General features: G+C 72.7%; 102 protein-coding genes, 2 tRNA genes and 4 pseudogenes (1 of these 108 only partly in view). 64 read left to right on the plus strand and 44 right to left on the minus strand.

All coding sequences use genetic code 11. From position 1 onward, the window contains the following. From FHS22_RS03510 to FHS22_RS03535, 7 genes and pseudogenes are all read left to right on the plus strand, one after another. A pseudogene (locus FHS22_RS03510) lies at positions 1-237 on the plus strand (hypothetical protein); the annotation flags it as partial. Next, positions 234-1,049, plus strand: coding sequence for a hydroxypyruvate isomerase family protein (locus FHS22_RS03515; RefSeq protein ID WP_184938384.1), 816 nt, complete (start codon positions 234-236; stop codon positions 1,047-1,049). The pseudogene FHS22_RS03510 and the gene FHS22_RS03515, both read left to right, overlap by 4 nt. Before the next feature lie 61 nt (positions 1,050-1,110). Then, positions 1,111-1,980, plus strand: coding sequence for a 2-hydroxy-3-oxopropionate reductase (locus tag FHS22_RS03520; RefSeq protein ID WP_184938386.1), 870 nt, complete (start codon positions 1,111-1,113; stop codon positions 1,978-1,980). After that, positions 1,977-3,707 carry a glyoxylate carboligase gene (gcl, locus tag FHS22_RS03525; protein ID WP_338047569.1) on the plus strand — a complete coding sequence of 577 codons (1,731 nt, stop codon included), beginning with the start codon at positions 1,977-1,979 and terminating at the stop codon, positions 3,705-3,707. The genes FHS22_RS03520 and gcl overlap by 4 nt, the downstream gene beginning before the upstream one ends. 87 nt (positions 3,708-3,794) lie before the next feature. After that, positions 3,795-5,330, plus strand: a complete 1,536-nt coding sequence (locus FHS22_RS03530; protein WP_184939029.1) for an aldehyde dehydrogenase family protein — start codon at positions 3,795-3,797, stop codon at positions 5,328-5,330. A 38-nt stretch (positions 5,331-5,368) separates the two neighbouring features. Then, a pseudogene (locus tag FHS22_RS39530) lies at positions 5,369-5,557 on the plus strand (IS5/IS1182 family transposase); the annotation flags it as partial. A 230-nt stretch (positions 5,558-5,787) separates the two neighbouring features. Continuing rightward, on the plus strand, positions 5,788-6,939 hold the full coding sequence (locus FHS22_RS03535) for a trypsin-like serine peptidase (protein WP_184938388.1): 1,152 nt from the start codon (positions 5,788-5,790) through the stop codon (positions 6,937-6,939). A 210-nt stretch (positions 6,940-7,149) separates the two neighbouring features. On the opposite strand, the gene FHS22_RS03540 is transcribed toward FHS22_RS03535, so the two are convergent. Then, entirely contained in the window at positions 7,150-7,596 is a 447-nt protein-coding gene (locus FHS22_RS03540; RefSeq protein ID WP_184938389.1) for a DUF6703 family protein, read from the minus strand. Positions 7,597-7,883: 287 nt separating this feature from the next. Here FHS22_RS03540 and FHS22_RS03545 point away from each other — a divergent pair, with 287 nt between their 5' ends. The 5 genes from FHS22_RS03545 (at position 7,884) to FHS22_RS03565 (ending at position 15,411) form a co-directional block, all read left to right on the plus strand. Continuing rightward, positions 7,884-9,146 (plus strand): BtrH N-terminal domain-containing protein, encoded by a 1,263-nt coding sequence (locus FHS22_RS03545; RefSeq protein WP_221473199.1) that lies wholly within the window; start codon positions 7,884-7,886, stop codon positions 9,144-9,146. A gap of 20 nt (positions 9,147-9,166) precedes the next feature. Continuing rightward, positions 9,167-9,445, plus strand: a complete 279-nt coding sequence (locus FHS22_RS03550; protein WP_184938391.1) for an antibiotic biosynthesis monooxygenase family protein — start codon at positions 9,167-9,169, stop codon at positions 9,443-9,445. Between the two features lie 117 nt (positions 9,446-9,562). After that, positions 9,563-10,948, plus strand: coding sequence for a glycine--tRNA ligase (locus FHS22_RS03555; protein ID WP_184938393.1), 1,386 nt, complete (start codon positions 9,563-9,565; stop codon positions 10,946-10,948). A 446-nt stretch (positions 10,949-11,394) separates the two neighbouring features. Beyond that, positions 11,395-14,037 carry a pyruvate, phosphate dikinase gene (ppdK, locus tag FHS22_RS03560; RefSeq protein ID WP_338047571.1) on the plus strand — a complete coding sequence of 881 codons (2,643 nt, stop codon included), beginning with the start codon at positions 11,395-11,397 and terminating at the stop codon, positions 14,035-14,037. A 141-nt stretch (positions 14,038-14,178) separates the two neighbouring features. Continuing rightward, a complete protein-coding gene (locus FHS22_RS03565) occupies positions 14,179-15,411 on the plus strand; it encodes a deoxyguanosinetriphosphate triphosphohydrolase (protein ID WP_184939032.1) in 1,233 nt (410 codons plus the stop codon). Positions 15,412-15,433: 22 nt separating this feature from the next. On the opposite strand, the gene FHS22_RS03570 is transcribed toward FHS22_RS03565, so the two are convergent. Beyond that, a complete protein-coding gene (locus FHS22_RS03570; RefSeq protein WP_184939033.1) occupies positions 15,434-16,288 on the minus strand; it encodes a M23 family metallopeptidase in 855 nt (284 codons plus the stop codon). 194 nt (positions 16,289-16,482) lie between these two features. On the opposite strand from FHS22_RS03570, the gene dnaG reads away from it, so the two are divergent. Next, positions 16,483-18,330 (plus strand): DNA primase, encoded by a 1,848-nt coding sequence (gene dnaG, locus FHS22_RS03575; RefSeq protein ID WP_184938397.1) that lies wholly within the window; start codon positions 16,483-16,485, stop codon positions 18,328-18,330. Between the two features lie 185 nt (positions 18,331-18,515). After that, on the plus strand, positions 18,516-19,619 hold the full coding sequence (rpoD, locus tag FHS22_RS03580; RefSeq protein WP_338047572.1) for an RNA polymerase sigma factor RpoD: 1,104 nt from the start codon (positions 18,516-18,518) through the stop codon (positions 19,617-19,619). A gap of 64 nt (positions 19,620-19,683) precedes the next feature. Here the strand turns inward: rpoD and FHS22_RS03585 are convergent, their stop codons facing one another. The 6 genes from FHS22_RS03585 to FHS22_RS03610 form a co-directional block, all read right to left on the minus strand. Next, on the minus strand, positions 19,684-20,592 hold the full coding sequence (locus FHS22_RS03585; RefSeq protein WP_338047573.1) for an LLM class flavin-dependent oxidoreductase: 909 nt from the start codon (positions 20,590-20,592) through the stop codon (positions 19,684-19,686). Positions 20,593-20,728: 136 nt separating this feature from the next. After that, positions 20,729-21,211, minus strand: coding sequence for a MarR family winged helix-turn-helix transcriptional regulator (locus FHS22_RS03590; protein WP_184938401.1), 483 nt, complete (start codon positions 21,209-21,211; stop codon positions 20,729-20,731). A gap of 154 nt (positions 21,212-21,365) precedes the next feature. Beyond that, positions 21,366-21,884: a hypothetical protein gene (locus FHS22_RS03595; RefSeq protein ID WP_184938403.1), complete on the minus strand. Its 519-nt coding sequence runs from the start codon at positions 21,882-21,884 to the stop codon at positions 21,366-21,368. A 147-nt stretch (positions 21,885-22,031) separates the two neighbouring features. Next, complete coding sequence (locus tag FHS22_RS03600; protein ID WP_184938405.1) at positions 22,032-22,550, minus strand: hypothetical protein; 519 nt, start codon at positions 22,548-22,550, stop codon at positions 22,032-22,034. A gap of 225 nt (positions 22,551-22,775) precedes the next feature. Beyond that, positions 22,776-23,300 (minus strand): hypothetical protein, encoded by a 525-nt coding sequence (locus FHS22_RS03605; RefSeq protein ID WP_184938407.1) that lies wholly within the window; start codon positions 23,298-23,300, stop codon positions 22,776-22,778. A gap of 147 nt (positions 23,301-23,447) precedes the next feature. After that, complete coding sequence (locus tag FHS22_RS03610) at positions 23,448-23,963, minus strand: hypothetical protein (RefSeq protein ID WP_184938409.1); 516 nt, start codon at positions 23,961-23,963, stop codon at positions 23,448-23,450. A 539-nt stretch (positions 23,964-24,502) separates the two neighbouring features. Here FHS22_RS03610 and efeO point away from each other — a divergent pair. The 4 genes from efeO (at position 24,503) to FHS22_RS03630 (ending at position 28,864) form a co-directional block, all read left to right on the plus strand. Further along, on the plus strand, positions 24,503-25,687 hold the full coding sequence (efeO, locus tag FHS22_RS03615; RefSeq protein WP_184938411.1) for an iron uptake system protein EfeO: 1,185 nt from the start codon (positions 24,503-24,505) through the stop codon (positions 25,685-25,687). Between the two features lie 74 nt (positions 25,688-25,761). Then, complete coding sequence (efeB, locus tag FHS22_RS03620; RefSeq protein WP_184938412.1) at positions 25,762-26,964, plus strand: iron uptake transporter deferrochelatase/peroxidase subunit; 1,203 nt, start codon at positions 25,762-25,764, stop codon at positions 26,962-26,964. 40 nt (positions 26,965-27,004) lie between these two features. Further along, positions 27,005-28,303: an MGH1-like glycoside hydrolase domain-containing protein gene (locus FHS22_RS03625; protein ID WP_184938414.1), complete on the plus strand. Its 1,299-nt coding sequence runs from the start codon at positions 27,005-27,007 to the stop codon at positions 28,301-28,303. A 99-nt stretch (positions 28,304-28,402) separates the two neighbouring features. Continuing rightward, on the plus strand, positions 28,403-28,864 hold the full coding sequence (locus FHS22_RS03630) for a hypothetical protein (RefSeq protein ID WP_184938416.1): 462 nt from the start codon (positions 28,403-28,405) through the stop codon (positions 28,862-28,864). Between the two features lie 44 nt (positions 28,865-28,908). On the opposite strand, the gene FHS22_RS03635 is transcribed toward FHS22_RS03630, so the two are convergent. Further along, a complete protein-coding gene (locus tag FHS22_RS03635; protein ID WP_184938418.1) occupies positions 28,909-29,193 on the minus strand; it encodes a YtxH domain-containing protein in 285 nt (94 codons plus the stop codon). A 167-nt stretch (positions 29,194-29,360) separates the two neighbouring features. Between FHS22_RS03635 and FHS22_RS03640 the strand changes: the two genes are divergently transcribed. The 3 genes from FHS22_RS03640 (at position 29,361) to FHS22_RS03650 (ending at position 31,732) form a co-directional block, all read left to right on the plus strand. Beyond that, a tRNA-Asn gene (locus tag FHS22_RS03640) sits at positions 29,361-29,433 on the plus strand. Positions 29,434-29,682: 249 nt separating this feature from the next. After that, positions 29,683-30,921: a nitric oxide synthase oxygenase gene (locus tag FHS22_RS03645; protein WP_184938420.1), complete on the plus strand. Its 1,239-nt coding sequence runs from the start codon at positions 29,683-29,685 to the stop codon at positions 30,919-30,921. A gap of 37 nt (positions 30,922-30,958) precedes the next feature. Next, positions 30,959-31,732: an enoyl-CoA hydratase gene (locus FHS22_RS03650; RefSeq protein WP_184938422.1), complete on the plus strand. Its 774-nt coding sequence runs from the start codon at positions 30,959-30,961 to the stop codon at positions 31,730-31,732. Between the two features lie 42 nt (positions 31,733-31,774). Here the strand turns inward: FHS22_RS03650 and FHS22_RS03655 are convergent, their stop codons facing one another. Continuing rightward, positions 31,775-33,655, minus strand: coding sequence for an ABC transporter ATP-binding protein (locus tag FHS22_RS03655; protein WP_184938424.1), 1,881 nt, complete (start codon positions 33,653-33,655; stop codon positions 31,775-31,777). A gap of 128 nt (positions 33,656-33,783) precedes the next feature. Here FHS22_RS03655 and FHS22_RS37730 point away from each other — a divergent pair, with 128 nt between their 5' ends. Continuing rightward, positions 33,784-33,948, plus strand: a complete 165-nt coding sequence (locus FHS22_RS37730; protein ID WP_338047574.1) for a carbohydrate-binding protein — start codon at positions 33,784-33,786, stop codon at positions 33,946-33,948. Positions 33,949-34,080: 132 nt separating this feature from the next. Here FHS22_RS37730 and FHS22_RS03665 read toward each other — a convergent pair whose 3' ends face one another. Beyond that, positions 34,081-34,581, minus strand: a complete 501-nt coding sequence (locus FHS22_RS03665) for a DUF402 domain-containing protein (protein ID WP_184938426.1) — start codon at positions 34,579-34,581, stop codon at positions 34,081-34,083. Between the two features lie 243 nt (positions 34,582-34,824). Here FHS22_RS03665 and FHS22_RS03670 point away from each other — a divergent pair, with 243 nt between their 5' ends. After that, positions 34,825-36,279 carry a methionine--tRNA ligase gene (locus FHS22_RS03670; protein WP_184938428.1) on the plus strand — a complete coding sequence of 485 codons (1,455 nt, stop codon included), beginning with the start codon at positions 34,825-34,827 and terminating at the stop codon, positions 36,277-36,279. 40 nt (positions 36,280-36,319) lie between these two features. On the opposite strand, the gene FHS22_RS03675 is transcribed toward FHS22_RS03670, so the two are convergent. Continuing rightward, complete coding sequence (locus FHS22_RS03675) at positions 36,320-37,642, minus strand: 2-isopropylmalate synthase (protein WP_221473200.1); 1,323 nt, start codon at positions 37,640-37,642, stop codon at positions 36,320-36,322. A gap of 162 nt (positions 37,643-37,804) precedes the next feature. Between FHS22_RS03675 and FHS22_RS03680 the strand changes: the two genes are divergently transcribed. Next, a complete protein-coding gene (locus FHS22_RS03680; RefSeq protein ID WP_184938430.1) occupies positions 37,805-38,521 on the plus strand; it encodes a FadR/GntR family transcriptional regulator in 717 nt (238 codons plus the stop codon). Between the two features lie 104 nt (positions 38,522-38,625). On the opposite strand, the gene galK is transcribed toward FHS22_RS03680, so the two are convergent. Continuing rightward, positions 38,626-39,744 carry a galactokinase gene (gene galK / locus FHS22_RS03685; RefSeq protein ID WP_184938432.1) on the minus strand — a complete coding sequence of 373 codons (1,119 nt, stop codon included), beginning with the start codon at positions 39,742-39,744 and terminating at the stop codon, positions 38,626-38,628. Positions 39,745-39,998: 254 nt separating this feature from the next. Between galK and FHS22_RS03690 the strand changes: the two genes are divergently transcribed. Then, entirely contained in the window at positions 39,999-40,505 is a 507-nt protein-coding gene (locus FHS22_RS03690) for an inositol monophosphatase family protein (RefSeq protein ID WP_184938434.1), read from the plus strand. Between the two features lie 224 nt (positions 40,506-40,729). Here the strand turns inward: FHS22_RS03690 and FHS22_RS39535 are convergent, their stop codons facing one another. Next, entirely contained in the window at positions 40,730-40,939 is a 210-nt protein-coding gene (locus FHS22_RS39535; protein WP_184938436.1) for an Arc family DNA-binding protein, read from the minus strand. Between the two features lie 29 nt (positions 40,940-40,968). Here FHS22_RS39535 and FHS22_RS03700 point away from each other — a divergent pair, with 29 nt between their 5' ends. The 3 genes and pseudogenes from FHS22_RS03700 to FHS22_RS39540 all read left to right on the plus strand — a co-directional run. Further along, a complete protein-coding gene (locus tag FHS22_RS03700; protein ID WP_184938438.1) occupies positions 40,969-42,171 on the plus strand; it encodes an RNA-guided endonuclease InsQ/TnpB family protein in 1,203 nt (400 codons plus the stop codon). A gap of 112 nt (positions 42,172-42,283) precedes the next feature. Beyond that, positions 42,284-42,357, plus strand: a tRNA-Ile gene (locus FHS22_RS03705). Between the two features lie 787 nt (positions 42,358-43,144). Then, positions 43,145-43,363: pseudogene (locus tag FHS22_RS39540) on the plus strand (SDH family Clp fold serine proteinase); the annotation flags it as partial. A 141-nt stretch (positions 43,364-43,504) separates the two neighbouring features. On the opposite strand, the gene FHS22_RS37735 reads toward FHS22_RS39540, so the two are convergent. Next, on the minus strand, positions 43,505-43,813 hold the full coding sequence (locus tag FHS22_RS37735; RefSeq protein WP_260407642.1) for a hypothetical protein: 309 nt from the start codon (positions 43,811-43,813) through the stop codon (positions 43,505-43,507). A gap of 707 nt (positions 43,814-44,520) precedes the next feature. On the opposite strand from FHS22_RS37735, the gene FHS22_RS03720 reads away from it, so the two are divergent. After that, positions 44,521-45,732, plus strand: coding sequence for an IS701 family transposase (locus tag FHS22_RS03720; RefSeq protein WP_420829956.1), 1,212 nt, complete (start codon positions 44,521-44,523; stop codon positions 45,730-45,732). Between the two features lie 129 nt (positions 45,733-45,861). Here FHS22_RS03720 and FHS22_RS03725 read toward each other — a convergent pair whose 3' ends face one another. The 4 genes from FHS22_RS03725 to FHS22_RS03740 form a co-directional block, all read right to left on the minus strand. After that, entirely contained in the window at positions 45,862-46,713 is an 852-nt protein-coding gene (locus FHS22_RS03725; RefSeq protein ID WP_184938444.1) for a trypsin-like serine peptidase, read from the minus strand. 450 nt (positions 46,714-47,163) lie between these two features. Then, positions 47,164-47,601, minus strand: coding sequence for a DUF6463 family protein (locus FHS22_RS03730; protein WP_184938446.1), 438 nt, complete (start codon positions 47,599-47,601; stop codon positions 47,164-47,166). Beyond that, positions 47,598-48,212, minus strand: coding sequence for a DUF2867 domain-containing protein (locus tag FHS22_RS03735; protein ID WP_184938448.1), 615 nt, complete (start codon positions 48,210-48,212; stop codon positions 47,598-47,600). The genes FHS22_RS03730 and FHS22_RS03735 overlap by 4 nt, the downstream gene beginning before the upstream one ends. Next, positions 48,209-50,149: a fumarylacetoacetate hydrolase family protein gene (locus FHS22_RS03740; RefSeq protein WP_184938449.1), complete on the minus strand. Its 1,941-nt coding sequence runs from the start codon at positions 50,147-50,149 to the stop codon at positions 48,209-48,211. Before FHS22_RS03740 ends, FHS22_RS03735 begins: the two co-directional genes overlap by 4 nt. 91 nt (positions 50,150-50,240) lie before the next feature. Between FHS22_RS03740 and FHS22_RS03745 the strand changes: the two genes are divergently transcribed. From FHS22_RS03745 to FHS22_RS03760, 4 genes are all read left to right on the plus strand, one after another. Continuing rightward, the gene (locus FHS22_RS03745; protein ID WP_184938451.1) at positions 50,241-50,813 is read left to right on the plus strand and encodes a TetR/AcrR family transcriptional regulator; all 573 of its coding nucleotides are present in this window, start codon (positions 50,241-50,243) and stop codon (positions 50,811-50,813) included. 262 nt (positions 50,814-51,075) lie between these two features. Next, positions 51,076-51,657: a TetR/AcrR family transcriptional regulator gene (locus FHS22_RS03750; protein WP_184938453.1), complete on the plus strand. Its 582-nt coding sequence runs from the start codon at positions 51,076-51,078 to the stop codon at positions 51,655-51,657. A gap of 51 nt (positions 51,658-51,708) precedes the next feature. Then, positions 51,709-52,950, plus strand: a complete 1,242-nt coding sequence (locus FHS22_RS03755; protein ID WP_184938455.1) for an MFS transporter — start codon at positions 51,709-51,711, stop codon at positions 52,948-52,950. 182 nt (positions 52,951-53,132) lie between these two features. After that, positions 53,133-53,969: a calcium-binding protein gene (locus FHS22_RS03760; protein ID WP_184938457.1), complete on the plus strand. Its 837-nt coding sequence runs from the start codon at positions 53,133-53,135 to the stop codon at positions 53,967-53,969. A 33-nt stretch (positions 53,970-54,002) separates the two neighbouring features. Here the strand turns inward: FHS22_RS03760 and FHS22_RS03765 are convergent, their stop codons facing one another. Beyond that, positions 54,003-56,957 (minus strand): DUF7824 domain-containing protein, encoded by a 2,955-nt coding sequence (locus tag FHS22_RS03765; protein WP_184938459.1) that lies wholly within the window; start codon positions 56,955-56,957, stop codon positions 54,003-54,005. 255 nt (positions 56,958-57,212) lie between these two features. Further along, positions 57,213-59,357 carry a TerD family protein gene (locus FHS22_RS03770; protein ID WP_338047576.1) on the minus strand — a complete coding sequence of 715 codons (2,145 nt, stop codon included), beginning with the start codon at positions 59,355-59,357 and terminating at the stop codon, positions 57,213-57,215. A 249-nt stretch (positions 59,358-59,606) separates the two neighbouring features. Here FHS22_RS03770 and FHS22_RS03775 point away from each other — a divergent pair, with 249 nt between their 5' ends. Together FHS22_RS03775 and FHS22_RS03780 are read left to right on the plus strand one after the other, a co-directional pair. Beyond that, the gene (locus FHS22_RS03775; RefSeq protein ID WP_184938461.1) at positions 59,607-60,842 is read left to right on the plus strand and encodes a cytochrome P450; all 1,236 of its coding nucleotides are present in this window, start codon (positions 59,607-59,609) and stop codon (positions 60,840-60,842) included. A 99-nt stretch (positions 60,843-60,941) separates the two neighbouring features. Continuing rightward, entirely contained in the window at positions 60,942-61,898 is a 957-nt protein-coding gene (locus FHS22_RS03780) for an RNA ligase family protein (protein WP_184938463.1), read from the plus strand. A 111-nt stretch (positions 61,899-62,009) separates the two neighbouring features. On the opposite strand, the gene FHS22_RS03785 is transcribed toward FHS22_RS03780, so the two are convergent. After that, positions 62,010-62,777 carry a TetR/AcrR family transcriptional regulator gene (locus FHS22_RS03785; RefSeq protein ID WP_184939038.1) on the minus strand — a complete coding sequence of 256 codons (768 nt, stop codon included), beginning with the start codon at positions 62,775-62,777 and terminating at the stop codon, positions 62,010-62,012. A 146-nt stretch (positions 62,778-62,923) separates the two neighbouring features. Between FHS22_RS03785 and FHS22_RS03790 the strand changes: the two genes are divergently transcribed. Then, positions 62,924-63,145, plus strand: coding sequence for a hypothetical protein (locus FHS22_RS03790; RefSeq protein ID WP_184938465.1), 222 nt, complete (start codon positions 62,924-62,926; stop codon positions 63,143-63,145). A 142-nt stretch (positions 63,146-63,287) separates the two neighbouring features. Here the strand turns inward: FHS22_RS03790 and FHS22_RS03795 are convergent, their stop codons facing one another. Together FHS22_RS03795 and FHS22_RS03800 are read right to left on the minus strand one after the other, a co-directional pair. Continuing rightward, positions 63,288-64,538, minus strand: a complete 1,251-nt coding sequence (locus FHS22_RS03795) for an MFS transporter (protein ID WP_184938467.1) — start codon at positions 64,536-64,538, stop codon at positions 63,288-63,290. Positions 64,539-64,743: 205 nt separating this feature from the next. Continuing rightward, positions 64,744-65,940, minus strand: a complete 1,197-nt coding sequence (locus tag FHS22_RS03800) for an amidohydrolase family protein (protein WP_184938469.1) — start codon at positions 65,938-65,940, stop codon at positions 64,744-64,746. An 89-nt stretch (positions 65,941-66,029) separates the two neighbouring features. On the opposite strand from FHS22_RS03800, the gene FHS22_RS03805 reads away from it, so the two are divergent. Then, positions 66,030-67,424, plus strand: coding sequence for a type I glutamate--ammonia ligase (locus FHS22_RS03805; protein ID WP_184938471.1), 1,395 nt, complete (start codon positions 66,030-66,032; stop codon positions 67,422-67,424). 53 nt (positions 67,425-67,477) lie between these two features. Here the strand turns inward: FHS22_RS03805 and FHS22_RS03810 are convergent, their stop codons facing one another. After that, positions 67,478-68,101: a mycothiol-dependent nitroreductase Rv2466c family protein gene (locus FHS22_RS03810; protein WP_184938473.1), complete on the minus strand. Its 624-nt coding sequence runs from the start codon at positions 68,099-68,101 to the stop codon at positions 67,478-67,480. Positions 68,102-68,245: 144 nt separating this feature from the next. On the opposite strand from FHS22_RS03810, the gene FHS22_RS03815 reads away from it, so the two are divergent. Together FHS22_RS03815 and FHS22_RS39545 are read left to right on the plus strand one after the other, a co-directional pair. Further along, positions 68,246-68,521: a FitA-like ribbon-helix-helix domain-containing protein gene (locus FHS22_RS03815; RefSeq protein WP_184938474.1), complete on the plus strand. Its 276-nt coding sequence runs from the start codon at positions 68,246-68,248 to the stop codon at positions 68,519-68,521. Then, positions 68,518-68,871 (plus strand): annotated as a pseudogene (locus FHS22_RS39545) (type II toxin-antitoxin system VapC family toxin); the annotation flags it as partial. The gene FHS22_RS03815 and the pseudogene FHS22_RS39545, both read left to right, overlap by 4 nt. 138 nt (positions 68,872-69,009) lie before the next feature. On the opposite strand, the gene FHS22_RS03825 reads toward FHS22_RS39545, so the two are convergent. Next, entirely contained in the window at positions 69,010-69,531 is a 522-nt protein-coding gene (locus tag FHS22_RS03825) for an O-acetyl-ADP-ribose deacetylase (RefSeq protein WP_184938475.1), read from the minus strand. Between the two features lie 135 nt (positions 69,532-69,666). After that, positions 69,667-71,097: a S28 family serine protease gene (locus tag FHS22_RS03830; protein ID WP_184938476.1), complete on the minus strand. Its 1,431-nt coding sequence runs from the start codon at positions 71,095-71,097 to the stop codon at positions 69,667-69,669. Between the two features lie 283 nt (positions 71,098-71,380). On the opposite strand from FHS22_RS03830, the gene FHS22_RS03835 reads away from it, so the two are divergent. Together FHS22_RS03835 and FHS22_RS03840 are read left to right on the plus strand one after the other, a co-directional pair. Continuing rightward, positions 71,381-71,737 (plus strand): ArsR/SmtB family transcription factor, encoded by a 357-nt coding sequence (locus FHS22_RS03835; protein ID WP_184938477.1) that lies wholly within the window; start codon positions 71,381-71,383, stop codon positions 71,735-71,737. Next, the gene (locus FHS22_RS03840) at positions 71,737-72,219 is read left to right on the plus strand and encodes an SRPBCC family protein (protein WP_221473202.1); all 483 of its coding nucleotides are present in this window, start codon (positions 71,737-71,739) and stop codon (positions 72,217-72,219) included. The genes FHS22_RS03835 and FHS22_RS03840 overlap by 1 nt, the downstream gene beginning before the upstream one ends. 70 nt (positions 72,220-72,289) lie before the next feature. Here the strand turns inward: FHS22_RS03840 and FHS22_RS38890 are convergent, their stop codons facing one another. From FHS22_RS38890 to FHS22_RS03865, 5 genes are all read right to left on the minus strand, one after another. Further along, on the minus strand, positions 72,290-73,519 hold the full coding sequence (locus FHS22_RS38890; RefSeq protein ID WP_275955129.1) for a lysozyme: 1,230 nt from the start codon (positions 73,517-73,519) through the stop codon (positions 72,290-72,292). A gap of 190 nt (positions 73,520-73,709) precedes the next feature. Further along, the gene (locus FHS22_RS03850) at positions 73,710-74,087 is read right to left on the minus strand and encodes a carboxymuconolactone decarboxylase family protein (RefSeq protein ID WP_338047577.1); all 378 of its coding nucleotides are present in this window, start codon (positions 74,085-74,087) and stop codon (positions 73,710-73,712) included. Then, positions 74,084-75,007: an NAD(P)-dependent oxidoreductase gene (locus FHS22_RS03855; protein WP_221473203.1), complete on the minus strand. Its 924-nt coding sequence runs from the start codon at positions 75,005-75,007 to the stop codon at positions 74,084-74,086. Before FHS22_RS03855 ends, FHS22_RS03850 begins: the two co-directional genes overlap by 4 nt. Next, positions 75,004-75,771, minus strand: a complete 768-nt coding sequence (locus tag FHS22_RS03860) for an SDR family oxidoreductase (RefSeq protein WP_184938480.1) — start codon at positions 75,769-75,771, stop codon at positions 75,004-75,006. The genes FHS22_RS03855 and FHS22_RS03860 overlap by 4 nt, the downstream gene beginning before the upstream one ends. Further along, positions 75,768-77,303 carry an aldehyde dehydrogenase gene (locus FHS22_RS03865; RefSeq protein WP_184938481.1) on the minus strand — a complete coding sequence of 512 codons (1,536 nt, stop codon included), beginning with the start codon at positions 77,301-77,303 and terminating at the stop codon, positions 75,768-75,770. Before FHS22_RS03865 ends, FHS22_RS03860 begins: the two co-directional genes overlap by 4 nt. Before the next feature lie 44 nt (positions 77,304-77,347). Here FHS22_RS03865 and FHS22_RS03870 point away from each other — a divergent pair, with 44 nt between their 5' ends. Then, positions 77,348-78,019 carry a hypothetical protein gene (locus FHS22_RS03870; RefSeq protein WP_184938483.1) on the plus strand — a complete coding sequence of 224 codons (672 nt, stop codon included), beginning with the start codon at positions 77,348-77,350 and terminating at the stop codon, positions 78,017-78,019. Between the two features lie 74 nt (positions 78,020-78,093). On the opposite strand, the gene FHS22_RS03875 is transcribed toward FHS22_RS03870, so the two are convergent. The 6 genes from FHS22_RS03875 to FHS22_RS03900 all read right to left on the minus strand — a co-directional run bounded on the left by FHS22_RS03875 (position 78,094) and on the right by FHS22_RS03900 (position 83,107). After that, positions 78,094-78,645, minus strand: a complete 552-nt coding sequence (locus tag FHS22_RS03875) for a Cif family virulence factor (protein ID WP_184938485.1) — start codon at positions 78,643-78,645, stop codon at positions 78,094-78,096. A 23-nt stretch (positions 78,646-78,668) separates the two neighbouring features. Then, positions 78,669-78,860, minus strand: a complete 192-nt coding sequence (locus FHS22_RS03880) for a ferredoxin (RefSeq protein WP_184938487.1) — start codon at positions 78,858-78,860, stop codon at positions 78,669-78,671. 19 nt (positions 78,861-78,879) lie between these two features. Further along, a complete protein-coding gene (locus tag FHS22_RS03885; RefSeq protein WP_338047578.1) occupies positions 78,880-80,232 on the minus strand; it encodes a cytochrome P450 in 1,353 nt (450 codons plus the stop codon). Next, positions 80,229-81,080, minus strand: coding sequence for an SDR family oxidoreductase (locus tag FHS22_RS03890; RefSeq protein WP_184938489.1), 852 nt, complete (start codon positions 81,078-81,080; stop codon positions 80,229-80,231). The genes FHS22_RS03885 and FHS22_RS03890 overlap by 4 nt, the downstream gene beginning before the upstream one ends. Positions 81,081-81,206: 126 nt before the next feature. Then, complete coding sequence (locus tag FHS22_RS03895) at positions 81,207-82,517, minus strand: cytochrome P450 (RefSeq protein ID WP_338047579.1); 1,311 nt, start codon at positions 82,515-82,517, stop codon at positions 81,207-81,209. Between the two features lie 5 nt (positions 82,518-82,522). Then, positions 82,523-83,107, minus strand: coding sequence for a TetR/AcrR family transcriptional regulator (locus FHS22_RS03900; protein ID WP_338047580.1), 585 nt, complete (start codon positions 83,105-83,107; stop codon positions 82,523-82,525). Between the two features lie 197 nt (positions 83,108-83,304). Between FHS22_RS03900 and ligA the strand changes: the two genes are divergently transcribed. The 6 genes from ligA (at position 83,305) to FHS22_RS03930 (ending at position 90,889) form a co-directional block, all read left to right on the plus strand. After that, complete coding sequence (gene ligA / locus FHS22_RS03905) at positions 83,305-85,413, plus strand: NAD-dependent DNA ligase LigA (RefSeq protein WP_184938490.1); 2,109 nt, start codon at positions 83,305-83,307, stop codon at positions 85,411-85,413. Positions 85,414-85,549: 136 nt separating this feature from the next. Beyond that, complete coding sequence (locus FHS22_RS03910; protein ID WP_184938492.1) at positions 85,550-86,869, plus strand: sensor histidine kinase; 1,320 nt, start codon at positions 85,550-85,552, stop codon at positions 86,867-86,869. Then, positions 86,844-87,509: a response regulator gene (locus tag FHS22_RS03915; protein WP_184938494.1), complete on the plus strand. Its 666-nt coding sequence runs from the start codon at positions 86,844-86,846 to the stop codon at positions 87,507-87,509. The genes FHS22_RS03910 and FHS22_RS03915 overlap by 26 nt, the downstream gene beginning before the upstream one ends. 226 nt (positions 87,510-87,735) lie before the next feature. Beyond that, positions 87,736-89,175: a nitrilase-related carbon-nitrogen hydrolase gene (locus tag FHS22_RS03920; RefSeq protein ID WP_184938496.1), complete on the plus strand. Its 1,440-nt coding sequence runs from the start codon at positions 87,736-87,738 to the stop codon at positions 89,173-89,175. A gap of 94 nt (positions 89,176-89,269) precedes the next feature. Further along, a complete protein-coding gene (locus FHS22_RS03925; RefSeq protein ID WP_338047581.1) occupies positions 89,270-89,947 on the plus strand; it encodes a dienelactone hydrolase family protein in 678 nt (225 codons plus the stop codon). A gap of 123 nt (positions 89,948-90,070) precedes the next feature. Continuing rightward, entirely contained in the window at positions 90,071-90,889 is an 819-nt protein-coding gene (locus FHS22_RS03930) for an SDR family oxidoreductase (RefSeq protein ID WP_184938498.1), read from the plus strand. Positions 90,890-90,907: 18 nt separating this feature from the next. On the opposite strand, the gene FHS22_RS03935 is transcribed toward FHS22_RS03930, so the two are convergent. Further along, positions 90,908-91,129, minus strand: coding sequence for a zf-HC2 domain-containing protein (locus tag FHS22_RS03935; protein ID WP_184938500.1), 222 nt, complete (start codon positions 91,127-91,129; stop codon positions 90,908-90,910). Further along, positions 91,129-91,674: a sigma-70 family RNA polymerase sigma factor gene (locus FHS22_RS03940; protein ID WP_184938502.1), complete on the minus strand. Its 546-nt coding sequence runs from the start codon at positions 91,672-91,674 to the stop codon at positions 91,129-91,131. The genes FHS22_RS03935 and FHS22_RS03940 overlap by 1 nt, the downstream gene beginning before the upstream one ends. 159 nt (positions 91,675-91,833) lie before the next feature. Here FHS22_RS03940 and FHS22_RS03945 point away from each other — a divergent pair, with 159 nt between their 5' ends. Genes FHS22_RS03945 through FHS22_RS03965 form a run of 5 tightly spaced genes read left to right on the plus strand, consistent with a single transcriptional unit; the run spans position 91,834 to position 97,081 of the window. Further along, the gene (locus tag FHS22_RS03945) at positions 91,834-92,376 is read left to right on the plus strand and encodes a hypothetical protein (RefSeq protein WP_184938504.1); all 543 of its coding nucleotides are present in this window, start codon (positions 91,834-91,836) and stop codon (positions 92,374-92,376) included. Between the two features lie 13 nt (positions 92,377-92,389). Next, the gene (locus FHS22_RS03950) at positions 92,390-93,064 is read left to right on the plus strand and encodes a DUF4142 domain-containing protein (protein WP_184938506.1); all 675 of its coding nucleotides are present in this window, start codon (positions 92,390-92,392) and stop codon (positions 93,062-93,064) included. Between the two features lie 10 nt (positions 93,065-93,074). Then, on the plus strand, positions 93,075-94,469 hold the full coding sequence (locus tag FHS22_RS37745) for a DUF1996 domain-containing protein (RefSeq protein ID WP_184938508.1): 1,395 nt from the start codon (positions 93,075-93,077) through the stop codon (positions 94,467-94,469). 54 nt (positions 94,470-94,523) lie between these two features. Then, positions 94,524-95,636 (plus strand): ferric reductase-like transmembrane domain-containing protein, encoded by a 1,113-nt coding sequence (locus FHS22_RS03960; RefSeq protein WP_184938510.1) that lies wholly within the window; start codon positions 94,524-94,526, stop codon positions 95,634-95,636. Then, entirely contained in the window at positions 95,633-97,081 is a 1,449-nt protein-coding gene (locus tag FHS22_RS03965) for an NADH-quinone oxidoreductase subunit NuoF family protein (protein WP_184938513.1), read from the plus strand. The genes FHS22_RS03960 and FHS22_RS03965 overlap by 4 nt, the downstream gene beginning before the upstream one ends. A 55-nt stretch (positions 97,082-97,136) precedes the next feature. Here the strand turns inward: FHS22_RS03965 and FHS22_RS03970 are convergent, their stop codons facing one another. Then, positions 97,137-97,541: a RidA family protein gene (locus tag FHS22_RS03970; protein ID WP_184938515.1), complete on the minus strand. Its 405-nt coding sequence runs from the start codon at positions 97,539-97,541 to the stop codon at positions 97,137-97,139. A gap of 42 nt (positions 97,542-97,583) precedes the next feature. Beyond that, a complete protein-coding gene (locus FHS22_RS03975) occupies positions 97,584-98,147 on the minus strand; it encodes an ArsR/SmtB family transcription factor (protein ID WP_184938517.1) in 564 nt (187 codons plus the stop codon). Between the two features lie 73 nt (positions 98,148-98,220). Here FHS22_RS03975 and FHS22_RS03980 point away from each other — a divergent pair, with 73 nt between their 5' ends. From FHS22_RS03980 to FHS22_RS04000, 5 genes are all read left to right on the plus strand, one after another. After that, a complete protein-coding gene (locus FHS22_RS03980) occupies positions 98,221-99,513 on the plus strand; it encodes an MFS transporter (protein ID WP_184938519.1) in 1,293 nt (430 codons plus the stop codon). A 121-nt stretch (positions 99,514-99,634) separates the two neighbouring features. Beyond that, positions 99,635-100,420, plus strand: coding sequence for an alpha/beta fold hydrolase (locus tag FHS22_RS03985; RefSeq protein WP_184938521.1), 786 nt, complete (start codon positions 99,635-99,637; stop codon positions 100,418-100,420). Between the two features lie 151 nt (positions 100,421-100,571). Then, complete coding sequence (locus FHS22_RS03990) at positions 100,572-102,524, plus strand: GMC family oxidoreductase N-terminal domain-containing protein (protein WP_221473204.1); 1,953 nt, start codon at positions 100,572-100,574, stop codon at positions 102,522-102,524. A gap of 13 nt (positions 102,525-102,537) precedes the next feature. After that, positions 102,538-103,983: an aldehyde dehydrogenase family protein gene (locus FHS22_RS03995; protein WP_184938524.1), complete on the plus strand. Its 1,446-nt coding sequence runs from the start codon at positions 102,538-102,540 to the stop codon at positions 103,981-103,983. A gap of 176 nt (positions 103,984-104,159) precedes the next feature. Beyond that, the gene (locus FHS22_RS04000; protein ID WP_184938525.1) at positions 104,160-104,978 is read left to right on the plus strand and encodes a hypothetical protein; all 819 of its coding nucleotides are present in this window, start codon (positions 104,160-104,162) and stop codon (positions 104,976-104,978) included. Between the two features lie 73 nt (positions 104,979-105,051). Here FHS22_RS04000 and FHS22_RS04005 read toward each other — a convergent pair whose 3' ends face one another. Both FHS22_RS04005 and FHS22_RS04010 read right to left on the minus strand, forming a co-directional pair. Continuing rightward, positions 105,052-105,849: a neutral zinc metallopeptidase gene (locus FHS22_RS04005; RefSeq protein ID WP_184938526.1), complete on the minus strand. Its 798-nt coding sequence runs from the start codon at positions 105,847-105,849 to the stop codon at positions 105,052-105,054. Between the two features lie 157 nt (positions 105,850-106,006). Further along, the gene (locus FHS22_RS04010; protein ID WP_184938527.1) at positions 106,007-106,768 is read right to left on the minus strand and encodes an IclR family transcriptional regulator; all 762 of its coding nucleotides are present in this window, start codon (positions 106,766-106,768) and stop codon (positions 106,007-106,009) included. Positions 106,769-106,924: 156 nt separating this feature from the next. Here FHS22_RS04010 and pobA point away from each other — a divergent pair, with 156 nt between their 5' ends. From pobA to FHS22_RS04040, 6 genes are all read left to right on the plus strand, one after another. Beyond that, positions 106,925-108,133 carry a 4-hydroxybenzoate 3-monooxygenase gene (gene pobA / locus FHS22_RS04015; protein ID WP_184938528.1) on the plus strand — a complete coding sequence of 403 codons (1,209 nt, stop codon included), beginning with the start codon at positions 106,925-106,927 and terminating at the stop codon, positions 108,131-108,133. After that, positions 108,130-108,795, plus strand: a complete 666-nt coding sequence (gene pcaH / locus FHS22_RS04020; RefSeq protein WP_184938529.1) for a protocatechuate 3,4-dioxygenase subunit beta — start codon at positions 108,130-108,132, stop codon at positions 108,793-108,795. The genes pobA and pcaH overlap by 4 nt, the downstream gene beginning before the upstream one ends. Further along, positions 108,795-109,283 carry a dioxygenase family protein gene (locus FHS22_RS04025; RefSeq protein WP_184938531.1) on the plus strand — a complete coding sequence of 163 codons (489 nt, stop codon included), beginning with the start codon at positions 108,795-108,797 and terminating at the stop codon, positions 109,281-109,283. Before pcaH ends, FHS22_RS04025 begins: the two co-directional genes overlap by 1 nt. After that, entirely contained in the window at positions 109,273-110,553 is a 1,281-nt protein-coding gene (gene pcaDC, locus FHS22_RS04030) for a bifunctional 3-oxoadipate enol-lactonase/4-carboxymuconolactone decarboxylase PcaDC (protein ID WP_260407646.1), read from the plus strand. Before FHS22_RS04025 ends, pcaDC begins: the two co-directional genes overlap by 11 nt. A 201-nt stretch (positions 110,554-110,754) precedes the next feature. Then, positions 110,755-112,179, plus strand: coding sequence for an aldehyde dehydrogenase family protein (locus FHS22_RS04035; protein ID WP_184938532.1), 1,425 nt, complete (start codon positions 110,755-110,757; stop codon positions 112,177-112,179). A gap of 133 nt (positions 112,180-112,312) precedes the next feature. Further along, a protein-coding gene (locus FHS22_RS04040) for a hypothetical protein (protein WP_184938533.1) crosses the window boundary here: on the plus strand, positions 112,313-112,347 show its 5' end (the start). 427 nt of this gene lie beyond the right edge of the window; only the first 35 of its 462 coding nucleotides appear in the window; its start codon is at positions 112,313-112,315; the stop codon falls past the right edge of the window.

The following is a 112,347-nucleotide window of genomic DNA, read 5'->3' on the forward strand; positions in this document are numbered from 1 at the left end:
GTGGCCTATGTGGCGGGGTTCACCGCGCCGGAGGGCAAGACCATGGGGCACGCGGGCGCGATCGTGTCGGGATCGGCCGGGACCGCGCAGGCCAAAAAGGAGGCGCTGGAGAAGGTCGGGGTGCGGGTCGGCAAGACCCCCGGCGAGACCGCCCGCCTCATGCGCGAGATCCTCACCGGTGCGGGTGCGGGTGCGGGTGCGGGTGCGGGTGCGGGCCTCGCCGGGGAGGCGCCGTGAGGTTCGACGTCAACATCTCCGTCCTCTTCACCGAGCTGCCGCTGCCGGAGCGCCCGGCGGCCGCCGCCGGGGCGGGGTTCGACGCGGTCGAGCTCTGGTGGCCCTTCGACGGCCCCTGCCCCGCCGACCGGGAGGTCGACGCGCTGCGGCGCTCGATCGAGGACGCCGGGGTCCACCTGGCCGGCCTGAACTTCGACGCCGGGGACATGGCCGCCGGCGAGCGGGGGCTGCTGTCCAGGCCCGACTCCTCGGCGCGGTTCCGGGCGAACGTCGACGTCGCGGTCGGCCTGGCCGGACGGCTCGGCTGCCGGGTGCTCAACGCCCTGTACGGCAACCGCGTCCCCGGGCTGTCCGCCGGAGCCCAACGCGACCTGGCCCTGGCCAACCTGTCGCGGGCGGCGCGGGCGGCCGCCGGGATCGGCGCCACGGTCGTGGTCGAGGCGCTCAACTCCCACGAGAACCCGGACTACCCGATCACCTCCTCCGCGGCGGCCTTCGAGGTGATCGAGGCGGTGGGGGAGCCGAACGTCGCGTTCCTCGCCGACCTCTACCACCTCCACCGCATGGGCGAGGACGTGCTGGGACTGATCGGGACGAGCGCCGGCCGATTCGGCCACGTCCAGATCGCCGACGACCCCGGCCGGGGCCAGCCCGGCACGGGCGGCATGCCGTACAGCCAGATCTTCGAGCGGCTGCGCGCCGCGGGCTACCGCGGCCGGGTCGGTCTCGAGTACCGGCCCGTCGGCCCGAGCGCAGGGAGCTTCACGTGGTTGAACGGCGGGCGGCCGCCGGGAGGGGCGGTGAACGGGTGATGACCGCGGAGCGGGTCCGGAGCGGCCTGCCGGGAGACGGGCGAGGGGCGGTGGACGGGCGGTGAACATCGCGTTCGTCGGACTGGGGATCATGGGCGGCCCCATGGCCGCCAACCTGGTCCGGGCCGGGCACACGGTCGTCGGATACGACGTGAGCGACGAGCGGCTGGACGCCCTCGTCGGGGCCGGGGGGAAGGCCGCGGAAAGCGTGGCGGAGGCCGTCGCGCAGGCGGATACCGCGATCACCATGCTGCCCGACTCCCCTCAGGTGGAGGAGGTGGTCTTCGGACCGGACGGCCTGCTGGAGCACGGCAGGCGGGGCCTGCTCCACATCGACATGAGCACCGTGCGGCCGGAGACCGCGCGCAGGGTCGCCCAGGCCGCGGCGGTGAAGGGGATCAGGGCGCTGGACGCCCCGGTGAGCGGCGGCGAGCGCGGTGCGGTCGACGGGACCCTCTCCGTCATGGTGGGCGGCGACCCCGGCGACTTCGAGGACGCCCGGCCGGTCCTCGTCGTGCTGGGCACGACGATCGTGCACGTCGGCCCGGCCGGGGCCGGCCAGACGGTCAAGGCGGCCAACCAGCTCGTCGTGGGAGGGATCTACGGGCTGGTCGCGGAGGCGATCGTGCTGCTGGAGGCCTCCGGGGTCGATCCCGAGGCGGGGCTCGACGTGCTGGCCGGCGGGCTGGCGGGCTCCCGCGTCCTCGACCTCAAACGGCACTCCATGATCAGGAGACGGTTCGCGCCGGGATTCCGGATCGACCTGCACCACAAGGACATGGGCATCGTGATCGCCGCCGCGCGCGAGGCGGGCGTCGCGCTCCCCCTCACCGGCGTGGTCGCCCAGCTGATCGCCGCCGCCAGGGCCCAGGGGTACGGCTCGCTGGACCACTCCGCCCTGCTCAAAGTGGTCGAGAGGATCAACAGGTGAAGCGGATCCCCTGCATGGAGGCGGTGGTCGCCGTCCTGGAGTCCGAAGGGGTCGACACCGTCTTCGGCATCCCCGGCGCCGCCATCCTGCCGCTCTACGCCGCCCTGCGCGGCAGCTCCGTCCGGCACGTCACCGTCCGGCACGAGGAGGGCGGCACCCACGCGGCCGACGGCTGGGCCCGCGTCACCGGAAACGTCGGCGTCTGCATCGGCACGTCGGGACCGGCCGGCACCAACATGATCACCGGGCTCTACACCGCCCTCGCCGACTCGATCCCGATCATCTGCGTCACCGGGCAGGCCCCCCGGGCCAAGCTGCACCAGGAGGCCTTCCAGGCGGTCGACATCGTCGAGATCGCCAGGCCGGTGACCAAGTGGGCCGTCCAGCTGAAGGAGCCCGCGCAGGCGCCCTGGGTCTTCCGGGAGGCGTTCCGCGTCGCCCGGTCGGGGCGGCCGGGGCCGGTCCTCGTCGACCTCCCGATCGACGTGCAGCGCGGCACCTGCCTGTACGACCGGGACCTGGACGCGCCGCTGCCGGTGGAGGCGCCGCGGCCCCTGCCCGGAGCGGTCCGGGCCGCGGTGGACCTGCTCCGGCGGGCGCGCCGCCCGCTGATCCTCGCCGGCGGCGGGGTCGTCATCGCCGACGCCGCCGGCGAGCTCCGCGACCTCGCCGAGCACCTCCAGGTGCCCGTCCAGGTGACCCTGATGGGCAAGGGCGCCTTCCCCGAGGACCACCAGCTCTTCGCGGGCATGGCGGGCGTCCAGACGCAGACCCGCTGGGGCAACGCGGCGTTCCTGGAGAGCGACCTCGTGCTGGCGGTGGGCGCCCGGTTCGGCGACCGCCACACCGGGGACCTGGAGACCTACCGCAGGGGCCGCAGGTTCGTCCACGTCGACATCGAGCCCACCCAGATCGGCCGGGTCTTCGAGCCCGACCTGGGGGTGGTCGGCCACGCCAGGCTCACGCTGGCGGCCATGGCCGCGGAGGCGCGGCGCAGCACCCCGGCACGCGGTCCCGGGCGGTGGCCGAAGCGGGTCGCCGAGCTGCGCCGGACGCTGCTCCGGCGCGACGACTTCGACGACGTTCCGATCAAGCCGCCCCGGGTCTTCCGGGAGATCAACGACTTCTTCGGCCCCGACACGACGTTCGTCACCGCGATCGGGCTCTACCAGATCTGGTCGGGCCAGTTCCAGAAGACCTACCTGCCCCGGCGCTACCTCGTCTGCGGGCAGGCGGGACCGCTGGGCTGGGAGGTCCCCGCCGCGATGGGCGTCAAGTGCGCGCATCCGGAGCGCCGGGTGGTGGCCGTGGCGGGCGACTACTCCTTCCAGTTCCTGATGGAGGAGATCGCCGTGGCCGCGCAGTACCGCATCCCCTTCGTCATCGTGATGATCAACAACGAGTACCTCGGCCTGATCCGCCAGGCCGAGATCCCCTACGACATGAACTACGCGGTGGACCTCCACTACGGCGAGGGCGGCATCGACCACGTGAAGCTCATGGAGGCGTTCGGCTGCCCGGCCCGCCGGGTCGAGCGGCCGGGCGACATCCGCGACGCGCTCGCCTGGGCCTCGGCGGCCTCCGAGCGCGAGCGGCTGCCCGTGCTCGTGGAGGTCATGGTCGAGCGCGAGGCCAACGCGGCCATGGGCCCCTCGCTCGACGCCGTCACCGAGTTCGAGCCGCCGGCCGGCCAGAGGCTCGCGCTCGCCGTCGACTGGTCCGACTGAGCCGGCGGGCCCGTGCCGTGCGCACCGACCGAGGGAGGCGGATCCGCGCCGCCCGCGCTGATTCGAGGAGGTGGATCCTTGACGCTCATGCTGAAACCCGGGACGGCCTGGTCCGACGCCTATGACCGGTGCGTCCGGCAGGCCCCCGAGGCCTTCCACGACGACCGGGTGCTCAACCTCTGGGACGGCAGGTGGCGGCGGGACGGCCGGTCCGGCCCCGCCGTGACGCCGGTCGACGGCACCGCCATCGCCGGGCCGCCCCGGCTCGACCGGAGCACGGCCTTCCGCGCGGTCCGGGCGAGCGCCGACGCGCACCGCAGCTGGCGGCACGTCCCGCTCGCCGAGCGCAGGGCGCGCGTGACGGCGGCGCTGGACGCCCTGCAGGCGCACCGGGACCTGCTGGTCCTGCTGCTGGTGTGGGAGATCGGCAAGCCCTGGAGGACGGCCGCGGCGGACGTCGACCGGTGCGTCGAGGGGGTGCGCTGGTACACCGGGGAGATCGGGCCCATGCTCGCCGGCCGGGCCCCGCTGGAGGGGCCGGTCAGCAACATCGCCAGCTGGAACTACCCGATGAGCGTGCTGATGCACGCCATGCTCGTGCAGGTCCTCGCGGGCAACGCGGTCATCGCCAAGACCCCCACCGACGGCGGGCTGTCGTGCCTGACGCTGGCCTGCGCCCTGGCCGCCCGGGAGGGGCTGCCGATCACGCTGGTCAGCGGGTCGGGGGCCGAGCTCTCCCCGGCCCTGGTGCGCGGGCGCGACCTCGGCTGCGTCTCCTTCGTCGGCGGCCGCGACGCCGGCGGCCAGGTGGCCGCCTCGCTGGCCGGCCTCGGCCACCGGCACGTCCTGGAGCAGGAGGGGCTCAACTGCTGGGGGGTGTGGGAGTACTCCGGCTGGGAGACGCTGGCCGGGCAGATCCGCAGGAGCTTCGACTACGCCAAGCAGCGCTGCACGGCCTACCCGCGGTTCGTGGTGCAGCGCTCGCTGTTCCACGACTTCCTGGCCGCCTACCTGCCCGCCGTCCGGTCGGTGCGGTTCGGACACCCGCTCGCGGTGGAGGCCCCGGACGATCCGCCGCCGGACCTCGACTTCGGCCCGCTGATCTCGGGGGCGAAGGCCAAGGAGCTCACCGACCAGGTCGACGAGGCGATCGCCAAGGGCGGGATCCCGCTGCACCGGGGCTCGGCGGCCGAGGGCCGGTTCCTGCCGGGCCAGGACGCCTCGGCCTACCTGGCGCCCGTCACGATCCTCGCCCCGCCCCCGTCCTCGCCGCTGTTCCACGCCGAGCCGTTCGGCCCGGTCGACACGATCGTGCCGGTCGACACCGAGGCGGAACTGCTGGCCGCGATGAACGCGAGCAACGGCGCGCTGGTCGCCACCGTCTCCTGCGACGAGGAGGAGACGGCCAGGCGGCTGGCCGGGCAGGTGCGGGCGTTCAAGGTGGGAGTGAACGCGCCCCGCTCGCGCGGCGACCGCGACGAGCTGTTCGGCGGCCTCGGCGCGTCCTGGCGGGGCGCGTTCGTCGGCGGGGAGCTGCTGGTGCGGGCCGTGACCCGCGGGCCCGCGGGGGAGCGCCTGCCGGGCAACTTCCCGGACCACACGCTCCTGCCGGGATCGGTGTGAGCCGCCGGGGGGCCGGGCCAAGGCCGTGACGGCGGCCGGGCCGCTCGCGGGGCGGGCCGACCAGTAAGGTCCACCGGTCGGCCGACCGGCGATGCCGTCCGCTGTCCTTCGTCCTGGCCCCGGGCCGAGCCGGAGACGGCCCGCAGCTTCGCGCCGTGCTGGAGCGCATCGCGGTGCGTCTGCCCGCCGGCCGCCCGCGCACCCGCCCGGCCTGCATCTCCGCGGAGCCACCTTGCGGATCCGAAGCCTTCGATCCGCCCGCAGCTCTGAAGTCCGTACGGGACTAACACGATCGGGGGTGGGAGACGTCATTCCGGACGGGGATTTTGATCATCTTTTCGGGTGACGCGGCCGGCCGGGTGCGCAGTCGATGATGGGGACGGCTCGCACGAGTGCGGTGGTGATCCTCGTGCTCCTCCGGCGGCCGGAAGACGTCCCGAGCATGAGGAGTACTTTGATGAAGCGTGCCCTGTTCCCTCTCGGGGGCGCCGCACTTGCCGTCGGCCTGCTGGCGACCTGCCTGGCGGGTACCGCCCAGGCCGCAGACGTCTGGGCGGACGATCCGATGACCGCCGCCGGGGCGGACGCGCTCGCGGTCGTCGATTTCTGGGCCTCCGCCGGCAACGCGGCCCTGGTGCGGGCCGTCCCCGTCGACGGAGAGTGGAATGCTCCGGCGATGACGCCCGGCGGCGACTACACCCCCGACGGCGCGCCCGGCACCGTCGCCGGAGCTCACGAGGTGGGCTACGTGCCCGACACCGGCGGTACGACGCAGACCAGGCTGCCCAGGACCATCGGCAAGGTCTTCTTCCTCGACCATGAGGGCCGGGAGCGCTGGTGCTCGGCCACCTCGGTCCATTCGGCGCACCGCAACGTGGTCTCCACCGCCGCTCACTGCGTCCACAACCCCGCCGCCGGCGGCCAGGTCATGGGCAAGTGGGTCTTCGTACCCGGCTACTACCAGGGCAAGGCCCCGTGGGGGATCTACGTCGGCAAGCAGGCATGGACGCACCGCGACTTCGACACCGTCAAGGACCACGACAGGGACTACGCCTTCGTCAACGTCCACAACGGCGTGCGTCTCACGGGGACGGCCCAGGCCACGCAGGCGGAGTACGACGCGCACACCGGCTCCAAGTGGATCCAGAACGGGCGGTACCACATCGCCGCGGCCCAGGACACGGGCCGGCTCGGTGACGCCGTCGGCGGGCAGGGGCTGGCCTGGAACCAGCAGGACGTCGACAGAACGATCTACGCTTTCGCCTATCCCGCGGGCCCCAACCCGGACGGCAGCAGGCCCTACACCGGCGTAACGCCCAAGTGGTCCTACGGCCGAGTGTCCAGGAACGCCTACACCTCCCCGGCACGAGGGATCCAGGAACACATGACCCTCAAGAGCGGCTTCACGCCGGGCGCGGACGGCGGCCCGTTCCTGGAGCGGTACAGCAACGCCGAGCGTCTCGGTTACGTCAACGGTGTCGTCAGCGTCTTCGCCGACCAGGACAGGAACGGCCGATACGACCTGATCACCTCCGCGTACTTCGACGGTGAGACCGCCGCGGTCTACCAGAAGGCCGCCGAGGTCTCCTCCGGTCCCGTCACCGGCTGACACGTCGGGCCGATGCCCGCGCCGCCGCGCGACGGCCGAGACGGCGCGACACGGCGGAACGGTGCGTCAACCGGATCGAGGAGCGGCGCGGGCCGGCCTTCCGGTTCGGGAAGACCCCGGCATGCTGCCTGGCCGGCCTGCGTCTCCGCGGAGCCGTCTTGCGGATCCGAAGCCTCCGGCCCGCTTGAAGACCGAAAGCCCGCACAGGCCCTAGAAGGCCCCGAAGCGGTCGGCGACCAGCAGGAGGAGGAAGGTGAGCAGCGCGACCCGCAGGATGCGCCCCCCGGCGCCCAGGGACGGCCACGACATGTAGGCCAGCCAGCCGACGAACCCGGCCACCACGAGCGCCGCCAGGCCGCCCCAGAAGGACGGCACCGCGAAGCCGGCCAGCAGCAGGACCACCAGGATCACCGGGACGATCCAGCGCGGGAGCCGGAACATGAAGACCATGGGCGCCGCGCTGAGCCGCTCGACCCGCCGCCGAAGGCCGGTGGCGCCCGGCGTGAAGAACCGCTCGCCCGGCGGGAGCGGGCGCCCGGCGGACGCGCGGCCCGGTCCCCGGCCGCGGGCGGGCGCCGTACGGCCCGGCGCGGGACTCTGGGCGAGGGGGTGCGCGGGCCGTCCGGGGCGGTCGGCTGCGCTGCTCTTGTCGGCCACGGCCTGAGCCTAACGCCGGGACGCCCGGCACGGCACGGTCTGCGCGAGAGCCGCGGGCGGGCCGTACGCCGCTTGTGCCGTGACGGGGGCCGTACGTAAACTCGGCGGTGGCGAGCTCCGGCGCCGAACCTCCTCGATCGGGCACCCACGCTGCCCGTGGTCCACGGAGGCAAAGGGGACATGCGTGCCTCCGGAAGACTGCGGGTCCCGTGTGCCGGCCGATGACGCGGCGGGCCGACCGGCAGGCGTGGGCTGGAGGTCGGCCGGGTGCCGCGAGCGGAGCCACCATGACCAGCAAGAAGCAGCTCAAGGCCCGGATCCGGGCACGGATGGCCAAGACGGGCGAGAGCTACACCGCCGCCCGCCGCCACCTCGTCGGCGGGCCCGAGAGGCCGGCCGACGGTTCCTGGGCCTTCCACGGCGGGCGCGAGCCGGGCAGCGCGGCCATCGCGAACGTGCTCGCCAACCGGGGCGTCGCGGTCGGCGAGCCGATGGTCTTCCTCGCCGGGGGCGGACTCGGCGCCGGGTACATCCTGTGGGAGTTCAAGCACGACGACAGCCGCCACGTCACGCTCGGCTTCCGCAACCAGTGGCAGTACCACGACCGCTGGATGGCCAAGACCCTCGACCGGCTCGGCGTTCCCTTCACCGCGCACACCACCTCGGGGGCCAGGGGCGCGGCGAAGCTGCTGGCCGGGGAACTGGACGCCGGACGGCCCTGCATCGTGCTGCCCGACCGCTACCGCGTCGGCTACTGGGGCTTCCCGGCGAGCATGGACGGGTACGGCGGGCACCCGGTCGTCGCCTACCGGCGCGACGAGACCGGCGTGCTCGTCGACGACCGGGGCGCGGCGCCGATCCGGGTGCCGCACGAGCGCATGGACGCGGCGCGGGCGCGCGTGTCGTCCTACAAGAACGTCACGCACGTCCTGGAGCCCGCGGAGATCGGCCCCGAGCGGCTGGCCTCGGCCGCGCTGGAGGGGCTGCGGGACGCCGCCGAGCACCTGGGATCGCCCTCCGACTCGTTCTCGCTGCCCGCCTGGCGCAAGTGGTCGCGGCTGCTGGTCGACACCCGCAACGCCAAGGCCTGGCCGAAGGTGTTCGCCGACGGGCGGGGCCTGTCGGGGGCGCTGCTGTCGCTGTGGGAGGGCGCCGAGCCGGTCGGCATGGACGGCGGAAACCTCCGCGACCTGTTCGCCGACGGCCTGGCGGAGGCCGCGGGGCTGCTGGACCTGCCCCTGGACGGCCTGGCCGCCGAGTTCCGGCGGATCCACGGACTCTGGCACGGGCTGGCCGAGGCGGCGTTCCCGCAGGACGTCCCGGAGTTCGCCCGGATGCGCGAGCTCACCGCCGCGATCCGCGAGTCCCTGCTCTCGGAGGGCGCGCCGGGCGAGGAGGGCGCGGAGCTGTGGGCGCTGCGGGCGGAGGTGGACAGGACGCCGCCGGTCAAGGACGTCGAGGCGCTCTTCGCCGAGCTGAGCGGGCGCCTCGCCGAGATCCACCGGGCCGAGACGGAGGCGATCGGGACTCTGCGGGACCTGGTCTCCTGAGGCTCTGGCATGCTGGGCGGATGCTCGCTCTCATCCGTTACTCGGTGCCGCCGGGGCAGGCCGAGGAGTTCCTGGCCCAGGCGCACGACATCGTCGACACGCTGGCCGCGCAGCCGGGGTATGTGCGCGGCCGCGTGTCGCGGTCGGTGGACGAGCCGGAGCTGTGGGCGCTGGTCAGCGAGTGGGAGGGGGCCGGGTTCTACCGGCGGGCCCTCGGCGCCGCGCGGATGGCGATGTATCCGCTGATGACGCTGATGATCAACGAGCCCAGCGCGTTCGAGGACGTCGGACGGGCCTGACCCGGCCGGAGGCGGGGCGGGCGGGATGGCCAATGCGCACGACCGGCCCTCCCGCCTCCCCTAAGCTGGTCCCGACCAATTCCTCGCCGACCTCCAGCCGGATGGAGATCTTCCCTTATGTCACGCCGTACGGACATCATGGACACCATCGTCAGCCTCGCCAAGCGACGTGGGCTCGTCTATCCCTCCAGTGAGATCTACGGAGGCCTGCGCGCGTCGTGGGACTACGGGCCGCTGGGCGTCGAGCTGAAGAACAACGTCAAGCGCGAGTGGTGGAAGTCCATGGTCCAGGGGCGCGAGGACGTCGTCGGCCTCGACTCCTGCGTCATCCTCGCCCGCGAGGTGTGGCAGGCCAGCGGCCACGTGGAGACCTTCACCGACCCTCTCACCGAGTGCCAGTCGTGCCACAAGCGCTACCGGGCCGACCACCTGGAGGAGGCCTACGCCGACAAGCACGGCAAGGAGCCCGCGGGGGGCCTGGCCGACATCACCTGCCCCAACTGCGGCACCAAGGGCGCCTTCACGGAGCCCAAGCAGTTCAGCGGCCTGCTGAAGACCTACCTCGGCGCGGTCGAGGACGAGTCCGGCCTGGCCTACCTGCGCCCGGAGACCGCGCAGGGCATCTTCATCAACTACCTCAACGTGCAGCAGTCGGCGCGTAAGAAGATCCCGTTCGGCATCGGCCAGATCGGCAAGTCGTTCCGGAACGAGATCACCCCGGGCAACTTCATCTTCCGCACCCGCGAGTTCGAGCAGATGGAGATGGAGTTCTTCGTCAAGCCGGGCAGCGACGAGGAGTGGCACCAGTACTGGATCGACGAGCGCATGCGCTGGTACGTCGACCTGGGCGTCACCCCGGACAACCTCCGGCTCTACGAGCACCCGAAGGAGAAGCTCTCCCACTACTCGACGCGCACCGTCGACATCGAGTACCGCTTCAACTTCGCCGGCAGCGAGTGGGGCGAGCTGGAGGGCATCGCCAACCGCACCGACTACGACCTGTCCACCCACTCCAAGGTCTCCGGCACCGACCTGAGCTTCTTCGAGCAGGACACCGGCGAGCGCTACGTCCCCTACGTGATCGAGCCCGCGGCGGGCGTGGACCGTACCGCCCTGATGTTCATGATCGACGCCTACAACGAGGACGAGGCGCCCAACGCCAAGGGCGTCATGGAGAAGCGCACGGTCATGCGCCTCGACCACCGCCTCGCGCCGGTCAAGGCCGCGGTGCTCCCGCTCTCGCGCAACGCCGACCTGTCGCCCAAGGCCAAGGACCTGGCCGCGCGGCTGCGCAGGCGCTGGAACGTCGAGTTCGACGACGCGGGCGCGATCGGGCGCCGCTACCGCCGCCAGGACGAGATCGGCACGCCGTTCTGCATCACCGTCGACTTCGACACCCTCGACGACCAGGCGGTGACCATCCGCGAGCGCGACTCCATGGCGCAGGAGCGGGTGGCCCTCGACCAGGTCGAGTCCTACCTCCGCCGGCACCTCAACGACTGAGGCGCGCGGCCCGGGCCCGCCGAGGGCGGTCCGGGCCGGTCGTGAACGCAAGGGACGGCCGGTGACCCCGGGAAGGGGTCACCGGCCGTCGTGTTTTCCCGGGAGGGGCCGTCCGCGGGAGAGGGGCCGTCCCCCCTCGATCCGGGTGCGGCCTCCCGGCGGGGCGGGAGGCGCCGTACGGCCGCGCCGCCCGCGGGCTGAACCTCCGGTGAACGTGGTTGAATGCTGAGACAATTGGTGTAAACCAATTGGTTTATACCAATTCTTGGGGTGACCGATATCACCATTGATTTGACGCCGATTTGGATTGGATTAGACCGCGAAGATGGGTTTGACCTGCGTAAACAGGTCACCGTCTGATGGGTGACGTTTCGTCTGCTTTTTCATCGGTAGAGTCCGCAGGGAGGCGGAAGCGCACGTCATTTGAAGCCGTAGAAGGAGCAGCCGTGCCCAAGTACGTTTACGACTTCACCGAGGGCAACAAGGATCTCAAGGATCTGCTCGGCGGTAAGGGGGCCAACCTGGCCGAGATGACCAATCTCGGGCTGCCCGTCCCTCCCGGCTTCACCATCACCACCGAGGCGTGCCGCAGCTTCCTGTCCGACGGCGCGCTCCCGGCCGGCCTGGAGGAGGAGATCGGCTCCCACCTGGCCGCGCTGGAGGGGAAGATGGGCCGCCGCCTCGGCCAGGCCGACGACCCCCTGCTGGTGAGCGTGCGCTCCGGGGCCAAGTTCTCCATGCCGGGCATGATGGAGACCGTCCTCAACATCGGGCTCAACGACGAGTCGGTGCACGGCCTGGCCAAGCAGGCGGGCGGCAACGAGCGCTTCGCCTGGGACTCCTACCGCCGGCTCATCCAGATGTTCGGCAAGACCGTCCAGGGCATCGACGGAGAGCTGTTCGACGAGGCCTTCGAGAAGCTGAAGAACGGCCGCGGAGACCTGGACCTGGACGCCGCCGAACTGCGCGGCCTCGTCGAGACCTTCAAGGGCATCGTGCGCGCCGAGACCGGGGCGGACTTCCCCGCCGACCCGCGCGAGCAGCTGCGCATGGCCATCACGGCCGTCTTCGAGTCCTGGAACGCCCCGCGTGCGATCCTCTACCGCCGCCAGGAGCGCATCCCCGCCGACCTGGGCACCGCCGTCAACGTCTGCACGATGGTCTTCGGCAACTGCGGCATGGACTCCGGCACCGGCGTGGCCTTCACCCGCGATCCCGGCAGCGGCCACCAGGGCGTCTACGGCGACTACCTGCAGAACGCCCAGGGCGAGGACGTGGTCGCGGGCATCCGCAACACCATCCCGCTGCAGGACCTGGAGCGGATCGACAAGAACTCCTACGACGAGCTCATGCAGATCATGGAGAAGCTGGAGAACCACTACCGGGACCTGTGCGACATCGAGTTCACCATCGAGGACGGAAAGCTCTGGATGCTCCAGACGCGGGTGGGCAAGCGGACCGCGGGCGCCGCGTTCCGCATCGCCGTGCAGCTCGTGGACCAGGGCCTGATCGACCTCGACGAGGCGGTCAGGCGGGTCACCGGCGACCAGCTCGCCCGGCTCATGTTCCCCCGCTTCGCGCGGGACGAGGGCAGGAAGCCCGTCACCAAGGGCATGAACGCCTCCCCGGGGGCGGCCGTGGGCAAGGCCGTGTTCTCCTCCGAGCGGGCCGTGGAGCTCGCCGCCCGGGGTGAGGACGTCATCCTGGTCCGCCGGGAGACCAACCCCGACGACCTCGCCGGCATGATCGCCGCCCGCGGCGTGCTCACCTCGCGCGGCGGCAAGACCTCGCACGCCGCCGTGGTCGCCCGGGGCATGGGCAAGACCTGCGTCTGCGGCGCCGAGGAACTCGAGGTCTCCACCGCCGAGCGCCGCTTCACCGCCCCCGGCGGCGTCGTGGTCGCCGAGGGCGACGTCATCTCCATCGACGGCTCCACCGGGGAGGTCTTCCTGGGCGAGGTCCCGGTGGTCGCCTCCCCCGTCGTGGAGTACTTCGAGGGCTCCCGCACCGACGGCGACGAGCTCGTCGAGGCCGTGCACCGCCTCATGACCCACGCCGACGCCGCACGCCGCCTGGACGTGCGGGCCAACGCCGACAACGCCGAGGACGCCGCCCGCGCCCGCCGGTTCGGCGCCCAGGGCATCGGCCTGTGCCGTACCGAGCACATGTTCCTCGGAGACCGGCGGCAGCTGGTCGAGGACCTGGTCCTGGCCGGCACCGACGACGAGCGCGAGCGGGCGCTGGCCGCGCTGGAGCCGCTGCAGAAGGCCGACTTCACCGAGATCTTCCAGGCGATGGACGGCCTGCCCGTCACCATCCGCCTGATCGACCCGCCGCTCCACGAGTTCCTGCCCGACCTCACCGAGCTGTCGGTGAAGGTCGCCCTCGCCGGGGAGCGGGCGAGCGAGAAGGACCGCGCGCTGCTGGCCGCGGTCAAGCGCCTGCACGAGCAGAACCCGATGCTGGGCCTGCGCGGCGTACGGCTCGGCCTGGTCATCCCCGGCCTGTTCGCCATGCAGGTGCGGGCGATCGCCGAGGCCGCCGGGGAGGTGCCCGGCGCCCGCGCCGAGATCATGATCCCGCTGGTCGGCGCGGTCCAGGAGCTGGAGCACGTCAAGGAGGAGGCCGCCGGGATCCTGGCCGAGGCCGGGGTCGAGGCGCTGGTCGGCACCATGATCGAGGTGCCGCGCGCCGCGCTGACCGCCGGGCAGATCGCCGAGGCCGCCGAGTTCTTCTCCTTCGGCACCAACGACCTCACCCAGATGACGTGGGGCTTCTCCCGCGACGACGTCGAGGCGGCGTTCTTCTCCCGCTACCTGGACCTGGGCGTGTTCGGCGTCTCCCCGTTCGAGACGCTGGACCGCGACGGCGTGGGCAGGCTGGTACGGCTCGCCGCCGAGGAGGGCCGCAGGACCCGTCCCGGCCTCAAGCTCGGCATCTGCGGCGAGCACGGCGGCGACCCGGACTCCATCCACTTCTGCCACGAGGCGGGCCTGGACTACGTCTCCTGCTCGCCGTTCCGCATCCCGGTCGCCCGGCTGGAGGCCGGCCGGGCGGCCCTGGCCGGCGGCGGCTCCGACACGCGCTGACCCGGCTCCCGTACGGCCCGCGCCCCGTCCGGCCGGGTGCGGACCGTCCGGCGTCCGGCGTGCGGGCCGTGCGGAACGCCGCGAGTGTTTACCCGGCGTTCCGCATGGACCGGCCCTATCGTGGATAAAATCACTGCACTTATGTACGGCTACGACGAGCACGACCAGGCCAGATGGGTACCGGAACCGCCCGGCAACCCGGAGCGAGGCCCGTTCGAGCGCGATCGGGCCCGCGTGCTGCACAGCGCCGGGCTGCGGCGGCTGGCCGCCAAGACGCAGGTGGTCGGGCCGGGGGAGACGCTCGGCAGCGGGCAGCAGGTCCCGCGCACCCGGCTGACCCACTCGCTGGAGTGCGCGCAGATCGGCCGGGAGATGGGCCAGGCGCTGGGCCGCGACCCCGACCTGATGGAGACCGCGTGCCTGGCCCACGATCTGGGGCACCCGCCGTTCGGGCACAACGGCGAGACCGCGCTCAACGAGATCGCGGCCGGGTGCGGCGGGTTCGAGGGCAACGCGCAGAGCCTGCGCCTGCTGACCCGGCTGGAGGCCAAGGTCCTCACCGAGGACGGCCGCAGCGCCGGGCTGAACCTCACCCGGGCCTGCCTGGACGCCGCGGTCAAGTACCCCTGGACGGCCGCCACCGCCCCGAAGTACTGCGCGTACCCGGACGACCTGCCGATCTTCGCCTGGATCAGGCAGGGCGCCCCCGACGAGCGCGTCAGCTTCGAGGCGCAGATCATGGACTGGGCCGACGACGTCGCCTACTCCGTGCACGACCTGGAGGACGCCCTCCACTCCGGGGCGGTCCTCCTCGCGGCGCTGCGCGACCCCGCCGAGCGCCGCGACGTGTGCGCGACCACCCGGGTGTGGTACGCCCCGGACGCCGACCCCGGCGCGCTGGAGGAGGCCTTCGCCCGCCTCGTCGCCCAGCCCTTCTGGCCGCACGACTTCGACGGCTCCATGGCAGGCCTCGCCGCGCTGAAGCACCTCACCAGCGTGCTCATCGGCCGCTTCTGCCGGGCCGCCGAGGCCGCCACCAGGGAGCTGTACGGCCCCGCCTGCGGACGCTACGGAGCCGACCTGGTGGTGCCGGAGCAGACCCGTCTGGAGTGCGCGGTGCTCAAGGGCGTCACCGCCCACTACGTGATAACGGAGAAGGACCACAGCGCCAACCGGGCCCGGCAGCGCGAGCTCATCCACGACCTGGCCCACATGATCATGCTGGGTGCCCCCGGCACGCTGGAGCCCGCCCTCCGCCCGGCCTTCACCAGGGCGGACGGCGACGCCGGGCGGCTGCGCGTGGTGGTCGACCAGATCGCCTCGCTGACCGACACCTCGGCGGTGGCCTGGCGCGACCGGCTCACCGGCCGCTGACGCCCGCCCGGCCGGGGCGGGGTCAGCCTCCGGCGGGGGCGGCGCTGCCGATGACGATCGGGTTCTCCGGCGGCTCGGGCCTCTCGGTGGGCTTGGGCATGGACTTGGGCTTGCACAGGACCGTGCACCGGGGGGCCGGCCCGGTGCGTGCCATGACGGCCCGCACCTCGTCCGCGGGGGACAGCGTGCGGTTGCCGTTCAGCCAGGCGTTCAGGTAGTCCCACGGCTCGACCATGCCGCGCCGTACCCACCAGAGGGAGGGCTCGGTCTTCCAGGAGATCGCGAAGTAGAGGTTGCTGGCGGTGTCGCGGGCGTTGCCCGAGTTGCCGAGCAGGCCGAGCGTCTGGCCGGCGCCGACCCGCACGCCCGGCCTGATCCCCGGGGCGACGGAGTCGAGGTGGCCGCCGAGGTAGCGCACGCCGTCGTCCCCGACGACCGTGACGAACCGGCCCTCGCGGTCCTGGCCGCGGTCGGTGGAGGGCCGCCACCGGTTGGCGGTGTTGACCTCGTGGACCACGCCGCTCACCGGTGAGACGAACGCGCACCCCTTGCCCGCCCAGATCGTGGTCTTGGGCAGCACCAGCAGCCTGCTCTGGTAGGAGACCGCGCAGCCCTTCACCGGGAAGGCGTAGGTGAACTCGGAGAGCTTGGGCGGCGGCACGGGCACCGGGGCGTCGCCCTCGGGGACGTCCACCGACGGCCGGGGAGTGGGCGTCGGAGCCGGGATCGTCGCGGTCACCGGCCCCTGCGCCGCGACCGGCTCCGTGGTGGGCGCCGCCGTGCTGATGCCGGCGACCCCGCCGGACGACGCGCAGGCTCCCGTGACGAGAAGGACGCCGGTGACGGCGGCCAACCGTGCTATATGCCCCGATCGCATGATGTCCACCCGCATAAGGTACCGAGAATCCGCCTTTACCTTTGTAACGAACCTCGTCGCCGCCCACGACCGGTTCGGCGAACTCCGGCGATCCGGGCATGGACGCCCTCCGTACGGCCGGCCCCCGAGCGGGCCGTCCGGGGGACCGGGTCGCCGGGGGCAGGGTTGTCGGGGCGCCGGACTAGACTCACGGCGTGGCAGGCCGGATCAGTGACGAGGACATCGCGCTCGTGCGGGAGCGCTCGCCGATCGCCGACATCGTGGGCGAGCACATCCAGCTCCGCAACGCCGGGGGCGGCAACCTGAAGGGGCTGTGCCCCTTCCACGAGGAGAAGAGCCCGTCCTTCAACGTCACCCCCGCCCGGGGCTACTGGTACTGCTTCGGCTGCACCGAGGGCGGCGACGTCATCACCTTCGTGCGCCGGCTGGAGCACCTGTCGTTCGGCGAGGCCGTGGAGCGGCTGGCGGGCCGGGCCGGGATCCAGCTCCGCTACGAGCAGGGCGGCTACGTCCCCGGCCGCGAGCAGGGCGAGCGGAGCAGGCTGATCGAGGCGCACCGGGCCGCCGCGGAGTTCTACGCCGCGAAGCTGGCCGCCCCGGAGGCCGCGCCCGGGCGGCGGTTCCTGTCGGAGCGCGGCTTCGAGCGGGTCGACGCCGAGCGGTTCGGGGTGGGCTACGCGCCCGCCGAGTGGGAGGCGCTCACCCGGCACCTCATGGGCCGCGGCTTCACCGCCGCCGAGCTGGTCAAGGGAGGGCTGGCCAAGGAGGGCCGCCGGGGGCCGATCGACCGCTTCCGGGGGCGGCTGGTCTGGCCGATCCGCGACATCACCGGCGACGTGATCGGGTTCGGCGCGCGCAAGCTGAACGAGGCCGAGGACGGCCCGAAATACCTCAACACGCCCGAGAGCCCGCTCTACAAGAAGAGCGAGGTCCTGTACGGCGTCGACCTGGCCAAGCGGGAGATCTCCAAACGCTCCCAGGCCGTGATCGTCGAGGGCTACACCGACGTGATGGCCTGCCACCTGGCGGGCGTGCCCACGGCGGTGGCCACCTGCGGCACCGCGTTCGGCGCCGAGCACATCAAGGTGCTGCGCAGGCTCCTGCTCGACCAGGCCGGCTCCCAGGGCGAGGTGGTCTTCACCTTCGACGGCGACGCGGCCGGGCAGAAGGCGGCGCTGCGCGCCTTCGCCGACGAGCAGAAGTTCGTCACCCAGACCTACGTGGCGGTGCAGCCGGCCGGGCTCGACCCGTGCGACCTGCGGGTCAGGCACGGCGACGCGGCCGTGCGCGACCTGGTCGCGAGCAGGGAGCCGCTGTTCGCGTTCGCGATCCGCAGTGTGATCTCCCGCTACGACGTGAGCACCAACGAGGGCCGGCTCTCGGCGCTGGACGCCGCGGCGCCGATCGTGGCCGGGATCAAGGACCGCGCGCTGCGCCAGCTCTACGGGGTGGACCTGGACCGCTGGCTCGGCTTCAACAACGAGCGGTTCGTCATGGACAGGATCGCGGAGATCTCCGCCACCGCCCAGCCCCGGCAGGGCAAGCCCGCCCCCCGGCGGGTCGCCGAGCTCACCGATCCCGGCGTGCGGACCGAGGCCGAGGTGCTGAAGCTGGCCGTGCAGCGACCGGCGCTGCTCGGGTCCCGGTTCGACGCGATCGGTCCGGAGGCGTTCACGCTGCCCGAGCACGTCGCGCTCTACAAGCTGGTCGCGGAGGCCGGGGGCGCGGGCGCGGGGGGCGAGGGCGGCCGTGCGTGGGTGGACCGCCTGCTCTCCGTCGCGGGCGAGGGGCTGCGCGGGATGGTCACCCGGCTGGCGGTGGAGGAGCTGCGGGTGGACCCGGCGACCGAGGAGCGGTACGCCGCGGACCTGCTCGCCGCCCTGGAGACGATCTCGGTCTCCCGGGCCATCGACCAGATGAGGTCGAGGCTGGAGCGGACCGACCCGGCGGGCGGACCGGAGGAGTACCGCCGCCTGTTCGCGGAGCTGAACGAACTCGAACGGCGCCGGCGCGTGCTGAAGGAGCGCGCGGCCGGAAGCTGATCACGCAATCGGGTTTAATTTCCTGAATCACATTCGGCCAAACATTGATGAGGTCTCGATTCGATAATGATCGGGGCCTTACCTTCGGTGACAAAAATAGGTCTGCCCTTTTGGGTGACGAATACAGCAGACTGTGTCCCGTGGGTGCATCGGTGCTGCCAAGTGGGCCGCCTGCGGTAGACCAGGTGGCCGACCTCGTCGCGAAGGGAAGGGAGCGCGGAAGCGTCACCGTCGATGACGTGGCCGCCGCTCTCGACAAGTCCGAGCTGCCGTCCGACGCGCTGGAGCGTGTCGTCCGCATGCTCGCCGAGAACGGAGTGGAGGTCCTCGAGCCCCAGGGCGACGAGGAGCCCTCCAAATCCGATGAGGAGGATGCCGGAAAACGGGCGCCGACCAGTGACCTGGTCCGCATCTACCTGCGGGAGATCGGCAGGGTGCCCCTGCTGACGGCCGAGGAGGAGGTGGAGCTCGCCAAGTCCATCGAGGCCGGGCTGTTCGCCGAGGACAAGCTGACCAGCGTCGTCTCGCGGCTGGCGTTCCCCGAGTTCAAGGAGCTCGTCTGGCAGGGGACACGGGCCAAGCAGCGGCTGATCGAGGCCAACCTCCGGCTGGTCGTCTCGATCGCCAAACGTTATGTCGGGCGCGGGATGCTGTTCCTGGATCTGATCCAGGAGGGCAACCTCGGGCTCATCCGGGCGGTCGAGAAATTCGACTACACCAAGGGGTACAAGTTCTCCACTTATGCCACGTGGTGGATTCGCCAGGCGATCACCCGGGCCATCGCCGATCAGGCGCGCACCATTCGCATTCCGGTGCACATGGTGGAGACGATCAATAAACTCGTCCGGGTCCAGCGCCAGCTCCACCAGGACCTCGGCCGCGAGCCGACGCCCGAGGAGATCGCGCTGGAGATGGACCTGCCGATCGACCGGGTGATCGAGATCCAGCGCATCGCGCAGGAGCCCGTCTCCCTGCAGTCGCCGATCGGCGAGGAGGACTCCGACCTCGGTGACTTCATCGAGGACGCCGACGCGGTCGTGCCGATGGAGGCCGCGGCCTTCATCATGCTGCAGGACCAGCTCGACGAGATCCTCGCGACGCTGTCGGAGCGGGAGCAGCGCATCATCCAGCTCCGCTTCGGTCTGGCCGACGGCCACCCCCGGACGCTGGAAGAGGTCGGCCGGGAGTTCGGCGTGACGCGCGAGCGCATCCGCCAGATCGAGTCCAAGACGCTGGCGAAGCTGCGCCACCCGACCCGGGCGCAGATGCTCCGCGACTACCTCGACTGAGTCCGGCCCGGAGCCGGTGGCCCGGACCTCCCGGGCCACCGGCCCGGACGGGCCGGGATGCGGCTCAGCCGTTCTCCTTCGCGATCGCCTCGCGGACGGCCGGGGCGATCTCCCCGGCCCAGCGGCCGAGAGCGGCGAGGTCCGGGGTGCCGTGATCGGCCGCGAAGAGCGTGAAGCCCGACGCGCCGTGATCGAGTACGGCCCCGGTCAGTTCCTCGACCCACTGGCCGGCGGAGCCGCCGATCCAGCGGCCGTCGCGGTCACGCGTGGCGGGCAGCGGCCGGTCGGTGATGCGCCCGGGGAGGTTGAAGACCGTGCGGATCTCATGCGGGTCGCGGCCTGCGGCCGCCGCCGCCTCGTCGATGACCGGCCGGGACGTCCGGTACCGCTGGCTGAGCCAGTCCGCCGCGTGGCCGGGGATCCAGCCGTCGGCCACCCGGCCGGTGGCGGCCAGGGACTTCGGGCCGACCGATCCGGTCCACACGGGAGGCGCGGCCACCGGAGCCGGTTCGATCCGGTCCACCCGGTAGTGGCGGCCCCGGTGGGTGACCGGCGGGCCGCCGCCCGACAGCGACTTGACCAGGACGATCGCCTCCTCGAAGGCGTCCACGGCATCGCCCGGCGACAGCCGAGGCACTCCCATGTCGGCGATCCGGTCCCACAGCCCGCCCGCACCCATGCCGAGCACGACGCGGCCGCCCGACAGCGCCGCCAGTGACGTCACCGTCCGCGCCAGCATGGGAGCGGGCCGGGTCGGCAGGTTGGTGACGTTCGCGAAGCCGGCGATGCGCTCCGTGCGGCCGAGGACGAACCCGAGGGCGGCGTAGGCGTCCAGGCGCCCGCCGATGTAGGGGTGGTCCGACAGGGAGAAGACGTCGAGCCCGTCGCGGTCGGCCTGCCGGACCATGCGCAGCAGCTCCGGCACCTCGTCGATGCCGCTGTGCGCGCCGAAGCCGAAGAGGACTTCCGACACAGACAATGTGGTCCCAACCTTTCAAGGCGGCGCCGGATTTCCCGGTGAAACGGAAAAGGGTTGTAGTTCGTGCCACGAACCATAATGGTTCGTGGCACGAACTACAACCCCCGTCCCCGGGTGTGGTGGCGCGCCCTCAGCGCTCGCGGTCGCCGGCGGCCCCTCCGCCGGGCTCCATGAAGACCGCGGGGACCTTGTTGTCCAGCACGACGCGGCCGAGCAGGGCGGCGAGCCCGTCGCGTTCGGCGGCGGCGAGCCCCCCTGTCAGCTCCTCGATCCGCCGGCAGGTCCCGGTGTAGAACTCCTCCGCGATCCTGCCTCCCCGCAGGGTGAGCGCGACCCGCACCGCACGCGTGTCCTGCGGGTCCGCTCTGCGCTCGACCAGGCCGTTGCGCTCCGTGCGGTCCACCAGGCCGGTGAGGCTCGACTTGGCCAGCCCCAGCGTCGCGCCCAGCTCGCCCATGCCGTACGGCTGCGCCATGAGCACGCACAGCAGCTGACCCTGCTGCGGGGTGAGGTCGTACTCGCGGGCGGACTCGGCGTACACGGCGTTCACCAGGAACGCGGACCGCACCAGCGCGGCCACGACCCCGACCGAGCCGTCATCATTCTTGGCCACCCGGCCAGACTAACATTCAGGAGCCCTGAAGTTCGTGGGACGAACTATCCGGGTCCGCGCACGGGGGCCGCAGGGAGGCGGCTATGCGGGCGCCCGGCGGCTGTGACCGCGGATGCGGGGCGGTCGTGGCCTTCGGCCTCCGCGGCCGCCTGTATCACGGGTTGTTCAGGGTCAGCGTTATCCTGGCGGAGTCGTCGCTCTGGCCTTCGTCCTCGTTCCACACATTGATCGTTCTGGAATTGGTCGAGCCCGGAGGGACCGAGTACCGGAAGGGCCGTTGCCCGTCCATGTCGGTGGTGTCCTCGCTCGTTCCTTCGTAGAGGTAGGCCCTGCCGGCCACGCTCAGATGACCGAGGGCGTTGCGCAGGATTTCGTAGTGGATTTCCGCCCTGATCTCTCCTCCGCATTTTCCGAAGTACCAGTAGTACGAGGCGGCGCCGGTGGTTCCCGTGTTGGTGATCGGGATGAGGTGGTTGCAGATCTGGTTCGAGCCGAAGGTCTCGTAGTCGCTGATGCGCATGTTGACGGTGCCGGTCACCGTCCAGGGTTGGCGGGCGGACGGGTGGGCGACCGCCCCCGGCAGGGCGACCGCCACGGCGATCGCGGAGGGAACGGCGAGCGCGTGCCGGAGCCTGGAGAGGCGCGGGCCGCGTCGCGGGGTCTTCGCTTCCATGGGAGTGCCTCCCATCGGATCGGGTTCGTCTCCGCCACCACAGGGGGCGGGCGAACATCGGCAGGCGGATGCTTCTGGTGTCTCCGCCGGGGTCTCGACCGCGAAGGACGGATCCACCGCATCGGCCCTTCGCCGTGGATGAGTGGATTACGGGTTGTTCAGGGTCAGCGTCAGCCTGACGAAGTCGGCCGGCTGGTCTTCGTCGGTGTTCCACACTTCCATCAGCTTGGAGTGAGTGGAACGCGGAGGCACCTTGAATCGGAAGGACTGTTCTCCGTCCAGGTCGGCGGTGTTCTCGCTCGCGCCTTCGTAGAGGTAGGTATTTCCCTTTACGTTGAGAAAACCGCCGGAGTCGCGGCTGATGCTGTAATGGATTTCCGCCCTGATCTCTCCTCCGCATTTTCCGAAGTACCAGTAGGCCGAGGTCGCTCCGGTGGTTCCCGTGTTGGTGATCGGGATGCGGTGGTTGCAGATCTGGTTCGAGCCGAACGTCTCGTAGTCGCTGATGTGCATGTCGACGGTGCCGGTCACCGTCCAGGGCTGCAGGGCGGACGGGTGGGCGACCGCCCCCGGCAGGGCGACCGCCACGGCGATCGCGGAGGGGACGGCGAGCGCGTGCCGGAGCCTGAAGGAGCGGGGGCCGCGTCGCGGGGTCTTCGCTTCCATGGGAGTGCCTCCCATCGGATCGGGTTCGTCTCCGCCACCACAGGGGGCGGGCGAACATCAGTAGGCGGATGCCGATACGGCATGAAATGCCAAATTTGTCGGATAAAGAATTATCTCCCCCCGGGGCGGCTGCAGTGAGCTTTCTTCATCCTGGACCCGCAGATCGGATGCCGGGCCTCACGCATCCGGCGGCGCGCGCTGAACGTTGAATTTTTCGGCCACCCTCTACGGGTTGTTCAGGGTCAGCGTTATTCTGGCGTAGTCGGCGGGCTGGTCTTCGTCGGTGTTCTGTACGCTGATCACTTCGGAGCCGGTCTTGCCTGATTCGACCGCGAGCTGGAATCCCCGGGTGCCGTCCAGGTCGGTGGTGTTCTCGCTGTCGCCTTCATAGAGATAGGCCGTTCCGCGTACGTTCACCCTGCCGGTGCCGAAGTGGTTTCGGCTGATATTGTAATGGATTTCCGCCCTGATCTCTCCTCCGCATTTTCCGAAGTACCAGTAATTCGAGGTCGTTCCGGTGGTGCCCGAGTTGGTGATCGGGATGAGGTGGTTGCAGATCTCGTTCGAGCCGAAGGTCTCGTAGTCGCTGATGCGCATGTTGACGGTGCCGGTCACCGTCCAGGGTTGGCGGGCGGACGGGTGGGCGACCGCCCCCGGCAGGGCGACCGCCACGGCGATCGCGGAGGGAACGGCGAGCGCGTGCCGGAGCCTGAAGGAGCGGGGGCCGCGTCGCGGGGTCTTCGCTTCCATGGGAGTGCCTCCCATCGGATCGGGTTCGTCTCCGCCACCACAGGGGGCGGGCGAACATCGGCAGGCGGATGCTTCTGGTGTCTCCGCCGGGGTCTCGACCGCGAAGGACGGATCCACCGCATCGGCCCTATGTCGTAGATGAGTGGATTACGGGTTGTTCAGGGCCAGCGTCACCCTTGCGAAGTCGGCGGGCTGGCCTTCCGCATAGTTCGCCACGTGGATCCTCGTGGAACCACTTGAGCGCGGAGGGACCGGAAGGTTGAAGTGCTCGGTGCCGTCCAGGTCGGTGGTGTTCTCGCTGGCGCCTTCGTAGAAGTAGACGTCGCCGTTCGCGGAGAGCTTGCCGGATTGATCCCGGCTGATCCGGTAGTGTATTTCAACCCGGATCTCTCCTCCGCATTTTCCGAAGTACCAGTAATTCGAGGTCGTTCCGGTGGTGCCCGTGTTGGTGATCGGGATGCGGTGGTTGCAGGTCTCGTTCGAGCCGAACGTCTCGTAGTCGCTGATGTGCATGTCGACGGTGCCGGTCACGGTCCAGGGCTGCAGGGCGGACGGGTGGGCGGCCGCTCCCGGGACGGCGACCGCCATGGCGATCGCGGAGGGGACGGCGAGCGCGTGCCAGGGCCTGGGGCGGAGGCCGCGTCGCGAGGTCTTCGCCTTCACGGGAATACCTCCCATCGAATCGGCCATGTTTCCACCCGTTGCAGGGCGGATGCACAGCAAGTAATCTCCCTAAATGTCAGAATATCTCCCGGTATCAACATGGATTCGATTTGTCGAGTAAATTATTATTGGCGTTTTCGGGGCGGCCGCGGTGTTGATGGAGCGGCGGTTGGGGTGCCGTTAACGGATGCATCGCCGGATGCAAGCGATGGAGAAGTGGATTTGACCCTGTCCGACGGACGCCTTGATATGCCTCGGCCCTGCGGGGGAGGCCTGTGCGCCGAAGCGGCCCTCGCGTTCCGCCGCAGGGTCCTCGGTCCTCGGTCCGCGGAAGGCGGCCGCGCCGTGCGTCGGCCGGTCGGGGGCCGGCGCACGGCGGCCGGTGGCCGGCGGTCCGCGACCGGCGTGAGCCGGGCCTGCCGCAGGCGTGGGATGGAAGGCGCCGCTCTATCACACCGACCTGAAAGCCGCCCCTGGTTGGCGCTGAGAGCTTAGGGAAAGCTAAGTTAGGGACGCCTAACTGACATTCAGGAGCCTCTATGCCCTCCGTCCTCCGTTCCGCAGCCGCCTGCGGCCTCCTCGCCCTCGCCCTCACCGCGTGCAGCTCGGGTGACGACGGCGCCGACGGCGGCTCGTCGAGCGGTAGCGGCAGCGCCGCCGTCGCCCCGCAGCCCGCCCCCACCGGGAAGGTCACCGAGTCGGTCGACGTCGCGGCCACCGACACCACCTGCGTGCCGTCCAAGACCGCGCTGGCCGCGGGTGTGATCAGCTTCAAGCTCACGAACAACGGCAAGGAGCCCACCTGGCTCTACGTCTTCCGGGCCGACAAGACCGTGGTCAGCGAGCGGGCCAACATCGCCCCCGGCGCCACCGCCGACCTGGTCGTCGAGCTCGGCGCGGGCACCTACCAGGTCGCCTGCAAGCCCAACCACGAGGGCGACGGCATCCGCCAGGACATCACGGTCTCCGGCGAGCTCGCCGCGCAGGCCGACCCGCGCATCACCCGCGCCGTGGAGGACTACCGCGCCTACATCACCGAGCAGGTCGACGACAGCATCGCCAAGACCGAGGACTTCGTCGCCGCGTTCAGGGACGGCGACGTGGCGAAGGCCAAGGACCTCTACGCGCCGAGCCGGGTCGGCTGGGAGCGCATCGAGCCGGTGGCCGAGGCGTTCGGCGACATCGACCCCAAGGTGGACCTGCGCGAGGCCGACCTGGAGGAGGGCGCCACCTGGACCGGCTGGCACCGCCTGGAGAAGGCCCTGTGGGAGGCCCCCAAGACGGTCAAGAAGGAGTCCAAGTACGCCGACATGCTCCTGGAGGACCTCGCCGTGCTCAAGGCCAAGCTGCCCGCCGCGGAGATCACCGCCAGCTCCATGGCCAACGGGGCCAAGGAGCTCCTGGACGAGGTGGCCACCGGCAAGGTGACCGGTGAGGAGGAGGCCTTCTCGCACACCGACCTGTGGGACTTCAAGGCCAACGTGGACGGCGCCTTCAAGGTCTACGAGCTGCTCACCCCGGTCGTGATGGAGAAGAACCCGGCCCTGGTCACCACGCTGGACACCGAGTTCGCCGAGCTGAACACCCTGCTGGCCAAGTACGCCGAGGGTGACGGCTACGTCTCCTACACCAAGCTCACCAAGGAGCAGGTCAAGGAGCTCGCCGACGCGGTCAACGCGCTCGCCGAGCCGCTCTCCGGCCTCGCGGCGGTCGTGGCGGGCTGACCCGCCCGGCACCCGCAACCCCGGCCGGGCACGCCCCGGCCGGGCCGCCCTATCCCCTCACGGAGGAGGGAACCATGACCGACCTCAGCCGCCGCAGGCTCCTGACCGGCGCGGGCCTGGCGGTGGGCGCCGGCGCCGCCGCCGGCGCCGGTCTCGTACGGCTCGCGCAGCCGGAGCCCGTCCACGCCGCCGCGCCCGGCGGGCCGGTCCCGTTCCACGGCCCGCACCAGGCGGGGATCGCCACCCCCGTCCAGGACCGGCTGCACTTCGCCGCCCTCGACCTCGGCACGGACTCGCCGGCGAAGGTGGCGGGACTGCTGCGTGAGTGGACGGCGGCGGCCGTGCGGATGACCGCGGCGCAGGAGGTCGGCGGCGGGGCGACCGGGCCGGAACTGGCTCCTCCGGACGACACCGGCGAGGCTCTCGGCCTGCCCGCCTCCCGCCTGACGCTGACGGTCGGGTTCGGGCCGTCCTTCTTCGAGAAGCTGAAACTGCCCGCGCCGGACAGGCTCAAGGAGCTGCCGCGCTTCCCGGCCGACAAACTCGACCCGGCCCGCAGCGGCGGCGACGTCTGCGTGCAGGCGTGCGCCGACGACCCCCAGGTCGCCGTGCACGCCGTACGGAACCTGGTGCGCCTGGCCTTCGGCACGGCCTCGGTGCGCTGGTCGCAGCTCGGCTTCGGCAAGACCTCCTCGACCACGCCGGACGCGCAGACCCCGCGCAACCTGTTCGGGTTCAAGGACGGCACCCGCAACATCGCCGGGACCGACGAGGCCGCGCTGGACGCCCACGTCTGGGTCGGCGAGGAGGGGCCCGAGTGGCTGCGCGGCGGGTCCTACCTGGTCGCCCGGCGGATCCGGATGCACATCGAGACCTGGGACCGGACCTCGCTCAAGGAGCAGGAGGACATCTTCGGCCGCACCAAGCGGGAGGGCGCGCCGTACGGCGCCGCCCGCGAGCACGACCCGGTCCCGCTGGAGAAGCTCCCCGCCGACTCCCACGTGCGGCTGTCGCACCCCGACGCGCTCGGCGGGGTGACGATCCTGCGCCGGGGCTACTCGTTCACCGACGGCAGCGACGGGCTGGGGCGGTTGGAGGCGGGCCTGTTCTTCCTGGCCTACCAGCGCGACCCGGAGAAGGGGTTCATCCCCATCCAGCGCGCGCTGGCGGCGCGCGACCCGCTCAACGAGTACATCCAGCACGTCGGGTCGGGGATCTGGGCCTGTCCCGGAGGTGTGACACCCGGTTCCTTCTGGGGTGAAGGACTGTTTTCCTGAAACATTGTTTTATGCCCGTGAAACGGCGCAGACTGGACGGATGGAGGCGCGGTCGGCCGTAGACGACGCCGCGCTCGGGCGCGAGGCGTGGTCCGTGCTCGACGCGAACCGGACGGGTTCCGCCACCGTGCCCGCGCCCGGCCTCTACCCGCACCAGTGGAGCTGGGACTCGGCCTTCGTCGCGATCGGGCTGGCCCGCTGGGACACCCGCAGGGCCGCCGCCGAGCTGCTCAGCCTGCTGGCCGGGCAGTGGCGCACCGGCATGGTGCCGCACATCGTCTTCCATCCGGCCCACGCCGAGGTCTACTTCCCCGGCCCGTCCGTCTGGCGCTCCCAGGACCACCCGGCGGCCCCCGCCGGGGTGCTCACCTCCGGCCTGACCCAGCCGCCCCTGCACGCCCTGGCGGTGCGGCAGGTGTGGCGGCACGCGGCGGACCGGGGCGAGGCCGCCGCCCTCGTCCGGCGGGTCTACCCGATGCTCGCGGCCCAGCACGACTACCTGGCCGGGACCCGGGACCTGGGCGGGGCGGGGCTGGCCGCGATCGTGCACCCGTGGGAGTCGGGGATGGACGACAGTCCCGTCTGGGACGACCCCCTGGAGGCGCTGCCCGTGGTCCGGTACGCCTACCGGCGGGAGGAGCTCCCCGAGCGCCACCCCGACAGCCACCACGACCGCTACGTCTGGCTGGCCCTGCGCTACCGCGACTCCGGCTACGACGGGACCTACCTGCGGCGGGACCACCCGTTCGCGGTCGAGGACCCGATGTTCAACGGGATCTGGCTGGCCTCCTGCCAGGCGCTGGCGGAGCTGGCCCCGGTGGCCGGAGCCGACCCCCGGCCGCACGAGGAGGCCGCCGGGCGGATCCGTGCGGCGCTGCTGGAACGGCTCTGGGCCGACGGCCTGTTCCACGCCCTGGACCTGCGCGGCGGCCGGCTGATCCCGGTCCGCACGATCGGCGGCTTCGGGCCGCTGCTCGATCCCGGGCTCCCCAGCGGGGTGGCGGCGGCGCTGACGGCGACGCTGGAGTCGGCCCGCTTCATGGGCGCGGCCGGATACCCGGTGCCGAGCTGCGAGATCCGGGCGCCCCAGTTCGACCGCTCCCGCTACTGGCGGGGGCCGTCGTGGGTGAACACCAACTGGCTGCTGCGCCGGGCGGCGGCCGTGCACGGCCGGACGGAACTGGCCCGCCAGCTCACCACGGCCACCCTGCGCCTGGTACGGCAGGCGGGCTTCCGGGAGTGCTTCGACCCGTTCGACGGCAGCGGCCGGGGCGGCCGGGACTTCTCCTGGTCGGCCGCGCTCACCCTCGACCTGCTCGCCGACGCCGCAGAGCCCTGACACGGGTCCTCCCGGCGCCGCGGCGCCGGTCCGCCCGCCGATAGCGTGGAGTTCCGACGTCCCCGCAGCCGGGGCGCCACGCTGGAGGGATTCGAGCCGATGGGACTCTTCAACCGCACGCCCGCCGAGGTCCGGGCCGCTGTCCGGGCGGGCGACCGGGTGCTCACGCACGCCCAGGGGCCCGACGGGTACGTGGTCGTCGCCGACCGCGCGCTCTATCTCGGCGGGACGCGGCTGCCGTGGTTCCAGGTGGAGCGCGGCGTGTGGGACGAAGAGGGGCTGACGGTCGTCACCACCGGAGGGCGGACGCACCGGGTGCGGTTGCCGGAGCCGGGACGGGTCCCGGAGGCCGTGCGGGAACGGGTGGTCGCCTCGATCGTGGTCAGCCAGTACGTCCCGCTGGACGTGCGCGGGGGAGTGCGGCTGGTGGCCCGGCGGGCCGAGGACGACCGGATGGTCTGGGAGTTCGCCTTCGACGAGGGCCTCGATCCGCAGGATCCCGGTCTGCGGGCCCTGGCCGAGCAGGCGCTGGAGGGGGTCCGCCGGAGCTTCGGCGTCTGAGGGGTCCCGGCGGGCGGTCCCCGTGAGGGCCGCCCGCCCGGCGGTCAGTACGGCGTGGCGGTCTTCACCTCGTCCGGCCAGCCGGTGCCGGTCCCGTCGTGCGGTTCGTGCCCCCGCGCGCCGGGCAGGCGGCCGGCCACCTGCTCCTTGGCCATCGTGGTCATCTTGGAGACCTGGGCACCGACCAGGCCGGCGGCCTCCTGGACGGACGGGTTGTCCGTCACCCGCTGGGCCATCCGCTTGATCTGCTCGTACCGCTCCCGGCCGGCGCGGCTCCCCAGGACGTATCCCACCGCCAGACCGGTACAGAACATCATCCGGTAACGCATTTCCACCTCCATAGGCATGCTCAGCCGGGACCCTACCCACGGATCGCGTTTCCTCTCCGATCCACCCCGAGCCGTCGATGCGACACGCACTCCCGGAGTGCGCTAATCTATTCATGCGCCGCAGGGAGCGGGGAGGAAAACCCCCGGTCAGGCGGTGCAGAGCACGATCCCGTGTAGCTCAATCGGCAGAGCAGCCGGCTGTTAACCGGCAGGTTATAGGTTCGAGTCCTATCGCGGGAGCAACGCATCGAGAGCCCGGAAGCCATGGCTTCCGGGCTCTCGCCGTTCGTTGTCCTGTTCTACGGACAAATCCCGTTGAATCACAGAAAATGATGAGCGCCGCACGCTGCGTCGTCGCGCGCGTCCGACGACGCGGACGCGACGGCGCGGAGCGCGGCTGCCGCGGACCACAGCGATCGCAGTGGGGAAGGGCCACTGCGGCCAGGGCACCGCGCCGCCCGGAACGGCCGTCGTGCCCGTGAGCCACACATGGGTGGTTGTTCAGTGCTGACCTGGCGGAGATCCCGGCGTGCCCGGGATCCGATCCACGGTGCCGACGCCGGTCCGCGCGGGCGGGCGCCGGAGCGCCCCGTCCCCTGCGCCGACCCGGCGGAGGCGGAGGAGTACCTTGAGCTGTTCCACGCCGAGAACCCCTCGGCCGGACCGGTCAAACCGCGCCTGCGCGAGGTGCGGGCCGAGATCGCGAGAACCGGGACGTACACGCACACGCCCGGCGAGCTGGCCTACGGCGCCCGGGTGGCCTGGCGCAACAGCAGCAAGTGCATCGGGCGGCTCTACTGGCACTCGCTGCGCGTACGCGACCGCAGGCACGTGGACACCCCGGAGGGGGTCGCGGTGGAGTGCGTGAACCATCTGCGGGCCGCGGCGCCCGGCCGCCGCATCCGGCCCACCATCACGGTGTTCGCCCCCGACCGGCCCGGGGCGCCCGGCCCGCGGATCTGGAACGAGCAGCTCATCCGGTACGCCGGATACGAGATGGACGACGGCTCGATCATCGGCGACCCCCGGTACGCGGACTTCACCACGATGCTCCGCAAGCTCGGCTGGGCGGGCGGGCCCGGCACGCCGTTCGACGTGCTCCCGCTGGCGGTCTCGATGGGGGACGGGCCGCCGCTGCTCTCGGCGATCCCCGGCGACGCGGTGCTGGAGGTCCCGCTCTCCCACCCGTCCTACCCCTGGTTCGAGCAGCTCGGGCTGCGCTGGCACGCCGTACCGGCGATCGCGAGCATGTGCCTGGAGATCGGCGGGATCTGCTACCGCGCCGCGCCGTTCAACGGCTGGTACATGGGAACCGAGATCGGCGCGCGGAACCTGGCCGACGCCGACCGCTACAACCTCATCCCCGCCGTCGCCCGGGCGCTGGGCCTGGACACCGCCACCGACCGCTCGCTCTGGCGGGACCACGCCCTGGTCGAGCTGAACGTCGCGGTGCTGCACTCCTTCGAGCGGGCGGGGGTGACCATGACCGACCACCACACCGAGTCTCGGCGCTTCCTGACCCACCTGGACCGGGAGGAGCGGGCGGGCCGGGTCTGCCCGGCCGACTGGAGCTGGATCGTTCCTCCGATCTCGGGCTCGGCCACCCCCGTCTTCCACCGCTACTACGAGGACAGGAGGCTCTCGCCGAACTTCGTCCACCATCCCGACTCGGTGGACCGGAGCCTCGGGTGCCCGTTCCCGCTGTCGCCGGAAGGGGAAAAGGTGTAGAACGTTATTCTGTAGTCCGCAGGGAAGGGGCGGGAAAATGCTGGATCTGGTGCTGCCGTCGATCGACCGGGGCGTGCTGACGCTGACGCTCAACCGGCCGGACCGGCTCAACGCCTGGACCGACGCCATGGGACGGCGTTACTTCGACCAGCTGGCGGAGGCGGAGCAGAACCCCGAGGTCCGGGTGATCGTGGTCACCGGGGCGGGGAGGGGCTTCTGCGCCGGGGCCGACTTCCAGACGCTCAACGCCATCCAGGACGGCTCCTACGACGGCGAGCCGGACAAGCGCCCCACCTCCTTCCCCGTCACCGTGAGCAAGCCGATCATCGCCGCCGTCAACGGCGCCTGCGCCGGGCTCGGCATGGTCCACGCGCTCTACTGCGACCTGGTCTTCACCGCCGCCGAGGCCAAGTGGACCACCGCCTTCGCCCGCCGCGGCCTGATCGCAGAGTACGGCCTGTCCTGGGTCCTGCCCCGGCTGATCGGCCAGGCCAGGGCGATGGACCTGCTGCTGTCGGGCCGGACGTTCACCGGGGCCGAGGCCTGCGAACTGGGCCTGGTCTCCCGGTCGGTGCCCGGCGAGAACCTGATGGAGGAGACCCTGGCCTACGCCCGGGAGCTGGCCGTGCACAGCTCCCCGGCCTCGATGGCGGTGATGAAGCGCCAGCTCTGGGGCGACTGGAACAGCACGCTGGAGTCGGCGGAGTCGGCGGCCGCGCGCCTGATGGTCGAGTCCTTCGGCCGTCCCGACTTCGCCGAGGGCGTCGCCAGCTTCCTGGAGCGCCGCGAGCCCCGCTTCCCGCCGCTGTAGCGGCGGGTCCCGGGCGCGGCCGCAGGGGCGCCGCGCCCCGGCTCAGGCGGCCTCCACCGCGGACGGCTCGTCGAACTGGGTCCGGTACAGCTCCTCGTAGCGGCCCCCGGCGGCGAGCAGTTCGGCGTGCGTGCCGCGCTCCACGATCCGCCCCTCCTCGACGACCAGGATGAGGTCGGCGGCCATGACCGTGGAGAGCCGGTGCGCGATCACCACCGCCGTCCGCCCGGCCAGCGCCTCGCCCAGCGCCGCCTGCACCGCGGCCTCCGAGGTGGCGTCCAGGTGCGCAGTGGCCTCGTCGAGGATCACCACCCGGGGGCGGGCCAGCAGCAGCCGTGCGATCGTCAGCCGCTGGCGCTCGCCGCCGGAGAGCCGGTAGCCGCGCTCGCCCACCACCGTGTCCAGGCCGTCGGGCAGCGCCGCGACGAGCTCGCCGAGCCGGGCGCGGCGCAGCGCCTCCCAGAGCTCGTCGTCGGCCGCCTCCGGCCGCGCCAGCAGCAGGTTCTCCCGGATCGACTCGTGGAACAGGTGCCCGTCCTGCGTCACCATCCCGACCGTCTCGCGGACCGAGTCGGCCGACAGGTCCCGCACGTCCACGCCCGCCAGCCGTACGGCGCCCTCGTCGACGTCGTACAGGCGCGGCAGCAGCTGCGCGATGGTCGACTTGCCCGCGCCCGAGGACCCCACCAGGGCGACCATCTGGCCGGGTTCGGCGCGGAAGGAGATCCCGTGCAGCACCTCGGCGGCGTCGCGGCCGTCGAGGACCGCCACCTCCTCCAGGGAGGCGAGTGAGACCCTGTCCGCCGACGGGTAGCCGAAGCGCACCCCGTCGAACTCCACCGAGACCGGCCCTTCGGGCACCCGCCGGGCGTCCGGCCGGTCGGTGATCAGGGGTTCGAGGTCCAGCACCTCGAAGACCCGCTCGAAGCTCACCAGCGCGCTCATCACGTCCACCCGGGCCCCGGCCAGCGCGGTCAGCGGTGCGTACAGGCGGGTGAGCAGCAGGGCGAGCGCGACCACGGAGCCGGGATCCAGTTGCCCGCGCAGCGCGTAGAAGCCGCCGAGCCCGTAGACGAGGGCCAGCGCCAGCGCCGAGACCAGCGTCAGCGCGGTGACGAAGGCCGACTGCACCATCGCCGTGCGCACCCCGATGTCCCGCACCCGCCGGGCGCGGGCGGCGAACTCGGCCGACTCCCGCGCCGGGCGGCCGAAGAGCTTGACGAGCGTCGCGCCGGGCGCGGAGAACCGCTCCACCATCTGCGTGCCCATCGCGGCGTTGTGCCCGGCCGCCTCCAGCCGGAGCCGGGCCAGCCGGGCGCCCATCCGCCGCGCCGGCAGCACGAAAACGGGCAGCAGCACCAGCGCGAGCAGGGTGATCTGCCAGGAGAGCCTGATCATCACGGCCAGCGTGAGCACGAGCGTCACCAGGTTGCCGGCCACCGTGGACAGGGTGTCGGTGAAGGCCCGCTGGGCGCCGATGACGTCGTTGTTCAACCGGCTGACCAGCGCACCGGTCCGGGTCCTGGTGAAGAAGGCGATCGGCATGCGCTGCACGTGGTCGAAGACGGCGGTGCGCAGGTCGAGGATCAGGCCTTCGCCGATGCCGGCGGAGAACCACCGGGTCAGCAGCCCGAGCCCGGCCTCGGCCACCGCGATGACCGCGATGAGCGCGGCGAGCCCGACCACGACGTCCAGCGGCTCGCCCGCGACGATCGCGCCGACGGCGTCGCCCGCGAGCACGGGCGTGGCCACCGTCAGGACGGCCGTCACCACACTGAGCATCAGGAACAAGGCCAGGCGCCGCCGGTGCGGCCGGGCGAAGGCGCCGATCCGGCGCAGCGTGGCCACGGAGAACGGGCGCCGTTCCTCCTGGGCGTTCATCGTCCGGTACAGCGCGTTCCAGGCGGTCATCTCCATGCTCATCGCGCACCCCCCGCCGGCGCCGGGGCACCGGGGCGCGGGAGCGCCTGCGGCCTGTTCGTCGAGGGTCTCCTCATACGTGTCGTCATGAGAGGGACCCTAGAACCTCAACTTTCATTGAGGTCAAGCTCGTGCGCCCGGGTAGTGCGGGTCACCCCCGGAGCGGCTGGCAGAGCTGGCGCACGATCCCCGCCAACATCAGGGCGGTGACCGGGACCCACACGGTCTACATCACCTTCAGCAGCGGGCAGCCGGCCGACTTCGTCAACCTCAACTGGTTCACCTTCGGCAGCTGAGCCGTACGGCTCCCGCCCCCGCACGGCCTGCGCGCCCGGGTTCCGTCCCCGGGCGCGCAGGCGCGTGCGGGGCCGTCACCCGGACGGCCGCCGAAGGAGCGGACGGCGGGATCCGCCGGACCGCACCGGGACTCAGACGACGTGGTCGAGCCACCGCGGCGGGGCGGCGAAGGGCGCGGTGTAGCCGGTGACGGCCTTCATCAGGTGGTCGGCCGAGGCCCGGGCCGAGGTGATGACCTCCGCGGGATAGGCGTAGCGGACCTGGTGTTCCTCGAACTCGTCCTCGTCGTCGAGGTAGATCCGGCCGTCCCGCTTGCGGATCACGTCGAGGTCCAGATCGACCATGGTGACCTCGTCGCCGCGCCACTCGGGCACCGTGGTGATGTCGCAGTAGATCTCGGTCCTGTTCGGCTCGGCGTTGAACAGCGCCGTCCACCACGCGTCCCGGGGGAAGAGGATCACGAACGCGTACGGCCAGGCGACGGGCGGCTCGGAACCCTTGCGGCCGAGGGTGCCCGCGACGCAGCCGGTCCAGACGCCGTGCTCGTCCTCACCGAGGAGCAGGGCGGAATGGTGCCAGTGCAGGGAGCCGTCATACTTCCGGTACACGACGTTCACGGTTTCGAAGGGCATGCCCCGACCCTAATCCTTCGGGCGCTCCATGATCCGGGGAGTCGCACCTCGTACAGGGGTGGCTCCCCGGATCACGGAGCGCCCTGGGCGGTTATCCGCTCGCGCCGCCGTACGGGCCGCGGATACCCTGATCACATGAACGCCCAGGTGATGATGGCCCGCTGACGCGGGTCCATGTTGCCGAGGCCCCGAAACAAGGGGCCTCGACCTGGCTTTCGGAGCCCCGCTCACCCGGAGGTTCCGATGTCGCGGATACTGCTCAGCACCACCATCCCGTACGTCAACGCCCGCCCCCACCTGGGCTTCGCGCTGGAGCTGGTCCAGGCCGACGTGCTCGCCCGCCACCACCGGCTGCGCGGCGACGAGGTCCGGCTGCAGACCGGCACCGACGACAACTCGCTGAAGAACGTGCAGGCCGCCGATGCCGCGGGCGTGGCCGTACGGGAGCTCGTCGACCGCAATGCCGCCGAGTTCGCCCGGCTGGCCGGGCCGCTCTCGCTGGAGTTCGACGACTTCGTCCGGACCAGCGCCGACCTCCGGCACCGCGCGGGCGTCGAACGCCTCTGGCGGGCCTGCGCCGAAGACCTCTACCGCAAGCACTACGAGGGCCTGTACTGCGTGGGCTGCGAGCACTTCTACCAGCCCGGCGAGCAGTGTCCCGAGCACGACGCCCCGCTCCAGCACGTCTCGGAGGAGAACTGGTTCTTCCGCCTCTCCCGCTACCAGGACGAGCTGTACGAGCTGATCGCGAGCGGGCGCCTCCGCATCGAGCCCGCCGGTCGCCGTAACGAGGTCCTCGCCTTCATCGCAGGCGGCCTGGCCGACTTCAGCGTCTCCCGCTCCCGCACCCGCGCCCGCGGGTGGGGCATCCCGGTCCCCGGCGACCCCGACCAGGTGATCTACGTCTGGTGGGACGCGCTGGGCTACTACCTGACCGCGCTGGGATACGGCGACGGGGAGCACGGCCGCTGGTGGGGCGGGGCGGACCGGCGGGTGCACCTGCTGGGCAAGGGCGTGCTCCGCTTCCACGCGGTGTACTGGCCGGCGATGCTGCTCTCGGCGGGGGAGGAGGTCCCGACCGACCTGCTGGTCCACGACTACCTGACCGTGGAGGGACGCAAGATCAGCAAGTCCGGCGGGGCGGCCGTCGACCCCGTCGGGCTGGTCTCGGCGTACGGCGTGGACGCGCTGAGGTGGTGGCTCCTGCGTGACGTGCCCAGGGTCGGCGACGCCGACTTCACCGCTGAGCGGCTCGTCGCCCGCCACGACGACGAGCTGGCCAACGGGCTGGGCAACCTGGTCAACCGGGTGGCCGGGATGGTCCACCGCTACCGGGACGGCATCGTGCCCGCCGACCGGGACCCGGCGCTGGACGGGGTGAGAGCCGGTGCCCCGGACACGGTGGCCGAGGCGCTGGAGGCCTTCGACTTCCGCCGGGCCACCGGCGCGGTCCACGAGGTCGTCGAGGTGGCCAACCGCTACGTGAGTCAGGTCAAGCCGTGGCAACTCGCCCGCGAGGGCTCCGCCCGGCTCGACCCGGTCCTCGGCACTCTGGTGGAGACCTGTCGCGAGGTGGCCGGGCTGCTGGCGCCGTTCCTGCCCGACGCCGCGGTCCGCGTCGCCGCCCGGTGCGCGGGTCCCGGCGAGCGCCTGCCCGCCCCGGCTCCGGTCTTCCCGCGGCTGGGCGGTACGGCATGACCGGGGCGGGCAGGTGTTCAGGCCGGGCGGAGGGCTCCGGTCACGCCTGGTAGGTGGCGTGGTAGAGCTTCCGCAGGTCCTCCGGTGTCAGCTCCAGGCCGCTGTCGTCGGCCGCGGCCTGGACGACCCGGGCGAAGTCGGCGCGCCGCTCCTCGGGCAGCTCCAGCCCGTAGTGCTCGCGGAGCAGGTAGGCGATGCCGCCCTTGCCCGACTGGCTGTTGACCCGGATCACCGCCTCGTAGGCGCGGCCCACGTCGGAGGGGTCGATCGGCAGGTACGGCACGGACCAGTGGGAGTCCTCGCCGGCGCGGGCCAGCCCCTTGCCGATGGCGTCCTGGTGGGTACCGGAGAAGGCGGTGTAGACCAGCTCGCCCCCGTAGGGGTGGCGGGGGTGGACCGGCAGCCGGATGCACTCCTCCACGGTGCGGCGGACCGCGTCGATGTCGGAGAAGTCGAGCATCGGGTCCACTCCCTGGGAGTACAGGTTGAGGGCGAGGGTGACCAGGTCGACGTTGCCCGTCCGCTCGCCGTTGCCGAACAGGCATCCCTCCACCCGCTGCGCCCCCGCCAGCATGGCGAGCTCGGCGCAGGCCACTCCGGTCCCGCGGTCGTTGTGCGGGTGGACGGACAGCACCACCGCGTCGCGCCGCTCCAGATGGCGGTGCATGTACTCGATCTGGTCGGCGTACACGTTGGGTGAGGAGATCTCCACGGTGGCCGGCAGGTTGTGGATCACCGGACGGTCGGGGGAGGCGTCCCACAGCTCGGTGAGGCCGTTGCAGACCTCCAGCGCGAAGTCGGGTTCGGTCAGGTTGAACACCTCCGGCGAGAACTCGAACCGGGTGCCCTCACCCGCCAGCCGGGCCATGCGCGCGGCGACCTGCCTGATCATGGCGTGCACCTCGGCGCGCTCGCGGCCGAGCACCACCTCGCGCCAGACGGGGGCGGTCGGGGTGTAGAGGTGGACGATCACCCTGGGCAGACCCTCGACGGCGGCGAACGTCTGCTCGATCAGGTCCGCGCGGGCGGCCGTGAGGACCGAGACCGTCACGTCCTCGGGCACGGCTCCGCCGGCGGCCAGGTGCCGGACGAAACCGAAGTCGGTCCGGCTGGCCGCGGGGAAGCCGATCACGATCTCCTTGAACCCCATCCCGACCAGCAGGTCGAACATGCGGCGCTTGCGGGGGACGTCCATCGGCTCGGCCAGGGCCTGGTTGCCGTCGCGCAGGTCCTCGGAGACCCAGAGCGGGGCCTGCGTGAGCCTGCGGGCGGGCCAGGTGCGGTCGGTCAGGGGGATCTCGACCCGTTCGTGGGCGGGCAGATACTTCTGGTACGGCATGCCGCTGGGGCGCTGCGGATTCATCGGGGCTGTCCTTCGCTCGTCGGAGGGCGACCGGCAGCAGGGCACCCGCGGCGGGGCGCCGGTCGGATCAGACCCCGCCGCGGCGGCCGAGAAGGAGACGGTGCAACGACATGCCGGTATGCTAAGCACACCTCAGCTCCTCAGACAACCTGAGAGGTAAGAATGTCCCTCGGCGCCCTCCGCCCCAGCTCACTCGTCGACCAGGCCACCCGGCGCCTACGCGAGCAGATCACCTCGGGGGAGTGGCCGGTCGGCACCAGGCTGCCCGGTGAGACCACCCTGGCCAAGGAACTCGGCGTGGGCCGCTCCACCGTGCGCGAGGCCGTCCGCGCCCTGTCCGGCGCCGGTCTGGTGCAGACGCGTCAGGGAGCCGGGGTCTTCGTCGTCGCCACCGAGCCCGCCGAGGACTGGCCCGCCCGGCTCCGCCGCGCCGCCGTCGTCCACGTCTACGAGGTGCGCACGCTCGTCGAGGTGCAGGCCGCCCGCCTGGCCGCGGAACGCAGGACCGACGCCGACATCGCCGCCCTCCACGAGGCGCTCGCCGGTAGGCGCGCCGCCGCCGCGGGCGACGACGCCGCCTTCGTGGACGCCGACATCGCCCTGCACGCCGCGGTCGTGGCGGCCGCGCACAACCCGGTGCTCACCGACCTGTTCGCGGAGTTCGTCCCCGCGCTGCGGCAGGGGCTGATCGACCTGGTCGACCTGCTCGGCCTCCGGCACGGCGACGGCAACCCCGGCGACGACACCCACGCCGCCCTCGTCCGGGCCGTCGAGCGGGGAGACGCCGGGGAGGCGCGCCGTACGCTCCAGGGCGAGCTCGACCACACCCTGGCGCTCCTCCGGGAGGCGGCGCAGGCCGCCGGGTCCGCTGGACCGTAGGCCGGGGACTCCCGGATGGAGCCGGCGGATCCGGTTGAAGACACCGTGGTCAGTCAGGCCAAGAGCCAGGTTCCGCCGGGAGGCGTTCACCCGCATCCTCACCGTCAGGCCAGGCGGCGGGCTCCGGCGGCCGGGGTCGCGGGATAGACCTCCGGAGCGGCCCAACCACGCTCGGCGTAGGCCGCCGTCACCGCCTGCCGTACGGACTCCACCCGGTCGTCGGCGACCAGCGCGATGGCCGACCCGCCGAACCCGCCCCCGGTCATCCGCGCCCCCCGGGCCCCGCCGCGGACCGCCGCCTCCACGGCCACGTCCAGTTCCGGGCAGGACACCTCGAACTGGTCCCGCAGCGACAGGTGCGAGGCGTTCAGCAGCGCCCCGATCTCCTGGACCGCCCCGGCGCGCAGCAGCCCGATGACCGCCTCCACCCGGTGGTTCTCGGTGACCACGTGCTGGACGCGCCTGCGCTCGTCCCCGGTCAGCTCCGCCAGCGCGCCGGGCAGGTCGGTGACGTCGCGCAGCGCGTCCACGCCCAGGCGCTCGGCGGCGCTCTCGCAGTCCCGGCGCCGCCGGGCGTACTGCCCGTCGGCGAGCGCGTGGTGGACGCCGGTGTTGACGATCAGCAGCTGGAGGCCGTGCGCGGCCAGGTCGAAGGGGACGTTCCTGCTCGCCAGGGTCCGGCAGTCGAGGAAGAGGGCCTTGCCCTCCTCGCCGAGGGCGGAGGCCGCCTGGTCCATGATCCCGCATGGCATGCCGACGAAGTCGTTCTCCGCCTTCTGGGCGATCTTCGCGATCTCCATCCTGGACAGGCCCAGGCCGTACAGCTCGTCGAGCGCGGTGCCGACCACCACCTCCAGCGCGGCGCTCGACGACAACCCCGCGCCCTGGGGCACGTCCCCGTCGATCACGATGTCCGCGCCCCGCACCGGGTGCCCGGCCTCGCGCAGCGCCCAGAAGACCCCCACGGCGTAGCGGGCCCAGCCCTCGGCGCGCCCGAGGTCGTCGAGGAACACCGGCTCGCCCGCCTGGAGCGACCGCAGCCGGACGGCATCGTCCTCGCGGAGCGCGACCGCCGCGGTGACGCCCCACGGGACGGCGAAGGGGAGCACGAACCCGTCGTTGTAGTCGGTGTGCTCGCCGATCAGGTTCACCCGCCCGGGAGCGTGCCAGACCCCGTGCGGCTCGGCACCGAACGACTCCCGAAAAGCTTCAATAACGCGCATTATTCAACACTCCTCAACAGGGTTCCACAGTACTCTAATGCGGTGTTCCTCGGGACAGCAGGCGGACCGGCGGCACGCACAGCTGTGGCAGATTGACCTCCATGGAGGATCTCTCCCTCGCGCTCCGCCTCGCGGACATCGCCACGACCTCTCCCCGGCCATGTCCCGTACGGCGGCGGCCGTACGGCACAAGCCCGACGGCAGCCTGGTGTCCGAGGCCGATGTCGCGGTAGGGCGCGCTCCGCGCCGAGCTTGTGCGGTCGCGTCCGGCGGACGCCGTCCACGGTGAGGAATTCGGTGGCGGGGCGTTCTGCGGCGGCCGGGTCTGGATCAGCGACCCGATCGATCACACGAACAACTACGTCTGCGGAGTCCCCGCGTACGCGACGCTGATCGCGCTGGTCGTCGACGGCGTCGTCGAGGTAGGTGTGGTCTCCGCCCCGGCGATATCGCGCCGCTGGTGGGCCCGGCGCGGGGGAGGCGCGCACACCAGCGGCGCGGAGCCGCTCCGCGTCTCGGCGGTCGGTGCGCTGGACGACGCCCACATCTCTTTCGCCGGGCTGTCCCGCTGGGCGGACAGAGGAAACCTGTCCGGGCTCGTGGAACTCTCCCGCCGGACACGTTTCACCTTCGGTTCCGGTGGGTTCTGGGCGCAGATGCTCGTCGCGGAAGGGCGTCTGGAGGCATGTCTCGACCCGTGGGGCGAGGTGTGGACCTGGCCGCCGTCCAGCTCATCGTCGAGGAGGCGGGTGGGCGGCTGACCGACCTGTCGGGACAGGCCCACGCCGCCGACGGCTGCACCGTGGTCACGAACGGCGTTCTGCACGACGCTTTTTCGCCATGCTCGCCCGCTGGAGAACGGTCGGCGCTGAGGAAGAGACAGGGCACTTGCGGCCCTCCGGCATCCGCCCCGCCCGCGTGGGAATGCGGCGAGGAGGTCTCGTCGGCCCGTTCTCGCGAGGCGAAACCACCGGGGTCTCCGGCTTCAGGCGGGGGAGGAACTCGGCCGCCCGGACGGCGTAGCGGGCATGGCCGGCCCGCTGGACGTACCAGTCTCCGCATCAACATCACCGAGTCCGTTCTCCAGCCGGTAGACGATCTCGGAGTTGAGGGACCGTCGCGCGGACTTCGCCTCCGCGACCAGATGGGCGTGCAGCTCCGCAGGTAGCCGCAGAGTAATCCGTTTCTCATCCATACCCCGCACGATAGTGTTAGCGTGCCACCATGACGACACCACAGGACGCCGGAGGGTCGGGCCATGCCCGCTTCACCTACCGGCTGCGCGTGTCGTCGAGGGGTGGCATCGCGCTGGAAGGGGAGTGGGATCGGTGCCGGTGGGTGTGGAATCAGTGCGTGGCCACCTCCAAAGCCGCCCACCAAGCGAAGCAGGAGTGCGGCCCGGCGCATCTGGACAAGCAGCTGACCGGCTGGCGCGCCGGGCACGCCTGGCTGGGCGAGGGCGCCTCGGTGCCCCAGCAGCAGACCATCCGCGACTTCGCCCGCTCCCGCACCAAAGCGCTCAAGGACATCAAGGGCCGGCTGCCGGTCAAGCGGCGGGCCGGGATGCCGCGCTTCAAGAAAAAAGATCTCGCCCACCCCAGCCTCAACTACACCCGGCGCGGCTTCCGCTTCTCCCGCGATCGCCTGCACCTGGCCGGGGGCATCATCTTGACCGTGGTGTGGTCGCGGCCGTTACCGGCCGAGCCGTCCAGCGTGCGCGTCTACCGCGACAGTCTCGGCCACTGGTACGCCTCTTTCGTCGTCCCCGCACAGAGTGAGCCGCTGCCGCCTACCGGCCGGGATGTCGGCATCGACTGGGGCGTCAAGGAGATCGCCACCACCACCAGCGACGAACACGATCTGCCGCACCCGGAGTACGGCAGGCAGGCCGCCAGCAAGCTGGCCCGCTACCAGAAGATGATGGCCCGCCGCAAACGCCCGCGCGGGCAGGCCCCCTCGAAGGGCTACCGGATGGCCAAGCGGCAGGCCGCCAAGGTCCACAAGAAGATCGCCAGGCAGCGGCAGGACACCGCCCGCAAATGGGCCAAACGCCTGGTGACCGACTTCGACCGGATCGCGATGGAGGACTTCCGGCCCAAGTTTCTGGCCAAATCCACGATGGCGGGCAAGGCCGCCGACGCGGCGATCTCCGCCGCCAAACACGAACTGATCCACATGGCGCGCAAGCACGCGCGTGACCTGCGGCCGGTGGCCCCGGCGCACACCACCATGGACTGCGGAAGGTGCGGAGCGAGAGCCAAGCACGCCCTACCGCTGTCGCAGCGCATCTACACCTGTATCACCTGCGGAGCGGTGTGTCCCCGGGACAAGAACTCCGCGCTTGTGATGCTCGTCCGGGCGGGTCTCGCCCCGGCTGGCGTTGATCGTGTAAGACTTGATCGTCCGCAGGGCGATCGAGCTGCGTGAGCCAGGGATCCTCTCGTTCGCGAGGAGGAGGAGCCAAATCTTGGATCATGGGCCTCCCGGATGTGCGAACGGGGCTCTTCTTTGGTTGAATGCGTCGGTACGGCTTGCGTGAGGGGCGGTAGCTCAGCCGGTTAGAGCAGGGGACTCATAATCCCTGGGTCGCGGGTTCGAGTCCCGCCCGCCCTACCCCATATGACCTGCGCTAGAGCGCCTCTGACCTGCACTTCTGCGGCATGAGGCGCTCTTCTGCTGTCCGGCTGTCAACGGTCGTCGTCGGCCCCTGCCGGTTGATCGTGCCGAATACGTGCCGACGTTTCGACGAAGGCCATCGACTACGACTCAAGGTGATCTCACGGCGTGAGCCGGATTGGATCAGCATGCGGGCGCCTGCCGAGGTGGCTCGGTCGATCAAGGAAGCAGGGGCAAGCGAGAGTGGATTGATTGCTGGCGATATGTACGGTTTTTGCTATTTGGTTCAGGTGTTGGCCTCCCCTTGTGGGACTGGCTCGGCTACGGTTGGACCATGTCCGCGAACGAGGGTCGATCTGATCTTGTGGCGCAGCGAGAAAAGTTACTTGCCCAAGCTTTGGCGCAACCGGGGGTAGCTGCTGCCTTGGAGGTGTACAGTGCTGCGCTAGAGCGCATGCCTGACATTCCTCATGTGATTACGAATGTCCACTACTCGACCGGAACGGGAGAGTAGCCCTTTAGGAGGCATGCTAAAAGGAAGGGCGGAGGCATGCCGAGTTGGGGCGAAATACTCAAAGAGTTGGGTGAGCTTCAAGCTTCTCCGCCGGATAACCTCCCGCAGGGCGTGTCAATTTACGACTATGTCCGTCGGAAGTATCTAAGTGAGTTGCACGCCCTGACGGGGCGAAACACTGTCCTGTATGCCAGTGACTGGCTTTCTCCTAGTGGGCCCAACAAGCCTGTCGCAGACGTCGGTATCTCGTTGCGAGATATGCAAGGGCTTATGGAGGTATTTAGAGGGCTTTCAGGAGAAGATCTTGACTTGATCCTCCATAGTCCCGGTGGCAGCGTCGAGGCGGTAGACCGCCTTGTCCGCTATATGCGAAGCAAGTTCAAAGACGTTCGGGTATTCGTTCCCCTGGCTGCCATGTCCGCTGGAACCATGTGGTCGCTCGCCGCAGACCGCATTGTCATGGGTAAGCACTCTCAGCTTGGCCCAACAGACCCTCAAGTCTTCTTGCCCAGTGGACTGAAGCCGGCAGGTGGGTTGCGGCAAGAGTTTAACAAGGTCGTGGAGGAGTGCCGAAACGACCCCGCCCGGCTTAGTGCCTGGCTGCCGATCCTCCAGCAGTACTCTCCTGGCCTATTGCAGCTCTGCGAGGATGCTGAAGAGCTTGGGCAGGAGTTGGTAGAGGAGTGGCTCCGTACCTACATGTTCGCTGATCTGGCCGACGGTGAGGCTAAGGCAAAAGAAGCCGCCGCTTTCTTTGCGGATCAGAAGCTTCATAAAGCGCACGGTCGGGGAGTCGATCGCGAGCAGGCTAGGCGTCTCGGTATAGCGATCGAGAATCTGGAAGACGATCAAGATCTTCAAGATGCAGTTCTGAGCGTTCATCACGCTGCAATGCATACCTTCGGAAGCACGGCTGCAACTAAGCTGGTCGAAAATCATCTAGGTAGAGCCTGGATCGAACAGTCAAAGGTTGTAATGGTCCAAATGCCCCAGCAGGTAAATCCCGCAGGCGCTACCCCGATCCCTGGGAGCTAGTGAGCTGCACGGTTCAGGCGCTGACTTTGGTGTCACTCGTCAGGGTTCTGGAATTTAAACCCGGCCTGCGGCTTGCTGGTTTACCGAGGCCGGGTCGCTACGAGAATGTCTAGCTGTATTAAATCTTTCTCCTTAAAGCTTCGTTTATCTGCTTTTTTGATACTTCGTCTTGGCCGATTATGCATTTGGCGTAGATTTTGAGTAGAACGTCTACGCTGTGTCCTGCCCAATAGGCAACCTGAGTTGCGGGAACTCCGGCGTTGAGCCAGGTAGACAGGCAAGCATGCCGAAGATCGTAGATGCGTTTGCCGAGTGGGGATGCGTACTCTTCTTTGGTCAGCGCTGTGGCCCGCGCCTTATTCCACGCGCGCCTGTAGGTGATCGTTGGAAGGTCTCCTCCATTCACACCGGTGAACAGCAGACTCTCCTTGGCGAGCGGGAGGGTGGTCAGGTGGGCGCGGAGAATCTTGACTAGTTCCGGAGGGCAGGGAACCATACGGCTCTCGCCCTCGGCACGGTGCTTGAGCTGTCGCTCTTCCCGCCGGTACTACATTCGTAGATCTTGATTCGTTTAGCTCCGCCACAGGACGTAGTTGGTCCATCGTCAGTCCGTGACGTGCGCTCTGACCTACGATCTCGTCGTGTCCTGGGATACGGAACTGACCGCGCTGACCACGCGCATCGCCGGTCCCCTGTTCACCCGCCCCGAGCCGCGTGAGGCCTTCGCCGACCTGGTGCGCGCCCTGCTGGCCGACGTGCCGCGCAAGAACTCCTGGCAGCTGGCCGACCACATCGGCCACGCCACCGCGCACCGGTTCGAGCACCTGCTGGATCGCGCGAAATGGGACGTCGAGATCCTGCGCGATGAGGTCCGCTCCTACGTGATCACACACCTGGGCAGTGATCACGGGGTGCTGATCGCCGACGACACCAGCGCGATTAAGAAGGGCGAGATGTCGGTCGGCGTGGCCGACCAGTACTGCGGGCTGACCGGCCAGGTGGAGAACTGCCAGGTCATGCCCATGATCACCTACGCCTCGAGCGCCGGGCACGCCTTCGTCAACCGGCGCCTGTACCTGCCCGAGTCCTGGGCCGGCGATGCTGAGCGCCGCGGCAGGGCAGGGGTACCCGAGCACGTGGCCTTCCGCACCAAGCCCCAACTGGTGATCGACATGCTCACCGAGGAGATCGCGGCCGGCACGCCGTTTCGCTACCTGTGCGCCGACTCCGGCTACGGCCGCGACCCGCACCTGCGCGCGTTCTGCCATGAACGCTCCCTCGGCTATGTCTTGGCGGTGCCGGTCGACCTGCCCCTGGTCGCGGTGCGCGGCGGCACCGAGCCGGTCGGGCATGTGCTGGACCGGCTGCTGGCTCTCGGACGGGCCGGGATCTGGGAGCGCCGCTCGTGCGGGGCCGGCACCAAGGGCATGCGGGTCTACGACTGGACCGCTCTGGCCGTCGCCGTGGCCGGGCAGGCACCCGCGCCCGGACACGCGCACACGCTGCTGATCCGCCGCTCGGTCGCGGCTCCGACCGAGGTGGAGTTCTTCCTGGCCCACGCCCTGGCCGGCACCGCGGTCCCCGAGCTGATCGACGCGGCCGGGATGCGCTGGAAGATCGAAGAAAACAACGAACAGGGAAAGGACCTGCTCGGCCTGACCTCCTACCAGGTCCGCAAGTGGACGCCCTGGCACCGGCACGTCACCATCGCCATGCTCGCGCTGGCGTTCCTCGCCGTCACGCGCGCCACCCTGCCCGCCGACGCTGACGAGGTCATCGGCGAGGGAAAAGATCGCCTGCTCCAGGAGGCGTCACCGCGCTGAGGATGCTGCGACTCTCGCTCGCCGAGATCCGCCGGGTTCTGGCCCGGCTGTTCATCTCCGCGGCCGATGCCATCGATCATGTCCTGGCGTGGTCGGACTTCCGGCGACGTCACCAGACACGTGCCCTGATCAGCCATTACCGACGACGGGGCGATCTCCTCCCGCTGGAACTACGAATGTAGTACCGGTGACCTCCATCGTGAACGCCGACCCGGTCGACCGTTCGAGGGTTTCGCCCGTGTAGGGCCGGCTGCCGTCGGCCTGGACGCCGGCGGGATAACCGAAGACGTCCACCGTGGGTGCGAGCGGCTGGTTGAACGTGGTCCCCTGGCCACCGACGTTCTCGGCCAGCTTCCCGACATCGGTCAGCAGGTCCGGAGAGGAGAGAACGACACCGCGGTACACGTTGACGAAGGCGAGGTCACGGTCGTAGTCCCGGATGTCGTCGAAGTCATGGTGAGCAACGCCCTGTTTGCCGACGTACAGGCCGAACGGAATCATGCCCTCGGAGTAACCGGGGACGAAGACCCACTTGGCCAGCGGGCCGGCCGGGGCCTCGATGTCCAGTAGACAGTGACCCGCCGTCGCGACGACGTTGCGATATTTCGATTGCACGGCCGTGCCGGTGCACCAGTGCGGCTGGAGGTCGCTGCCGATGAAGAACACCTTGCCCGAGGTCGTGGGCATCCCTCCCGTCGGGGAGGCCGGCCCTTCCAGCGGCGCGATGGAAACCGGAGGGCCGTTCGGGGCGATGTCCGTGGACAGGCGCTCCCCGCTGGCCACGGTCTGCACGGCGTACGGTGTGGCGTTCCTCAGGTTGGCGGCCTCGTCTGCGAGCCAGAACCTGGCGACCTGCTGAGCCGTCGTCGCAGTGGGCGCCAACGGGACCATCACGACACTTGCCGCCTGTGCCGGCCCGGTGCCGACGGCGGAACCTAGCACGCTCAAGCCGATACCTAACGCGATCAGTGCACGCCTCAAGGGCGATCTCCTGTCCGGTCATGAGGCGCCTTCGCGCCCCGTCAGCATGGAGAGCCGGCCGATCGATACGGCCGGAGAACAGCAAGATCGTAACCTTGGCAGAGGGTCCGGGTCCAGAATTTTTAGATCATATGTTCGATCCGAGGGGTTCGATGGACCATCCCTTCCCGCGCGCGAAATCCACGGTCCGCACCGAGGCGTCCAGGAGCCGGAAGCTGTGCCCGATCGATGTCCACAGGTACATGCTCAAGGCCGGACACCACGTTTCGGGTGCGATGGCAGAGGGTCGCGGCCCCCTGCCGCCCGCTTCAAGAGGCCCGCGGGAGCCGGCCCGCCTCGCGGGGCACGCCGGCGAATCGACCGGCGCGGCCGTCGCCGGGCCTGCTGCCCCGGTGGTCACCGGAGGCGGCGGCGCGGCACCGCATGGCCGGTCAGCTCTCTCCGGGGCGCTCACGTTGGGAGCGCTTCCGATCGATCACCTTTCCGTGCCGCCACGATGATGAGCGCCCCGGAGACGATCCCGGCGAAGAACGGGGACGGCACGAGAAGGACGCCGCCCAGCAGGCACCACGTCGCGACGCCCCAGCCGATTCCGGCGGGCACGGCCACCCCGCGGCCGGCGAGGTGCCAGACCAGGCACCCCAGGAGGAGCAGAGGCACGGAGAAGCTTCCCGGGCCGGCCCAGAAGACGACCCCGTTCCGGAGGGACTCCACCGTCGGAACCGCACCGCCGTCCGTGAGCGCGAGCGGGACGGCCGCCCACACCCCCCGGTCTACCCAGCCGGTGACGCGCTCCCAGAAGAAGAGCGCCAGCAGGGACAGGTGCCCTGCTCCCAGTACGAACATGATTCCGCTCGCCCAGCGGAGCAGCCGCTTGCCGGAGTTCATCGTGACGTCCCTTCCTCTTGCTCTTCCGTACGGTTGCGGTCGCGCCAGGCCCTTTCCCACTGCCGGGTCAGCGCCGGGTAGACGACGAGGTACCGGAAAGGCGCGATGGCGGCCATGTAGAGCCGCCCGAACCGTCCGTTGGGCTTGACGAGGACGGCCATCCGCAGCTCGTGGTCGCCGTTCGCCCCCTGGACCCAGCCGAAGTGCATCACGGTGTGCACGGTCCTGTTCGCCAGCTCGCGTGCGGACTCCGTGCCGAGTTCGTAGACCGCCTTGAGGGGCATGCGCTCGTCGTCCGGGCCTCGGGGGGCGTCGCGGATGTCGCCGGGCAGGCGGTCGCGGAGTGAGGCGACCCGCCCGCCGACGCCCGATGACGGTTCGTCCCAGCCGAGGAGCGCGCCGATCTTCCACCGGAGGGCGAACAGGAACCTCGCCGGCCAGGGCTGCTTCGCGAATCCGCCGGCGGCCCGCATCGCCGCGAGCATCGCCGGGAAGTCGTCGGGCCCGGCGCCCGGGGTGCGGAACGCCCATACGTCCTCGACCGAGAAGTCACCCGTGAGTTCGTGGATGCGCCATGGGAGGGAGGTGTGCGCGGTCTCCGGCAGTCTCACGGGAGCTCCTTCCCGGCCTTCTCGGCCATCATGGTCATCAGCGTCATCTGGTCCAGCCGCGGCGTGGCGACCGGGTCGAGTTCGCGGTAGCGGCGGTGGAGGTTGACCACGATCCGCTCGGAGTCCAGCCAGGTGGCGTACTCGTCCAGGTCCACCGCCTCAACCGCCTCGGTGAAGGACAGGCCCCGGGCGTGCGCGGCGTCCGCCTGCTCGACCACGTGGCCGAGGTAGCCGCGCACCGCGCGGATCCCGTCGGGGTCGGTGACCGGGCCGTGGCCGGGGACGATCGTGCCGGCGCCGGTGGCGATCATCCGGTCGCAGGCGGCGATCCAGTTGGAGATCGGGCCGCTCCACACGATCGGGGTGCAGCCGACGAACAGCAGGTCGCCCGCGAAGAGCACGCCCGCGTCCGGCACGTGCACGACCGAGTCGGCGCCGGTGTGGGCGGGGCCGAGGTTCATCACCCGCACCTCGCGTCCGCCGACGTCCAGGGTCAGCTCCCGGTCGTAGGAGCGGTCGGGCAGCCGCAGGCGGATGCCGCTGAAGTCGAAGGCGCCGAAGCGTTCGCGGAAGTACCCGGTCGCCGGGCCGATGTCCAGCACCTGGGCGGCGGTCAGCATCTCCGGGGGCATCTCGTGCCGCATCTCGGTGCAGGTGGCCTCTGCGGCGATGATCTGGACGTGCGCGCCCAGCAGCTGGTTGCCGTGGGTGTGGTCGCCGTTGGCGTGAGTGATGACGGCGTGGGTGAGCGGGTGCCGGCCGGTGACCGGGCGCATGGCGTCGAGCATTTCGGCGGTCAGCGGCAGGTCGAACAGGGTGTCGACCAGGAGGGAGGCTCCCTCGCCCGCGATCAGGCCCGCGTTGCTCCAGCCGTACCCGCCGTCGGGCAGCAGCCAGGCCCACACGTCCGTGCCGACCTCGTGCAGGCCGCGCGTGTAGGGCGGCTTCGACGGGGCGCGGTTGACACGCGGGCGTGGCGGCCGGGCGTCGGGGTCGTGCCGGGGCGCCAGCGGGTACGGCGCGGCGGACGCGCGGACGGTCTGGCGGGTGCGTCCCAGCCCTTCGACCGTCAGCTCGACCACGTCGCCGTCCCGCAGCCAGCCGGGGAAGGCGGCCGGATCGGCCGGGGACAGGTGCTCGATGAGACAGCAGCCGGGCACCGTACCCGATCCGAACACGTCCCCGGGCACCAGGTCCACGCCGCGTGAGGCGTAGGAGACGACCTCGCCGAAGCTCCAGTCCATGGCGTCGGTACGGCCCGAGCCGATGGTCGCGCCGTTGACCTTCGCCTCGACCCGCAGCGCGAGCCTGCCGTCGCGGCGATAGGGCTCCAGCTCGTCCGGGGTGACCAGGTACGGGCCGAGCGTGGTCGCGCCGTCCTTGCCCTTGGCCTGCCCGATCGCCAGCGGCGCCTCGCGCAGCTGCAGGTCCCGTGCCGACCAGTCGTTGTAGACGGTGTAGCCGATGATGTGCTCCTCGGCCTGCTCCGGGGTGAGGTCGCGGCCGCCGGGGCCGATGACCGCGGCGATCTCCAGCTCGAAGTCGAACCAGGCGCTGCCGGGGGAGATCGTCACGTCGTCGTAGGGGCCGATGACCGTCGAGGGGCAGGCGAAATAGAAGGCCGGCAGCCGGTACCAGGCGTCCTTGAGCGCGCGGGACGAACCGGTGACCTGCTGGCAGTTGCGCATGTGGTCCAGGAAGCACAGGCAGTCGCGGAGCGAGGGCGGGCGCGGAATCGGCGCCCGCAGCCTGGCCCCGGCCAGCGGGACCGTCCGCGCCTGCGACGCCAGGGCCGCCTCCCCGGCCGCTCGCAGCTCATCGGCGCCCCGGCCGATGAGCTCGACCAGGCTGACACTTGGTGCGACGGGGTGGATCCGGTCTTCGCCGATCACGCCGACGCGGTCTCCGCCGTCCGTCGCGTAGGTCACCCAGCGCATGGAGAACCTCCTCGATTTCTATGTTGGCTGACACAGGCTATATCGATCAACACTTGCTCTGTCATTCGGCATACCTGATTAGATGAACCGCATGGCCACACGACGTGATGAGAGGACCCAGGAGAGCCGCCGGCTGCTGGTGGCGGCCGCGGCGGAGCTCTTCGCCGAGAAGGGGTACCGGCAGACGAGCTTCGTCGACATCGCCGGCAGGGCCGGTATCAGCCGCGGCTCCATCCCCTGGCACTTCGGCAACAAGCTGGGCCTGCTGGAAGCGGTGGTGGACGACCAGCTCCAGGTCGTGCTGGCGGGTCTCCCGCCGGGCGGGGAGGAGCCCACCGGCGACTCGCTGGACCAGGCCATGGGCTTCATCCGTCTGCCTGCCGCACGCTTGTTCATCACCCTGCTGGCCGAGGCCGTGGAGGTCGGCTCACCGATCCGCGAGCACTACGCGCGGCTGCACGCGGCGCTCCGGCAGGCGGTGCGGGCGCGGGTGGCGGCGGAGGCGCTTCCGCCGGGGACCACCCCGGAGGCGTTCACGGTCCTGCTGGTGGGGGCCGTCATCGGCGTTCACGCCCAGTGGCGGGTCGCTCCCGAGGCGGTGGACCTCGAAGCCGTCCGCACCGCCATCCTCGCCCTGCTGCAGGCGGGTCCCGGACGGGCCTGACGCCGCTCCGCCTCCCCGGCCCGCGGCGCTGTCCGGCGCATCCCTGCGCGGGAGGCGATCGCGGCGCGCCTGCGTCCCGGTCCGAGACCGCGGCCAGGGGTGGAGACGCCAGCATGTGTACGTCCGTACACATCATATGTACAATCGTACACATGATGCCTGAAATGCTGGGCCGTTCCATGCGAGACGGAATGCCTGCCGACGACCTGTACCTCGCTGACGACCCGAGCCGGCCGGGCTCATGCTGCCCGCGGCGGATCTGATGGAGGCGTTCAACGCGGCCTCCGCGCGCGACCCGCGGGAGCGGCGGCCGCGCCGACACGACCCAGGCCGGCGGGACCGGCTGATCGATGCCGCGCTGACCGTGATCGCCGAGCGCGGCGTGGCCGCCACGACGCACCGGGAGATCGCCCGTGTCGCGGACGTGCCGCTGGGCTCGATGACCTACCACTTCACTTCGCTGGAGGAGGTGCTGGCCGCGGCGTTCACCCGGCACGCCGAGTCGATGGCTCGCGTCTTCGACGAACGGCTGAGCGCCGCCTGCGACCGGGAGGCGGCGGTCGAGGCCGTCATCACGCTGGTGGCCGACGACCTGCTCGGCTCTTCCGGCGACCTCGTCCTCTCCGTGGAGCTGTACGTCGCCGCGGCACGCAACCCAGCCCTGCGGGCCGTCACCCAGGCATGGATGGCACGCAGCCGCACGGCGCTGGAACGCCACTTCGACGCCACCACCGCCCGGGAACTCGACGCGCTCATCGAAGGACTCGTCCTGCACAGCGCCCTGTCAACCGACCCGATGACACCGGAGCAGATCCGCCACGCCGTCCACCGGTTCCTGCGCTGATCCTTCTTCCCGCCCCTCCCGCCACCCTCCGTCACCGTGATCGGAAAGCCGATGTCCGCTGCCGTCCCTTCCGCCGTGCCCACCCGCCAGGCGCACCTGGCCCGCGCCGCCGTAGCGGCACTGTTCCTCACCAACGGCGCCGTGTTCTTCAACCTCGTCCCCCGCTACCCGCAGATCAAGGCCGACCTCGGCGTCGGCAACGCCGTCTTCGGCACCGCGGTGGCCGGTTACTCGATCGGCGCGCTGCTGGCCGGCCTGCTGGCCGGACTGGCCATCCGCCGCCTCGGCTCCGCACGCGTGGCGGCATTCGGCATCGTCATCACCACCCTCGCGACCCTGACCATCCCCTTCGTGCCGAACTGGATCGCCTTCGGCGCCGCGCTGCTCGTCGTGGGCGCACTCGACGCCGTCGTCGACGTCGCGCAGAATGCCCACGGCCTGCGCGTCCAGCGGCTCTACCGGCGCTCCATCCTCAACTCCCTGCACGGGGTGTGGAGCATCGGCGCAGTACTGGGCGGCCTGATGGGCTCGGCCGCCGCAGGACTCCGCCTGCCCCTGGCGGTTCACCTCGGCGTCTCCGCGACCCTGTTCAGCATCGTCGCCCTGCTCGCCTACCGGTTCCTGCTGCCCGGCCCGGAAGATGCCGAGCGCGCCACCGAAGCCCAGGACCTGGCTGCCGCCGACGGCCACCCGGCCGCCCCACCGGCACGGCACCCGGGCCGACGCCCGTTCACCGGCCCGGGTGCCGTGCGGATACTCGCCGTGCTCAGCGTGCTGGCCGCGTGCGGCGCGCTGGTCGAGGACGCCGGCGCGTCCTGGGGCGCCCTCTACCTCACCGGCCTGCACGCCGACGCCGCCACCGCGGGCCTGGCCGTCGTGGCGTTCCAGATCGCCATGACCGTCGGCCGCCTGTCCGGTGACCGCGTGGTGGACCGCTTCGGCCAGCGTACGGTCGCCCGCGCGGGAGGCGTCCTGGCCGCCGCCGGCATGGGCGCCGCGCTGGCCATGCCGTCCATCCCGGCCGCGCTGACCGGTTTCGTCCTGGCCGGGCTCGGTTTCGCCACCCTCGTCCCGGCGGCCATGCACGCCGCCGACGAACTGCCCGGCCTGCCCTCCGGCACCGGCCTGACCATCGTCAGCTGGCTGCTGCGCGGCGGCTTCCTGCTGTCCCCGCTCCTGGTCGGGCTCGTCGCCGACCTCGTCAGCCTGCGCGCGGGTCTGCTGTCGGTCGTGCTGGCGGGCATCATCACCGTCGTCCTGGCCCGTGTCCTGGCCGACCGCGCCTCGGCCTGAACGCCGGACGGGCTGACGCGATCCGGTGGCACGATATGTGCACTTTGGCACATTATGCGACCTGTGTGCCCTTTGACCTATTAGGTGACGTGCGGGTGCCCTTTGATGGCCGCAACAGCCGATCAAGCTCTCCGTCCTGTGACGGAGATCCGTCGGGATGACCCATCTTAAAGGAGAGCACAATGCGTATCACCAAGCACACGGCCCGGCTGGCGCTGCCGGCCCTCGCCGCCGCCGCGCTGGCGGGGACCCTGGCCACCCCCGGCCACGCCGCCGCTCCCAGCCGGGCCGCCACCCCCACGGCCTACGTCACCGGCAACAACGACCTCTACTACGTGGGCGGCGACTCCGCGAACAGGATCAAGCTGGTCAGCCTCAGCGCCGGGAGGATCGTCACTCTGGAGGACACCACCGGCACGGGGATCGAGCCCGGCGCCGGATGCCGCCGGGACGGCCTCTCGCCCAACAAGGTCACCTGCGAGACCGGTGCACCGGTCAAGGTCATCAAGCTGATGACCGGCGGCGGCCCCGACGAGGTCCAGGTGGACACCTCCCTCACCACCACGATCGAGGGCGGGGCGGGCCGCGACACCTACTTCGGCGCCACCGCCTCCACGGGCACCAACGTCACCTTCGACGGGGGCGAGGACATCGACGCGGCCGACTACGGACGCAGCGGTTCCGGTGTGCTCGTCGACATGGACGGCCAGGCCGACGACGGCCGCCTGAACAGGGACCGCGACAACATCACCACGACCGTCGAGAACCTGTTCGGCAGCGACTTCGACGACTCGCTGCGGGGCAACTCCAACGCCAACCGGATCGTCGGCCGCGAGGGCGCCGACGCGCTGCGCGGCGGCAACGGCGACGACGAGATCTGGGCCACGGAGAGCGCCGGCGCCGACGGCTCCAAGGCTGACAAGCCGGATCTGAGCTGCGGCACCGGCGCCGACGTCATCCGCGTGGACCTGACGGATCCGCAGGTGTCCGGTGACTGCGAGACCGTGGACCGCCGCTGATCACGCCTGCGCGGCGGACGGACCCTTCCGCCCTCATGACGGGCACGAGCCGTCCCGGTGGTCCCGGACGGCCTGCACGGGGGAGGCGCCGCCGGACGCCAGGTGGTCGCGCAGGGCCCTGGCGTGCGTGAGGATGCGGCTGGACCCCTTGCGCGCCGCGAAGGCGGACAGCGCCGGGATCTCCTCCCGTGTCCGAGACCAGGGCGCGAGGCGGGCGGCCAGGGCGACCAGGTCGGTGTGCACGCCGGTGGGACGGCTGCCCCGGGCCGGCAGGAGGAGGGGCAGCGCCGCGGCGACGACCCCCCACATGGCGCAGGCGGCTCCGTTCGCGGCCTCGCGTTCCACCCGGTCCACCAGGAGCCGCAGTGTGATCTCGCCGCGGAGCACCCGCTGGGCGAGCTCCCGGCCGAGCTCCTCGGCGGGGAGCTCATCGGTGGCGGCCATCCCCCGCAGGGCGCGCAGCGCGGAGCCGATGCCGTCGCGGGCGAGCGGATGAGGGAAGATCCGGTGCGCGAGCAGGACCGCGACGGCCCGCCCTGCCGGCCCCTCCGCGGCGGCGAGGTCGGCCAGGCGCAGGGAGTCCATCGCCGAGCTCCAGGGCGGCACCGGCTGGTGGGGGACCAGATGGGCGGCGACCACCTCCCGGTGGGAGGGCAGGACCGCGGGCCACCACTCCATGAGCCCGCCGAGGTGTCCGCCGGTCACCGGGCTGACGTGCCGGGGCTGCTCGGCGAGCAGTTCGTCGAGCAGCGGCAGGCCGGTGGGCTCGGCCCGCACGGTGGAGGTCATCCAGACCCGCGTGCCGGGGCCGTCGTCCCCTTCCGGCCAGGCCACCCGCACCACCGGGTCGGGCAGGCCGCCCTCCGCCAGCCATCGGGCGGCGCGGCGTCCCTCCGGCGACCTCAGCGCCGTGGCGCGTGCGGTCACCGCCGGGTCGACCCGCCGGGGCAGCCTGAGCAGCGCCTGCTGGAAGTCGGCGGGCAGCGGTACGGCGCCCGCCGCCTCCAGGGCCTCCATCCTGGACACCAGCTCGGCCGGATCGAGCAGGCCGTTGGAGAGGCTCGGCGTGGCGAGCAGCAGCGGCGGCAGCGCCCCGGCCCGCAGCGCGGTGAGGACCTCCGCGTGGCGGCGAAGGACGAAGCGGTGCAGCGGCGAGGTATCCGTGCGCCGGGGCAACCGGTCGAGTTCCCCGGTGGCCGGCGGGAGCCCGTTCGCGCGCCGGGCCCGGTCGGTGAGCGCGGTGTGCCGGGTCGCGTCCACCCATCCGGGACGCACCAGCTCGGCCGCCAGAGCGATCATCCAGTCGCCGGGATCCTTCCACTCACGAGAGTGCAACCGCCTCTCCTGGCTCGCGACGAGCGGGGCCAGCCGCGCGCGGAGCGCATCCCGGTCCCGTACGGCGAGCCGGACGAAGGCGGCCAGGCGGCGTTCGCCCGCCTGCCGGTCGTCGCGCAGGTAGAGGTCGGCCAGGTACGCGGGCGTGTCCGGAGGCTCGGCCACCGGGAGCGGCCGCGCCGGGGCGGGCAGCGTCCGGGGGGCGAACACATCCCCGGACGCGTCCCCGGACACCTCCTCCGGCGTCTTCTTCCCGGGACCGGGACCGGGACCGGGACCGGCCTCCGGCTCCTCGACGGCCTCACCGCCGAGCGCCGCGACCAGCCGGTGGCGCAGGGCGGGCGGTACCGCCTCCGCGCCGGCGCGGAGAAGCTCGGCGCCGCGCGGGGTGAAGCGCCCGGCGTGCCGGATCGCGAGGCGCGCGGCACGCTCCTGCACCGCCCAGACCTGGTGGCCGAAGGCCACGGCCAGAGCCGGGGCCAGCTCGTCGACCGGGCCGGGCGCCTGCCGTACGGTCTCCTCCCACCAGCTCAGGCCGGCGCGGGCCAGCCCGCCCTCGGCGCGGAAGAGCAGTCCTTCCAGGGCTTCGGCCACGTCCGTCGGGTCGAGACCGGTCAGTCTCCGCAGGTGCTTCAGCGCCGGCTCGGCCACGGGCCCCGGCGCGGCGGGCAGGAGGCGCAGGTAGTCGACGGCGTGCGGCTCGATCTCGGCGGGGGCGGGGTCGAGCAGCTCGTGGAGGTGGGCGAAGAACCGCAGATCCGGGCCTTCGCCGCCGCGCAGGAAGCGGCGCCGGCAGCCGTCGAGCAGGAACGCGCGGTCCACCCGGCCCTCGGCTGCGAGGGCGCGGAGGGCGCCGAGCCAGGAGGCCGCGCCGGCGCGGGCCGGCCGCTCGCCCCGCAGCGCCCGGCCGACACCCTCGGCCTCGAAGATCCGCGGCAGGAGGTGGTCGAGCAGCGGATCGGCTCGCAGCTCGCCGAGCCGGCCGCCCCGGGAGACCCACCCGACCACGAGCGGGTCGTGCTCGGGCGGGGCCGCACCGGTACGGCGGAGCAGGGTGAGCGCCAGCGGCAGGGTCCCGTCGAGGGAGCGGGCCCGGCGCCGGCGGCCGCCGCGCACCCGGAGAGCGAGCCGTACGGCCAGCTCGGCCTGGAACGGGACGGGCCGTGCGGAGATCGCCGCCAGCAGCGGCTCGTCCCCACCGGAGGCGGTTCCCCCCGCCAGGTCCCACTCGCCGAGCTCCCTGCGGTCGATCCAGGCCGCCGCGGCCGCCGCGCCGCCGATCACGCCCGCTCCCGCGACCCGCATCGGCCCGGCCCAGTCGGGGATCACGGGCCAGGTCCTCCAGTCGTCGTACCAGGTCGCGGCCCACGCCTCCCGGTGCTGCTCCTCGGAGAGCCGCCCGGCGGCGCGCAGCCGGTCCACCTCGTCCTGCCGGGCGCGGCGCCTCCGCTCGACCGCGGCCTCATGGTCCGCCATCGCCCGCTCCGCCCGATCCCGCGCCACCTCGACGTATCCGGGCAGCTCACGGGCGACCTCGCGCCGCCCGGCAGGGTCGAGCACCGCCACCGCCGCCGCGACTCCGGCCGAGTCGCCGGCGTCGATGAGCTTCCGTACCCGGTCCCAGGCGGGCGGCTGGACGTCCTTCGACTGCATGGCGCGGCTCTCCACGGTCAGGGGTGCATGACTGAGCCGTGATCTTCGCAGGGCGGGCCGACATTTCGGCCGGTGGGCGGGGAAGGCCCGGGGGCTGGGACCGGTAGGCCCGCGGGGCCTGCCTGGGATCGAACCAGGCGAGGAGGAAGCCCCCGAATGGCCTCGCCACCGGGTGTGAGGAGAGCGGGAGAGCTGGCATGTCAATTTGGAAGATTGAGAAGGAAGCCCTCCCATGGCCTCGCGGTCCCCACGCTATCAGGCCGGGATCAGCTCGTGCAGCGTCCCGGCGGTGTACACCCGTGAGCCCGGTGGCAGATCGGCCGGAGCCTCCAGCCCGATGTAGGTGGCCCGCCCGGTGGAGGCGGTCTGCCCGGTGGAGGCGGCCTTCGTGCGCAGCAGGTCGGCGAGGTAGCGGACCCGGAGGTGGTCGCGTTCCACGATCGAGCGCACCAGCAGCGACGTGGTGACCCGGTTGCCCTCGACCTGGTTGAACCCGGGGTTGCCCTTCAGGTAGAGATGCAGCCACTTCGCCCGCCACGCGCCGTCGTCGCCGCGGAGGAAGACCAGCGGCAGGGCGATCCGGCCGGAGCCGCGCAGGTCCGACTTCATCCGCACGGTGCGCGGCTCGAAGGGACGGCCCTCCTGCCCGGCGCCCCGGGTCATGAAACCGAAGAACGCCTCCGCGGCCTCGTCGAACGGCTCGCCGGCGTAGATGTTCACCTGGGGAACGACGATCGGCCGGGTGGCCTCGGACAGGCGGATGTCGACGAACTCCGTCGCGCCCTCGGCGGCGTCGGTGAGGTCGCCGGAGTACTGCGCGAAGTCGTTGGCGTAGTTCGTCCACGAGATGTGCGCCGGGTCGCCGTAGGACGCGTCGAGCATGAGCGCCGACAGGTCGTAGTCGGTGCGCCGCTCGGTCTGGCGCCAGTGGACGAAGAACCTGAGCAGCTCCCCGTCCACCGGCGACAGCGACCCGCGGGGGAGCATGCCGAGACCGGGTACGACGCCCTTCCCCGACAGCGGCAGGGCCACGTCCAGCACGTCGGGGTCGACGGTGAGCTCGCCGGGGTCCGGGAGGCGGCGGGCGATCTCCTCGTCCAGTACGGCGAGCATCCGGGCCGGCGCCTCCCCGCCGAGCGGCGCGCGGTCGTCCGGGGCCGCCCACGCCCTGCCGTACCGGTTGACGAAGACGCGACCGGCGGCAGCGGGGGCGAGCCGGTTCTGCAGGTGCTCGCGCAGGGACAGCAGCACCCGGCCGGACGCCCGCCCGGCCGCTCTCTCGGCGGCGTCCAGTACGGCCGACGCGGACGAACCGGTCCGCAGCAGGTGGTCGATGCGGCGCAGCAGCGCGCCGGGAGAGGTCTCCAGCAGTTCGACGGCGTCGGCGGTACGGCCGGCCGACAGGGCCGCCTCGACCCGGCTGTCGAGGCCTGCGGCGCTCCGGACGCCTCTGGCCACCTCGAAGACCTGGACGGCCCGCGGGAACTGCGGGAACTCGTGGGGGTGCAGCCGCTCGCCGAGCCGCTTCCACTGCTCCCGGTGGCGCGGCACGTCACCGTGCTTGACCGGGGGCAGGCCGTCCAGCGCGGCCAGGAGGGCGCGGCGCTCGGCCCGGCGGAACGACCGGAACCTGGTGGGTGAGGCCAGCGTGACATCGCCGCCGGAGCAGCCGCAGGCGAGCCGGAGCACGTCGGTCACGGTGTCGACGAGCAGGGGGAGGCCGGCGGCCAGCCGTGCCTCGTTGACGACGGCGCGGTTCTCGCGCACGGGGACGTGCTCCGGCTGCTCGGCGCACGAGGAGGCCAGTGAACGCAGGACCGCGAGGTCCTCGGCGGCGAGCGGCACCTCCGAGCCCGCCAGGGAGACGTAGAGGCCGCGCGCCTCCGACTCCAGGCTCCCGCCCGGCTCCAGCACGGTCACCCGGTCGCCGGCCAGCGGGATCAGCTCCGCGTGCGCGGCCAGCAGCTCGGCGTAGGTGTGCCGGTAGCGGCCGTACCCCGGCAGGCTCAGCAGGTCGAGCACCGGCGGCCGGACCCGCGCGGCGGCGACCGGGTCGAGCAGGGCCTCGCGCAGCAGGCCCGCCCAGAACTCCACCGTGTCGGGCACGTTGGCGGGGAAGTCGATGAAGTAGGCGTTGTGCTGCACGTGGTCGCCGGTCAGCCGGCGGACCGCGGCCAGGACGCGCACGCCGATATCGACCACCGTCTCGCCGGGCAGTCCGGCCAGGCGGGCGAGCAGGGCCGCTGAGCACTTGAACCCCACGCTCAGCAGCGCGGTGTCGAGCTGCCGGGCGGCCGTCTCGCCCCAGCCCGCCACGGCACCCGCGGGAGCGTCGAGGGGGACCCGCAGGCGCCTGGTGATGACGAGGCTTTCCAGAGCGAGGTTTTCCAGAGCGTCCACAGGCGCACCTTATCGGCGTGCAGGTGATTGATGATCGGATTTTTCGCGGAGCCGGTCGCCGCCGACCGGCGGGTCATCTCCGGCGGCCGGTCCTCCGGTCCTCCTCGTACGGGCACGGGACCGCGGATCTCCAGCCGCCGGTGCGGGTGGCCGGAGCCGGTCCGCCCGTTGACGGCCGGCACGGTATTTCGTACGTTCCGCATGGGCCGCCGTTCCCGGCATCCCGGACCCGGACGGTAAGGGGTTGCCATGACCGCAGAACCGGATCCGAACGGGCTCTGGCCGGACCCGGTCCCGGGCCCCCTGGGCACACCGCCGCCGGAGTTCGCCCGCAGGCGCGAGTCGGGGCCGCTGGAGCCGGCGGCCATGCCCAGCGGGGACCGCGTCCCGGTGGCCGTCCGGTACGAGGACGTCCGGGCGCTGCTGGCCTCGCCCGCCTCCAGCCGCAACCTGCGCCTTCCGGGCCTGCCGCGGCTGGTGAGCGGCATCGGCATCGACGACGACCCGGACGCGCTGATCAACCAGGACCCGCCGGAGCACACCCGCTACCGCCGGATCATGCAGGGCACCTTCACCCCGCGCCAGATCGAGCCGTGGCGCCCCCGCGTCGCGAAGATCGCCGAAGAGCTCCTCGACGGCCTGGGCGGCGACTTCGACCTGGTCCAGGGATACGCGCTCCAGCTCCCGGGCCGGGTCATCTGCGAGATGCTGGGCGTACCGGTGGACGACTACGCGCAGTTCGTCCGGTGGACGGACATGTTCCTCACCACCTCCACGGCCACGGAGCAGGCGCGCTACCAGGGCTACACCGACTTCATGGCCTACGCCGCCGAGCTGGTCGCCCGGCACCGGGCCGAGCCCGGCGGAGACCTCATCGACCTGCTCATCCAGGCGAGGGACGAGGACGACCGGCTGTCGGAGGGCGAACTGGTCAACACCGTGTTCTCCCTCATCACCGCCGGTCACGAGACGACGGCCTCGATGATCGCCCGCGGTGTCTTCCGGTTGCTCCTGCACCCCCGGCAGTGGGCCGAACTGGTCGCGGACCCCGCGCTGGCGGGCATCGCCACCGAGGAGATCCTGCGTTACGACGGTCCGCCCGCCAGCGCCTTCATGCGCAGGATCACCGAGGACACCGTCATCCCCAGCGGCCCGCTGAGCGCGGGGACGGTCGTCATGCCGAACCTGAACGCGGCCAACCACGACCCGCAGGCGTTCCCCGACCCCGGCCGGTTCGACATCCGCCGCTTCACCGAGCATCCCCCCAGCCCGCATGTGGCGTTCGGGTACGGCCCCCACCGCTGCCTGGCCGCCAGCCTCGCCAGGGTCGAGCTCACCGAGGCGGTCAGAGCCCTGGCCACCCGGTGCCCCGGCCTCCGCCTGACCGCCCCGCCCGATTCGGTGGCCTGGACCGACGGGCTGGTCTACCGGCCGGTCGCCCTGCACGTCACCACCGGACCGGCGGACGCCGGCGGAGGAGCGTGAGACGGACGGCACCCGCCGCCACCGCTCCTGCCCTGGAGCGCGGACGCGCGGCCCGAATATCGGGATGCCCGTCCGGGCCCGACCGGCGATACTGCTCCGATGCGCCACCTCGCCTATCCCAAGATCCCCACGGTCGAGCGGCCCGGTACGGCGGCCGCCGGCGGGCAGTGGGTGGCGACCGAGAAGGTCCACGGCGCCCAGATGGTGATCGCCTGCGACGGCCGGGGGATGTCCGTCGGCAAGCGCAAGGCGTGGCTCCGCGACGACGAGCCGTTCTTCGGCTGGCAGCTCCTGCGCGCCGCCTTCGAGAGGGCGGCGCAGGCCGCCCTGGCGCGGGGCGGCACGGCCGTACGCGTCTACGGCGAGCTGTACGGCGGCCGCTACCCGCATCCCGGCGTCCCGCCGGCGCCGGGCGCGGTCCCGGTCCAGACAGGGGTCTGGTACAGCCCGGAGATCCGCTTCGCCCTCTTCGACGTGCTGCGCCATGAGGATCCGGACGACCCCGGGGTCTTCCTCCCGTACGCCGACGTCGCGCAGATCGCCGCCGACGCCGGCCTCGACGCCGTGCCGCTCCTCGCCCGGGGCGGCCGGACGGACCTCGACGCCCTGCCGGTCCGGTTCCCCACCCGCGTGCCGCAGCTGCTCGGCCTGCCCGCCCTGGCGGGAAACCTGGCCGAAGGGCTCGTGCTCCGGCCGGACGCCCCGACGGCTCCGGCGCACCGCCCGGTTCTCAAGCGGAAGATCGAGGAGTTCGACGAGCAGCGTTTCGACCAGAGCCGTCCCTGGGATCCGCAGGCGTTCCTCACCTTCGAGGAGCTGAGCGGGATCGCCCGGGCGATGGTCAACGGCCCGAGGCTGGCCGGTGCGCGGTCCAAGGTGGGGCCGTCCGCTCCCGAGGCGCTGCTGGACGAGGTGGTCCTCGACGTCATGGTGGACCTGTCGATGGCCTTCCCCGCGGCCACGGCGGCCCTCGGCGACGCCGAGGCCCGGCTGCAGGAGGTCGTCCGCGGCGCGGCGGCGGCACAGGCCGGCGGCTCCTCCCGCGCGCGCGGGTGAACCCGCGCCGCCCGCATGACCGGCTCGGCGGGGATCCCGGCTCCGGAGACCGCCTGACGCCCGCCGTGCGCGCTCAGGCCGGCGCGAACGGCGGAGGAGAGCGTCACGGCGTCATGCGGGATCGCTCCGCGGATGGTCCGCCGATCGGGCCGGGGGGCCCTCCTCCACCGCGAAGATCCGGGCCAGGTGGTAGTCCGCCACCGCCCGCACGTCCGCCAGTGAGCGGCGCTCGTGCAGGACGTCCAGGCCCAGTCCCGTGATCCCCGCCACGAGCAGGTCGGCCTCGCGCCGCGCGTCGAGGCCCGGCACCGTGCTCCCGGCGGCCTGCCCCATCGTGATGATGTCCGCGACGAGCCGCTCCAGCGGGTGCTCGGCGGCGAGGAAGACCGCCGCGAGCGCCGGGTCGGCCAGGCTGCGGGCGTAGTACGCGGTGAACACCCGCAGAGCGAACGCCCGCTGGCCGTCCAGCGGCAGGAACTCGTCCAGGAGCGCCCGCAGCAGCCTGCGCGGGTCTGCCGCATCGGACGGGATGCGCGCCCTGGCCAGGCGTTCGTTCTCCACGTGCAGCAGGCGCAGCGCGTCGACCAGGAGGGCGTGCTTGCCGTCGAAGTAGTACTGGACCATCCGCAGGGACACGCCCGCCTCGGCTGCGACCTTGCGCATGCTCACCGTGTGGAGGCCGTGCTCCGACGCGATGCGCCACACCGCTTCGGCGATCCGGCGCCGTTTGCGTGCGTGGGCGTCCGGCCGTTCCGTCTCGGGAGGCGTGACCGGGGCGGGCGGATTCCTGCGTTGACGGTACGCCCGGGCCTGGCAGCTCCGGGAGCAGTAGACCGCCGGACGCCCTCGCTCCGACCGTTCCATCCGCGTGCCGCACATCCGGCACGCCGTTCTTTTTTCGTCACGCACGATCCCACCGTAACGCCGAAAAAAGTGTGATGAAAAGCGAATTCCCTTGCTTTGCCTGGCAATAGGAAACAATCATGATGATACGTTTGTATCGTAGCCTCAAGAGAGAAGGGGTCGTGAAGTACGACATTCTGCAGATCCTCGGCGCGGTCGTGATGGTGGCCTTCGGCCAAGGCCTCGTCCGGCTCTTCGCCGACCACGGCAACCGGGGTCTGCTCGGCTGGCTCCCCGGCGGTCCGGCCCCGGCGTTCGTCGTCTATGCCGTCCTCGTCGCCGCGGGTGTCGTCCTCACGGGCTGGGCCCACAAGCGTGCGAAGGACCTCGGCCGCCGCAAGTGAGGCGTGCCGCCGGGGTCCGCCGCGCGCTCCGGGTTCCCGGACCGGCGGTGACGCCGGGTTCGCGGGGTGGCGCCGCGCAGGCGGAGTCGTCCTGCGAACCCGGAGCCCGGCCCTTTGCGGGGGTCCGGGCTCCGGACGGGCCTCAGTGGCCTGGCAGCCGCTCCTCCTCGGTCGTCCGGGGCGTCTGCGGGGCGGCCCCCGCCGCGCCGGGGCGGTGCGGTGCGGGGACCGTCCACGCCAGGACCAGGGCGACGGCCGCCGCGGTGAGCGAGGCCAGGATGGGGAGCATCGGGGAGGCCTCGTAGAGGGCGGTGCCCAGGAGCGGGCCGGCGATGAAGGTGGCGCCCACGGTGGCGTTGATCAGACCGGCGATCGAGCCCTGCTGCTCGGCTCCGACGACCAGGGTGGGGGCGGCGGTGAAGCCGGGGATCGCGAGCCCGAGCCCCAGCGCGAGCACCGCGAAGGCCGCGGTGATCGACCACAGGTGGTGCGAGACGGCGAGCAGGGCGAAGGAGGCCGCGGCGATCGGGGCACCGGTGCGCAGCAGCCGCAGGGCGGGCCAGCCGAGCTTGGGCACCACGGCCCCCTGGACGGCGACGAGCACCAGGCCCGCGGCGAACAGGACGACGCCGACCGCGCCGGCCGTGGCCTGCGGGTCCAGGTGGAGGCGGTCGGCCACGAGGAAGCCGATGACCACCTGGACGAGGCCGAGGGACAGGTAGAGCAGGAAGCCCATGGCGAACAGGGGCCAGAGGGGCGCGCTCCAGGGCCGTACACCGGCGGCGCGCGGGCCGTCGCGCCGGACGGTGGGCGTCTGCGGCACGGTCGCGAGCACCCAGGCGGTGACCAGTGCGGTGAGCGCCGGGGCCAGGTAGAGCGGGAGCATCAGGGACAGCACGGCGAGCGCTCCGCCGCCGGCGGGGCCGAGCACGAGCGAGAGGCCCTGTACGGCGCCCACGAACCCGACGGCGCGCGTCCGCTCGGCCTCGCCGGTGGTCACGGTGCCGGCGACGGCGAGGGCCGCGACGGGGACGGCCGCGAGCCCGGCGCCGAAGACGACGCTGCGGGTGACGAGCATCAGGGTGAAGGTGACCGAGGGGGACGTCTCGCCGCCGATTCCGGCCGCGGCGACGGCGGCGAAGCCGGCCAGTCCGGCGGTCGCCAGGCCGAGCCCCGACAGGAGGACCGCGCGCAGCCCGAACCTCTGCAGGGCGTGCCCCCACAGCGGGCTGGCGACGGTCAGCGCGGCCGCGGCGACGGTGACGACGATCCCGAGCTGCGTCTCGGACAGCGCGAGCTCACGCGAGAGCGGCGCCAGGATGGGGGTGAGCAGCTGCTGCGCGGAGTACACCACGAGAACGGTGACCAGCAGCGGAGTCATGGTCTTGGGCACGGATGGGGGGTCCTCTCCGATCGGCTGTTCGCTGATGCGGTGGATGAGGCGGTCTGCAGGCCCTTGCGATGTCGATCAATCTTAGGTAAGCCTAACCTTAATGATCTCAGAAGTCCGCGTACCGAGACAACAGAAATCGTTTTCATTTTTTGCGGTGCGACCGAGCCGGCGGTGCGCGGGCCCCGCGATCGGCCCCGCGCACGCGTCAGGCGGGGAGGCGGTAGACCCGGCGGGCATTGCCGGCGCCGACCATCCCGGCGATCCGCCCGGCGTCCCGCTCCGTCCAGGAGTCGTCCTCCAACCCGGCGCGGAGCAGCTCCGAGAGCGCGCGGCGGAACAGCGCCGCACCGAGGTGGTACAGCTCCGGCAGCCCGCACGCGTCGGAGGCGTAGAGCAGCTTGCCGAACGGGGCCAGCTCCAGCGCCTCGGCGAGCAGCGCCCCGGCCCGGCGGCCAAGGTTGTGTGTGGCCAGGCTGACGTCGGCGAACACGTGCGGGAAGACCTGGGCGAGATATCCGGCCTCCCGGTGGTACGGGTAGTTGTGCAGCAGCACGACCGGCACCCCGGCCCCCGCGGTCGCCCGGAGCAGGTCGGTCAGGAGCACCGGGTTCGCCCGGGCCAGGTGCACGTCGGAGTCGCCGTAGCCGATGTGGAACTGCACCGGCAGGCCCAGGTCGAGCGCCGCGTACACCAGGAACCGGTGCAGCACCTCGTCCGCCAGCCGGGCCGGGGCGTCCGGCCGCACGCCGGCCAGCCACCGGCCCGCCGCCGCGGCGACCTCGCGGGGCCCCGGCCGGTCCGGGGCCAGCGCCAGCCCCGTCCGGTAGGCGGCGACGGACTTGGCCCCGACCACCCGGCCGCCTCCTGCTTCGGCCTCCGGGCCTTGTCCGGCTCCGGCCGTCCGGCCGCCCCCGGCGTGCACCCGCCCGGCGAGACGCTCGCGGACACGGTCGGCGAAGCCGGTCGCGGAGACCCCCGTCCCGGCCACCTCCTCGGCGACGCGCTCCAGCCGTACGATCTCGTATCCGGGCGCCCCGGCGGCCTCGGCCAGCTCGGCGGGGGAGAGCGACGGCCGGGGGGCGTATCCGGTGTCGACGCACAACCCGCCCAGCCCGGCCGCGCGCAGCAGCCGCCGGGTCACCTCCGCGTGGCCGAGCTCCGCCCGCCGGGCCAGGTACTCCTCCGGCTCCGCATGCCGGGGCAGGCCGAGCACGGGCGCGCACCAGCGGCGCACCGCCAGCCCCGCCTGCGTGTCGAACAGGCTCCCGCCCAGCGGGGAGGGGCCGTCGGCCTCGGTCAGCAGCGCCTCGAACCCGTCACGTGACAGGTCCCGCCGTACGACCCCGTGGCAGTGGTGGTCGACCAGGCGGAGCGCGGCGACCTCGGGCAGGAGTTCGGGCATCGTCGTTCCGATCGTGTGCCGGACCTGGTTCCGATCCGCATGGTAGACCTGGGAGCGACGCCCGATCCCGAACCGCGGAGGTCCAGCCGATGCCGTCGCCGGAGCCGCTGACCGCCGCGGACCGGGCCCGCCGCGCCGCCCAGGCCCGTACGGCGGCCGCCCGCCTGGCCGCCGACGGCGTCGACGGCGTCGCGGTGACCTGGGTGGACACCGGAGGCATCACCCGGGTCAAGGCGGTGCCGCTGTCCCGCCTGGAGCAGGCCGCGTCCTGGGGGGTGGGGGCCTCGCCGGTGTTCGACGCGTTCCTGCTCGACGACTCGACCGTCTCCGGCCGGTACGCCGGCGGCCCGGTCGGGGACCTGCGGCTCCACCCGGACCTGGACCGGCTCACCCGGCTGGCCGCGCTGCCCGGCTGGGCCTGGGCGCCGGCCGACCGCTACGACCAGGACGGCCTGCCGCACCCGCTGGACGCCCGCATGCTGGCCCGGCGCGAGACCGACCGGCTGGCCGGGGCGGGCTACGGGATCCGCGCGGCGTTCGAGATCGAGTGGTGCGTCTCGGCGGGCACCGGCGACGAGTTCGTCCCCGCCTGCCGGGGCCCGGCCTACGGCATGGCCCGGCTCACCGAGCTCGGCGGCTACCTGCGCGAGGTGCTCACCGCGCTGGCCGCCCAGGGGGTCGCCGTCGAGCAGGTGCACCCCGAGTACGCCGCCGGGCAGTACGAGGTCTCCGTCGCCGCGGCGGACCCGGTCGGCGCGGCGGACCTCGCCGTGCTGGTGCGCGAGACCGTCCGGGCGGTCACCGTACGGCACGGCATGCGCGCCACGTTCGCGCCGAAGGTGCTCGCCGATGGCGTCGGCAACGGCGGCCATCTGCATCTGAGCCTCTGGCGCGACGGGACGAACCTGATGTCCGGCGGCCCCGGTCCCTGCGGGCTGACGCCCGAGGGAGAGGGCTTCGCCGCGGGGATCCTGGAGCGGCTGCCCGCCCTGCTCGCCGTCGGCGCGCCGTCGGTCGCGAGCTACCTGCGGCTGGTGCCGTCGCACTGGGCCGGCGCGTTCGCCTGCTGGGGCCGGGAGAACCGGGAGGCGGCGCTCCGGCTGGTCACCGGCTCGCGGGGGGAACGGGACCGGGCCGCCAACATCGAGATCAAGTGCGTCGACCTGTCCGCCAACCCGTACCTTCTGGTCGCCGCGGCGCTCGCGGCCGGACGGGCCGGTGCCGAGGCCGGGCTCCGCCTGCCGGAGCCGGTCGACATCGACCCGGCGGGCATGGACGAGGAGACCCGGCGGAAGCGGGGGATCGCGGCCCTGCCGGGCTCGCTCGCCGAGGCCGTCGCCCTGTTCGAGGCCGACCCGGTCCTCGGTGAGGCGCTCGGGCCCGAGGTCGTCGACACCGTCGCGACGGTACGGCGGGGCGAGATCGCGCTCTTCGCCGGCGCGAGCCCCGAGGAGATCGTCGCGCGCAGCCGCTGGCGCCACTGACCGGCCGGAGCACGGCGGGACCTCGCCGGTTCCCGCCGGAGGACCGGCTCGGCTCAGTGGAGCCGGGGATCCTCGTGGGGGACGCCCTTGAGCTCGTGGAAGCCCGGGACCCCGGCCACCAGCAGCGTCCCGTCCCACAGGCGGCCGGCCTGCTCGCCGGTGGGGAGCCGGGAGACGACCGGGCCGAAGAAGGCGACGCGCCCGCCGCCGGGACCGGTGGCGGCGACGATGGGGGTGCCGACGTGCGGGCCGACGAGCCCGACGCCCTCGGCGTGCGAGGCGCGCACCGCGTCGTCGTACTCGGCCGACGTCCCGGCCTCGGCCAGCTCCACCGGGAGCCCGGCGGCGGCCAGCGCGTCCTGCAGGGAGCCCATCCACTCGTGCTCGCCGCGGTCGTTCCCGGCGGTCCACATCGCGGTGTAGAACCGGCCGAGCGCCTCCTGCCCGTGGTGCCGCCGCACGGCGGCGCAGACGCGCACCGGAACCCACAGGTAGCCCTCGGGATCGCCCTCCGGGTCGTCGTCGCGGCCCTCGTTGAGCACCGACAGGCTCATCACGTGCCAGCGGACCTCGACCGGGCGGACCTTCTCGACCTCCAGCAGCCACCGCGAGGTGAGCCAGGTGTACGGGCAGGAGGGGTCGAACCAGAAATCCGCGATCACCTTGTCCGCCGGCACAGCGCTCCTTCGCTCGTCATTCCCGGTTTCCGCCCGGACGCCCTCTCCCGATGACCGCTCCGGAACCGCCCAGCGCATTCAGCGCCCCAGCGGCCCACCCCGGCAGATGCTCGGGCACTCTGCGATCAGTGAATATATATATGCATGCTCTGCAAGCAGAATGCTGGCTTTGAAAGCATGAAGTCAGAACAGGGCAAGAACAACCGGTCCCTCTTCGTCCGGGAGGTCCCCGAGGAAGTTCACGCCGCCCTCCGGGTCCGCGCGGCCGCAGAAGGCATGTCGGTCTCGGCTTACGTGCTCCGCCTGCTGACAGGGGAAACCTCCACCCCGACGGTGGCCGAGGTGTTCGCCCGGCGGCGTGAGCCGGTGCGGCTGACCAATGAGGACATACTCTCCGCGATCCACGAGGGCCGCCGGTGAGCACACTGGTCGTCGACGCGTCGGTCCTCATCCGCGCCCTGGCGGAGTCTCCCGAAGACGAACTGCTCAGACGACGCCTGGCGAGTGTCCGGCGGCTCCATGCCGCCGGACACGTGGGAGCCGAGTTCGTCAACGGTATCCGCGGACTCGCGCTGGGCGGCAAGCTCTCCGGTGAACGGGCGGAGCAGGCGATCGAGGACTTCCTCGATCTGCCGATCTCCCGTCACCCCGTCGAGTCCACGACGAGCAGCGTCTGGGATCTCCGGGGAGACTTCAACGCCTGCGACGGTGCGTATGTCGCTCTCGCACGACGGCTCGGCGTCCCCCTGCTCACATGTGACGCGAAGCTCGGAAGAGCCGCGCCCGCGGACGTGACCGTTCACGTCTACCCGCCGCGGTGGGAGTCGTACGGTGTGCCGCTCCGCGGTCATGGCCAGGTGCCATCCGGTGATGGGTGTGACCGCGGATGCCCGGCTCGCGCCGGGGTGTCAGCCGGGCTCCGTCGCGGTGAGGGCCCGCTCGAAGGCGGCGTAGGCGTCGGGGTCGAACAGGACGAAGCGGATGTCGGTCACCTCGGTCGGGGTGGCGCGGACGGTGCCGATCGCGATACGGGCGGCGTCGTCCAGCGGCCAGCCGTAGATCCCGGCCGACACCGCCGGGAAGGCCACGCTCGCCGCGCCCAGTTCGTCGGCGACCCGCAGCGACTCCCGGTAGCAGGAGGCCAGCAGCTCGGAGCGGTCCTCCCCGGCGGAGTGGACGGGGCCGACGGTGTGGATGACCCAGCGGGCGGGGAGTTCGCCCGCCGTGGTCGCCACGGCCTGGCCGGTCGGCAGCCCCCGGCCGTAGTGCGAGGCGCGCAGCCTGCGGCACTCGGCGAGGATCGCGGGGCCGCCGCGCCGGTGGATCGCCCCGTCGACCCCGCCCCCGCCCAGCAGCGAGGAGTTGGCGGCGTTGACGACGGCGTCGACGTGCTGGGCGGTGATGTCCCCCTGGACCAGCGTGATCCGCATGCGGGCGAGTCTGCCAGAGGGGCGGGGCTCCGCCGCCGGCGCCCGCCGTACGGCCCGCGTGAGCCGTACGGCGGGCGGAGGGCCCGGCGGTGGGCCCGGCGGTGGGATCGCCCCCGCGGCGGAACGTCCGGCGGCTCAGAACGTCCGGCGGCCGGGGAGCATGTCGTCGTCGGGGACGGACGGCGGCGCGCTCCGCATGGCCGGCGGCGCGCCGGCCACCCCGGCCCAGCGGCGCAGGGTCGCCGTCGCCGCCTCGCGGTCGCCCTCGGCCAGGGCGGCGATGTCCGCCCCGTGGTTGGCCCCCGGCGCGACGTACAGGTGGGAGTCGTTCCTGCTGGGGGTGAACCGCTCCGCGCCCCACGGGTCGTTCTCGCCGTAGACGAACATCATCCGGCTGGACCGCGTCCGCACCCAGCGGTCCACGTCCGGCATCGGCCGCGGATCGTGCCGGGAGCGCAGCTCGGCGGGCAGGACCGAGTTGGGCTGGTAGAGGCCGCGGTGGCGGGTCAGGCCGCGCAGGTGCCGGAACTTCAGCTCGGGCCAGCCGAGCTGGGTGGCCGCCTGGTAGTAGTACGGCGTGTAGTACTCGATGCCCTGGTCGGTGTAGAACGACCAGCCCGCCACGGAGTCGATCCAGGCGTAGAGCTCGTCGTCGGAGGCGGTGGCGGGCGGCACGGCCGCGCAGTCGGCCGCGGTGGAGTACTGCCAGAACGCCCACACCGTGTCGAGCACCGTCATCTCGAACGACCGGTCGGCGGTGCCCAGCGTCCGGGTGAAGGTGTAGCCGTTCTGCGCGGCGTACGCCTCCAGCCTGGGCACCAGCCGGTCGCGGCGCCTGAGCGCCTCCTTCTGCACGGTGTCCAGCGCGCTGCGGCAGGCCGCGTCGCCGACGTTCGCGAAGAACGCGTCGTAGGCGCGGTCGGCGGGGTTGACCCGGTCGTTCGGGGCGACGTAGGCCACCACGCCGTCCACGTCGCCGGGGTAGAAGCGCCGGTGGTAGACCGAGGTCATGCCGCCCTTGCTCGCACCCGTCTGGATCCACTTGCCGCTGTAGACCGTCTTGAGCGCCTGGACGATGCGGTGCTCGTCGCTGGCCTCCTGCCAGATGTCGAGTTTGCGCCAGTCCGCCGGGTCCGGCCGGGACGAGCGGAAGAAACGGTGCTCGACCGAGACCTGGTTGCCGTCGAGCAGCCGGGTCGGCTCGGTCCGGGAGGCGGCCGGGTTCACCGGCAGGCCGTATCCGCCGGTGAAGAGCACCACCGGAGCGGTCTCGGCGCGGTGCAGCAGGGTGAGCCGCTGCTGGTAGGTGCCCTTGCCGGGGTCGCGGTGGTCCACCGGCTGGGTGAAGGTGAGGACGAAGAACCGGTAGCCGGACGGCTGGGTCTCGGAGACCACGCTCAGGCCGGGAACGGCCTTGAGCCTGGAGAGAAGGGGGTCTTCGGCCGCTGCGGCGGGCGGGGCGGGCGGGGCGGGCGGGGCGGTCCGCGCTCCGGCCGGAAGGGCGACAGAGCCGGTCGTGAGCAGGGCGAGGACGAGAGCGGGGATCACCCGGGTTCGCACGGTCATGCCTCCTGGGGGTGGTGCCGCCGCAGACGCGCGGCCCGGCCGGGGCGGGGGCCCGCGCTCCGGTGACGGTCGGGAGATGAGCGCCTCGCCGCCACCCTAGTGAGATCCGCCGCGGTTCATGAGATCTTTCCGGCGATCGGATCGGCAGGAGCCCTCTGGGGCCGTCGTGTTCCTGCTCCGCCGTACCGGCGCCGGCGGGGCGGCCTGCGGGCCGGGGGTTGACGGTCCGGAGCGGGTGCGTGTATAAAACCAATCAGTTATACAACTAAGAGGTTATGAATGTATGGACACTGACGAGCTCGACGCGACCTTCGCGGCGCTGGCCGACCCGACCCGCCGGGCGATCCTCGCCCGGCTGGCCTCGGGCGAGGCCACCGTGACGGAGCTGGCCGCGCCGTTCGCCATGAGCCAGCCGGCGATCTCCAAGCACCTCAAGGTGCTGGAGCGGGCCGGCCTCGTCTCGCGCGGCCGCGACGCGCAGCGGCGGCCGTGCCGGCTCGAGGCGCGCCCGCTCAGGGACGCGGCCGGCTGGCTGGAGGACTACCGGGGTTACTGGGAGGAGAGCTTCCAGCGCCTCGACACGCTGCTCGACGAGCTGAAGAGCGCCGAGGGCGGCGACCGGCGACCGGGAGACCACTGATGTCACTCATGAAGGACTCCGCGGCGCTGACGGTGACGACACCGGCGGACACGGAGATCGTGCTGACGCGGCGGTTCGCCGCGCCGCGCCGGCTGGTCTTCGACGCGTGGACCAGGCCCGAGCTGCTCAGGCGCTGGTACGGCGCGCGCGGCTGGAACCTGGTCGTCTGCGAGGTCGACCTGCGGGTGGGCGGTGCCTGGCGCTTCGTGTCCCGGGGCCCCGGCGGCGAGGAGATGGGCAGCAGGGGCGTGTACCGGGAGGTCGCGCCGCCCGGACGCCTGGTGTTCACCGAGTCGTACGACGACCGGTGGTTCCCGGGCGAGACGCTCGTCACCACGGTCCTCACCGAGCAGGGCGGCACGACGACGCTCACCGGCACGCTGACCTTCCCGTCGAGGGAGGTCCGCGACGCCGTGCTGGCCTCCCCGATGGAGCGCGGCGTCGGCGAGAGCTGCGACCGGCTCGCCGAAGTGCTGCGCTGAGTCCCGGCCGGAGGTGTCCGGCTCGGGGGCCGGACTCCGGCGGAGGGCCCGCGCCGGAGTCCGCCGGGCGTCAGCGGACGTCGACGTAGTCGGTGCCGCTCCTGGCGGCCAGGCGCCGGGCGTCGCCCTTGTAGACGGCCTGCCAGGTTCCGTCCCGGCCCGCCGTGACCGCCTTGCGGAACGTGCCGTCGGCGGCGGTCGTGACGGTGCCCGCCGTACGCCAGGCCGCCGAGCCGCGGGACCTGAACATGATGGAGACCTTCTGCCTGGCGGCGGCCTGCCGGGTGCCGGAGGCGGTGTACTGGCTCAGGGTGCCGACGACCGTCATCTTCCGGCCGCGCCGGATCGGGTCGGGTCCGGTGGTGACGAAGGAGACGCGGGTGGCGGCCTTGGCCGTGCCGCTCGCGGTGGTCTTGGCGGGCACGGTGGTCTTGGCGGGGGCGGTGGTCTTGGCGGGCACGGTGGTCTTGGCGGGGGCGGTGGTCTTGGCGGGCACGGCGGCGCCCTGACCGGTGGCGAGCTGCCTGAGCTGCTCGTAGGTGCCGTTGAAGGCGTTCTGGTCGCCGGGGAAGACGCCGGAGTCGGCGTACTGCCAGATGGTGTGCCGGGTCCAGCCCGAGGGGAGTGCGCCGACGGAGGAGGAGTAGCGGGCGATCCAGAGCGGATGGTCGCCGAAGGCGGCGCTCCCGCCGGTGCAGGTCTGCCACCAGTAGGCGTTGGTGTAGATGACGGGCCGCCGGCCGGTCAGGGCGAGGTAGCGGTCGCTGAAGTCGCGGATCCAGCCGGTCATCCGGGCGGGGGAGAGCCCGTAGCACGTGTCCAGGCCGTTGGAGGACCGGTAGGGGTTGAACTCGATGTCGAGCGCGCCGGGCAGGGTCCGGCCGTCGGCGGTCCAGCCGCCGCCGTTCCGGACGAAGTAGTCGGCCTGGGCGGCGCCGCCGGACTTGTGCGGGAGCGCGAAGTGGTAGGCGCCCCTGATCAGGCCGGCCTGCCGGGCGCCCGAGTACTGGGCGGCGAAGGAGGGGTTGCGGTAGGTCAGCGACTCGGTGGCCTTGACGTAGGCGAACCGCCCGCCCGCGCCGTACACCGACGTCCAGGAGACGTTCGGCTGGTAGGAGCTGACGTCCAGCCCCTGCGGGCCCGCCGGTGCGGACGCGGCCAGTGCATGGGAGGGGGCCAGTGCGGGGGAGGGGGCGAGCGCGGGCGCGGGGGACGCGGCCAGGGCGGGCCCGGGAACGGCCGCGGAGGAGGCGGAGGCGAGGACCAGGCCGCCGAGGAGAAGTCCGGACAGACGTTTCATTCGCCCCATCCCTCACAGGACGCCGTACGGCGTCGGCTTTCCTCCTCTCTTTCGGCGGCACCCGGGCCTGCCTGAGGGTGGTGAGGGTGGTGCGGAGAGTGATCTGCGACACACGCGGCCGCGCGGGCGGTGCTCCCGCACGGCCGCTACCGGATGCGCCCGCGGCGCTCCGGCCCAGCGGGGGAGCGGGTCAGTCCCGCGGCTCGCGTGCGGCCCGCTCGTGTTTGGCGATCAGGCCGTCGATCTGGACGCTCAGCCGGGCGCCGAGCGGCCAGCCGATGTAGTGGGTGAGGAAGACGGCCACCTCGCGGAGCTCGTCGGGGGAGAGCTCGGCGTTGGCCAGGGCCGCCGGGATCTGGATGTCGAGCACGTCGTTGAGGCCCTGACCGGCCAGCATGCCGATCAGCAGGAGCCGCCGGTCGCGCATCGAGAGACCGGGGCGGGTCCAGATCTCGGCGAAGAGGTGGTCGACGGTGATGCCGAAGAAGTCGCCGGGGGCGTCGCCGACCTCCCAGCCGTAGACCTGGCGCATCATCTCCAGCCCGCGCCGCCGTCGCTCGTCGCTCACCGTGTCTCCTCGGGGGTCGTGGTCATGCGGGCGGGGAGGCCGAGGCCATCGGCGAGCCGGGCGAGCGCGAGCCGGGCCAGGGGGGTGTCGACGCCGTGCTCGGCGGCCAGGTCGAGGGCGAGGGACAGGTCCTTCTCGCCGAGCGCCAGCACGTGCTCCATGATCCCGTACAGCGGGTCGCCGGGGCCGAGCGGCGCGGTGGCGGGGCGGATCATGATCGCGCCCGGCCCGCCGGTGACGGCGTCGGAGTGCCTGACCACCCGGGCGAGCCTGCGCAGCGAGATCCCGGCCGCCTCGGCGAGCCGCTGCGCCTCGGCGGCGGCGGCGAACGCGGTGAAGTGCAGCAGGTTGCGGGCGAGCTTGGCCCGGGTGCCCGCACCGACCGGCCCCATGTGCAGGACGAGGTCGGCCCAGGCGCCGAAGGGCTCCCGGCAGCGGGCGAAGGCCTCCTCGGCGCCGCCGACCATGACGGCGAGGGTGCCCGCCTCGGCGCCCATGAAGCCGCCGCTGACCGGCGCGTCGACGACCTCGACCCGGTACGGCCGCGCCCGCTCGGCGAGCGCCTGCGCGGTGCCCGGCCGGATCGTCGAGTGGACCGCGAGGATCGTGCCGGGGGCCGCCGCGGGGAGGATCCCGGCCGCGACCTCGTCCACCTGGGCGTCGTCCCTGACCATGATCGAGATGATCCGGCAGGCGGCGGCGACCTCGGCGGGGCTCGCCGCGGCCCTGGCTCCGCCGTCCACCAGCGGGGCGACGGCCTCCGGCCGGGTGTCGTGGACGACGAGGCCGCGGCCGGTCAGGTGCCGCGCCATGGGGGCGCCCATCTGGCCCAGCCCGATGAAGCCGTACGGCACGTTCGCATCCGACGGCCCGTTCCCGCGGGGCGGGTCGTGCGGGCCGGGGGCGGCAGCGGCGGTCAAGAGCGGAACACCTCGCCGCCGTCGACGTTGAAGATCTGCCCGGTGATCCAGGACGCCTCGTCCGAGAGCAGGAACAGGCACATCCCGGTCAGGTCCTCCGGCGTGCCCAGCCGCTTGAGCGCCAGCTTGTCGCGGACGATCTTCTTCACCATGCCCTCCGGCACGACCGCGCGGTTGGCCTCGGTGTCGATCGGGCCGGGCGCGATCGCGTTGACCCGGATCCCCATGCCGCCGAGCTCGTGGGCGAGCTGCTGGGTGATCCCGTTGACCCCCGCCTTGGCCAGGCCGTAGAAGCCGGAGTACTGCCAGGCCGCGGTGGACGACTGGTTGACGATCGCCCCGCCGCCGCGCCGCTCCAGGTGCGGCCGGACGGCGCGGGCGCACAGCAGCGCGCCGTCCATGTTCACCGCCATGAACCGCTTGTAGTAGTCCCAGTCCACGGTGAACAGGAAGTCCAGCCGCATGGTGCCGAAGATCGCGGCGTTGTTGACCAGGTAGTCGATGCCGCCGAAGCGCCCGGCCGCCGCGTCGGCCATGGCCTGGACCGAGGCGGGGTCGGAGACGTCGGTGTGGACGTACAGTCCCCCGACCTCCTCGGCGACGGCCGCGCCCCGCTCGCCGACGTCGGCGATCACCACGCTCGCGCCCTCCGCGGCCAGCGCCCGCGCGTACGCCTCGCCGATGCCCTGCGCGGCGCCGGTGACGATCGCCACCCTGCCCTCGAAACGGCCGCCCTCGAAACGGCCGCCCTCGAAACGGCTCATACGGCTCCTTCCCCGGCGGCCGCGGCTCTCCCCGCGTCCCCGGTCCCCTTCCCGGTCCGGGCCCCCGCGCCCCCGGCCGGCGCGATCTCCGCGATCGCCTTGGTCTCCAGGTACTCCTCGAACCCGGCCACGCCCATCTCGCGGCCGATCCCCGACTGCTTGTAGCCGCCGAACGGCACGTCCGCGCCGTACCAGACGCCGCCGTTGACGCTGACGGTCCCGGTCCGCAGCCGCCGGGCCACCGCCCGCGCCCGCTCCGGGTCGCCGCCGTGCACCGCTCCCGAGAGCCCGTACGGCGAGTCGTTCGCGATCCGCACGGCGTCGTCGTCGCCGTCGTGCGGCATGATCACCAGCACCGGGCCGAAGATCTCCTCCCGCGCGGTGCGGGAGTCGTTGGTCAGCCCGGTGACCAGGGTCGGCTCGATCCAGAAGCCCTTGTCCCGCCCCGGCGGCCGGCCGCCCCCGGTGGCGAACGACCCGCCCTCGGAGCGCGCGAGATCCAGGTAGCCCTCGATCCGCTCCCGCTGCCGGGCGGAGATGACCGGGCCGCAGACCGTGCGGTCGTCGCGGGGGTCGCCGGTGCCGAGCTTCGCCATCGCGGCGGCGGTGATCTCCACGGCCTCGCCGTACCGGGCGCGGGGGACGAGCAGCCGGGTGGTGATCGCGCAGCCCTGCCCGGCGTGGGTGACGGCGGTGAAGGCGGCGTAGGAGCAGGCGCCGCGCAGGTCGGCGTCGTCGAGCACGATGAAGGCGGACTTGCCGCCCAGCTCCAGGAAGACCCTCTTGAGGGTCTCCGCCGCCTCGCGCATGACGGCGCGGCCGGTCTGCGTGGAGCCGGTGAAGGAGACCAGGTCCACCCGGGGGTCGGCGGAGAGCATCGCCCCGAGGACGTGGTCGGCGCCGGTGACGACGTTGACGACGCCGGGCGGGATGTCGGTCTCCTCGGCGACGACCACGCCGAGCGCGGCCGCGCACCAGGGCGTGTCGGGGGCGGGCTTGAGCACGACCGTGTTCCCGGCGGCGAGCGCCGGTCCCAGCTTGGCCAGGTTGATCTGGTGCGGGAAGTTCCACGGGGTGATCGCTCCGACCACGCCCACCGGCTCGCGGACCACGCGCCGGTCGCTGGCCATGCCCATGGGCGAGGCCCGCCCGAGGTCGTGCTCCCAGGCGTAGCGCTCGGCGAGGCCGGCGAACCAGGCCAGGTCGGCGACGGGCGCGTCGAGCTGCGCGCCGTACGTCAGGAACCTGGGCGCGCCGGCCTCGGCGACGGTGAGCTCGCGCAGCTCGCCCGCGTGGCGGGTGAGCGCCTCGGAGAGCTGCCGCAGGCAGCGGACGCGCAGGGCCGGGTCGGTGGCCCAGCCCGAGTCGTCGAAGGCGCGGCGGGCGGCGGCGATCGCGTGGTCCATGTCCTCGCGGGTGGCGTCGGCGGCCTCGCCCAGGACCTCCTCGGTCGCCGGGTCGACGGTCTCGAAGCGGTGACGGCCGGGGAGGAGTCCGCCGTCGATCAGGAGCGGTGACGAGTTACCGAGCAAGCGACCGGTTGTTCTGGACACGTGTCCAGACTACAGTTCGCCCCATGACGGAACGCAAGGACTATTCCGGAGAATTCGATCCGGGCTTCCGCTTCGAGGACCTCTCGAAGGAGGCACTGGTCCGCCTCGTCCGGGAGTACGGCCTGATCGTTCACCTGCTCGACCGCGCCGCCCTCACCGCGGTGGGCCTGCGGTACGGCCAGCGCGTGGTCGAGGAGATCGCCATCGACGAGTGGCGAGGCGCCAGCCCGATCTACACCGACCGCATCCGGGAGATCATGAGGATCGAGGGGGACGGCGTCTCGGCGATCTTCAAGTGCCTCCAGCTCGACCCCGGCTTCGCCCAGCACTACATGGACGTGGAGTACGAGCTGGTCTCCGAGACCCACGGCTTCTTCCAGCTCCGCACCTGCGGGGCGCTGCTGGACGTCGAGCCGTTCGGGGAGCGGTCGATCCGCGGCATGTGCCACCACATCGAGGACGGCACCTTCGACTGGACCGCCCAGGCGGTCAACCCGCGCGCCCGCATCCGCCCGGTCCACCGCCCGCCCCGCGCGCCGGCCGGGCGGGTCCCGCACTGCCGCTGGGAGGTCGTCATCGACGAGGAGACCGAACCGGTGGGGGAGGCCGAGATCACCCGCATGACCCGGGGGACCACGGCCGCCCGCTTCCGCTTCCCGCCGATGCGCGACGGCACCCCGCACGTGCCCGCCTGACCGCGCCCGCCCGCGCCGTACGCCTCCGCGGACCGGCGGTGTACGGCGCGCGCCCTCCCGGCGGGCCGGGGCGGTCACCAGATGGGGACCGGGCTCTCGCCGCGCCGGTAGTAGCCGGGGACCGCCCCGCCCGAGGCGGCGCGGTCCAGCCGGCGCCTCATGCCGTCCGAGAGCGTCCCGGCCTTCATCATCTCCACGAACAGCGAGGTGACGTTCCCCAGGTCGAACCAGTCGCGCTGCCAGGACCACCGGAAGCCGCCGCCGTACCGGAACCAGCTCCCGCCGATCCCGGCCACCTCGTAGGTTCCCCCGCCGGGCCGTTCGGCGTCGGCGAGCTGCTTCCAGAAGCCGACCACCTGGCCGCTGCGGTCGTCGACGAGGATGCTCTGGTACGGATACGACCAGCCGTCCAGGCCGCCCATCTCCGAACCCAGGGCCAGATCGCGGATCTCGTCCCGGCCCACCGCCATGAAGTCCCGGCCCGGGCCGACGTTCCAGCCGTAGGTCGCGTCCTCGGTGTAGAACTCGGCCAGCGGGCGCCAGTCGCCCGCCTCCTCGCAGCGCCGGTTGGCCTCCAGCCACCGGTTCACCATCTCGTCCAGCTCGTCGCGGTCGAAGGCGGGCATGGGTCTCCTCGCGGGTTCGGGGGTCACGGGACCAACTTGAGCGCCCGGGTCGGGCAGTAGCGGACGGCGGCCTCGACCTCGCGGCGCAGGGACTCGGGCGGCCCGGGATCGAGGACCCGGACCTTGCCCTTCCGGGGCACCTCGAAGACGTCCGGAGCCTCCAGCTCGCACACGGCGTGCCCCTGGCACAGGTCCAGGTCGGCCTCCACCCTCACGGCAGCCTCCCCGGGCCGGTCACGGCCGCCGCCTGCGGTAGCGCACCGCGCACGGCCGGGCGAGCTGCACGACCATCTTCGAGTGGTCGTTGCGGTAGGAGTCCGGCTCCTGGGCGAGGGAGAACTCCCAGTCCCGCAGGAGCACCGAGAAGATCGCCTTGAGCTGGATCATCGCGAAGTTCGCGCCCACGCAGCGGTGCCGTCCGGCCCCGAACGGCACCCACGTCCACCGGTTGAGCACGTCCTCCTCGCGGGGCACGGCGTAGCGCGCCGGGTCGAAGACGTGGGGGTCGGGGAAGTCGGAGGCGATCCGGTTGGAGACCGCCAGGCTGCAGCCGACCATCGTCCCGGCCGGGATCCGGTGTCCCAGCACCTGCTGGTCGGACTTGGCCACGCGCAGCAGCAGGATGAGCGGCGGGTGCAGGCGGAGCGTCTCCTTGACCGCCGCCTCCAGCCGGGGGATCTCCCTGAGCGCCTGGAAGCTGACCTCCGCCCCGCCCGCGTACAGGCCGTCCAGCTCCGCGACGACCCCGCGCAGCGCGTCCGGGTGGCGCAGCAGCTCGATCAGCGTCCAGGCGGCCGTGCCGGAGGTGGTGTGGTGCCCGGCGAACATCATCGAGATGAACATCCCGGTGACCTGGTCCGCGGAGAACCGCTCCGAGCCGTCCTCCTGCCGGATCGACATCAGCACGTCGAGGAGGTCCCGCTCCTCGCGGGGCGGGCGCGGCCCGGCGGCCCGCTCGTCCATGATCTCCTGCACGAGCGCGACGAGCTGCACGCGGGCCGCGTCGCGGCGGCGGAAGCTCTCGATGTCGGCGTACGGATCGACGTAGGCGAGCGCGTCCGTGCCCCGCTCCAGGTCGTGGTAGAGCTCGGCGAAGCGCCGGTCGAGCCGCTCCCGGAACCGCTTGCCGATCAGGCACGCCGAGGAGGTGTAGATGGTCAGCTCGGCGAACCAGTCGAGCAGGTCGATATCGCCCTCCCCGCCCCACGCCGCGGTCATCCGGTCCACCTCGGCGGCGATCGTGGCGGCGTGGCCCTTCAGGAAGGAGCCCTTCAGCGCCTGGTTGTGCAGGGCCTCCCGGCGCTGCTCCGGGGTGGCGTCGAAGACGACGCCCTCACCGAAGATCGGCGTCATGAAGGGGTACGCCTCGGCCTGGTCGAGGTCCTCGTCGGGGGCGCGGAAGAAGAACTCGTTGGCCTCCGCGCCGGAGAGCAGCACCACGGGCCGCCCGGCCAGCCGGAACTCGCCGACGTCGCCGCACTCCTCGCGGACCCGCCACATCAGGGAGATCGGGTCGGCGCGGAGCTCCTCCAGGTGGTCGGGGCCGCCGGAGACGACGGGAGGCCGCCCCACCGCCGCGCGGCTCACCGCTCCACCTCCGGGACCGGGGCGGGGGCCGCGCCCGCCGCTCCGGAGGCCGGAGGCGGTCCGGACGCCGGGGGCCTGGCGACCGCCGCCTCCGGCTGGACCTCCACCAGCGTCAGGTGGGTGCCGCGCGGCGCGGCGACGACGGCGGCGACCACCGCGGCGACGTCCTCGGCCCGGAGGAAGTACGGGTGCCGGGCGAGGCCCCACCTCACCCACTCCTCCAGGACCTCCCCGGTCGTCTCCGCGTCCCAGCCCATGCCCATGCCGGTCATGGTCGGGCCGGGCCGTACCACCGAGGCCCGCACCCCGGTGCCCTCCAGCTCCATCTGCAGCGCCCTGGCCATGCCCTCCACGCCGTTCTTGGCCGCGACGTACGCCCCCATCCGGGTGCGCGGGGCCCGCACGACGTCGGAGGAGACGAGGACCACGTCGCCCCGGCGCCGCGCGACCATGCCGGGCACGACGCGGGAGACCAGGCGGTGCGCGCCCACCAGATGGACCTGGAGCTGCGCGGCGAAGTCATCGGAGGCCAGTTCGTGGACGCGCTCGGCGCCCAGGTCGCCGGCGCCCGAGACGACGATCTCGGGATCGCCGAGGGCCGCCGCGGCGGCGGAGACGAAGCGGTCGACCGAGCCGGAGTCGGAGACGTCCAGCGGGTGGGCGACGGCCTCGCCGCCGTCCTTGCGGATGGTCTCGGCGATCTCCTCGCACCGGTCCGTACGGCGTGCGCCGAGGGCGACCGGATGGCCCGCGGCGGCCAGTAGCACGGCGGTGGCGGCGCCGATCCCGGAGGAGGCCCCGGCGACCAGCGCGGGACGGCGTTGCGGATGGGGTTCGAATCGGGGCATGGGCGCGATCTCCAGACACTGAATGCGGTTCACGGCGCGGTTCGGGACGGGGGCGGAGACGTTCACCGCCCGGTTCGGGGAGGGGTGCGGTCACGAGGACGGCATGCGGTCAGGACGGGGTAGCGGTCAGGACGGGGTGCGGTCGGGACGGGTGCGGAGGTCCACGGAGACGGGCAGGGCGGCGAAGCCGCGGACGTTCACCGAGTGCACGCGCACGGCGCCCGCCTCGTCGACCTCGTAGCCCCGGACCCGCCGTACGAACTCGGTCAGCGCGATGCGCGCCTCCAGCCGCGCCAGGCCGGCGCCCAGGCAGAAGTGCCGCCCGCCGCCGAAACTGACCATCTGCGAGGTGTCGCGGTCGAGGTCGTAGGCGTCCGGTTCGGGGAAGGCCCGGGGGTCGCGGTTGGCCGCGCCGACGAGCAGCAGCATCCGGTCCCCGGCGGGCACCGTACGGCCGTGCAGCTCGGTTTCCTCGGTGACGGTGCGGGCGAGGGCCTGGCTGGAGGCGTCGTAGCGGAGCGTCTCCTCCACCCAGTCGGCGACCCGGTCCGGGTCGCCCAGGGGCTTGGCCAGCTGGGCCGGGTTGCGCCGCCCCCAGTAGAGGGCGTTGGCCAGCAGCTTGGTGGTGGTCTCGTTGCCCGCCACCACCATCAGGAAGAGGAACGCGATGATCTCCGCCTCGGTGAGCCGGTCGCGGCCCTCCTGGGCGGTCACCAGCGCGGAGGTGAGGTCGCCGCCGGGTCTGCGGCGGCGCTCGGCGACCAGGTCCTGGTAGTAGCCGACGAGGGTGAGCGAGGCCTCCATCCCGGCGGGCGGGACGTCGTTGAGGCCCTCCTCGCGGTGGACGACCAGGTCGGCCAGGCGGCGCAGCTCGTCCCGGTCGGCCTCGGGCACGCCCATCAGCTCGCAGACGACGTCCATCGGAAGCCTGCCCGCGACGTCGGCGACGAAGTCGAACTCGCCCTTCTCCAGGGCCGGGCCGAGGTGGCGGCGGGTCAGGCGCAGGACGTCGCCCTCCAGCTCGCGGACCCGGCGCGGGGTGAAGCCCTTGGAGACCAGGGAGCGCATCCGGGTGTGCGAGGGCGGGTCCATGCCGAGGAAGGACATCGTCCGGTGCGCGTCCGGGCCCCAGGCGCTCGGGTCGAGGGAGACGCCGTTGGCGTTGGAGTAGCGCTCGTGGTCCCGGAACGCGGCCGCCACGTCGGCATGGCGCGACAGGGCCCAGAAGCCGAGGGCGTCGTCGCGGTAGAGGGGGGCCTCCTCCCGCAGCCGCGCGTACGTGGGGTAGGGGTCCTCGTGGATCGCGTAGTCGTAGGGGTCGTAGGCGACCGGGCCGCGCGCGGTCCGGTCGTCCACGGCCCCATCGTCCACGGTCCGGTCACGCACGGCCCGGTCGTCCACGGCCCCATCGTCCGCGGCCTGGGGGGACGGTTCCACGGTGGTCACCTCACGATCAGCTCGGCGATGTCGGCGAGCCGGTCGGCCATCTCCCCGTAGGAGGTGTGGCCCATCCCGGCCTGGAGGAGCGCGCCCGCGTAGGCGAGCTCCAGCGCGTCGACGGTCCTGCGGTCGGCGCGCGCGCCGAGGGCGGCCCGCAGGCGGCGGCGGACGGCCAGACCGATCCGGGCGCGCAGCTCCTGGACGTCGGGGTCGTTGCCGAGCATCGCGGCCGTGCAGGCCGCGGCGAGCCGCGGCTCGTCCGAGACCAGCAGCGTGATCTCCCGGAGCACCGCGACCACGCGCTCGCGCGCCTCCTCCGGCAGCGGTTCCGCTGGGGCCTCCACCGGCGGCAGCGCGCTCAGGCGACGCCAGAACACCTCGGTGACCAGGTGGTTCCTGGAGGCGAAGTAGGTGTAGGCCGTGGCGGGCGCGACCCCGGCGCGCCGGGCGACGTTGCGAACGGTCAGCCCGTCGGACCCGGTCTCCCGGACCTCCTCGACGGCCGCCTCGGTCAGGCGCCGCACGGTGTCGGCCTGGCGCTCGGTCAGCCGTCGCCGCGTGGGCTCCGCAGTCAACTTTCCGGACACGTGTCCAGACGTTAGTCCAGCCGCTCGACTTGCACAAGCGATTGCTCGGTGGCTCTTGCGTCGCGGTTCGCTGCGGCCGGGCCGGTTCCGGCGCGCCACCGCCCCCGCTGGGCGCCGAAACCCGCCGTGATTGTGGTGGTCCAGGGCCTCTCAGCCGGGATGCGGGGAATGTCGGTGGCGGCAGGCACGATGGGCACATGACTGACGCGCCCCCTGCCACCGTTCTCGCCGACCAGGTCGAATACGCCCGCGCCGTGCGGACGGCCGTCGAGGCCGCCGCCGCCTACTACGGGACCGGTGACTCCGGGCTGGACGACGACGCCTACGACCGCCTGGTCCGCGGAATCGAGGCCTACGAGGCCGCCCACCCCGGCCAGGTGCTCCCCGGCTCGCCCACGGGCAAGGTCGCCGGCGGCGCCGTGGCCGGGGACGTCCCGCACACCGTCCCGATGCTCAGCCTGGACAACGTGTTCTCCGCCGAGGAGCTCGCCGGCTGGGCGGCCGGGCTGGAGCGACGCCTGGGCAGGCCCGTCACGGCGTGGAGCGTGGAGCCGAAACTGGACGGGCTCGCGGTCTCCGCCCGCTACCGCGCCGGCCGGCTGGCGCAGCTCGTGACGCGCGGCGACGGCGCGGCCGGGGAGGACGTCTCGCACGCGATCGGCACGGTCCTCGGCCTGCCGGAGAAGCTCACCGAGCCGGTGACGGTGGAGATCCGCGGCGAGGTGCTGATGACCGCCGCCCAGTTCGAGGCCGCGAACGCGGCCCGCACCGGCCACGACGGCACGACGTTCGCCAACCCGCGCAGCGCCGCCGCCGGGACGCTGCGCGCCAGAGACCGGGCCTACCGGTGCGAGATGACCTTCTTCGGGTACGGCGCGCTCCCGCTCCCGCCCGACGACGGCTCCGAGCTCGCCGGGAGGCTCCGGGAGCTGCCGCACAGCGAGATCATGGAACTGGTCGCCGCCCTCGGCGTGCAGACCACCGGCGCCACCCCGGTCGCCGGGGTCGCCGTCGCCACGGTGGAGCAGGCGCAGGCCCGCATCGAGGAGGTCGCCGCCCTCCGGGCCGAGCTGCCGTTCGGGATCGACGGGATCGTGGTCAAAGCGGACCTGGCCGCCGACCAGGCGCAGGCCGGATCCGGCTCGCGGGCACCCCGCTGGGCGATCGCCTACAAGCTCCCGGCCGTCGAGAAGATCACCAGGTTGCTCGGCGTGGAGTGGAACGTCGGCCGCACCGGGATCATCGCGCCGCGCGCGGTGCTGGAGCCGGTCCGGCTGGACGGCAGCGTGGTCACCTACGCCACGCTGCACAACCCGGCCGACATCGCCCGCCGCGGCCTCATGCTCGGCGACTCCGTGACCGTCTACAAGGCGGGCGACGTGATCCCGCGGGTCCAGGCCCCGGTGGTGCACCTGCGGACCGGCGACGAGCAGCCGATCGCCTTCCCCGAGGCCTGCCCCCGGTGCGGCGGCGACCTCGACGTCTCCCAGCAGCGCTGGCGGTGCGCCCGCGGCCGGGCCTGCCACGCGGTCGCCTCGGTGAGCTACGCGGCCGGGCGCGACCAGCTCGACATCGAGGGGCTGGGCCAGACCCGTGTCGTGCAGCTCGTCGACGCCGGGCTGGTCACCGACTTCGCCGACCTGTTCACCCTCACCCGCGAGCAGCTGCTCACCCTGGACCGGATGGGGAGCACCAGCACCGACAACCTGCTGGCGGCCATCGAGCAGGCCAAGGGCAAGCCGCTGAACAAGGTGTTCTGTGCGCTGGGCGTCCGGGGGACCGGCCGGTCGATGTCGCGGCGGATCGCCCGCCACTTCGGCTCGATGGACGCCGTCCGCGCCGCGGACGCCGAGGCGCTCCAGGCCGTGGAGGGCGTCGGGCCGGAGAAGGCCGCGCTGCTGGTGGAGGAGCTCGCCGAGCTCGCCCCGCTCATCGGGAAGCTGGTGGCGGCGGGCGTCAACATGACCGAGCCCGGGGTGACCGCGCCCGGCGCCGTGCCGGACGGGACGGAGGACCTGGAGGGGGCGGAGGTGGCACAGGCGGCTCCCGCGGCGGAGCTGCCGCTCGCCGGGATGGCCGTCGTGGTGACCGGTTCGATGAGCGGCCCGCTGGAGGCGCTGTCCCGCACCCAGATGAACGAGCTGATCGAGCGGGCCGGAGGCAGGGCCTCCTCCAGCGTCTCGGCACGCACCTCCCTGCTCGTGGCGGGCGAGAAGGCCGGCTCCAAGCGGGACAAGGCGGCCTCGCTGGGCGTGCGCATCGCCACTCCGGAGGAGTTCGCCGACCTCGTCGCCGCCTTCGTCTGACCTTACGGCGCCCGGTCGCCCGGCCCGGACCTCCGGCGGCCCTGACCGGCCGGGCCGCCGGGCGGGGCTACCGCGCTCCCGGCGGATCCCCCGATACTGGGAGCCGATCATGGATTCGGTCCCGGGAGGTGACGCGTTGCCGGCTCCACCGACCCCGTCCCCGGGGCGGCGGGCCGCCGGGTTCTCCGGGGTTCCGCCGGTCACCGTGGACGCCGCGATCGCCGGTGCGGTGGCCGTCGCCGGCCTCTGGTCCGGGCTGGGGTGGGCCCACGGGGGTCCCGGGGTGGCGGCGCTGGTGCTCGGGGCGTCGGTACCGCTGCTGTGGCGGCGGACGGCGCCCGTTCTCACCGCCTCGGTGGTGTGCGCCGCGACGACCGGGCTCGCGCTGGTCCACGCGTTGCCGCCACTGCCGTACGGCGCGCTGGTGGCGGTGTACACGGTGGCGGCGCTCAGCGCCCGGCGGGAGCGCCTGCTGAGCTCGGTCGCGGGTGCGGCGCTGCTGGTCGTCTCCCTCGTTCTCCCGGGGGAGACGCCGGACTCCTTCGGTTACGTCGGCATGGCGTTCGCGGCCGCCTGGGCGCTGGGGGCCGGTGCGCGGGCGCGGCGGGCCGAGATCGCCGCGCTGGAGGAGCGCACCCGCAGGCTGGAGGAGGAGCGGGCGGCGGCCGCCGCGCACGAGCGCACCCGCATCGCCCGCGACATGCACGACGTCCTGACGCACTCGGTCGGCATCATGGTCGTCCAGGCCGACGCGGGCTCCCTGGTGGTGCGGGCCGACCCGGACCGGGCCGAGGCGGCGTTCGACGCGATCGCGCGGACCGGCCGGGAGGCGGTCGGCCAGCTCCGCCGCGTCCTGGGCGCGTTGCGGCCGGGCGAGGGCAGGGGCGGTGACGCCGATGACGACGGCAGCGTACGCGGTGACGGCGATGGCGGCGGGCTCGCGCCGGCGCCGGGCCTGGGCGAGGTGGAGCGCCTGGCCGGGCGGTTCCGGCGGGCCGGGCTGGAGGTGGCCGTCGAGTCCCAGGGCGAGGCCGCGCCGCTCCCCGCCGACGTCGACACGGCGGCCTACCGGCTCGTCCAGGAGTCGCTGACGAACACGCTCCGGCACGCGGGGGCCACCACCGCGCGGGTACGGCTCCGCTGGTCGCCGGGGGTCCTGCGGATCGAGGTGACCGACGACGGCCGCGGCCCGGACCCCGCCGGGGTCACGGCCGGGTACGGCCTGATCGGCATGCGGGAACGGGTCACGGCGTGCGGCGGTACGCTGCGGGCGGGTGCGGGACGGGACGAGGGATCGGGCGGAGGGTTCACCGTCGTCGCGACGCTGCCGCTCGGCGAGGAGACGCCGCCCGCCGTTGAGGAGCCTTCTCCACCCGGAGGGGAACGGCCCGCCGCCGTGACGCCGCCGACCGGAGAGGAGCGGTCCGCCGATGCTGCGCGTGCTCGTCGTCGATGACCAGGACCTGTTCCGCGGCGGCTTCTCCCTGATCCTGGACGCCCAGCCCGGTATCACGGTCGTCGGCGAGGCCGCCGACGGCGCCGAGGCCGTCCGGCGGGCGGTGGAACTGGGTCCCGACGTGGTGCTGATGGACATCCGGATGCCGAACATGGACGGCGTCGAGGCGACGGCCCGGATCTGCGAGCGCACCGATGCCAGGGTCCTGGCGCTGACCATGTTCGACCTCGACGAGTACGTCTACGCCGTGCTGCGGGCCGGGGCCAGCGGCTTCCTGCTGAAGGACGCCCACCGGGACGAGCTGGTCGCCGCCGTCCGCGTGGTCGCCGCGGGGGAGGCCCTCCTGGCCCCGGCGGTGACGCGGCGGCTGATCGCCGACCTGGTGGGGCGGGGCGGCGCCGTACCCCGGCTGAAGGCCCGGCTCGGCGAGCTGACCGCGCGGGAACGGGAGACGCTGGAGCGGGTGGCGCGGGGGATGTCCAACGCCGAGATCGCCGCGGGGCTGCACGTGAGCGAGCACACCGTCAAGACCCACGTCAGCAACCTGCTGGCCAAGCTGGGGCTGCGCGACCGGGCGCAGGCGGTGGTCTTCGCCTACGAGTCGGGCCTCGTCGTCGCGGGCGCTCACTCCTGGGAATGAGGACGGGTTCACTCTCCGCGGCGATCCCCCGAGGGCCCTCCCACCGGCAGCATTCGAAGCCCGCCCCCGGAAACCCGGCTTCCGGGGCCGGTCCTCCCGAAGCCCGCCTCCCGAGGAGAGCCCCGCGATGCGCCCGTCCGATTCCGCCGTTCCACCCTCGGCGCCGCCCTCGGTGCCGCCCTCCGCGCGCCCACCGGGCGCTCCCGCCGCGCTTTCCGTCCCCACTGTGCTTTCCGTCCTCGCCGGCACCGCCGTCTCCGCCGCCCTGCTGTTCTCCGGCACCGGGCTGACCCCGCTGCCGTGGCTCACCTGGCTGGCGCCCCTGCCGGTGCTGCTGCTGGCGCCCCGGGTGTCCCCGCTCACCGCGGCCGCCGCGGCGTTCGCGGCCTGGGGCATCGGCGGCCTGAACCTGTGGACCCTGCAGCGGGACCGGCTGGAGGTCCCGCTCCCGGTCGCGCTGCTCAGCGTGGTGGTCCCGGCCCTGCTGGCGGTCTCGGCCGTGCTGCTCTTCCGCGGCCTGCTGCGGCGGGGCAGGCCGGGGGCGGCCGCGCTGTCCGTGCCCGCGGTCTGGGTGAGCGGTGAGTACCTGGTCTCACTCCTCGGGCCCGACGGGGCGCTGTGGAGCCTGGCCTACAGCCAGGCCGGGGTGCTGCCGGTGCTCCAGCTCGCCTCGCTCACCGGCGTGTGGGGCGTCACGTTCGCGGTGGCCGGGGTCCCGGCGGCCGCCGCCGCGGTCCTCACCCCGGGGACGCCCGGGCGCGCCCGCCTGGGTGTGGGCCTCACGGTGTCGGCGCTGCTCGCCGCGGCGGTGACCTACGGAACCGTACGGCTCGCCGCGCCCGGCGGCCCGCACCGGAACGTGGCGCTGCTGGCCGCCGGGCTGCGGGGGGACTGGGCTCCGGTCGGCACGCCCCGGGGCGCCGAGAAGCTCCGCGACATGCTGGCGCACCTGCGCGCCCTGCCCCGGGACACGGACGTGGCGGTGCTGGCGGAGGGCGCTTTCATCACCGGCGAGGCCGACCTCCCGCTGATCACCGGTCCGCTGGCCGCACTGGCCGGGGAGCGGCGGATGGACATCGTCGCCGGGGTGATCGTCACCGACGCCCGCCGCAACACGGCCATGGTCTTCCCCGCCGCGGGAGGCCCTCCGCAGGTCTACCGCAAGCGGCACATGGTGCCCGGCGCCGAGCCGTACGAACCGGGAGACGAGGCCCTCGTCCTCGGCGGGTCCGGTGTGGCGATCTGCAAGGACCTGGACTTCCCCGGCCTGGCCAGGGAGAACCGCCGCGGCGGCGCCACGGTCATGCTCGTGCCCGCGCTGGACTTCGGGCTCGACGCCTGGCAGCACTCCCGGATCGCCGTGACGCGGGGCGTGGAGAACGGCTTCGCGGTCGCACGCAGCGCGGCCGACGGCGCCCTGACGGTCAGCGACCCCTACGGGCGCGTGCTCGCCGAGGGCGAGGCCCGGGGCCGCTCCATCGTGACCGTCACCGCGGCCGTCCCGGTGAGCGGGACCGGGACCCTCTACACGAGCTGGGGCGACTGGTCCGCCTGGCTCTGCCTGGCCCTGGCCGCGGCTCTCGCGGGGCGGGCGGTGCGGGGCCGCATGACGGGGGACGGCCCGGGTACCACCTGCCGTGACGGGGACGGCCCGGGTAGCACCTGACCGTCGGGGGCGGTGACTGGAGGCCGAGATGGAGTCGGGCGGGTTTCGGAGATCCGTGCCGGGAGCGGACGCGGGGCCGGGAGAGGCATGGGAGGTGCGGATCCCCATGGGGGAGGCGGCGCTGCCCGGGACGCTCACGGTCCCCGCCGGGGCCGCCGGGGTCGTGGTGTTCGTGCACGGCAGCGGGAGCAGCCGGCACAGCCCGCGCAACCGCTACGTGGCGGGCGCCCTGAACGACGCCGGGCTGGGCACGCTCCTGTTCGACCTGCTCACCCCCGAGGAGGAGGACGACCGCGCCAACGTCTTCGACATCCCCCTGCTCGCCGGACGGCTCGTGCGGGTCACCGGCTGGCTGCGCGGTCACCTGCCCGTGCCCCGCGTCGGGTACTTCGGGGCCAGCACCGGAGCCGCGGCGGCGCTGTGGGCGGCCGCGGGAAGGGACCGCCCGGCGGACGCGCCGGGCGGCGGACGCGGAGGCGGTGGGGAGGACGGCGGGAAGGAGGGCGTCGCCGCGGTGGTGTCCCGGGGCGGGCGGCCCGACCTCGCGGGACCCCGGCTGGCCGACGTCACCGCCCCCACCCTGCTCATCGTGGGCGGCCGCGACGGGCAGGTGCTCGAACTCAACGAGGTCGCGCGGGAGCGGCTGCGCTGCGAGAACCGCCTGGAGGTCGTCCCCGGTGCCACCCACCTGTTCGAGGAGCCCGGGACCCTGGAGGCCGCGGCGGAGCTGGCCCGCGACTGGTTCCTCCGGCACCTGGGCGGGAGCGCATGACGGCCCCGGCCCCTGCGACCCCGTGAAATCCATGCTCGCGCCACTCCGCGCCGGCGTGGCGCCGGAGCCTCCGCGGCTCCCGGGCGCTCCGTGCGGCACGGGCTTTCCCAGAGAGGGACGACCATGAGCGAGGCGCCGATCTCCCGCGCCGGGTACGACCGGATCGCGATCGTCACCGGGGCGGACTCCGGCATCGGCAAGGCGACCGCCGTGGCCCTGGCCGGGCAGGGCTTCGACGTGGGCATCACCTTCCACAGCGACGGGGAGGGCGCCGAGGAGACGGCCGGGCTGGTCCGCGGGAAGGGCCGCGCGGCGGCGGTGCGCCGGCACGACCTGACCGACCCGGAGAGGGCCGCCGCCGCGGTGGACGAGCTGGCCGGGGAGCTGGGCGGCGTCGGCGTCCTGGTCAACAACGCCGGGACCGGCAGCGGCACGCCGCTGATGGAGATGGGATTCGAGCAGTGGCGGTCGGTGCTCGCGGTGGACCTCGACGGCGCGTTCCTGTGCGCCCAGCGGGCGGTCCGGCGCATGATCGCCGCAGGTCGCGGGGGCCGCGTGGTCAACGTGACGAGCGTCCACGAGGAGCATCCCCGGGTCGGGGCCGGGCCGTACTGCGCGGCGAAGGGGGGCCTGCGGATGCTGAGCCGGGTGCTGGCGCTGGAGCTGGCGCCGTACGGGATCACGGTGAACACCGTCGCGCCGGGTGAGATCGCCACCCCGATGACCGGCCAGGAGGACCAGCCGCCGGAGCCCGGGAGCCGGCCGGGCTACCCGATCGACCGGCCGGGCGACGCCCGCGAGGTGGCCGCCGTCGTCGCCTTCCTCGCGAGCCCCGCCTCGTCGTACGTCACCGGGGCGAGCCTGTTCGTGGACGGAGGGCTCGGGCTCATGGGCCCGCAGGCGGCGGGCGCGCTCACCTCGGGGGAGTGGCGCCGGGGCTGAGGCCGGCCGGGGCCGGGATCAGCGCGAGGCGCGGTCGTCGTCGGTACCGGTGAGGGAGTTGGAGCGGTCCTGCCGGACCGCGTCGAGCAGGCCGGGAACCTCGCTCAGTTCCCGGAGCTCGGCCTGGCACTCCTCACACGACATGAGGTGGCGCTCGAACGCCTGGTGATCCTCTTCGTCGAGCACGCCGAGGGCGTACGCCGCCACGTCTTCGTGCACATCGCGCGAGGAGGGGGACATCAGCTCGCGACACCTCTCTCCTTCAGGATCCCGCGCAGTGCGCGGATCCCGTAGTAGAGCCGGGACTTGACAGTGCCGGGCGGGATTCCGAGAATCTCCGCCGCCTCACCAATCGTACGGTCCCGTAGGTAAGTGTGCTCGATGACTTCACGGTGTTCTTCGGACAGATCGAGGAGAGCGTCGGCGACGATCATCGCCTCCAGCGCGCGCTCCGACCCGTCGGGAACGGAGACGGCGTCCGCGTCGGCGGGTTCGACCTCCTGAGGCCGAGCCCCCCGCCTGCGACGGCCGTCGATGACGATACGGCGGGCGACGGTGAGGAGCCAGGCCCAGAGCAGGCCCGGTTCCCGGTGCAACCTCCCCGCGTTTCGCCAGGCCCGGACGATCGTCTCCTGGACGACGTCCTCGGCCCACTGCAGATCGTTGCCGGTGGCCTTGCGTACATGCCGGAGCAGGGGAGCACCGAACTCCTGGTACAGCACCTCGACCAGGACATCATCATCGGTCTCCGCGCTCTCGAGCCGGCTGTCGAGATGACGAGGCACGGGCACATCTTTACACCATCGTTATGGCCCCGTGTGCAACTCGCGCAACTCCAGTTATTTCTGACTATCTCCTCACTTTGAGTGAACCACCCCTGAGGGCGTCGCGTACCTCCGACCAAGTGCGCCCGCACCAGCGGGCCCTCTGGGAAAGGAACGACCATGACAACACGGCGCGTCCCTTGGCCGGCCGGGGTTGTTGTCACCCTTGCCGCCTCCGCTGCCGCCTCCGCCGTCCTGTCCGGATGCGCCGGAGCCGGAGCCCCCGGGCAGGAGTCCTCCTCCGGCCGGGCCTACGCGACCTCGGAGGCGGTGAACGAGCACGCCGGCCACGCCTTCCTGAAGGTCTCGGACATCGGCCTCGTCGTCGACGGCCAGGGCCGCACGCTCTACCGCTTCGACGAGGACAGGCCCTCGGCGCCGAGCTGCGACGGGCGGTGCGCGGCCGAGTGGCCGCCCGTCACCACCGCGACCGACGTCATGGTCGAGGGCATCGACCGGAGTCTGGTCGGCACGGCCGAGCGGGCCGACGGCACCATGCAGGTCACCCTCGGCGGATGGCCGCTCTACCGGTTCTCCGGCGACGAGATCCCCGGCGACCTCAAAGGGCACGGCGCGGGGGGCACGTGGTTCGCGAGCGCCCCGGACGGAAAGAAGGCGCAGACCCCGGACGGCGCGACGGCGCCGGCTCCGGACGGTTACTGAACCGGACCGCGCCATGTTCAGGACGCTGTTCGGCCGCTCGCGCCGGACCGGCCGTGCCGACCGGTTCGCACGCTTCGGCCGGTTCGGCAGCGGAGAACTGCTGCTGTTCGGGAGCTTCCTCGCGGTGGCCGCCGTGGCGGTCGTGCTGGTCGCCCCCTCCGGGGGTCTGCCCGCCGCCTCGGGAGACGCCCCCCAGGGCTGGATCCAGACCCAGTACGGCCCGCTGAGCCCGGCCGACCGCGACTTCCTGGTCAAGGTCCGCCAGGCCGGCCTCTGGGAGATCCCCACGGGACAGCAGGCCCAGCAGCGGGCCGACGGCAAGCGGGTCAAGGAGGTCGGCATGCACTTGGTGACCGACCACCTCAAACTCGACGCGCAGGTCCGCTCGGTCGCCGGCCAGCTCGGCGTGGTGCTGCCCAGCCAGGCGAGCGCGGACCAGCAGCGCTGGATGGCGGAGCTGTCGTCCGCGTTCGGCACCGACTACGACCGGATCTTCGCCAACCGGCTCCGCCAGGCCCACGGGAAGGTCTTCACGGCGGTCGCCGCCGTACGGTCCGGCACCCGGAACGATCTCATCCGATCCTTCGCCCAGCGGGCGGTGGAAGTGGTCATGAAGCACATGACCCTGCTGGAGAGCACCGGTCTCGTCGACTACACCGCTCTTCCGGAACCTCCCGCACCACAGTGAGGAGAGACCCATGAAACACGTGAAACGCCTGTACGCGCCCCTGTCCGCGCTCGTGCTGACCGCCGGGGTGCTGACCGCCGTCGCCGGTCCCGCCGGCGCCGACCACTGCGACCCCGCCGAGCAGGGTCAGCAGAACCAGCAGAACCAGCAGAGATCTCCGGACCAGGACGAGCAGGACCAGAATCAGCAGGGCCAAGGCCAGGGCCGGAACCAGCAGGGCTTCGATCAGCAACGGCAGCGGAATCCTCAGGACCCGGACCGGCAGGACCAGAATCAGCAGGGCCAGGACCAAGGGCAGCAGGATCAGAATCAGCAGCCCGGGAACCGGCAAAGCCGATCGGATCAGGAACAGCAGGGCTTCGGTCAGCAACGGCAGCGGAATCCTCAGGACCCGGACCGGCAGGGCCAGGGCCAGGGGCAGGGAGGCCAGGAGCAGGGAGGCCAGGGCCGGCGGAATCCGGACCCGCAGGATCCCGGTCAGCAGGATCCCGGTCAGCAGGGCCGGGGTCAGCAGGGTGAGCAGGCTGAGGAGGAGTGCGCGGACCTCGGCCCGTTCCCGCAGGACTTCGCCGACATCCGCCAGGCGCGGCCGAACGTCCAGGCGCCCCGCCCCCGGCGCGGCGGCTCCACCGGTACCTTCGTCTCCCGGTGCGGAAGGAACGAGAACGGCCACCGCAACCCCGACAACTTCATCGTCGCCCCGGGCGTGCGCAACGGCGCCCACCACGTGCACGACTACGTCGGGAACCTGTCCACCGACGCCTTCTCCACCGACGCCAGCCTGGCCGTGGCGGGGACCACGTGCGCGTTCGGCGACCGCTCGACCTACTTCTGGCCTGTCCTGCGGGACCGTACGGTCGACGTCGACACCCAGGACCCGGACGGCAACGTGGGCCGGATCCTGACCCCCCGGGTGGCGACCATGCAGTTCCGGGGGAACCCGGTCGCGAAGGTCACCGCGATGCCGCGGTTCCTCCGGGTGATCACCGGTGACGCCAAGGCCGCGACCAACGGCGGGGCGAACGCCCGGGCGCAGTGGACCTGCAGCGGGTTCACCGACCGGGTGCTGACCGACAAGTACCCCCTCTGCCCCCGGGGCAGCCTGGTCATGCGGATCCTGGACTTCCCGAGCTGCTGGGACGGTCAGAACACCGACAGCGCCAACCACCGCACCCACATCCTGTTCCCGGACGGGAGCGGCGCCTGCCCCTCGGGCACCCGGCCCGTCCCGCAGTTGCGGATGATCCTGGCCTACGCCGCGCCGCGCACCCCGTCCTTCGCCCTGGACGCCTTCCCCGAGCAGCTCCACAACCCGGTCACCGACCACGCGGACTTCGCGAACGTGATGCCGGACCGGCTCATGAGGTTCGCGGTCGACTGCATCAACCGGGGACGCCGCTGCTGACCTCACGCCCGTCCCGGGCGGCACCCTCTTCCGCTCGGACGATGAGGAGACACAGTGCGCGACATCGAGTGGGACACGGTGAACGACACGAACGGATCGGTGTACTACCTGAAGAGACCCGCCGCACGCCTGAACGATCCGGTGCGTGACCGCGCCGGATCGATAGCCGACACCGACGCGTCGATCCGGATCGCGGCCGTGCCGCCGGACGCCCCGGACGCCCCGGGACGCGAGGGGCGGGGCCCGGAGGCGGCGGGGCCGGTCCGGTCCAGGCGCGGCCAGGCGCGGCATTGCCGGCGCGAGGCCTCCGGTCTCGACCGGCGGGGCAACCGGATCATGCTCGGCGCCGGGGTGACCGCGGTCACGGTCGGGGTGCTGATGGCGGGCAGGACCGAGGCGGGGCTGCGGGCCTCCGCGGCGGCCTGGGAACTGCTCTCCTTCTACGGCGGCGTGCTGGCACTCGTCGCGCTCACCTGCACCGTCGCTCTCGGGCTGCTCTCCGCCGACCGGGTCGTCCTGTCCGCCCGGGGCAGGATCCGGGCCCAGCTCTGCCACCGGGCGGCGGCGTTGACCGGGATGACGTTCCTGGCCACGCACGTCCTGATGAAGATCGCTGAAGGCCGGATCCCGACCGCCGCCGCCGTGGTCCCGACCTCGGCGCCCACCACGGCGATCGGCCTGGGCGTGGTCGCGTCCGACGCCATGGTGCTGATCTTCGCGACCGGCATCGCCCGCGCGGGGTTCGCCGACAGCCGCAGGCCGTGGGTGTGGCGGCTGCTGCACGGCTCCGCCTACCTCGCGTGGCCCGCCGCGATCATGCATGGACTGGGTGCGGGCCGCCAGCCCGCCGCCTGGGTGAGCTGGAGCTACGTGGTCTGCCTGGTCGCGGTGGGCGCGGCCCTGCTGATCCGGGTGATCTCCGCCCTGCGCTCCGGGCGGGCCCCGGCTCCGGCCGAGGCCCCGGCCGAGCGGTCCGGCGCGGCGGAAGGGCCCGCCGGACGGCCCGGTACGGCGGAGCGGCTCGCGGGGCCGGAGGAGGCCTCGCCCACGAGCATCGTCGGACGCGTCCCGCGCCGGGCGCGGGAGCACCGGACCGGGACGGCCACCGGGTCCGGGACGGGTACGGACGGCCGGGTGGCAGCCCGGCGGATCGGAGGCGGCGGATGATCCCCTACAGGGTCCCCCAGGTCAGGAGGCTGGGACCGGCCAGGCTCACCGCCGGGCTGGACGCCTCCCGCAGGATGGACCTGCCGGCCCACCGCGCCATGCACGGCACGGCGCCGGAGCTGGACGCGCGGGAGCTGGCCGAACTGGCCGACGCGGTGGACCTGCGGGGCCGGGGAGGTGCGGCCTTCCCCTTCGCCCGCAAACTGCGGGCGGTGGCCGCGCACCGCTCGGAGCCCGCCGTCCTGGTCAACGCCGCGGAGGGCGAGCCGGCCAGCGGCAAGGACACCATGCTGCTCACCAGGGCCCCGCACCTGGTCGTCGAGGGCGCCCTGCTGGCCGCGGGCGCGCTCGGCGCGCGCCGGGTCGTGGTCGCGGTCGCGGAAGGCGGGATGGGCCAGGCGTCGGTCGCCGCCGCGGTCGAGGAGCGGGGCGCGGCGGACCGGGTCCGCGTCGCCGGCGTCCCCGAGAGGTTCGTCTCCGGCGAGGGCGGCGCGCTGGTCAGGGCCGTGAACGGCCACCGCGGCGGGCCGCCGGGACGCAAGGTCCGGGCCAGTGACAGCGGCGTGGACGGCCTGCCCACGCTGCTGTCGAACGCCGAGACCTTCGCCCAGCTCGCGGTGCTCGCCACCCTCGGACCGGAGCAGTACGCCGACGCCGGGACCGCGCGGGAGCCCGGGACGGTCCTGCTCACCGTCGGCGGGTCGGCGGCGGCTCCGGCGGTGGTGGAGGTGGCGACCGGGACGCCGCTGCACGCCGTGCTGGAGGCGTGCCGGGCCTCGCCCGGCGAGGGCGTGCTGGTCGGCGGGTACCACGGCGCGTGGATCCACCCCGGCGCGGCGGCCGCCGCCCCGGTCTCCCGGCAGGGCATGGAGGAGGCGGGCGGGAGGCTCGGCGCGGGGATCGTCCTGCCGCTCGGCGGCGAGACCTGCCCGCTGGGCGAGACGCTCAGGGTGGCGCGCTACCTGGCCGCGCAGTCGGCCGGGCAGTGCGGTCCCTGCAGGTTCGGCCTGCCGGACGTCGCCTCCTCCCTGGCCGACCTCGTCGAGGGCTCGGCGGCCGCCCTGGACGAGCTGCGCCGCCGGGCGGCGGGCGTGCGGGGCAGGGGCGCGTGCTCCCATCCCGACGGAACCTCCGGATTCGTGCTGTCGGCACTGTCGGCGTTCCCGGACGACGTCCAGGAGCACCTGCTCCGCGGGACCTGCGGCCGCCCGGTCCTGGGCGTGCTCCCCGTCCCGGAGCGGGAGCCGGAACCGGAGATCCGCCTGGCCGTCGACTGGACCCGCTGCCAGGGCCACGGCCTGTGCGCCAAGCTCGCCCCCGACCTCGTCCACCTCGACGAGCACGGCTACCCGGTCTTCGCCCGCGGGGCCGTACCCCCGCAGCTCGGGCGGCTGGCCCGAAGGGCCGTGGAGATGTGCCCGGCCCTCGCCCTGCGGCTGGCCTGAGATCGTGCGGGGAGGGTGCGGTCCGTCGGCCGGGCCGGGGCCGCGCGGGCCGCCGTCAGCCCGCAGGGACCGCGGCGACCGCCTCGACCTCGATCAGGATGTCCGGCCGGAACAGGCCGGCCACCTGCACCAGCGAGCTGGTCGGCGGGCGCTCCAGGTTGACGAACTCGTCCCGTACGGCTCGCACGACGGGCAGCGCCGAGGTGCCGACGACGAAGAACGTGAGCTTGAACACGTCGTCCCACGTCGCGCCCGCCGCCTCCAGCGCGGCTCCGACGTTCCGCATGACCAGGCGCGTCTGGGCCTCCCAGTCACCGGCCGGGGCCGGGGTGCCGTCGGCGGCGATCGGGACCTGGCCCGAGGTCCAGACGAGCCGGCTGCCCGGCGGCACGCTGGCGACGTGGCTGTAGCCGTTGGCCGGGGGCAGCGTCGGGGGAGTGCTGAAGTCGACGGAGCTCATGGACATTCCTTCCGGGCGCCGGAACCGTTCGCCGGGCGGGCCTCAGTCGGCCAGCCGGTGCAGGACGATCATGCCACCGTACGCGGGGCGGTCGAGGCGCTGGTCCTCGGTCTCGATGTACTCGTCGAGGACCGCGAGGATGCGGCGGTCCAGCTCCTCGATCTCCTCGGGCGACAGGTGCAGCATGAACCGGGTGAACGTCCGCACGGAGGCCGGGCCCGCCTCGCGCAGTTCGTCCTGGAAGGCCTCGATCGGCGCGAACGAGGCCTCGGTCCCCTCGCCGGAGAGCGGGTCGTCCAGCCACCACGACCGGCCCGTGGACCGGTAGGGCTTCTCCAGGGCGCCGCTCTCGCCGGTCCGCACCGGTGCCTGCTGCAGGAAGCCCGCCTCGGTGAGCTGGCGGACGTGGTAGAAGACCGTGCCCGGGTCGCTGCCGAGCCGGTCGGCCAGTTGCTTGTTCGTCATCTCCCGCTGGGCGCACAGCCGCAGGATGCGCACGCGCAGCGGGTGGGCCAGGGCCTTGGCCTCGCGAACCGTCGCCGCCCGCCGCTGCCGCGGGTAGGGGGGCCCCTCCGCGGGCGGCCCCCCGGCGTCCTGCTCGTTCATGGGTACAAGATAGCCCGGATCCATATCCTTCACATCGATTGATTTTTCCAAATCGATCTGAAACTCTCAATTCATGGCAGCGGATGACCGGACGGCAGGTGACCGGACAGGGGACGGCCGGCAGAGGGCGGCCCGCGACGGGCCTCCTCCGCTGGGGGCCGCGTTCTGGCGGTTGTGGACGTCGGCCGCCCTGTCCAACCTGGCCGACGGGATCTTCAAGGTCGCGCTGCCGCTGGTGGCCGTCCGCTTCACGGACTCTCCCACGCTGATCGCGGGGCTGACCTTCGCGCTGACGCTCCCGTGGCTGTTCTTCGCGCTGCCCGCCGGCGCGCTCGCCGACCGGCTCGACCGCCGCCGGATGATGCTCGGCGCCAACACCGTCCGGGCCGTGCTGCCGGCCGTACTCGCCGTGGCCGCGCTGACCGGCGCCGGCTCGCTGTGGGTCCTGTACGCCGTGGCGGTCTGCGTCGGCGTCACCGAGACGGTCTACGACACCTCGGCGCAGTCGATCCTGCCGCAGGTCGTCCCGCGCGAGCGGCTCTCGCGCGCCAACGGGCGCCTGCACGCGGCCGAGCTGACCGCCAACGAGTTCGTCGGCCCTCCTCTGGGCGGCTTCCTGGTGGCGGCCGCCGCGGCGGCGGCGTTCGCCGCGCCCGTGGCGCTGTGGGCGGCCGCCGTGGCGGCGCTGCTGCTCGTGCGCGGCCCGTTCCGGATCGAGCGGGAGCGGAACACCACCGTGCGCGGCGACATCGCCGAAGGACTGCGCTTCCTGCGGCGCCACCGGCTCCTGCGGACGCTCGCCGCCATGGTGGGCGTCGCCAACTTCGCCACGAGCGCCACCTGGGCGGTCCTGGTCCTGTACGCGGTGGGTCCCGGGTCCGCGATGGGGTTGTCCGAACCGGCCTACGGACTGCTGCTCACCGCCGCCGCGGCGGGCAGCCTGGTCGGCTCCCTGGTCGCCGAGCGGGTCGAGCGCGCGCTCGGGCGCGCCCGCTCACTGGCGCTGACCGTCCTCGTCGGCGTGCCCTTCCTCGGCGCCCCGGCCGTGACGGCGGACCCGTTCGCGATCGGGGCCGCGTTCTTCGCTGGGGGGCTGTCCATCGCGGTCTGGAACGTCATCACGGTGTCGCTGCGGCAGCGGGTCACCCCCGACCGGCTGCTCGGGCGCGTCAACAGCGTCTACCGGCTCCTCGCCTGGGGCACCATGCCGCTGGGGGCCGCCGCGGGCGGCCTGCTCGCCCAGTTCTCCGGGCTCCGCGCGGTGTTTGCCGCCATGGCGCTGCTGACGCTCGCCCGGCTCGCCGGCATGCTAGTGGTGACCGACAGGGCCATGGACGCGGCGGAACGCGACGCCGGCCGCTCCTGAGCCGGCGGCTCCCGCACCCGGCCGGTCCGCGAGATGCCAGCTCCGGCCCGGCGGGCGGCCCCATGCCCGCCGGAATGCGTTGAGCATGGTCCGGAAAGCCGCACTGTGTCAGCATCGCCCCGTGACAATCTTCCTGGAAGAAACAGGCCCTGACCGCGCTCCTGCCGTCGTCCTCCTCCACGGAGCCGGTGCCGGCGGCTGGATGTGGAAGCGGCAGGCCGAGGCACTGCGGGACGCCTTCCGTGTCCTGGTGCCGGACCTGCCAGGTCATGGGCGCAGCAATGCCGTCGCCTGGGAGTCGGTCGCGGACACCGCCGAGCACATCGCTGAGATGATCAGGAAGGGGAGCGGAACCGGCCGTGCGCACGTGGTCGGGCTGTCGCTGGGAGGCTATCTCGCTGCGCACCTCGCCGCGACGCGACCGGATGTGGTCGAGACCGCCGTGGTCAGCGGAGTGAACGTCCTGCCCTTCCCCCGCCCGGCCATGATGCGGTTCATGGGCAGAGCCATGGCGCCCCTGATGACCTGGGGCCCGATGATCAACGCCAACGCGCGGGCGCTGCGAGTGCCGCCGGAGGACCGCGACGCCTATCGCGAGGCCGCACGCGCGATGTCGCGCGCAGCGTTCCTGCGCATCGGCGATGAGCTGATGGATTTCCGTGTGCCCCCGGAGGCGGCCGACTCGCCGTGCCCGCTGCTGGCGGTGGCGGGGGAACGCGAGCAGGACCTCATTCTGCGGTCGCTTCCTCACCTGGCCGGATCGTTCCCGGCGGGTAAGGCATGGATCGTGCCTGGGGTGGGCCATGGCTGGAACGGTGAGACTCCGGACCTGTTCGCGGCGATGGTCCGCGCCCATGCTGCAGGAGAGAACCCGCCACAGAGCTTCCATCCTGTGCCGGCGACGTAGGCCGGCCCCGGGGGAGAACGCATTGAAGGAGACCAACGCCTCTTCTGTCACGATTACCGCAGGGTGTTGCAGGTCACAGAATCCGGTTCTAGTGTGGCCGCAGGTCACCCGCTCGGGCGGGCGGGAACCGCCCACTCTCTACGGAGGACCCGTGCCTGCTCTCACTCCCGTCCAGCGCGACGTGCTGCGCGCGCTGGTGGACACCGCCGTCCCGGCGATCGAGGCCGAGGACGACCCGACCGGCTTCTGGGCGACCCCCGGCTCCGCGACCGGCGCCGACGAGGCGCTGGCCCAGTACCTGGAGACCCTTCCCGAGGCGGACCGGACGGGCGTCGCGCAACTGCTCGACGGCCTGGCGATGCTCGGCTTCCAGCACCAGGGCCGGGCGACCCGCGAGGGCATGCTCGCCACCGCCATGGCGCTCGCCCCCGAGGCGCTCGTCGCCGTCTCCACCCTGCGCGGCGGCGCGTGCATGCTCGCCCACTCGATCACGGACGCCGAGGGCCGCAACCCGTTCTGGGCGCAGTACGGCTACCCCGGGCCGCAGATCACGCCGCCGCGGGACGAGCCGTACATCACCCCGCACGTCCCGGCCGACGGCGAGGTGATCGAGGCCGACGTCGTGGTCGTCGGCTCCGGAGCGGGCGGCGGAACGATCGCCGGGGTGCTCGCCGCGGCGGGCAGGAGCGTCGTCGTGCTGGAGGCGGGCGGCGCCACCAGCGAGCGGGACTACCGCCAGCTGGAGGCCGAGGGCAAGGAGATGATGTACCGGGGCGGGCTCTCGGTCTCCGCCGACGGCAACGTCGGCCTGCTCGCCGGGTACACGCTGGGCGGCGGCACCACGATCAACTGGCACAACTGCGTACGGCCCAGCGACGCGGTGCGCCGCGAGTGGGCCCGGGAGCACGGGCTGGACGGCCTCGACACCGCAGAGTTCGACCGCCACCTGGAGGCGGTCCTCGCGCGGATGGGCGCCAACGACCGGTGCAGCGACTTCAACGGCCCGCACCAGCGCATGGCCGAGGGGGCCAAGGCCCTCGGCTGGTCGATGCACACCGCGGTGCGCAACGTGGACGAGGCGACCTACGACCCGGTGGCCGCCGGGTACACCCAGTTCGGCGACCCGAGCGGGAGCAAGCGCGGCACCCTCACCACCTACCTGCGCGACGTCTACGACCACGGCGCGAAGATCCTCGTCCGCACCCGCGCCGACCGGGTCCTGACCGAGGGCGGCCGGGCCGTCGGCGTCGAGGCCGTCCACACCGACCCGGGCAGCGGCGAGACCCGCCGGGTGACGGTCCGCGCCGCCGACGTCGTCGTGGCCTGCGGCGCGCTGGAGACCCCGGCGCTGCTGCTCCGCTCGGGCATCGGCGGGCCGGCCGTCGGCCACAACCTCTACCTGCACCCCAGCGCGGGCATCTTCGGCGTCTACCCCGAGGACCAGCGCGCCTGGTGGGGGCCGCCGCAGGCCGCCATCATGGACGAGTTCCGCGACCTGGGAGACGGGTACGGCCTGCTGGTCGAGGGCTCGCACTACTACACCGGCGTCTTCGCCTTCCAGCTCGCGCGGCGCGACGGCCGGGAGGCCAAGGAGGCGATGAGCAAGCTCGGCCGGATGGCCGACTTCCTGTTCGTCCTGCGCGACCACGCCGGCGGGCGGGTGACGATCGACGGCGACGGCGAGGCGGTGCACACCTACGCCCTCACCGACGAGCGCGACGTCGCCGCCTACCGCAAGGGCCTGCGCATCCTGGCCGAGCTGCACCTGGCCGCCGGGGCCGAGGAGCTCTGGTTCGGCGCCACCCCGCCGGTGTTCCGGCGCGGCGACGACTTCGAGGCCTGGATGGCGAACCTGGACGCGACGCACATCGGCGCGGGCGGGCTGTTCATGGGCAGCGCCCACCAGATGGGCACCGCACGCATGGGCACCGACCCGCAGACCTCCGTCGCCAAGCCGACCGGTGAGCTGCACGACGTCGCCGGCGTCTGGATCGGCGACACCAGCGCCTTCCCCACGCCGTCGGGCGCCAACCCGATGCTCACCTGCATGGCCCTGGCCCGCCGTACGGCCGGGCACATCGCCGGGCACACCACCGCGGCCTGAAAGCGAGCGAGACATGACCGCCCCAGAGCTCAACCACACCCGCGACCGCATCTACGTCGACGGCGCCTGGATCCCCTCGACCGGCGCCGGCACGCTCCCGGTCGTCAACCCCTTCACCGAGCAGGTCATCGGCACCGTGCCCGAGGGCACCGCCGAGGACGTCGACCGCGCGGCCCGCGCCGCGGCCCGCGCCCTGCCCGGCTGGTCGGCCACCCCTCTGGCCGACCGGGTCAAGGCCTGCGCGGCGATCGCGGAAGGGCTCAAGACCCGTGCCCAGGAGATCGCCCTGACGGCCTCCCGGGAGATGGGCGCGCCCTGGCAGCTCGCCGTCATGGTCCAGGCGGGCCTGCCGGTCATCGACTTCGCCTCCATGGAGGACGTCGCCGGCCAGGTCGAGTGGGAGCGCCGGTCCGGCAACTCCGTGCTCGTCCGGCAGCCGGTCGGCGTGGTCGGCGCGATCACGCCGTGGAACTACCCGCTCCACCAGATCGCGGCCAAGGTCGCCCCGGCCCTGGTCGCCGGGTGCCCGGTCGTGGTCAAGCCGTCCGAGCTGGTGCCCGGCGTCGCCTACCTGCTCGCCGAGATCATCGACGCGGCGGGCCTGCCGCCCGGCGTGTTCAACCTGGTCACCGGGACCGGCCCGGTGGTCGGCGAGGCGATCGTGGCGCACCCGGCGGTCGACATGGTCTCCTTCACCGGCTCCACCCGCGCCGGGCGGCGGGTCGCCGAGCTGGCCGCCGCCGCACCCAAGCGCACCTCGCTGGAGCTCGGCGGCAAGTCGGCCAGCGTGCTGCTCGACGACCTGTCGGCCGACGGGTTCGGCAACGCCGTGGCGGGCTCGCTGACCGGCTGCCTGATCAACAGCGGGCAGACGTGCAGCGCCACCACCCGGCTGCTGGTGCCCCGCGCCCGGCTGGCCGAGGCCGAGGAACTGCTCAGCCTCTTCGCCCAGTTCGCGACCGTCGGCGACCCGATGGACCCGGCCACCCAGCAGGGCCCGCTGGTCAGCAGGGTCCAGCAGGAGCGCGTGCGCGCCTACATCCGCGAGGCGGTCGACGACGGCGCCCGGCTCGTCGCGGGCGGCCCCGAGCAGCCGGAGACCGCCCCCACCGGCTTCTTCGTCAAGCCCACCGTCCTGGTCGCCGAGGCCGGTGCGCGCATCGAGCAGGAGGAGGTCTTCGGGCCGGTCCTCACCGTCGTCCCGTACGACGGCGGCGACGACGAGGCGCTCGCCGTCGCCAACGGCACGCCGTACGGCCTGTCCGGCGCGGTGTGGGCGGGCGACCTCGAACGGGCCACCGCCTTCGCCCGGCGGATGCGGACCGGCCAGGTCGCGGTCAACGGCGGCGCCTTCAATCCGACCGCCCCCTTCGGCGGCTTCGGGCAGAGCGGCTACGGCCGCGAGCTCGGCCCGCTGGGCATCGAGGAGTTCACCGCCGTGACGTCCCTGCAGTACTAGGAGATTTTTCCGGAAAAGGGCCGCGCATCGTCTGACGCGTGGCCCGTCCGACCACCGGGTTCGCGCCACACAGGTTAAAGGCCGGGCTGAGGGCTTGTTCTGAGACATATCCGTGATCAAGGCCCGGCAGAATCTCCCTCCCTGTATCGGTCTGGGAGGAAATTACTGTGAAGCGAATGATCGCATGTGTCGCTGCGGCCACGGCCGCCGCATCCGTGGCCGCGGCACCCGTCCAGGCCGCCTCCGCGGATCCGGTCAAGGCGTTGAAGAGCCAGCTCGTCGCAGGAAGAGGAGTGAAGTTCACGGACGTCTCCTCCCTGGTCTCGTTCACCGGGACCACGTCCTTCCTCAAGCGCACCGGGTCCTTCCAGTTCGGCAGGGCCGGGATTGCCGCCTCCGACGTCAGCGCGGGGCTCACCGCTGACGAGCCGTCTGGCATGCCCCCCAGCATCATCCTGCCGACCCTGGAAAAGCCGGAGCGGACGATCAGGATCGGCACCACCAGCTACTACTCCGGTGGCCCTTGGGCGCCGCCGAAGGGCAAGACCTGGGTCAAGCACCGGAACGGCATGAGCGCCGGCTTCAGCGGCACGGACAGTCAGATGGTGAACGCGGCCGAGCCGGGGACCCTGAAGCTCCTGATCGCGAAGGGGAAGCGAGAGGGGCGCACCTACTCGGGCGCGATCAGCCTCGGCGCGCTGGAGAAGGTCTCCCCCTGGTTGCAGCACGTCCAGGTGACCGGAATGTCAGAGAGCACCAAGAAGGACGTAGTGCGCTTCAGGCTCACTCTGGGCCCCGGTCTGCTCCCCCAGCGACTGGTCACCGTCTACCCGAGCAGCCACGTCAGCGCGGCGGTGGGGGAGGACAGGAAGATCAGTGTCGAGACCCGTTACACCGGGTGGGGAAGCCGGGTGACCGTCAAGGCGCCTCCGGCGAGCAAGACGGTGGACGCGGGGAAGGGCGAGCCGACCGTCCGCGGCGGCGGCCGGGGTTAGGGAGGTAGAGGGATCGAAACGACCCCCGGGAGGGAGCGGCGGCCCCGCTCCCCCCGGAGCCCTCCCCGGCGGATCAGGCCACCCGGGAGGCCGGTGCCGTGAAGGTGTTGCAGGCGCCGGGGGATTGGGCGTCGAAACCGCGCTTCAACCAGTAGATCCGGTTCTTCGTCGTACCCTCCCCCTTGGTGTCGCTCCCCATGGAGTGCCGGTTGACGAAGAAGTCCGAGCCGTACTTCTGCGTATGGCCCAGGGAGTCCCAGACGCTCCCGACGAAGGCGCCGGCGAAGCAGATGTTCTGCAGCGAGACCTTGCTGCTCAGGGAGAGGGCCTTGGCCTTGGACAACTTCTTGGCGGTTCTGGCCTCCTGGCCGAGAACGCCGATCAGCCGCTGAACGTGGTAGCCGTACGCGATGGACAGGCTTTCCAGCATCTGCGGTGAGTTACGTTCATTCGATATGCCGTACTCGTTGACCATCAGGTAGACGGTCTTATTCTTCTGGCAGTACAGGCCGAACGTGTCGCCCGGGCGGTAGGCGCCGCAGGCGGTCTTGACGCGGTTCCCGTAAGCGACTGCGATCTCCGGTTCCGTGAACGGGATCCCGGATTTCTTCAGTTGCGCCTTCCACGCTTTGCCGAGGCAGGCCGACATGGCTTCGGCATAAAGCCGGACGGAGTCGATGTCGCCGCCCCGAATGGTCGGCTCCTCGCAGGTCTGAGCGGGGAACGTGCCGGACTTGTAGACCGGGTTCCCAGTGAGGGCGGCGTTTCCCGTCGGGACGGGTCCGGTTGATTCCGCGCTCGCCGTCCCGGCACCGATGAGGGGCATGCTCATAAGTGCACCGGCCGTCAAAGTGGCAAAAATGATACGCATGACAGCGAACCCTACTAAGAAATCTCGCCTCGGGTTTTCCGGGGCGATCCGCGCGGCCTCCCCGCCCCGAGACGCGGTGAGCTGCGCGGCCTCCCCGCTCCGGGAGCCCCGATCCGTTCCGGCCGCGGGTTCGCTGCCTGCCTTCCCGCTCTGCGGCTCAGGCCGCGTGCGCCCGGGCGTAGTCGCGCGCGATCCGGTCGGCCGCGGACAGCAGCGGCTCCACCAGCCGCCCGAGCTGGCGCGCCCGCGCCGAGGAGACGACGATGCCGACGGCGGCGACCGCCCGGCCGCCGACGACGACCGGCGCCGCCGCCGAGCAGGAGCCCAGGGTCATCTCCTCGAAGGTGAGCGCGTAGCCCTGGGCGCGCACGGTGGCCAGCTCGCGGGCGAGCCTGCCGGGCTCGGTGACGGTGTGCGGGGTCGGCCGCTCCAGCTCGCGCGCCAGATAGGAGCTGACGAACCACTCCGGTTCGTGGGCCAGCAGCGCCTTGCCGACGCCGGTGGGGTGCATGGGCAGCCGCCCGCCGGTCCGGGAGACGATCGGCACGGCCCGCCTGCCGTGCACCTTGTCCACGTACAGCACCTCCATGCCGTCGCGGACGGCCAGGTGCACGTTCTCGCCGGTGGTGGTGAACAGCTCCTGCAGCCAGGGGTGGGCGAGGTCCTGCAACCTGGCGGGGGCGAGCTGGCCGAGCTCCCACAGGCGCAGGCCGATGCGGAAGCGGCCGTCGGCGGTACGGCTCAGCGCCTGCCACCGCTCCAGCTCGCCGACCAGCCGGTGGGCGGTGGTCAGCGCGACCCCGCTCCGGCGGGCGATCTCCGAGAGGCTGAGCTGCGGATGGGCGCCGTCGAACGCGTCCAGGATCGCCAGCACCCTGGAGGTGACCGAGCGTCCCGGCTCGCGCGCCCCACCCGCCATGCCCGTCCTTCCCCGCGCGTGCGGCTCTCCCGTCCCCGGCCTGGAACGGCCCCGCACCCGCCCGGATGCGGGCCCGGTGAGAATCCTGCCGCCGTCTTCCACTGAGTGGAAGATGATACTCGTTCTTTCCCGGTCCGCGGCTGCATGCTCTCCTTCATGCGAACACAGGTCGGGATCATCGGGGCCGGACCCGCCGGGCTCCTGCTCTCCCATCTGCTCCACCTGCGCGGCATCTCCTCGGTGGTGCTGGAGCGCCGCAGCCGCGAGTACGTGGAGCGGCGGGTACGGGCCGGAGTGCTGGAGCAGGGCACGGTCGACACCCTCGTCGAGGCCGGGGTGGGGGAGCGGCTGCTCCGCGAGGGGCTGCCGCACTCCGGGATCGAGCTGCGGTACGGCGGCGCGGGCCACCGGATCCCCTTCGAGAAGCTGGTCCCCGGGCGGGCCATCACGGTCTACGGCCAGCAGGAGGTCGTCAAGGACCTCATCGCCGCCCGGCTCGCCGCCGGCGGCGACATCCGCTTCGACGTGGACGACGTGGCCGTGCACTCCCTGGAGGACGCGCCGTACGTCACCTTCGGCGGGCAGCGGCTCGACTGCGACGTCATCGCCGGGTGCGACGGCTTCCACGGGATCTCCCGCCCCGCGGTCCCCGACGGCGTGCTCACCGCCTACGAGCGCGAGTACCCCTTCGCCTGGCTGGGCATCCTGGCGCGGGTCGCGCCCTCGGCCGAGGAGCTGATCTACGCGCAGACCGAGCGGGGCTTCGCCCTGCACAGCATGCGCTCACCGGAGATCAGCCGCTTCTACCTGCAGGTGCCCGCGGGCGAGGACCTGGCCGCGTGGCCGGACGAGCGGATCTGGGCGGAGCTGAAGACCCGCCTGGAGACGGTGCCCGGCTTCACCCTGGCCACCGGCGAGATCTTCGAGAAGGGGATCACGCCGCTGCGCAGCTTCGTCACCGAGCCCATGCAGTACGGCAGGCTCTTCCTCGCCGGGGACGCCGCGCACATCGTGCCCCCCACCGGGGCCAAGGGCATGAACCTGGCCGTCGCCGACGTGCGGGTGCTGACCGATGCGCTGGCCCGCTTCTACGCCGACGGCTCCACCGAACCGCTCGACGGCTACTCGGCCGCCTGCCTGAAGCGGGTCTGGCGGGCCCAGCACTTCTCCTGGTGGATGACCACGCTGCTGCACACCTTCGACTCCGACGACGCCTACGCGCGCCGCCTGCAGACCTCCTACCTGGACTACGTGACCTCCTCCGAGGCCGCGGCGACCACGCTGGCGGAGAACTACGTCGGCCTGCCGTACGACGCGCCGGTCCCCGCGGAACACGCCGTCCCCTTCTCCGGAGGAACCCCATGACCCACCCGCCGAACCGCAGCCCCGGCTACCGCAGCACGATCCTGCGGGCCCCGTCCCGGCCGGCCGTCGCCCTCAAGGCCGACCCCGACGCGATCGAGCTGACCAGCCCGGTCTTCGGCCACGGGGAGGTCGGCGCGCTCGACGCCGACCTGACCCGGCAGCACGAGGGAGAGCCGATCGGCGAGCGCATCATCGTCACCGGGCGTGTCCTCGACTCCTCGGGACGCCCGATCAGGAACACGCTGGTGGAGGTCTGGCAGGCCAACGCGGCCGGCCGCTACGCCCACGCCGGCGATCGGCACCCGGCCCCGCCGGACCCCAACTTCACCGGGGCCGGGCGGTGCCTGACCGACCACGAGGGCCGCTACCGGTTCGTCACGATCAAGCCCGGCGCCTACCCGTGGCGCAACCACCCCAACGCCTGGCGGCCCGCGCACATCCACTTCTCCGTCTTCGGCACCGCCTTCACCCAGCGCCTGGTCACCCAGATGTACTTCCCCGGCGACCCGCTGTTCCCCTTCGACCCGATCATGCAGTCCGTCCCCGACGCGGCCGCCCGCGAGCGGCTCGTCTCCGCCTTCGACCTGGACGTCACCGAGCCGGAATGGGCGCTGGGCTACCGGTTCGACGTCGTGCTCGGCCGCACCCCGATGGAGGACTGATGATCACTCCTTCGCAGACCGTGGGGCCGTTCTTCGGCCACGCCCTGCCGTACGAGACCGGCCCGGACCTGGTGCCCGAGGGGTACCCCGGGGCGATCACCGTCACCGGGCGGGTGTTCGACGGGGCGGGCGAGCCCGTCCCGGACGCGCTGCTGGAGCTGTGGCTGGGGGAGACCGGCACCCGCGGCGTGCTGCGGCGCGACGGGGAGGGGGTCTCCGGGTTCGGGCGCTGCGCCACCGCGCCCGACGGGACCTACCGGTTCCGCACCGCCCGCCCGGCCGGGCCGTACCTGGCGCTGCTGGTCTTCGCACGGGGCCTGCTGTGCGCGGTGGCGACGAGGATCTACCTGCAGGACGGCCCCGACCCGCTGCTCGACGCCCTGGACCCCGAGCGCCGGGCGACGCTGCTCGCGCGGGCGGACGGGGACGTCCACCGGTTCGACGTCCGGCTCCAGGGCGAGGGGGAGACGGTCTTCCTTGAGTTCTGACCTGCCCGAGGGGCCCCGGCCGCCCGCCGGCCCGCTCCCGGACGCCGTCCCGCCGCGCCTCCACCACCGGATCGACGGGCCCGCAGGCGCGCCGCTGCTGGTGCTCGGCCCCTCACTGGGCACCGGCCTGGAGATCTGGGACCCGCAGATGGAGGCGCTGACCGCCTCCTGGCGGGTGCTCCGCTACGACCTGCCCGGCCATGGCGGTTCGGCGCCCGCCCGCGGCGTGCCCGCCGCAGGGCCGGTTCGCGGCGTGCCCGCCGCAGGGCTGACCCTCGGCGCGCTGGCCGGGGCCGTACTGGACCTGGTGGGTGAGGAGAGGTTCGCGATCGGCGGGATCTCCCTCGGCGGCGCGATCGCGGCCACCGTCGCCGCGGACGTCCCGCACCGGGTGACCCACCTGGTGATGTGCTGCAGCTCCGCCCGGTTCGGCGAGCCCGGTCCCTGGCTGGAACGCGCGGCGGCGGTACGGCGCGACGGCATGGAACCGCTCGCGCGGGTCCTGCCCGGACGCTGGTTCACCTCCCGCCTCACCGGAGACGACCCCCGGGTCCGCGGGGTCCTGGACATGGTGCGCGCGGTGGACCCCGAGTCCTACGCGGCCTGCTGCGAGGCCATCGCCGGATACGACCTCACCCCCCGGCTGGGGCGGATCACGGCGCCCGCCCTGGTCGTCGCCGGGGCCGACGACCCGGCCACGCCCGTCGGGCACGCCCTCGCGCTCGCGAGCGGCATCCCCGGAGCCCTGCTGAGCGTGGTGCCCGGGGCCGCCCACCTGGCGAACGTGGAGCGGGCCGAGGCGGTCGCCTCCGCGATCGTCCGGCACCTGGGCGGGGCCGGCGGCCGCGGGGAGGCCCGGCCGGGCGGGGACGAGCACCTCGCGGCGGGCACGCGCACCCGCCGCGAGGTGCTCGGCGACGCCCACGTCGACCGCGCCGCGGCGGGCACCACCGCCTTCACCGCGGACTTCCAGGAGTTCATCACCCGCTACGCCTGGGACGGGATCTGGAACCGCCCCGGCCTGGACCGGCGCACCCGCAGCTGCGTCACGCTGACCGCGCTGGTCGCCGGGGGGCACCTGGAGGAACTGGCCATGCACGTCCGCGCGGCCCTGCGCAACGGCCTGACCTCCGACGAGATCAAGGAGGTCCTGCTGCAGACGGCGGTCTACTGCGGCGTGCCCGCCGCCAACGCCGCCTTCGCCGTGGCCCGGCGCACGCTCGCCGAGCACGCCGGGACCGGGCACGCCGGGACCGAGCCCGCCGGCTGAGCCGGGGTCCCCCAGGGCGGCCCGCCCGTCCGGCGAGGACGGGCCGCCCCCTCCTTCCCGGTTTCTCCCGCGAGCGCCACGTTTCCCCGGCCCCGATCAAGGGCACTGCCTGATCGGCCGTCCGGTGGCGGGAGCAGGCCGGGGCCCAGGGCACGAGGCGGCGGCCGGGAGCCGGTCCGCACGTAGGGAGGCGTGGTGCCGATGAGGGAGCTCTGGCTCTTCGCGGACGGCGAATGGCGGGCGAGCGCGAGCACCGGGACGGTCGCGGTGGACGACCCGGCGACCGGAGAGCAGGTGGGCGAGAGCCCGCGCGGCTGCGCCGAGGACGTCGAGGCCGCCGTGGCCTCGGCGCGGGCCGCCGCCGCCGGATGGGCGCGGACGGCCCCGGCCGAGCGCGGGGCGCTGCTGCGCCGGGCCGCCGCCCGGGTCAGGGAGCACGCCGGCGAGCTGGCCCGGCTGGTGACGAGGGAGATGGGCAAGCCCCTGGCCGACGCGCGGGGCGGCGTCGAGGCCGGGGCCGGGACCCTGGAGCAGTACGCCGAGCTGGGCCCCCTGCACGGAGGCCGTACGCTCCAGGGCGGCTGGGGCGCGACCGACCTGATGGTCCGCGAGCCGCGCGGCGTCGTCGCCGTCATCACCCCGTGGAACGACCCCGTGGCGATCGCGTGCGGGCTGGTCGGCGCCGCGCTGGCCACCGGGAACACGGTGGTGCACAAGCCGTCGGAGCGCACCCCGCACACCGGGGCGCGCCTGGTGGAGCTGCTCGCCGCGGACCTGCCCCCGGGCGCGCTCACCATGGTCGCCGGGGACCGGAGCGCGGGCGCGCCGCTCGCCGCCCACCCGGGGCTCGACCTCCTCGCCCACGTCGGCTCCACCCGGGCCGGACGGGAGATCGCCGCCGCGGCCCGGTGCCGGGTGCTGCGCGAGAACGGCGGCAAGGACCCGCTGATCGTCGACGAGGGCGTCGACCCGAAGTGGGCGGCCGGGCAGGCCGCGCTCGGATCCTTCGCCAACGCCGGGCAGATCTGCGTCTCCGTCGAGCGGATCTACGTGCACCGGTCGGTCGCCGAGCCGTTCACCGCCGCGCTGGTGGCCGAGGCGGAGGCGCTGCGCATGGGGTCCGGGCTCGACGAGGCGACCACGCTCGGCCCGCTGGTCGACCGCCGCCACCGCGACGCCGTCCACGAGCACGTCCGCTCGGCGGCGGCGGCCGGGGCGCGCGTGCTGACCGGCGGCGGGATCCCCGCCGGGCCCGGCGCCTTCTACCCGGCGACCGTGCTGGCGGACTGCACCGACGACATGGCCGTGCTGCGGGAGGAGACGTTCGGGCCGGTGGCGGCGGTCCGCGTGGTCGAGAGCTTCGACGAGGCGCTCGCACTGGCCGGGACCGGCGAGTACGGCCTGGCCGCCACCGTCCTGACCCCCTCCCTCGCCCACGTCCAGCGGGCCTGGCGCGAGCTGCGGGCCGGGACGGTGAAGATCAACGCCGTCTTCGGCGGGGCCCCGGGCGGCGCCGCGCAGCCGCTCGGCGCGAGCGGGGAGGGCTTCGGATACGGTCCGGAGCTGCTGGACGAGATGACCCACACCAAGGTCGTGCACATCGCCGTCCCCGACGGGCACCGCTGAAGTGGATACGACGCACCGATCCGGGAGAAGGTTGTTCTGTCAGGGCATGGGATGAATCACCCGGTCATGCCCGCTTCTCTCCTCTGATCACGTGCCACCATGTCCCTGTCACATGATCAGAGGAGAGAAGCACATGAAGAAGTCGTCGTTCGCCCTGGGGCTCTGCGC

The sequence above is a fragment of the Thiemannella venezuelensis genome, assembly GCF_014203605.1.
GTDB lineage: Bacteria > Actinomycetota > Actinomycetes > Streptosporangiales > Streptosporangiaceae > Planomonospora_A > Planomonospora_A venezuelensis.

What these genes read in the sequence shown, in the direction of transcription:
- FHS22_RS37745 (WP_184938508.1), top strand. Translation starts at nt 93,075, where the DNA reads ATGAAACACGTGAAACGCCTGTACGCGCCCCTGTCCGCGCTCGTGCTG.
- FHS22_RS04005 (WP_184938526.1), bottom strand. Translation starts at nt 105,849, where the DNA reads ATGCGTATCATTTTTGCCACTTTGACGGCCGGTGCACTTATGAGCATG.
- FHS22_RS03935 (WP_184938500.1), bottom strand. Translation starts at nt 91,129, where the DNA reads ATGTCCCCCTCCTCGCGCGATGTGCACGAAGACGTGGCGGCGTACGCC.
- FHS22_RS03830 (WP_184938476.1), bottom strand. Translation starts at nt 71,097, where the DNA reads ATGACCGTGCGAACCCGGGTGATCCCCGCTCTCGTCCTCGCCCTGCTC.
- FHS22_RS03625 (WP_184938414.1), top strand. Translation starts at nt 27,005, where the DNA reads ATGGAGGCGCGGTCGGCCGTAGACGACGCCGCGCTCGGGCGCGAGGCG.
- FHS22_RS03645 (WP_184938420.1), top strand. Translation starts at nt 29,683, where the DNA reads ATGGGTGGTTGTTCAGTGCTGACCTGGCGGAGATCCCGGCGTGCCCGG.
- FHS22_RS03945 (WP_184938504.1), top strand. Translation starts at nt 91,834, where the DNA reads ATGACAACACGGCGCGTCCCTTGGCCGGCCGGGGTTGTTGTCACCCTT.
- FHS22_RS03605 (WP_184938407.1), bottom strand. Translation starts at nt 23,300, where the DNA reads ATGGAAGCGAAGACCCCGCGACGCGGCCCCCGCTCCTTCAGGCTCCGG.
- FHS22_RS04010 (WP_184938527.1), bottom strand. Translation starts at nt 106,768, where the DNA reads ATGGCGGGTGGGGCGCGCGAGCCGGGACGCTCGGTCACCTCCAGGGTG.
- FHS22_RS03555 (WP_184938393.1), top strand. Translation starts at nt 9,563, where the DNA reads ATGTCACGCCGTACGGACATCATGGACACCATCGTCAGCCTCGCCAAG.
- pobA (WP_184938528.1), top strand. Translation starts at nt 106,925, where the DNA reads ATGCGAACACAGGTCGGGATCATCGGGGCCGGACCCGCCGGGCTCCTG.
- FHS22_RS38890 (WP_275955129.1), bottom strand. Translation starts at nt 73,519, where the DNA reads ATGAAACGTCTGTCCGGACTTCTCCTCGGCGGCCTGGTCCTCGCCTCC.
- FHS22_RS03630 (WP_184938416.1), top strand. Translation starts at nt 28,403, where the DNA reads ATGGGACTCTTCAACCGCACGCCCGCCGAGGTCCGGGCCGCTGTCCGG.
- FHS22_RS03975 (WP_184938517.1), bottom strand. Translation starts at nt 98,147, where the DNA reads ATGAACGAGCAGGACGCCGGGGGGCCGCCCGCGGAGGGGCCCCCCTAC.
- FHS22_RS39535 (WP_184938436.1), bottom strand. Translation starts at nt 40,939, where the DNA reads ATGGATGAGAAACGGATTACTCTGCGGCTACCTGCGGAGCTGCACGCC.
- FHS22_RS03870 (WP_184938483.1), top strand. Translation starts at nt 77,348, where the DNA reads ATGACGGAACGCAAGGACTATTCCGGAGAATTCGATCCGGGCTTCCGC.
- FHS22_RS03815 (WP_184938474.1), top strand. Translation starts at nt 68,246, where the DNA reads ATGCTCTGCAAGCAGAATGCTGGCTTTGAAAGCATGAAGTCAGAACAG.
- FHS22_RS03805 (WP_184938471.1), top strand. Translation starts at nt 66,030, where the DNA reads ATGCCGTCGCCGGAGCCGCTGACCGCCGCGGACCGGGCCCGCCGCGCC.
- FHS22_RS03740 (WP_184938449.1), bottom strand. Translation starts at nt 50,149, where the DNA reads ATGCGCTGGGTGACCTACGCGACGGACGGCGGAGACCGCGTCGGCGTG.
- FHS22_RS03550 (WP_184938391.1), top strand. Translation starts at nt 9,167, where the DNA reads ATGCTCGCTCTCATCCGTTACTCGGTGCCGCCGGGGCAGGCCGAGGAG.
- FHS22_RS04035 (WP_184938532.1), top strand. Translation starts at nt 110,755, where the DNA reads ATGAGGGAGCTCTGGCTCTTCGCGGACGGCGAATGGCGGGCGAGCGCG.
- FHS22_RS03595 (WP_184938403.1), bottom strand. Translation starts at nt 21,884, where the DNA reads ATGGAAGCGAAGACCCCGCGACGCGGCCCGCGCCTCTCCAGGCTCCGG.
- FHS22_RS03825 (WP_184938475.1), bottom strand. Translation starts at nt 69,531, where the DNA reads ATGCGGATCACGCTGGTCCAGGGGGACATCACCGCCCAGCACGTCGAC.
- FHS22_RS03950 (WP_184938506.1), top strand. Translation starts at nt 92,390, where the DNA reads ATGTTCAGGACGCTGTTCGGCCGCTCGCGCCGGACCGGCCGTGCCGAC.
- FHS22_RS03760 (WP_184938457.1), top strand. Translation starts at nt 53,133, where the DNA reads ATGCGTATCACCAAGCACACGGCCCGGCTGGCGCTGCCGGCCCTCGCC.
- FHS22_RS03670 (WP_184938428.1), top strand. Translation starts at nt 34,825, where the DNA reads ATGTCGCGGATACTGCTCAGCACCACCATCCCGTACGTCAACGCCCGC.
- FHS22_RS03530 (WP_184939029.1), top strand. Translation starts at nt 3,795, where the DNA reads ATGCTGAAACCCGGGACGGCCTGGTCCGACGCCTATGACCGGTGCGTC.
- FHS22_RS37735 (WP_260407642.1), bottom strand. Translation starts at nt 43,813, where the DNA reads ATGATTTTCGACCAGCTTAGTTGCAGCCGTGCTTCCGAAGGTATGCAT.
- FHS22_RS03995 (WP_184938524.1), top strand. Translation starts at nt 102,538, where the DNA reads ATGACCGCCCCAGAGCTCAACCACACCCGCGACCGCATCTACGTCGAC.
- FHS22_RS03835 (WP_184938477.1), top strand. Translation starts at nt 71,381, where the DNA reads ATGGACACTGACGAGCTCGACGCGACCTTCGCGGCGCTGGCCGACCCG.
- FHS22_RS03545 (WP_221473199.1), top strand. Translation starts at nt 7,884, where the DNA reads ATGACCAGCAAGAAGCAGCTCAAGGCCCGGATCCGGGCACGGATGGCC.
- galK (WP_184938432.1), bottom strand. Translation starts at nt 39,744, where the DNA reads ATGCGCGTTATTGAAGCTTTTCGGGAGTCGTTCGGTGCCGAGCCGCAC.
- FHS22_RS03800 (WP_184938469.1), bottom strand. Translation starts at nt 65,940, where the DNA reads ATGCCCGAACTCCTGCCCGAGGTCGCCGCGCTCCGCCTGGTCGACCAC.
- FHS22_RS03840 (WP_221473202.1), top strand. Translation starts at nt 71,737, where the DNA reads ATGTCACTCATGAAGGACTCCGCGGCGCTGACGGTGACGACACCGGCG.
- FHS22_RS03965 (WP_184938513.1), top strand. Translation starts at nt 95,633, where the DNA reads ATGATCCCCTACAGGGTCCCCCAGGTCAGGAGGCTGGGACCGGCCAGG.
- FHS22_RS03700 (WP_184938438.1), top strand. Translation starts at nt 40,969, where the DNA reads ATGACGACACCACAGGACGCCGGAGGGTCGGGCCATGCCCGCTTCACC.
- FHS22_RS03890 (WP_184938489.1), bottom strand. Translation starts at nt 81,080, where the DNA reads ATGCCCCGATTCGAACCCCATCCGCAACGCCGTCCCGCGCTGGTCGCC.
- FHS22_RS03930 (WP_184938498.1), top strand. Translation starts at nt 90,071, where the DNA reads ATGAGCGAGGCGCCGATCTCCCGCGCCGGGTACGACCGGATCGCGATC.
- FHS22_RS03565 (WP_184939032.1), top strand. Translation starts at nt 14,179, where the DNA reads ATGTACGGCTACGACGAGCACGACCAGGCCAGATGGGTACCGGAACCG.
- FHS22_RS03675 (WP_221473200.1), bottom strand. Translation starts at nt 37,642, where the DNA reads ATGAATCCGCAGCGCCCCAGCGGCATGCCGTACCAGAAGTATCTGCCC.
- FHS22_RS03535 (WP_184938388.1), top strand. Translation starts at nt 5,788, where the DNA reads ATGAAGCGTGCCCTGTTCCCTCTCGGGGGCGCCGCACTTGCCGTCGGC.
- FHS22_RS03860 (WP_184938480.1), bottom strand. Translation starts at nt 75,771, where the DNA reads ATGAGCCGTTTCGAGGGCGGCCGTTTCGAGGGCGGCCGTTTCGAGGGC.
- FHS22_RS03665 (WP_184938426.1), bottom strand. Translation starts at nt 34,581, where the DNA reads ATGCCCTTCGAAACCGTGAACGTCGTGTACCGGAAGTATGACGGCTCC.
- FHS22_RS03780 (WP_184938463.1), top strand. Translation starts at nt 60,942, where the DNA reads ATGCGCCACCTCGCCTATCCCAAGATCCCCACGGTCGAGCGGCCCGGT.
- FHS22_RS03635 (WP_184938418.1), bottom strand. Translation starts at nt 29,193, where the DNA reads ATGCGTTACCGGATGATGTTCTGTACCGGTCTGGCGGTGGGATACGTC.
- efeO (WP_184938411.1), top strand. Translation starts at nt 24,503, where the DNA reads ATGCCCTCCGTCCTCCGTTCCGCAGCCGCCTGCGGCCTCCTCGCCCTC.
- efeB (WP_184938412.1), top strand. Translation starts at nt 25,762, where the DNA reads ATGACCGACCTCAGCCGCCGCAGGCTCCTGACCGGCGCGGGCCTGGCG.
- FHS22_RS03600 (WP_184938405.1), bottom strand. Translation starts at nt 22,550, where the DNA reads ATGGAAGCGAAGACCCCGCGACGCGGCCCCCGCTCCTTCAGGCTCCGG.
- FHS22_RS03730 (WP_184938446.1), bottom strand. Translation starts at nt 47,601, where the DNA reads ATGAACTCCGGCAAGCGGCTGCTCCGCTGGGCGAGCGGAATCATGTTC.
- FHS22_RS03775 (WP_184938461.1), top strand. Translation starts at nt 59,607, where the DNA reads ATGACCGCAGAACCGGATCCGAACGGGCTCTGGCCGGACCCGGTCCCG.
- FHS22_RS03680 (WP_184938430.1), top strand. Translation starts at nt 37,805, where the DNA reads ATGTCCCTCGGCGCCCTCCGCCCCAGCTCACTCGTCGACCAGGCCACC.
- ligA (WP_184938490.1), top strand. Translation starts at nt 83,305, where the DNA reads ATGACTGACGCGCCCCCTGCCACCGTTCTCGCCGACCAGGTCGAATAC.
- FHS22_RS03875 (WP_184938485.1), bottom strand. Translation starts at nt 78,645, where the DNA reads ATGCCCGCCTTCGACCGCGACGAGCTGGACGAGATGGTGAACCGGTGG.
- FHS22_RS03765 (WP_184938459.1), bottom strand. Translation starts at nt 56,957, where the DNA reads ATGCAGTCGAAGGACGTCCAGCCGCCCGCCTGGGACCGGGTACGGAAG.
- FHS22_RS03655 (WP_184938424.1), bottom strand. Translation starts at nt 33,655, where the DNA reads ATGAGCATGGAGATGACCGCCTGGAACGCGCTGTACCGGACGATGAAC.
- FHS22_RS03980 (WP_184938519.1), top strand. Translation starts at nt 98,221, where the DNA reads ATGGCAGCGGATGACCGGACGGCAGGTGACCGGACAGGGGACGGCCGG.
- FHS22_RS03745 (WP_184938451.1), top strand. Translation starts at nt 50,241, where the DNA reads ATGGCCACACGACGTGATGAGAGGACCCAGGAGAGCCGCCGGCTGCTG.
- FHS22_RS04000 (WP_184938525.1), top strand. Translation starts at nt 104,160, where the DNA reads ATGATCGCATGTGTCGCTGCGGCCACGGCCGCCGCATCCGTGGCCGCG.
- FHS22_RS04025 (WP_184938531.1), top strand. Translation starts at nt 108,795, where the DNA reads ATGATCACTCCTTCGCAGACCGTGGGGCCGTTCTTCGGCCACGCCCTG.
- FHS22_RS03785 (WP_184939038.1), bottom strand. Translation starts at nt 62,777, where the DNA reads ATGTGCGGCACGCGGATGGAACGGTCGGAGCGAGGGCGTCCGGCGGTC.
- FHS22_RS03650 (WP_184938422.1), top strand. Translation starts at nt 30,959, where the DNA reads ATGCTGGATCTGGTGCTGCCGTCGATCGACCGGGGCGTGCTGACGCTG.
- pcaH (WP_184938529.1), top strand. Translation starts at nt 108,130, where the DNA reads ATGACCCACCCGCCGAACCGCAGCCCCGGCTACCGCAGCACGATCCTG.
- FHS22_RS03755 (WP_184938455.1), top strand. Translation starts at nt 51,709, where the DNA reads ATGTCCGCTGCCGTCCCTTCCGCCGTGCCCACCCGCCAGGCGCACCTG.
- FHS22_RS03750 (WP_184938453.1), top strand. Translation starts at nt 51,076, where the DNA reads ATGGAGGCGTTCAACGCGGCCTCCGCGCGCGACCCGCGGGAGCGGCGG.
- FHS22_RS03570 (WP_184939033.1), bottom strand. Translation starts at nt 16,288, where the DNA reads ATGCGATCGGGGCATATAGCACGGTTGGCCGCCGTCACCGGCGTCCTT.
- FHS22_RS03915 (WP_184938494.1), top strand. Translation starts at nt 86,844, where the DNA reads ATGCTGCGCGTGCTCGTCGTCGATGACCAGGACCTGTTCCGCGGCGGC.
- FHS22_RS03970 (WP_184938515.1), bottom strand. Translation starts at nt 97,541, where the DNA reads ATGAGCTCCGTCGACTTCAGCACTCCCCCGACGCTGCCCCCGGCCAAC.